Raw genomic sequence first — 114251 nt, 5'->3', positions numbered from 1 at the left:
TTCGCCAAGGCGACCGTGGTGATCCGCTTCCAGGGCACCGCGACGCTGGCCGAGAACGTCGAGATCGTCGTCGGCGACGGCGCCGAGCTCACCGTGGTCTCGCTGCAGGACTGGGACGACGACGCCGTGCACCACTCCACCCAGCACGCCCGGATCGGCCGCGACGCGACCTTGCGCCACGTGGCGGTCTCCTTCGGCGGTGACGTGGTGCGCCACGACGCGACGGCGGAGTACGCCGGACCGGGCGGCTCGGTCGAGATGCTCGGCATGTACTTCGCCGACGAGGGCCAGCACATCGAGCACCGGCTCTTCGTCGACCACAACCAGCCGCACACCCGCAGCAACGTCAACTACAAGGGTGCGCTGCAGGGGCAGGGTGCCCACGCGGTCTGGATCGGCAACGTGCTGATCCGCAAGGAGGCCGAGGGCATCGAGACCTACGAGGAGAACCGCAACCTCGTGCTCACCGACGGCTGCCAGGCCGACTCGGTGCCCAACCTCGAGATCGAGACCGGCGAGATCGAGGGCGCCGGCCACGCGTCCGCGACCGGACGGTTCGACGACAACCAGCTGTTCTACCTGCGCTCGCGCGGCATCGAGGAGTCCGAGGCCCGCCGTCTGGTGGTGCACGGGTTCTTCAACGACCTGATCCGCAAGATCGGCGTGCCCGAGCTCGAGGAGCAGCTGGTCGGCACCGTCGAGGCGGAGCTGGAGAAGAACGTCCACCGGATCACCGGGGCCACGGCGCCCGTGGAGGTCCCGTGAGCCTCCAGCGCGCCTGCTCGCTCGCCGAGCTCGTCGACAGCACCCCGCTGCGGGTCGAGGTCGACGGCCTCGACGTGGCGGTGGTCAAGCACGGCGACGAGGTCTTCGCGATCGAGGACGAGTGCAGCCACGCTGCGGTCGCCCTGTCCGAGGGGGACGTGGACGACTGCACCATCGAGTGCTGGATGCACGGCTCGCGCTTCGACCTCCGGACCGGCAAGCCCACCGGTCCTCCGGCCACCGAGCCGGTCCCCATCTACCCCGTGCAGATCGACGGGGACGACGTACTGATCGACCCTGACAAGAACCTGGGAGAGAACTGACATGGCAACGCTGGAGATCAAGGACCTGCACGTCTCGGTGGACACCGAGGACGGACCCAAGGAGATCCTCAAGGGCGTCGACCTGACCATCAAGGACGGCGAGACGCACGCGATCATGGGCCCCAACGGGTCCGGCAAGTCCACCCTCGCCTACTCGATCGCCGGGCACCCGAAGTACACCGTCACCCAGGGCTCCGTGACGCTCGACGGCGTGGACGTGCTCGCGATGTCGGTGGACGAGCGGGCGCGCGCCGGGCTGTTCCTGGCGATGCAGTACCCCGTCGAGGTGCCGGGCGTCTCGGTCGCGAACTTCCTGCGTACGGCGAAGACGGCCATCGACGGCGAGGCGCCCAAGCTCCGCACGTGGGTCAAGGACGTCAACACCGCCATGGAGCAGGTGAAGATGGATCCCGCCATGTCGCAGCGCTCGGTCAACGAGGGCTTCTCCGGCGGTGAGAAGAAGCGTCACGAGATCGTGCAGCTCGAGCTGCTCGACCCGAAGGTCGCGGTGCTCGACGAGACCGACTCCGGGCTCGACATCGACGCGCTGAAGATCGTCTCCGACGGCGTCAACCGCTTCAAGGAGGACGGCGACAAGGGCGTCCTGCTGATCACGCACTACACGCGGATCCTGCGCTACATCACTCCCGACTTCGTGCACGTCTTCGTCGACGGTCGGATGGTCGAGGAGGGCGGGCCCGAGCTCGCCGAGCAGCTCGAGGCCGAGGGCTACGACAAGTACGTGAAGAGCGCGGTCTGACATGTCCGAGCTGACTGGCCTGTTGCCCGGTCTGGAGGTCATCCGCAAGGACTTCCCGATCCTGGAGCGTCGACTCAGCGGTGACCTGCCGCTGGTCTACCTCGACAGCGCCAACACCTCGCAGAAGCCGCAGGTGGTCATCGACACGATGGTCGACCACCTCGAGCGGCACAACGCCAACGTGGCCCGGGCGATGCACCAGCTGGGTGCGGAGTCATCGGCCGCGTTCGAGGAGGCCCGCGACAAGGTCGCCCGCTTCCTGAACGCCCCGTCGCGCGACGAGGTCATCTTCGCCAAGAACGCCTCCGAGGCGCTCAACCTGGTCGCCAACACGATGGCGTGGGCCGGACCGCTCGAGGTCAAGGCCGGCGACCGCGTGGTGATCACCGAGATGGAGCACCACTCCAACATCGTGCCGTGGCAGCTGCTGACCGAGCGCAAGGGCGCCGAGCTGCGCTGGTTCGGGCTCACCGACGACGGCCACCTCGACCTGTCGAACATCGACGAGCTGATCACTGAGAACACCAAGGTGGTCGCGCTGACCTGGGTCTCCAACATGCTCGGCACGGTCAACCCGATCGCCGAGATCGCCCGTCGTGCCCACGAGGTCGGCGCTGTCGTGGTCGTCGACGCCTCGCAGGCCGCGCCGCAGCTGCCGGTCGACGTGCAGGCGGTCGACGCGGACTTCCTGGCCTTCACCGGCCACAAGGTCACCGGTCCGACCGGCATCGGCGTGCTCTGGGGCCGCACCGAGCTGCTCGACCAGCTGCCGCCGTTCCTCGGCGGTGGCGAGATGATCACCACGGTCACGATGGAGAAGTCGACCTACGCCGGCATCCCGCACAAGTTCGAGGCCGGCACCCCGCCGATCGTCGAGGCCGTCGGTCTCGGCGCCGCAGTGGACTACCTGACCGAGATCGGGCTGGAGAACATCCACCGGCACGAGCAGGCGGTCACCGGCTACCTGCTCGACGGACTCGCCACGATCGGCGGCGTGAGCGTGCTCGGTCCCACCGACCCGGCCCAGCGCGGGGGAGCGGTGTCCTTCGAGATCGCCGGCATCCACCCGCACGACGTGGCCCAGACCCTCGACGCAGGCGGGATCGCCGTACGCGCCGGGCACCACTGCGCCAAGCCCGCCCACAAGCGGTTCGGGGTGCAGAGCTCGACGCGTGCCTCGTCGTACCTCTACACGACCCCGGCGGAGATCGACGCGCTGATCGAGGGAATCAACTACACCAAGAAGTACTTCAAGGTGACGTGATGGACCTCGACAGCCTCTACCAGGAGATCATCCTCGACCACTACCGCAGCCCCCACCACGCGGGCCTGCGGGAGCCGTACGAGGCCGAGGTGCACCACGTCAACCCGACCTGCGGCGACGAGATCACCCTGCGGGTGCACCTCGACGGTGATCCCGACAACTTGATCGTGACCGACGTGTCCTACGACGCCGAGGGCTGCTCGATCAGCCAGGCCGCGGCCTCGGTGATGACCGACCTCGTCATCGGCCAGCCGGTCGACAAGGCGTTCGCGGCCCACGAGGCGTTCCTGGAGCTGATGCAGGGACGCGGACAGGTCGAGCCCGACGAAGAGGTGCTCGAGGACGGGATCGCCTTCGCCGGAGTCGCGAAGTTCCCTGCACGCATCAAGTGCGCTCTACTTTCATGGATGGCGTTCAAGGACGCCACCGCACAGGTCGCCACCAAGGAGGAAGCATGACTGCTGACCACTCGGATCTTCCCGACGTACCCGCCGCGTCCGGCGCCGCGACCGCGACCGCCAGCCGTGACGACGTCGTCGAGGCGATGAAGGACGTCGTCGACCCCGAGCTCGGCATCAACGTCGTCGATCTTGGCCTGGTGTACGACGTGCACATCGACGAGCACTCCAACGCGGTGCTCGACATGACGCTCACCTCGGCCGCCTGCCCGCTGACCGACGTGATCGAGGACCAGACCAACTCCGCGCTGGAGGGTCTGGTCGGCGACGTCACCATCAACTGGGTCTGGATGCCGCCGTGGGGTCCGGACAAGATCACCGACGACGGACGCGAGCAGCTGCGGGCCCTGGGCTTCAACGTCTGAGGCTCGTCCCGCCGTCACCGGTCTGAGAGGATCCGGGGGTGACGGATCCCAGCGACCAGACCCCACGACGACGCCGCGGCCTCTTCGGGGCCATCCGGGAGCACATCGCCGAGGACGAGGAGATGTCGGTCGACTTCGACGTCGACTTCTCCGAGTACCTCGAGGCGCTCCGCCAGTCGCTCGACTCCTTCATCGCGGATGCGCGCAAGGCCGGTCTCGACGCGCCCGTGCCCACGGCTCCGGAGTGGGACGTACGCCGGCTGATCGCCCACCAGGGCATGGTCCACCGGTGGGCAACCGACTGCATCCTGGGCAAGCGGGTCGACCCCAGCGCCTACGAGACCGAGGGCGTCGAGTCGGCTGACCCGGTCATCTGGCTGCGCGACGGCGGGCTGCGCCTGATCAAGGCGCTCAAGGAGGCGCCCGTCGACCTCGATGCCTTCGTCTTCCTCGACAGCGCCCCACCACCCCGGCTGTTCTGGGCCCGGCGCCAGTGCCACGAGACCACCATCCACTCCGTCGACGCCCTCGCCGCCAGGCTCGGTCGCACCCCCACCGCCGACGAGACCTGGGTGACCCAGCAGGTCGCCCTCGACGGTATCGACGAGCTGCTCACGGGGTTCATGACCCGCGCGAAGTCCCAGCTGCGGAGCGACCACCCGGTCAGCCTGTCGATCCGGCCCACCGACGTACAGCATTCCTGGCTGGTGCGGGTCAGCGACCAACCACCGGTCGTCGAGCGCGGGGCCGGGCGTCAGCGCCGCTGGGGTCGTGACGACGCCGACCTGGTCCTCGAAGGCACTGCGGAACAGCTCTACCTCGCGCTCTGGAACCGGTCGGACGAGGTGACCGGTGAGGGATACGACCTGTGGCGTCGGACGGCGCGGGTCAGCTGGTCCTGACCACGTGTCCGAGGTCGCCGTCCCGCCGGCGCGACTGACGCGCTGGGTCGAGAACTTCGGCTCCCGGCACGGCGAGGTGGCGCTCTCGGTGACGTCGGGAACGCTGGCCGGACTCGCCGCCGACGGATCGACGTTCGTCGCCCAGGCCCCGTTCGACCGTCTCTACGACGGAGCGGCGTCGGTCGCGACCTTCGTCGAGTCCTGCGCACCGCCGGACGACTGGGGAGTGCTGCTCGTCCGCAAGGGCGGCTTCGCCATCGCCCGCCTCAACGCGGAGACGATCGTCGAGTCGAAGGTCGGACAGCGACACGTGCAGGGGCGGACCAAGGCCGGCGGCCAGAGCCAGCAGCGGTTCGCCCGGCGTCGCGACAACCAGGCCCGGATGGCCTACGAGGCGGCCGCCGAGCATGCCAGTCGCATCCTGGGGGGTGCTCCGCTGATCGTGACCGGCGGCGACCATGCCGCGGTCGAGGCAGTGCTGACCGACCGGCGGCTGGCCGGGATCGCCGTCCTGCAGCCGTTCCTCCCCGTCCCCGACCCGCGCCGAGGCGTGCTGGAGCAGGCGATCCTGGACGCCGGGAACGTCCGGATCAGCGTCGTCAACGCCTGACGCTGTCCGGCAGCGGCGGGGAGCAGTCCGCCGCAGACTCGGTAGACCTTCCAGGTGGCAGGTCTACTGAGTGCGTTGGGAGACGGGCCACGAGACCCGGAGACTCGTTGATCGGGGACTGCGTAGAGGTTCCACGTGGCACGTCTACATAGCGCTGCGAGAGGTGCCGCGAACCAGCGGTGTGCCGCCAGCTCACGCGTCGCGCGGAGCGTGCTTCGCGGCGACCCACTGCACGGTCTCGACCACGGCCATCACGCCGAAGGTCAGTCCGGCGATGGTCGAGACCAGCCCCAGCAGCCGCACCAGCAGGTCAGGTTGGCCGACCGCGAGCACGATGCCGCAGGCGAAAAAGACGACCACAGCGACCACGAGAGCGTTCCTCATGTCGTGGATCCTAGGGCGCACGGGGACTGTCCGCGGCTCAGGACGGCACCGAGGCGTGCACCACCACGTGCTGGACGGGGACGTCGTAGCGCTCCCTGGCGTCGGCGACGATGCCGTGCCGGAGCCAGGACGAGCGGTCCTCGGGCTGGGTCGCGATCACCACGTGGTCGGCCTCGAACTCCTTGAACGCCGAGTCGAGGGCGACCAGGGGTCGGTAGTCACCGAGCTCGCCCTCCACCGTCAGGCCGCGACCGCGCAGGTCCGAGAGGGTCTCGTCGAGCCGCTGCTGGGCCGCCTCGGTCGTGGCCTGCCAGACGAAGGCAGCGCCCTCTCGGTCGGCGGTGCCGGTGTCGACCGGGTTGACCGGCACCACGACGAGGTACGACGCGTCACCACTGCCGTCGATGCGCTCGAGGGCGTCGTGCAGCTCGTCCTCGGCCATGGTGCGGTTCGCCAGGACGATGACCTTCTTGGCGGGCCGGTGGTCGTCGGCGCCGGCCTCCATCTCCTCCACGGAGACCGAGCCGCCGCGCCAGCGGGTGACGGCGTAGAGGACGAGCACGACGGCCCACGACAGCAGGCTCAGCAGCAGCTGTGAGCGGGTGTCGGACTTGAACGCCATCTGCACCAGCACACCGACGATGCCGGCTGCAGCGAGGATGGTGAGCACCGGGAAGAACCACATCTTCACGGTGAGGTCCTCCTCCGGCGTACGACGCCGCAGCACGAACTGGGAGACCGCGATCAGGAAGTAGACGAACAGGATCACGGCGCCGGAGGAGTTCAGCAGGAAGTCGAAGACGGTGTCGGGGGAGACGTACGCCGCCACCACGCTCAGGAAGCCCACCACGGTCGAGGCGAGGATCGCCCAGACGGGAACGCCACGGCCGTTCACGGTGATCAGTCGCATCGGCGCCTCGCGTCGGGCGGCGAGCACGAACAGCATCCGCGAGGCGGTGTAGAGCCCGGAGTTCAGGCACGACAGCACCGCGGTGAGGACGACGGCGTTCATGATGTCGTCGGCGTACGGGATGCCCATCTCCTTGAAGGCGTCGACGTAGGGCGACTTGTCGGGCTTGCCCTGGGTCCAGGGCACGATGCACAGCAGCAGGAACACGGAGCCGACGTAGAAGGTGCCCACCCGCACGATCACCGACTGGGTCGCCTTGGCGATCGCCTTCGCCGGGTCGTGCGACTCGGCCGCCGCGACCGTCGCGATCTCGGCCCCCACCATCGAGAACACGACCACGACGATGCTGGAGAAGATCGCGCCGGCGCCGTTGGGCAGGAAGCCGCCGTGGTCGGTGAGGTTGCTGACGTCGAAGCTCTGGTTCGGCCACAGGCCGATGACGAAGAGCGTGCCGAGGATCAGGAAGGCGATGATGGCGAAGACCTTGATGCCGGCGAACCAGTACTCGAACTCGCCGTACGACGAGACCGAGAACAGGTTGGTCGCCGTCATCAGCGCCATCAGGACGAGCGCGAAGATCCACAGCGGCACGCCCGAGAACCAGTAGCGCAGGATCCCGGCACCGGCCACGGCCTCGAAGCCGACCACGATCACCCAGAAGTACCAGTAGAGCCAGCCGACGGAGAAGCCTGCCCACCCGCCCAGGGCGCGGCGTGCGTAGTCGGCGAACGACCCGGTCGACGGGTTGGCGGTGGCCATCTCGCCGAGCATCCGCATGATCAGGATGATCAGGAGACCGGTGATCGCATAGCTCAGGAACGCTGCTGGTCCCGCGTCCTTCATCACCGCGCCCGAGCCGACGAACAAGCCGGCCCCGATGACACCCCCGATCGCGATCATCGTCAGGTGACGCTGCTTGAGCCCCTTCTGGAGGGCCGGTGCGGGGGAGTCGGTCGCCTGGGTCATGTGGCACCCGTGCCCGGCCGGTGCCGGCCTGAAACCGTCCGGCGCTCGCTTGCTCTGTCAGGATGAGCGCGACGGACGCACGAGGGGAGCGGGGCCATGTGGGAGCCGGACCCCTCGTGGCGCAGGCTTCCGGGCGCCGGGGGACCCTCGAGCGCGGGTGTCTGGCTGGCCGACGACGACGGCCGCACCTGGGTGGTCAAGCGGCTCGAGGCCCCGGACGGGACCACCCCCGCGCTGCTCGATCCGGCCCACGCCGGCTACTGGCGACGCGAGGCCGAGGTCGCCCGTGACCCCGCCGTGCTCGGCCGCGTCGGACTGGTGCCGCCGGAGTTCGGGCCGGTGGAGGAGGACGACGAGGGCCTCACCGTGTGGAGTGCCGAGATGGCCGGCGAGTCGCCGCCGGGGTTGTTCGTCGCACGCGCACTCGGGCGCTTCGCTGCCGCGCCGTACGACGCACCCGCCTGGGCCGCCCGCCGGCTGCTGGAGAACCGGCTGGCGATGGCCGCCGAGCGCGGGGGCTGGCCGACCCTGGCGAGGACGACCCTCGCCGACGTGACCGACCGGCTGTGGGAACGTCGCGGCCACTGGCTCTCGCTCTGCGCGGAGGCGCCCCAGGGTCGGGTGCACGGGGACGCCGTACCGACCAACTTCGTCGCTGCTCGCGGTGAGGACGTCGTGGCGGTCGACTGGCAGTGCTTCGGCACGGGACCGGTCGGGGCCGACCTCGGCTACTTCGCGCTGTCGAGCCGCGAGGAGTTCGGTGTGCTGCTCGAGACGTTCCTCGACGGCGCCGGACCCGGCGTCGACGCAGACGTGGTCGCTCTCGCCGCCCGGGTGACCGCCGTCTACAGCGTCGTCACCCGAGCCGAGTGGGCGCTGGCCCAGGTGGCCAGGGGTGAGGGCGCCCTGGCCGGCAAGTACCGCCACCCCGCCGTGGCTCCGCACCTGCGCGCGCTCCAGCGGCAGTTCCCACAGATCGAGCCGTTGCTCTAACGCAGGAAGATCCCGGCGTACGGCTTCGGGTCGAAGTACGTCGTCTTCGGGGGCATCACTTCGCCCCGGTCGGCGACGTCGGTCAGCTGCTCCATCGGGGGCGGCCGCAGCACGAACAGCGCACCGCCGTCCTCGTCACAGGCGCGCGCCTGGTCCGGCACGCTCGAGAGTGCCGAGACGATCTCGAGCCGGTTGCCGGCCAGCTCGTCGAGGCCGAGCAGGGGATCGATGACGTGCTCGTTGAGGACGGCGATGTCCAGCCCGGCGGCACCGGGGAGGCGGATGCCGGTGTAGGACGCGTCGTACCACCGGCCCTCGACGTAGACCGCGAAGCAGCCGTGCGCGTCGTCCGGACCGGCGATGTCGCGGAGCTCGAAGTCGGCCGACAGCAAGGTGCGCAGGGTCTGCGGGCGGACCGGGCCGGTGACGCGGCGGTGGAAGGCCAGCAGCCGTAGCCCGTCGAACGGGTAGATCACGCACATGACTCCGGCCTCCGCCGGTTGCCCGGCCGCACGCCACACGTCGAGGCTCGCCGCGACGCGGTGGTGCCCGTCGGCGATGTAGTGGACGCCACTGCCCAGCTCGGCCGCCAGCACCGCGCCCAGGGAGTCAGGCACCCGCCACACGGTCTGCTCCCACGCGTCGGGTCCGGTGAACTGGACGAGCGGTGATGTGCCGAGGGTCTCGGCCTTGGCGGCCTCGACGGCCGGGCCGGGTCGGTGCAGCAGCGCCACCAGCTCCGACCGCACCGCTGCCGAGGTGAAGTGCCGCACCAGGGCCTCGACGCGGTCAGGCTGGACCGCCTCGTGGCCCCGGACCTGTCCGTCGACGAACGCCTCGGCACTGACGTCGCTGACCACGCCGACGTGCTCCTCGTCGCCGCGGCGGAGCCGGTAGAGGAAGAGCGCGGCCGGGCCGCCCTCGTAGGACCGGGGGTCGAACTCGCGTGGCCGCCGGGTGTCCGCGTGGGTGTCCGAGGACCGCTCGGAGGGCGGCAGCGCATCGAGCATCTGCGACACGTGCGCGGCGGCATCGTCCTGGCGGACGATCCGCGCCTGGAGAGGACGTACGGCGGAGGCGGACTCGACCCGCTCCGGCCCGGCCGACCCCGCGAACGGAGCGGCGGAGACACCGAGCACGTTGGGGATGGCCTGCAGATCGGCGAGCAGCCCGTCGGGAAGCGCTCCCGCGACATCGATGGTGGCCATCGCGGCCTCGCCGCCGCGGAAGACGCGGTTCTCCATCTGCTCGACGTTCAACCGGGCCACGCTGAGCAGGTCCAGCACCCGCGCCAGCACTCCGGGACGGTCGAGGTGGCGGACGGTCAGCGTCACCGAGCCGAGCCGGCTGGGCGCGAGGTTGACGCAGTTGCGTGCCTCGCCCTCGACGAACGCGTCCACGATCTCGACCACGCCGGCGGCGGTCGCGACCTGGGCCTGCTCGGTGGAGGCACCGATGTGGTGCGTCCCCACGACGCCGGGGTGTTGAGCCAGGGTGGAGCTCCACTCCGCCCGGCCCGACCCGGGTTCGTCGTCGTAGACGTCCAGACCCGCGCGCAACGTCCCTGCGTCGAGCGCCTCCAGCAGGGCCACCTCGTCGATGACGTCCCCGCGCGAGGTGTTCAGCAGGATCGAGCCGGGGCGGAGGTGGCCGAGGAAGGTCTTGTCGACGAGGTGCTTGGTCTCCGAGGCCGACGGCACGTGCAGGGAGACGATGTCGGAGGTGGTCAGCAGCTCCTCCAGCGAGGAGCACGTCACGATCCCGAGCTCGGCGACCCGCGCCTCGGCGTACGGCTCGCGTGGCTTGTCCAGCGCCTGCACCGTGATGCCGAACGAGACCGCCCGCTCGGCGACGGCGAACCCGATCGAGCCCAGACCGACGATGCCCATGGTCTTGCCGAGCAAGCCCTCGGCCTTGCCGTAGGCCTTCTTGTCCCAGCGACCGGCGCGCAGGTCGGCGACGTTGTCCGGGATGCGGCGGTCGAGGGCCAGGAGCAGCCCCATGGTGAGCTCGGCGACCGCGGCGGAGTTGCGGCCTGGGACGTTGGCCACGAGCACGCCCCTGGCTGCCGCGGCGCCGGTGGCGATGGTGTTGGTGCCGGCGCCGGCGCGGATCACCAGGCCCAGCTGGTCGGCGTTGGCGAAGACACCCTTCTTCACCTTGGTGCTGCGGACGACCAGGATGTCGAACCCGTGGATGCGGTCCGCGAGGTCGGACTCGGTCAGGCCCGCGTCAACGACCACCTCGTGCCCGCGGGTCTCGAGCTCGTCGATGGCGGTCTGCGGCAGCGAGTCGGCCACGAGGATGCGCAGTCCCGCGCCCGCTCGGTCGTCCCGGCGTACGTCCGGGCGGCCTTCCGGCATCCGACACCTCCCCGCGCCTGAGCCGGTCGCCAGAAGGCGACCTGCCCGTCACGGTAGTGCCTGCGCCCCCGACCACACCATGAGAAGGCTCCCGCCCGACCCATCATCTCTGTTTGGCTACCTCGTTGGTCCCAGCGCCGCTAGCGTGGGCGCATCTCGTTGAGGGCTCAAGGAGGGGTCTGGGTGACGTCGAAGGTCGCGAGTCCGATTCGCGTCGTCCTGGTCGACGACTCGTCCGATCTGCGGCTGCTGGTGCGGCTCGCCCTCGAGCGAGAGGCCGACTTCACGATCGTGGCCGAGGCCGCTGACGGAGACGCGGGCGTGGCGGCGGTGGCGGCCCACAAGCCGCACCTGGTGCTGCTGGACATCGCCATGCCGGTGATGGACGGGCTCCAGGCGCTGACGTTGATCCGCGAGGAGTCACCGGGGTCGATCGTGGTGATGCTGTCCGCCTTCACCGGTTCCAGCGGCGCCATCGAGCGCGCGATGGCTCTCGGAGCCCACGGCTACATCGAGAAGGGCGGCGTGGAGGCCATGATCGCGGAGCTCCGCGGCGTGCTGGCGCGGGAGTTCGGGGTGCCGGGCCGGAGCAATGGTGGCTACCGGGAGCCGTTCGCCGACGCCTAGGCGTGGACGCGCACTGGTACAGCCCACGTCGTCTCGGAATCTGGGCGCGGGTGCCGACGTGCCGCCCCGAATTTCGCCCTCAACCGGGGCAAATGAGCTGCCGGACCAGACCTGACGCCGTCGTCCCTGGACGACGAGCCGTCGCGAGCGTGCACAGCCCGTAAATTGCTGTCTGCACCGGGGGGTCGGAGCGAACCGGAAGACGAGTGGCATGGGGCGTGGGGCGCGGCACCTCGGTGTACTGCTCGCGCTCTCCGTGGCCGCGCTCGGTCTCGCCGGTGGTGCCAGCGCTGACGCGGCTGCCAACAGCCTCACCATGTCGGTGATCGGCACGCCGGGAACGGTGGCAACGGGTCCCAGCCAGTTCGCCATCGGCGGCGACACCCCTGTGAGCGTGTCGGTCGCGTCCATCAGCAGCGGCAAGGCCACGGTGGTCGCCGGGCCGGACAGCTCGACCAGGGCGCTGCAGTTCCCGGCGTACGTCACGTCGGGCACCTACCCGCGCGCGGTCGTCGGGGCGGTCCCGACCTCGGGCGGCGGGTTGTCGCCGGGCGCTTCCGACTTCGAGTACGGCGCTGTCTTCCGCGTCGACACCACTACGTCGACGCGCTCGATCGACAACGGGGACAACCTGTTCCAGCGGGGGCTCTACCAGGACCCGTCGCAGTTCAAGCTGCAGATCGATCATGGCTATCCCTCGTGCCTGGTGCGTGGCTCGGCCGGACAGGTGTTCGCCAGCTCGCCGACCAAGGTGGTCTCGGGCGCGTGGTACCGCGTCACCTGCTCGCGGGTCGGCACCAAGGTCACGGTGGCGTGGGCGCCGTACGGCAGCACGGCGACGCCCGTCACCACGGTCGCGACCGGATCGTCAGGGACGTTGTCGTTCCCGGCCGGCACGCCGGCCTCCATCGGCGGGAAGCTGAACCCGTCCGGAAGCATCGTCTCCAGCGCCACCGACCAGTTCAACGGCGCGGTCGCCGGCGTGTGGGCCAACCGACTTCCCCTCACCCCGCCGCCGAACCAGCCACCGGTGGCACACGCGTCGGCAACGTGCACTGATCTGGACTGCTCGTTCAGCGGCCTCGACTCGACCGACCCCGACAACGACCCGCTGACCTACTCCTGGGACTTCGCCGACGGCAGCGACCCGGGCTCGGGGGCGCAGGCGACTCATTCGTACGCCGCCGGCACGCGCACCGTGACCCTGACCGTGACCGACGACCACGGCAACTCCGACACCGACACCGTGGAAGCCACCACCACCGACCCGGTGGACCCCGAGGACCCTGTGGATCCCCCTCCGAACCAGGCGCCGGATGCCGTCGCATCGGTCGTCTGCACTGACCTGGACTGCTCGTTCAGCGGCCTCGACTCGACCGACCCCGACAACGACCCGCTGACCTACTCCTGGGACTTCGCCGACGGCAGCGACCCGGGCTCGGGGGCGCAGACGAGTCATTCGTACGCCGCCGGCACGCGCACCGTGACCCTGACCGTGACCGACGACCACGGCAACTCCGACACCGACACCGTAGAAGTCACCACCACCGACCCGGTGGTCGACCAGCCACCGGTCGCCCACGCCGCTGCGACGTGCGCAAACCTCTCGTGCAGCTTCAGCGCCGGCGACTCCTCCGACCCGGAGAACGAGACCCTCAGCTATGGCTGGGACTTCGGTGACGGGAGCCTGCCGGGGTCGGGCGTGAGCACCACGCACAGCTATGCGACGGCCGCCTCCCGCACGGTGACGCTGACCGTGACCGACGACCACGGCAACTCCGACACCGACACCGTGCTCGCCACCACCACGGCTCCGGCCACCCCGGTCACCTTGGTGGCGGCAGCGGCCACCAACGCCAACCGGACCAGTCACACCGTGGTCGTGCCCTCCAGCGTGCGGTCCGGGGACACGTTGATGCTGTTCTTCGCCACCAACTCGTCGACCTCGACGTACACCAACCCGAGCGGCTGGACCATGCTCCAGAGCAAGAACGGCGACGGCATGGTCGTCCGTGCCTATCGCAAGGTGGCGACCGCCACCGACGCGGGCAGCACCGTCAAGATCACCTCCTCGGCGTACGTGAAGTCCGACCTCACGGTGGTGGCCTACCGCAACACCAACGCGTCCAACCCGGTCGCAGCCTCGGCCTCGAAGGTCGACAACACCACCGGCGCCGCTCACACCAGCCCGGCGGTCAGTGCGGCCGGTAGCGGCAACTGGCTGGTGACGTACTGGGCCGACAAGTCCACCTCGACGACGGCCTGGACCGCCCCCGGTGGCCAGATCGTCCGCGCGAAGACCTTCGGCTCGTCCTCGGCCCACATCTCGGGGCTCCTCGCCGACAGCAACGCCCCGGTAGCAGCAGGCGCGAGCGGTCAGAAGACCGCGACCGCGAACTCCTCGAGCACGCGTGGAGTCAGCGTCAGCGTCCTGCTCGCGGGCGTGTCCTAGTCACGAGCCGGTGATCTCGGCGCGACGCTGCTCCCACTTCTCCGCCAGGCCGGACATCTCGTCGTCGACGAAGTTGAGGAACTCCCGGGTCAGCAGCAGCCGCTCGTGGGCGGGGGAGTCGTCCCCGAGGTCGCGGATCCCCGCGGTGAGGGCCGCGATCATCGGTGCGTAGAGCTGGTCGCGGCGCATCATTGCGCCGTGCCAGGCGTCGTCGTCCACGACGTACACGTCCCGACGTGAGCCGCGCTCGCGCTCGCGGCGGAGCATGCCGAGCTGGGCCAGGTAGTTCACCGCTCCGGAGACCGACGCCGGGCTGACCGCGAGGGTCTCGGCCAGCTCGGCGGAGGTCATCCGCCCGTCGTCGTCGACGAGCAGGGCCGAGAACACGAGGGAGGGGAGGCGCGGGAGGCCGGCCTGGGTCAGGGCACCACCCATCCGCTCGACGAAGGCGTGTGTCTCGCGGCTCATACAGCAATGTTACAAGATTCAGAATTGTCTGAAAGTAGGAGTACGGTGGCGCCATGGACTCGCCTGTCATCTCGGTCAGCGGCCTGGTCAAGAAGTTCGGCCGGTTCCGCGCTCTCGACGGACTCGACCTCACCGTCACCCCGGGTGAGGTGCACGGTTTCCTCGGCCCCAACGGGGCCGGGAAGTCGACCACCATCCGGTCGCTGCTGGGCCTGCTCGGCATCGACGGGGGTACGGCGCAGGTCTTCGGCCTCGACCCCTGGCGCGACGCCGTCGCGATCCACCGCCGCCTCGCCTACGTCCCCGGCGACGTCGCCCTGTGGCCGAACCTCAGCGGTGGGGAGACCATCGACCTGCTGGTGCGGATGCGCGGGGCCGACCCCGAGGCGCCGGACTCCAGGCGCGCGGAGCTGCTCGAACGGTTCCAGCTGGACCCGACGAAGCGTGGGCGCGCCTACTCCAAGGGCAACCGGCAGAAGGTCGCGCTGGTCGCCGCATTCGCGACCCGTTCGGACCTGCTCATCCTCGACGAGCCGACCTCGGGGCTGGACCCCTTGATGGAGCAGGTCTTCAACGAGTGCGTCGCCGAGCACACCGCGGCCGGTGCGACGGTGCTGCTGTCCAGCCACATCCTGAGTGAGGTCGAACGCCTCGCCGACCGGGTGACGATCATCCGCGACGGCCGTGCCGTCGAGTCCGGGACGCTCGAGGACCTGCGCCACCTGCGTCGCAACAAGGTGCGGGCCGAGGTCTCCGGCCCGGTGCCCGACCTCGGGCCCCTCCCCGGAGTGCACGACGTCCAGGTCGACGGCCAGGTGGTCACCTGCTCCGTCGAGCCCGACGGGATGGCAGCCGTGCTCGCGGCACTCAGCGACGCCGGCGTGCAGTCGCTGACCAGCACACCGCCGACCTTGGAGGAGCTGTTCCTCGACGTCTACCGGACGGAGCCCTCGGGAGCGCGTCGATGAGCACCCTCGCGATGACCGGCCGTGGCCCCGGCACAGGTCTGCTGGTCCGTCTGGCCGTACGACGCGACCGGGTGCTGGTCCCGGTCTGGCTCGGGGTGCTGCTGCTCGTCGACCTGGCATCGGCCGCGTCCGTGCCCGGGCTCTACCCCACCGAGGCCGAGCGGGTGAAGGCGGCCGAGGCGATCAACGCCAGTCCCGGGATCGTCGCGCTCTACGGGCCGATCCTCGACGTGCACAGCACCGGCGAGCTGGCCATGACCAAGATGACGGTCCTGTACGCAGTCTTCGTCGCGATCATGATGTTGTTCGTCGTACGCCGGCACACGCGGCTCGACGAGGAGAACGGTCAGGCGGAGCTGCTCGGCGGCACCGCCGTCACCAGTGAGGCGCCGCTCACCGCGGCTCTCACCTTCGGAGCCGGTGTGGCCGTGCTGCTCGGCATCCTCACGGCTGTCGTCAACACGGCGGCCGGACTCGGGTTCGCCGGGTCGGTCGCCTTCGGCGCGTCCTGGGCCGGGATCGCCCTCGTCGCCGTCGGACTCACCCTGGTGGCCTGCCAGCTCTCGGCCAGCTCGCGCACCTGTGCCGGCATCGCGTCCGGCGCCATCGGGGTGCTCTTCGTGCTCCGCGCGGTCGGGGACACCACCGAGGCCTCCTGGCTCAGCTGGCTGACGCCGTTCGGCTGGAACACCCAGCTGCGCGCCTACAGCAACACCCGGTGGTGGGTGCTGCTGCTGTACGCCGGCCTGGCAGGCGCCCTGGTCGGGACCGCCCGTCTGCTCCGAGCCCGTCGTGACCTCGGCGCCGGCATGCTCGCGCCACGGCCTGGGCCGGCGACCGGCTCGCCGAGGCTGGCCGACGCGATCGCCCTGAGCCTGCGGCTGCACACGCCGATGATCGTCGGCTGGACGATCGGTGTCGCCGTCAGCGGGCTCGTGTTCGGTGCGATCACCCCCAGCTTCGACGCCTTCGACTCCGGGACCGTCCAGGACCTGCTGCAACGCATCGGCGGCCCCGGTGCCTTTCGCGACACCCTCCTGGGGGCGGTCATCTCGGTGCTGGCCCTGGTGGTGACCTGCTTCGCGGTCGCGGTGGTCAACCACGGTGGCAGCGACGAGCACGACGGCCGCACCGAGCAGGTGCTCGCCACCGCGACCTCGCGCTCACGGGCGTTCCTGGCCACCGCCCTGGTGGCGCTGGGCGCGGTCACCTGGCTGCTGCTGGTGTGCGGGGTCGCGATCGCCCTGGGGGTCGGCAACGACACCGACCACTCTTTCGGTCGGCTGGTGGCCTCGGCCCTCTCCCAGGCACCGGCCGTGTGGACGGTGGTCGCCCTGGCGGTCCTCTGCTTCGCCGTCCGCAGCAGGTGGGCGCTCCTGGGCTGGGGCATCGTGGTGCTGTTCGGCACGCTCGGCCAGATCGGCGAGCTGCTCGACCTGCCGAGCTGGGTGCTGGACCTCTCGCCGTACACCCATGTCCCGCGGATGCCGCTCGAGGACTTCGAGCTCGGGCCGGCGGTGGTGCTGACCGCGATCGCGGCGGCCCTGGTCGCGGTCTCGTGGCAGCGCTACCGCACCCGTGACATCGGTTAGTCGGGTCAGAGGTCCGGAACCCAGTCGAGGGCGCCGCGGCGGAAGGCGCGCACCGGTAGTGCGGCGGCGCCCTCTGGGACCCGGCCGATCAGCGGGACGCCGGTGACCCGGGGGAGGTCCAGCAGGTTCTGCTCCTCGGCCAGACCCGGCTCGGCCGGCCAGGCGCCGACGACCACACCGGCGACCTCGAGCGCGCGCGCCTGGATCGCCTGCACCGTCAGTGCCGCGTGGTTGAGGGTGCCGAGCCCGGCCCGGGCCACCACCACGAAGACGACCTGGTGGCCGGCGTACCGCACCGAGTCGGCGAGGTCGATCAGGTTCCAGTTCTCACCGAGGTTGACCAGGACACCGCCGGCGCCCTCCACGAGCGTCACACCGTGTGCGGCAGCGACCCGGTCGACCAGGCCGCGCTGCTCGGCCAGGCCGGGCAGCTCCAGCCCCGCGACCCGGGCGGCGGTGTCCGGGGCGAGCGGGTCGGGCAACCGCACCCCCTCGTACGTCGCCACGTCCCCGGCCAGGCGGCGTACCTCTGCCAGGTCGCCGTCCTCGTCCGGGCCGATGCCGGTCTGTGCCGGCTTCACCACCGCGACGGTGCGTCCGAGCGAGAGCTGCACGGCGGCCAGGGCGGCGGTCACCACCGTCTTGCCGACCTCGGTGTCCGTGCCGGTGACGAAGAGGACGCTCACAGCAGCTCGTCCAGCACCCTGACCGCCCGGGCGAGCTCGTCGTCGTCGAGCTGCGCGTGAGCGGTCAGCCGGAGCCGCGAGATGCCGTCGGGCGTCGATGGGGGCCGGAAGCAGCCGATGCGTACGCCGTTGCCAGCGGCCTTCTCGACAGCCGCGACGGCCTCGAGCGGGCCGGCCATCGGCACCGCCAGCACCGCACCGGCCGGCTGCTCGACGCCACAGGCCTCGGCAAGCACTCCGGAGACCTCGTTGACGCGAGCCACCCGCCCGGGCTCGTCCTCCACGACGCCAAGCGCCGCCAGCGCACCACCGGCAGCGGCCGGCGCGAGGCCGGTGTCGTAGATGAACGGACGGGCCCGGTTGACGAGGTGCTCGCGCACCGCGGGTGAGGACAGCACCGCACCGCCCTGGGCGCCCAACGACTTGCTGAGGGTCAGCGTCCCGACGACGTCGGACCGACCGCCGAGGCCGGCCGCGTGCAGCAGGCCGCGGCCCTGGGGACCGGCCACGCCGAGGGCATGGGCCTCGTCCGCGACCAGGACCGCGCCTCGGGCAGCGCAGACCTCGGCCAGCTCGCGCACGGGAGCGGCGTCGCCGAGCACGGAGTAGATGGTCTCGACCAGCACCACGGCACGCGGCTGGCTGCGGGCGGCCAGGGCGGCGTCGACGGCTGCCACGTCGTTGTGCGGGACCACCTGCACCCGCGCCCGGCTCAGCCGGCAGGCGTCGATCATCGAGGCGTGCACGTGGGCATCCGAGACGACCAGGGTGTCGGCGTCGGTGAGCGCCGACACCGCGGAGAGGTTGGCGTGGTAGCCGGTCGAGAAGACCAGGGCGGTCGGGAAGCCGGTGAAGCTGGCGAGGGCCCGTTCGAGCTCCTCGTGCAGGGTCAGGGTGCCGGTGACGAGACGCGAGGCGCCGGCACCGGCGCCGTACTCCTGGGCGGCCGCGACGGCCCCCTCGACCACGCGCGGGTGCCGGGTCAGACCGAGGTAGTCGTTGCCGGCCAGGTCGATGCCCTGCTCCGACGGGTGTCGGGGGACCAGCCGCCGCGTCAGCCCGGCCTCGTCACGTTGCTGGGCCTGCTCGGAGAGCCACCGCTCGAAGTCGGTCACGCCACCACCTCGCAGATGGTGGCCGTGATGGCGGCCAGGTCGTCGTCGGTGGTGACGTACGGCGGCATCGTGTAGACGAGATTGCGGAACGGCCGCAGCCACACGCCGTGGTCGAGGGCGCGTTCGGTCACCTTCTGCACGTCCACGGCGCTGTCGAGCTCGACCACGCCCACCGCGCCGAGGGTGCGTACGTCGACCACTCCGGGCGCTGCCGCCGCAGGTGCCAGGCCCCGGCGCAATCCCGACTCGATCCGTCGGATGTTGGTGTCGTTGTCGTACGACGCCAGCAGGTCGAGGCTCGCGTTGGCCACCGCGCAGGCGAGCGGGTTGCCCATGAACGTCGGCCCGTGCATCATCGCCCCGGCCGGCGACGAGCTCACCCGCTGCGCCACCTCGGCGGTGCAGAGCGTGGCCGCGAGGGTCAGGTAGCCGCCCGTCAGCGCCTTGCCCACGCAGACGATGTCGGCCCTTTCCTCGAGCCGGTCCTGGGCGAGCGCGGTGCCGGTGCGCCAGAAGCCGGTGGCGATCTCGTCGTGGATGACCAGGGCCCCGTGCTCACGGGCCAGACGGCTGAGGTGGTCGACGCACCGAGCCGGCCACGGACGCATGCCGCCCGCGCCTTGGAGGAGGGGCTCGACGATCACCGCAGCGATCCCGGTGGCGTGCCACTCGAACAGGTCAGCGACCTCTGTGGCCCAGGCATCGAAGCCCTCTTCGTCGGTCGGCTCGGTCGGTGGGAGGGGGGCGAAGACGTGCTCGGGCACGATGCCGGCGTACATGCTGTGCATCCCACCGTCGGGGTCGCACACGCTCATCGGCGAGAAGGTGTCGCCGTGGTAGCCGCCGCGGATGGTCAGGAACCTCGTCCGACCGGTGCCGGCTTGGGCCTGCCAGGCCATCTTCATGGCCACCTCGACCGAGACCGAGCCGGAGTCGGCCAGGAAGACGTGAGGGAGTCCGCTCAGCTCGACCAGGCGGCGGCCGAGCTCGACGGCCGGCTCGTGGGTCAGGCCACCGAACATCACGTGGCTCATCCGGCCGACCTGGTCGCGGACGGCGGCGTCGAGCTCGGGTACGGCGTACCCGTGGATGGCGGCCCACCACGACGACATCGCGTCGATCACCTCGACGCGCTCACCGCCCCGCTTCAGCCTCAGCCGTACGCCGCTCGCGGACTCGACCTCGTGCACGAGCGAGGGTGCGGTCGCCGAGGAGTACGGGTGCCACAGGTGCTCCCGGTCCCAGGAGAGCAGCTCGTCACCCACCGGAGACGGTCCCGTGCTCGACGCAGGTCGCGCTCCACCCACGCGGGATCACCTGCACCACCATCCGGCGGCGGCACTGCGCGCAGTAACGCGGTGGCTCGAGCCGGAGCCGCGCCCGGCAGACGTCGTGGTCGACCTCGTCGAGCCCGCGACCGCAGTGTCCGCAGAACCCGGGCTCGGCCATGACGTCAGATCTGCTCACTCAAGGCCTTGATCGGCATCTTCAGGTCCTCGAGGAGCTCGAGGTCCTCCTCGGGGTTGCGCCCGAGCGTGGTGAGGTAGTTGCCCACGATGACGGCGTTGATGCCGCCGAGCAGTCCGTCGCGCGTGCCGAGGTCGCCGAGGGTGAGCTCGCGGCCGCCGGCGTACCGCAGGATCGTGCGGGGCATCGCGAGCCGGAAGGCCGCGATCGTGCGCAGGGCGTCCTTGCTGTCCATCAGCGGCAGGTCGCCGAAGGGGGTGCCGGGACGCGGGTTGAGGAAGTTCAGGGGCACCTCGTCGGGCTGGAGCTCGGCCAGCTGCGCGGCGAGCTCGGCGCGCTGCTCGATGGTCTCGCCCATGCCCACCAGGCAGCCGCAGCACAGCTCCATGCCGGAGTTGCGGACCATCTCGCAGGTGTCCCACCGCTCCTCCCAGGAGTGGGTGGTGACGACGTTGGGGAAGTAGGAGCGGGCGGCCTCGAGGTTGTGGTTGTAGCGGTGCACGCCCATCGCGACGAGGTCGTCGACCTGCTCCTGGGTGAGCATCCCCAGAGAGGCGGCCACCTCGATGTCGACGGCCTCCTTGATCGCCTTCACTCCGTCGCGCATCTGGCTCATCAGCCGCTCGTCGGGCCCCCGCACGGCGGCGACGATGCAGAACTCGCTCGCGCCGGTCGCGGCCGTCTGCTCGGCGGCCTTGACCAGCTCGGGGATGTTCAGCCACACCGAGCGCACCGGCGAGGTGAACTGACCGCTCTGGCTGCAGAAGTGGCAGTCCTCGGGGCAGCCGCCCGTCTTCAGCGACACGATGCCCTCGACCTCGACCTCGGGGCCGCACCACTTCATCCGTACGGCGTGCGCGAGCTCGAGCAGGTCAGGGAGCAGCTCGTCGGGCGAGGTGAGCACGGAGAGGATCTGCTCCTCGCTGAGACCCTCACCCCGCTCCAGCACCTGCTCCCGGAGGTCGGCCAGCTGGCTCGGGTCGTGAAGGGACGGCTCGATGTGCACTGACATGGCAGTCATTGTTGCCCACGTCGGGCTCGTCGTACGGACACGGGTGAGTACTGGACGGTCACAAGCCGCTCGGTGTCCGGTCAGCCCCGGCGGAAGGCCCGCTCGTGCAGCTCGCGCATCTCACCCTCGAGCTCGGGATCGGGACCGAGGACCGGCAGGTCGGGCACGACCTCGTTGACCGAGAACGTCACCACCGGAGAAGCCCCGGCGCCCCACTCGCGACGCCACTGGTCGAGCCGGCGGGATGAGACGGCGTACACGATCGGGCCGAGTCCGACCCACCCGTGGGCGGCCGAGCACATCGCGCAGTGCTCGCCGGAGGTGTAGACGGTCGCACCCGCCCGCTCGTCGGGCGAGAGGTGCCGGCCCGCCCACACGGCTAGGTCGATCTCGGGGTGCGCGAGCGGCTGGTCGGTGCGCTCCCGGTTGCGTCGCTCGGCGAGCACGCTCCCGTCCGCCCCGACCAGCACCGACCCGAACGGGTCGTCCCCGGCCTCGAGCGCCTCCCGGGCCAGCTCGACGCAACGCCGCAGGTGGTGTCGATGGGTGTCGTCGAGGTCCATGGCCACAGGTTGGCACGGTCCGGACGGGCCGCGGCGCTCAGAGGTTGTCGGTGTCGAAGGTGTTGCAGCCGTTGATCGTGCCCTGCTCCATGCCGCGGTTGAACCAGCGGACGCGCTGGGCGGCCGTGCCGTGGGTGAAGGAGTCGGTGTCGACGCGGCCCGACGTGCGCTTCTGGATGCGGTCGTCGCCCACGGCCTGGGCAGCGTCGATGGCGCGCTTGACGTCGTCGGGGGTCAGCTCGGTGATGATCGCGTTGCCGTCGGCGTCGGTGGTCTTCTGGGCCGCCCCGGCCCACACCCCTGCGAGGCAGTCGGCCATCAGCTCGGCGCGCACCGAGTCGCTCTTGGGGCCGCGGACGGTGCGCATCCTGCCGAGGATGCCGAGCTGGTCCTCGATGTGGTGACCGTACTCGTGGGCGATCACGTAGCCGATCGCGAACGGTCCGCCCTTGGCCCCGAGCTGGCCCTGCAGCATGTCGTCGAAGAAGGTCGTGTCGAGGTACACCAACTGGTCGTTGGGGCAGTAGAAGGGCCCCATCTCGGTGCTGGCCTGGCCACACCCCGAGGCGGTGGACCCCTGGAAGCGCACCGTCTTGACCACGTCGTACTGCTTGCCGGTCTGGTCGGGATAGGCCTGGGACCAGAAGCTCTGCACCGAGTTGGTGAAGAGGTCGACCGCGCAGTCCTCCGACTTGTTGGCGTCGGCGCCGCTCTGGCAGGAGTTCTGCGTCGTGGTCGTCCCGCCACCGCCGCCGGACCCGTCGCCCAGCAGACCGGTGCACTGGGTGAGTACGACGAACAGCACCACGACGACGATCGTGCCGATGCCGATCTTGCCGCCGCCTCCGCTGGGCATGGGCAGTCGCATGCCGCCGCCTCCGAGGCCACCGCCGCTGCGGGTCTCGATCTGGCTCTGGTCGATCCTGGCTTTCGGGTTGAACCGCATTGCCGCGTCCTTTCGCCCCCGTACGCCCTCGTAGACTAGGGGTGCGCGGTCCGAGTACCCCGCCGCGGCACCCCTCATCAGGAGGCGCCGACCCAACTGCGAAAGCCCCTGTCGTGATCACTGTGTCCAAGCTCGAGGTGCGCGCTGGCGCACGCCTGCTGATGGACGACGTCTCCTTCCGGATCGCGGCCGGTGACCGGATCGGGCTGGTCGGGCGCAACGGTGCCGGCAAGACCACGCTGACCCGGATCCTGGCCGGGGAGGCCCTTCCGGCCAGCGGGTCGGTCACGTCGTCGGGCTCGGTCGGCTACCTCCCTCAGGACCCGCGTACCGGCGACCTCGACGTGCTCTCCCGCGACCGGATCCTTTCGGCGCGCGGACTCGATGACGTCGTACGCCGCCTCCGGGGTGCCGAGACCGAGATGGGCAGCGACGACCCGGACATACGCGACCGGGCGATGCGTCGCTACGAGAACGCCGACGCTGCGCTGCACGCCGCGGGTGGCTACTCGGCCGAGGCGGAGGCAGCCCAGATCGCCGCCTCGCTCGGCATCGAAGAGAGGCTGCTCGGCCAGCCGCTGCGCACTCTCTCGGGCGGTCAGCGGCGACGCGTCGAGCTGGCCCGGATCCTGTTCTCGGGCGCCGAGACGTTGCTGCTCGACGAGCCCACCAACCACCTCGACGCCGACTCGATCGGCTGGCTGCGCGAGTTCCTGCGCAACCACAAGGGCGGCCTGGTGGTGATCTCCCACGACGTCGGCCTGCTCGAGGCGTGCGTCAACCGGGTCCTGCACCTCGACGCCAACCGGGCCGTGATGGACGTCTACAACATGGGCTGGAAGGCCTACCTCAACCAGCGCGAAACCGATGAGAAGCGCCGCAAGCGCGAGCGGATGAACGCCGAGAACAAGGCCAAGACGCTGACCGACCAGGCCAACAAGATGCGCGCCAAGGCCACCAAGGCACAGGCCGCGCAGTCAATGCTCAAGCGTGCCGAGAAGCTGATGGAGGGCATCGAGGGAGAGCGCCGGGCCGACCGCGTGGCGCGGATCAAGTTCCCGTCGCCCGCTCCCTGCGGCAAGACCCCGCTGACGGCGAGCGAGCTGTCCAAGACCTACGGCTCGCTCGAGGTGTTCACCGACGTCGACCTCGCTGTCGACAAGGGCAGCCGGGTGGTCATCCTCGGTCTCAACGGCGCCGGCAAGACGACCCTGCTGCGCATCCTGGCCGGGGTCGACCGCCCCGACACCGGGCAGGTCGAGCCGGGGCACGGCCTGAAGATCGGCTACTACGCCCAGGAGCACGAGACCCTCGACACCACCCGCACCGTGCTGCAGAACCTGCACACCGCAGCGCCGCAGCTGACCGACACCGAGGCCCGATCGGTGCTGGGCTCCTTCCTGTTCTCCGGCGACGACGCCAACAAGCCGGCCTCGGTGCTCTCCGGTGGCGAGAAGACCCGCCTCGCGCTGGCCATCCTGGTCGTCTCCAGCGCCAACGTGCTGCTGCTCGACGAGCCCACCAACAACCTCGACCCGGCCTCCCGCGAGGAGGTGCTGGCCGCGATCCGGTCGTACGCCGGCGCGATCGTGCTGGTGACCCACGACGAGGGCGCCGTACACGCCCTCGAGCCGGACCGGGTGCTGATCCTGCCCGACGGCGTCGAGGACCTGTGGACGCCCGACTACGCCGACCTGGTGGCGCTCGCCTGATCTCGGCGTCGCGAGGCACCCAGGTCTGGAACCTGGGTGATCGTGCTCGTGCCACACCAGGGCGCTCCTGATGGGGTGTGGGGAACCCTCCTGTGACACGAGGGAGGTTTCCCCGGGCGCCCGGGGAAACTGGCGCCCGCCCTACAGTTCTCACATGACCACCCCGGAGCCGGAACAGCTCGAGCAGGCCGGTCTCCGGCTGGACCTCGAGGGGGCCGTCGCGACCATCACGCTGGACAAGCCTGCGCGCCGCAACAGCCAGACGCCGCGGATGTGGCACGCGCTCGCCGGGATCGGAGCGTCGCTCTCCGACGAGGTGCGGGTCGTGGTCATCAAGGGTGCGGGGGAGTGCTTCTCGGCCGGCATCGACACCCGCTTGCTGACCGGTGAAGGTGTCGACGGCGAGGACTCGGTGGCCGATCTCATGAGAGCGAGCGACGAGCAGATCCTCGAGACGATCGACGGCTACCAGCGCGGGTTCACCTGGCTCGCCGACCCGCAGATCGTGTCGGTGGCGGCGGTGCACGGTTACGCGATCGGCGCCGGCTTCCAGCTCGCCCTCGCCTGCGACTTGAGGGTCGTCGCCGACGACGCGCAGTTCTGCATGAAGGAGCCGGCGCTCGGGCTGGTGCCCGACCTGGCGGGAACAAAACCGCTCGTCGAGCTTGTTGGTCCCTCGCGGGCGTTGGAGATGTGCGCCACTGCGAGGTTCGTCGAGGCCGACGAGGCCCTGGAGCTGGGCATCGCCACCGTCGTCGTACCTCGTGCGGAGCTGGACGCCACCACCTCGGACCTGGTGGACGCGATCATCGCCAGCAACACGGGCGCCGTACGCGAGACCAAGGCGCTGGTGCAGCAGGCGGGGGAGCGAGACCTCGAGGCACAGCGGCTGGCTGAGCGGCAGGCACAGGTACGTCGGTTCCGCGATCTTGTCGGAGGCGGCTGAGACACTCTCAGTCGGGGAGCACGGAAGGGGGCGCCATGAGCGGCATGAGTCCCTGGGCCATGCTCGGTTCCGCGCGTCGTGACCGCTCGGTCGTCGAGCAGAAGGTCTCGCGCGACACGGTTCGTCGAATCGTCGGCTTCGCACTGCCCCATCGCTCGCTGATCGCGAGCTTCCTGTTCTTCGTCGTCATCGACGCGGCCCTCGTGGTCGTCAACCCGCTGCTGATCAAGCACCTGCTCGACGACGGCATCATCGGCAAGGACACCAGCCTCGTGCTGTGGCTCGCCCTGGCGATGGCGGTCACCTCGATCCTCGATGCCGGGCTCGGCGTGGCGACCGGCTACCTCTCCTCCCGCATCGGCGAGAGCCTCATCTTCGACCTGCGCACGCGTGTGTTCGCCCACGTCCAGCGGATGTCGCTGGCGTTCTTCACCCGCACCCAGACCGGTGCACTGGTCTCGCGGCTCAACAACGACGTCATCGGCGCGCAGCGCGCGTTCACCTCGACGCTGTCCGGCACGGTCTCCAACTCGATCAGCGTGGTCGTCGTCGGCATCACCATGTTCGCGCTGAGCTGGCAGGTCACCCTGGCCTGCCTCGCACTGTTCCCGCTGCTGCTGCTCGCCTCGCGCTGGGTCGGTCGCCAGATCAGCGGGCTGACCCGCACCCAGATGGACGGCAACGCCGACCTCGGCAACCTGATGACCGAGCGCTTCAACGTCGGTGGCGCGCTGCTGCTCAAGGTGTTCGGGCGGCGCGAGGAGGAGGACGCCAAGTACGCCGAGAAGGCCGGCCTGGTCCGCGACCTCGGCATCCGCATCTCCCTGGTCACGCGGGTGTTCATGGCGACCATGATGCTGATCCCGGCGCTGGCCACTGCGCTCGTCTACGGCATCGGCGGTGCCCTCACCATCAACGGTGCCCTCACCATCGGCACGTTGACCGCGCTCGCCACGCTGCTGCTCCGACTGCTCGGCCCGCTGCAGGGGCTCTCCAACGTGCGTGTCGACGTGATGACCGCACTGGTCAGCTTCGACCGTGTCTTCGAGGTGCTCGACCTGCCCTCGACCGTCGTCGAGAAGGCCGACGCGGTGTCCGTCCCGCCCACGGCATCCAGCGTGGAGTTCGACGCCGTCGACTTCACCTACCCGCGGGCCGAGGACGTCTCGCTCGCCAGCCTCGAGACCGTGGCGCGGGCCGAGAGCCGCGACCACGGGCAGGTGCTCCACGACCTCAGCTTCATCGCCCAGCCGGGCCAGATGATCGCCCTCGTGGGCCCGTCCGGCGCTGGCAAGACCACGATGACCCACTTGGTCGCCAGGCTCTACGACGTCACGGGCGGAGCCGTGCTGGTGAACAACCACGACGTCCGCGACGTGACCCTGCAGTCGCTCGAGGACGCCGTCGGCTACGTCACGCAGGACGCCCACATGTTCCACGACACGATCCGGGAAAACCTGCGCTACGCCCGACCCGAGGTGACCGACGAGGAGATCTGGTCGGCGCTCGAGATGGCACGCATCTCTACCCTCGTGCGCACCATGCCCGACGGGCTCGACACGGTGGTCGGCGACCGGGGCTACCGGCTCTCGGGTGGCGAACGGCAGCGGCTGGCAATCGCCCGGTTGCTGCTCAAGGCTCCCGGGATCGTCGTGCTCGACGAGGCGACTGCCCACCTCGACTCCGAGTCGGAGTACGCCGTGCAGCGCGCGCTCGACCAGGCGCTCGAGGGCCGCACCTCGCTGGTGATCGCCCACCGGCTCTCCACGGTGCGCAACGCCGACCAGATCCTCGTCGTCGACGGCGGCCGGATCGTGCAGCGCGGCACCCACCACGAACTGCTCGCCCAGGGCGGTCTCTACGCCGACCTCTACCGCACCCAGTTCGTCGAGGACGCCGTCCAGCCTGATCCGGTGTCCTAGGCTCGGGGAGCATGGACCTCGGACTCAAGGATCGCGTCTACATCGTCACCGGAGGGGCCCGCGGGCTGGGTCGCGCGACGGTCGAGCTTCTCGTCGCAGAAGGCGCCCGCGTGGTGCTCTCGGGTCGCAACCGGGACAGCCTCGAGGCGGCCGTGGCCGACCTCGGCGAGGGTGCGGTCGCCCAGGTCGGGGACAACGCCGACCCCGAGACCGCCGACCGGCTGGTCACGGCGGCCACCGATCTCTGGGGTCGTCTCGACGGCGCCCTGATCTCCGTCGGCGGTCCGCCCACGGGCACCGTGATGGACACCCCCGACGAGGTGTGGACCAGCAGCTTCGAGTCGGTGTTCGTCGGCGGGCTGCGCGTGGCCCGGGCGGTGGCCAACGGGATCGACGGGCCGGGGTCGATCGCCTTCGTGCTGTCCAGCTCGGTGCGAGCCCCGATCGCCAACCTGGCCATCTCCAACGGGCTGCGTCCCGGTCTGGCGATGGCGGCCAAGACGCTGGCCGATGAGCTCGGTCCGCGCGACATCCGCGTCAACGGCCTGCTGCCTGGTCGCGTCGGCACCGAACGGGTGGCCGAGCTGGACGAGGCGAGCGGCGACGCCGAGGCCGCTCGCGCGAAGGCGATCGCCGGCATCCCGCTCGGACGCTACGGACGCCCCGAGGAGTTCGCCGCGGCGGCGGTGTTCCTGCTCAGCCCGGCCTCATCGTTCGTCACCGGCACCATGCTGCCCGTGGACGGCGGCATGCTGCGAGCGCTCTGACCCGGTGCTGTCCGTCGCCCGCCGGACGCGGCGCTGGCGCAGCTCGTCCCAGACCAGGAAGCAGAACCCGAAGATCGCCAGCGCTCCGAAGAACCACCACTGCAGCCCGTAGAAGAAGTGCGGTCCGTTGCTGGTGTCGTCCGGCAGCTCGACGGCGCCGAGCGCCTTCGCGGGAGCTGGGCTCTCGGCGGCGAGGTCGAGGAACCCCCCGTAGAGCGGGTACGGCACGACCGCTCCGATCCGTGCCGAGGAGATGGCCCGCGTCGAGAGGTCGCTCACCCGGGCGGCACCACCAGTCGCGTCCCGTCGTACCCACCCCGTGACGGTGACCTGCCCGTCGCTGACCGGCGGCAGCTTGGGTCGCGACGCCCCGGAGTTCTCCGTCGACATCCAGCCGCGGTCGACGAGCACCGCAGCGCCGGACTGGGTGACCAGCGGGGTGACGATGTCGACGCCGGCCCCGCCGTCCCGGGTCTGGTACTTCAGCACGACGGTGTGCTTGTCGTCCCAGGTGCCGTGGACGGTGACGCGCCGCCACTCGTCCTGCTCGGAGGGCGATCGGTGGGTGGAGAGCAGGTCGTCGACCGGCACCGGAGCGGCGTTCAGGTTGGTGGCCACGATGCGGTTGTCGTGCTTGCGCTGGTCGAGCCGGTGGAACTGCCACTGGCCCAGCGCCCACGCCCCCCAGGCCAGCAGGACCACGGTGACGGCGAACAGCACCCAGCGCCGACTCAGCAGGAATCCCACGCGGCCACGGTAGTTCGTGGCACCTGTACCTAGACTGGCCGGGTGAGCCCCTCAATGCCGATCCCCGGACCGACCTCGGGACTGGCCGACAGCTACGGCCGTGTCGCGACCGACCTGCGCGTCTCGCTCACCGACCGCTGCAACCTGCGGTGCAACTACTGCATGCCGGCGGAGGGGCTCGACTGGCTACCGACCGAGGAGACGCTGACCGACGACGAGGTCGTCCGGCTGGTCCGCATCGGGGTCGAGGATCTCGGCATCCGGGAGGTCCGCTTCACCGGTGGTGAGCCGCTCCTGCGTCGCGGTCTGGCCGGGATCGTGGAGCGCACCAAGGCGCTGAGCCCGAGCCCCGAGGTCTCGTTGACCACCAACGCACTGGGCCTCGCCCGTACGGCGCAGACCCTGGCCGACGCCGGACTCGACCGGGTCAACGTCAGTCTCGACACCATCGACCGCGAGCAGTTCCACGAGATCACCAGGCGCGACCGGCTGCACGACGTACTCGAGGGACTCGCGGCCGCGAAGAGCGCCGGCCTGACCCCGGTCAAGGTCAACGCGGTGCTGCTCCGCGGGGTCAACGACCGCCACGCGCCCGAGCTGCTCAGCTGGTGCCTCGAGCAGGGCTTCCAGCTGCGGATCATCGAGCAGATGCCGCTTGACGCCCAGCACGGGTGGTCGCGCGAGGGCATGGTCACTGCTGAGGAGATCTTCGCGCTGCTCGAGTCCGAGTTCGAGCTCACGCCCGACCCCGAACACCGGGGCAGCGCACCCGCCGAGACCTTCCTCGTCGACGGCGGACCGGCCACGGTGGGCGTGATCGCCTCGGTCACCCGTCCGTTCTGCGGCGACTGCGACCGGGTCCGGCTGACCGCCGACGGACAGGTCCGCAACTGCCTGTTCGCCCGCGAGGAGTCCGACCTGCGCCGGGCCCTGCGCAGCGACGCCACCGACGCCGAGATCGCCGACCAGTGGCGGCTCGCGATGATGACCAAGCGCCCCGGCCACGGCATCGACGACCAGACCTTCCTCCAGCCGACACGTCCGATGTCGGCCATCGGCGGCTGAGCAACTCGCTGACCGGGCACCTTTGGTTGGCGCCAGTACGCCGAGAGGGCATTTTCGGCTGACCAAAACTGCCCGCTCGGCGTCGTACGACCAACCAGAACTGGCCGGTCGGCGGGACTAGTGCGGCGCGATCTCCTTGAGGAACTGGCGGGCGGAGAGGAAGTCGGCGAGGCTCTGGCGGTGCTCGTCGCAGGCGAGCCAGACCTTGCGGCGGTCGGGGGTGTGCAGCTTGGGGTTGTTCCACCGCAGCTCGTGTACGGCGGGTGCCTGACACCCCTTGGCCGAGCAGACCTCCGTCATCCGCCGAGCTCCCGGCGACCCTGGTCGGGCGGGACCAGGTCGGCACCCTCGATCCGCGGGCTGGCGACGTTGGCCATCACGACCGCGATGTAGGGCAGGATGAAGGCGCCCACGACCAGCACCCACCGCAGCCATCCGTCGGTCACGACGGCGCCGATGAAGCAGGCGGTGCGGATCGCCATCGAGAAGACATAACGCTTCCGACGACGGTCGAGGTCGTCGTGATGACTGGTCGGCGCGGTGGTGATGCGGACCGGTGCGGTCTCATGTCGCGCCCGGCGTGATGTGGCCACCTTGCCAGCCTACGTCGGCCCTGTCCGGCCGCCGCCGGGCCCCGGCCCCGACCGGTGACCGACATGGCATTCTTGACGGGTCCAGCACCCACGACCAGCCAGCACCCAAGGAGTACGCCGATGTCCAACCGCACGTACCGCGTCACCGAGATCGTCGGCACCTCGCCGGACGGCATCGACCAGGCCATCCGCAACGCCGTCGAGCGGGCCGCCCTCACCCTGCGCCACGTGGACTGGTTCGAGATGACGCAGGTGCGCGGCCAGGTCAAGGACGGCACCGTCGAGCACTTCCAGGTCGGGCTCAAGGTCGGGTTCCGTCTCGAGGACGACTGACACCATGTCGGAGACGTCAGAGCGACCAGCGGCCCTGGTCGAGCTGAGGGTCCTCGAGGGACCGAACCTGTACTTCCCTCGGGCCGCCATCAAGCTCACCCTGGACGTGACCGCTCTGGCGCAGGCCCCCGAAGCAGAGGTACGCCGGCTCGCGGAACGCCTCGGCATCGGGTCCTTGCGCGCCGATGCGCCGATGAGCGGCTTCCGCCAGCGATCGCTCGCCCGGCTGGTGACCCGCCTGGTCAGGAAGGTGGCCGCGGAGTCCGGCACCGCCCGGCTCGGCGTACGAGTCCGGCCGACGTCGCAGCACGAGCGCATCGTCGTCGCCTACCCCTGGCGCGACCGCAACCGCGCTCGCGCGCTCGGTGAGGCGGTCGCCTCCGTGATCGACGGGCTCGGCAGCACCGACGTCGGCGTCCTGGTCGAGGAGGCTGCTCGCCACGTCGCCTCCGCCGAGCGGGGCCCCGGGCCGACCACGATCCGTCCCAGGGTCCCCGTGGTGGCCGTCACCGGCACCAACGGCAAGACCACGACCTCGCGGATGATCGCGCACATCGCGCGCGAGGCCGGCCACCACGTGGGCTGGTCCAACACCGACGGCATCTACGTCGACGGCGTCCAGGTCGAGTCGGGTGACTACTCCGGGCCATCAGGTGCCGGCCGCGTGCTGGCGCACCGGGAGGTCGACTTCGCGGTCACCGAGACCGCCCGCGGCGGCATCCTGCTCAAGGGCATCGGTCTGGTCAGCAACGACGTCTCGGTGGTGACCAACGTGACCGCCGACCACCTCGGCCAGCAGGGGATCGACACCGTCGACCAGCTGGCCGAGGTCAAGGGAGTCGTGCCGCGGATCACCAAGAAGACCGGGTGGGCCGTGCTGAACGCCGACGATCCCCGCGTCTTCGCGATGCGGCTCACCACGCCCGCACGTCCCTGGGTCTTCTCCCGCGACTCGGACTCACCGGCCCTGCGCGAGGTGCTCAACGGGCACGGACGCGCGACCACGATCATCGACGGGTGGATCACCGTCCTCGAGGGCAGCCGCGCCGACGCGCTGGTCGAGGTCGCCGACGTGCCCATGACCCTGAGCGGCCTCTCCCGCTTCAACGTCGAGAACGCGCTCGCGGCGGCCTCGGCCGCGCTGGCTGCCGGCATCGACCGCCAGTACGTCGTCGCCGGGCTCACCTCGTTCCGCCCCGACCCCGAGCACAACCCGGGCCGGATGAACCTCTTCTCGATGGGCGAGGTCACCGTGGTGATGGACCTCGCCCACAACGAGGCCGGGCTCGAGGCGATGATCGAGATCATGCGCGGGGTCCGCGCCCCGGGACGTCGGCTGCTGCTCGGTCTCGGGGCCGTCGGCGACCGGCAGGACGACCTGCTCGAGATGCTCGGTGAGATCGCGGCCCGCGACGCCGACGTCGTGGCCATCGGTCACAAGGAGAAGTACCTCCGGGGTCGCACGCAGGAGGAGCTCGAGGGTCTGCTGCGAGCCGGCGCCGAACGGGTCGGCGTGACCGACATCGAGGCCTACCCGACCGAGCTGGACTCCCTGCAGGCGCTGCTCAAGCAGGCCGAGCCGGGCGACGTGGTTGGGCTGATGTGCCACGCCGAGCGGCAGCAGGTCTACGACTGGCTCGCCGCGCAAGGGGCGATCGCGGACACCCCCGAGCAGCTGCGCGAGAAAGTACGACGTGCCGACGGACGGGCCTGACTCCGACACCGAGCTCCTCCGGCGAGGCACCGCTCACGGTCGCGTCGTCATCGGCACGCTGACCCTGGGTTCCGGGATCGCCATCCTCGACGGCACCATCGTGAACATCGCGCTGCGACGCATCGGGATCGACCTCGGGGCGTCACTCGCCCAGCTCCAATGGGTCTCCAACGGCTACCTGCTCAGCCTGGCCTCGCTCATCCTCGTCGGCGGTGCGCTCGGCGACCGCCTCGGCCGGCGGCGCGTCTACCTGACCGGCGTCGCCTGCTTCGCGGTGTGCAGCGCTCTCTGTGCCTTCGCCCAGTCACCGACGCAGCTGGTGGCGTTCCGCATCCTCCAGGGGGTCGCGGCCGCGTTGCTCACGCCGGGAGCCCTCTCGATCATCCAGTCGTCCTTCCGGCAGGAGGACCGCGCGGGGGCGATCGGCACCTGGGCCGGCATGTCCGGCATCGCGGTGGCGATCGGCCCGTTCATCGGCGGCCTGCTGATCGTCCACGCAGGATGGCGATGGGTGTTCGCCATCAACCTGCCGCTGTGCGCGCTCGTGCTCCTGCTCGGCACGCGGCTGCCCGAGTCGCGGGACGAGGACGCCCCGCGTCACTTCGACTACAGGGGCGCGCTGAGCGGGATCGTGGCGTTCGGTGTCTCGACGTACCTCCTGACGTCGTGGCCGCAGCTCTCCCCGCTCGTGATCGTCGGCGGCTGCGTCCTCGTGGTGGCCGCGGTGTGGGCCTTCATCGTCTTCGAGGAACGTCCGGGTGCGATGGCCCCGTTGTCGATGTTCCGGTCCCGCACCTTCAGCGCCGCCAACCTGATGACGCTCCTGGTCTACGGCGCCCTCGGGGCTGTCCTCTTCTTCCTGGTGCTCCAGCTCCAGGTCACGCTCGGGTACGACGCGGTGCAGGCGGGTGTCGCCACCCTGGTGCTGCCCCTGACCATGCTGCTGCTCTCCGCCCGCACCTCGATCGTCGCTGCACGCATCGGACCTCGGCTGCCGATGACGGTCGGACCGATCGTGTGCGCCGTCGGCGTGCTGCTGCTCAGCGGCTTGGACGAGGGCACGTCGTACTGGACGGGCGTCTATCCGGGCGTGCAAGTGTTCTCCCTCGGCCTCGTCATGCTGGTCTCTCCGCTCACGGTCGCCGTCCTCGCCGCGGTGCCGGGCAACCACGCCGGCGTCGCGAGCGGGGTCAACAACGCGGTGGCGCGCGCCGGCGGACTGCTCTCGGTGGCGGCGCTGCCCGCCATCGTGGGCCTGTCGGGCGAGGAGTACCGCGACCCCACGGCCCTGACGTCCGGCTACCACCAGGCGCTCCTGCTCTGCGCGGGAATGCTGGTCGTCGGCGGCGTGGTGTCCTGGTTCGGACTGCACGAGGTGGGCAGGCTGCAGGAGACTGGACGTCCACCCATCGAGGAGAGCCACAGAGCATGACCGATGACAACAGCCGACTCGCTGTCCTGATCGACGCGGACAACACCTCGCCGAAGCTGATCAAGGAGATGTTCGAGGAGCTCGCGGGCTACGGCACCCTGACGGTCAAGCGTGCGTACGGCGACTGGACCAACACCCACCTCTCCGGCTGGAAGGAACACCTCCTGGCCAACGCGATCTCCCCGCAGCAGCAGTTCGCCTACACCTCGGGCAAGAACGCGACCGACTCGGCGCTGATCATCGATGCGATGGACCTCCTCTACTCGGGCAACGTGGAGGGGTTCGCGATCGTCTCCAGCGACAGTGACTTCACGCCGCTGGCGACGCGGCTGCGCGAGTCCGGCAAGCGGGTGATCGGCGTGGGGCAGCGCAAGACGCCGAAGGCGTTCGTCGAGGCGTGCGAGAGGTTCGTGTTCCTCGAGGTGCTGCAGGGCGACAGTGCAACGCCCGGCCAGGCGACCGAACCGTCCAAGGACGACCAGCCGCGCCCGATCCAGAGCGTGCTCACCAAGGCGCTGAACAAGGTCGACTCCGACGACGACGACTGGACCTCGCTGGGCGCCCTGGGCAACCACCTGAACCGGACCGACCCGTCCTTCGACTCCCGCAACTACGGCTTCGCCAAGCTCGGTGACCTGGTCAAGGGACAGCCGTTCCTGGAGACCAAGACCGTCACCGGCGCGAGCGGTCGCGGCCAGCTCTGGGTCCGGCTCAAGCGCCGGCGCACCGGAGCCGAGACTCCCGCCGAGAAGGCCCCGGCCAAGAAGACGGCCAGGAAGACCGCCCGGAAGGCCGTCAGCGAGTCGTAGCGGTCAGGCCTCCGTCGAGGGCGGCGTGTAGTCCGGGTCGGCCACCGGGGCGTCGTCGCTGCCTGCGGTGGCACCGGCCTGGGCCATCGGCGACCAGTTCTCCAGCTCCGACATCACCAGCGGGTGCTGGTCGACGCAGACCACGAGCAGGTCGCCGCGGTTGGCGCGGCTCATCGCGTGGTGCACAGCCGCGATCTCGTCGTGGATCACCTCGAGCTGCTTGCACCGCACGCCCTTGTCCATGGCCCGGCGTACGCCCTCGGCGACCAGCGTCGCCGTCTCACCGCGCTTGCGACGGCGCAGGCTGACGTCCTCGCGCACGATCACCACGTCGAAGTGCTCCGCCGCTGCCTCGCCCAGCTCGCGCATGTCCTCGTCGCGTCGATCACCTGCCGTAGCGATGACGCCGATGCGGGACGGCTTGCCGAGCTCGCTGCCGGAGTCGAGGCTGTCGCCGATGCGGTCCACGAAGTCGCCGAGGGCCCGCATGCCGGGTGCGTTGTGGCAGTAGTCGACGATCACGTTGACCCCGTTGACCTCGATCTCGTTGAGGCGGCCGGGGGAGAGGTAGTAGTTGGTCGAGAAGGTGCGCAGTCCCTGGCGGATGTCGTGCAGCGGCGCCCCGATGGCGAACGCCGCGGCCGCGGCTGCGAGTGAGTTCTGCACGTTCATCCGCGCCCGGCCGGAGAAGGTCGCCGGCAGCAGGTGGGTGAAGGCCAGCTGCATGTCGCGGGCTCCGTGGCGTACGACGATCATCTCGCCGCGCTCGGTCGGCTGGAGCACCAGTGCCTTGCCGCCACGACGGCAGTGCGCGTCGATCATGTCGCGCTCCTCGGAGCCGGGCTCGGCCATCGAGAACCACACCACCTGGCCCGAGCAGCGTCGTCGCATCTCGCGGACCAGGGGATCGTCGGCGTTCAGCACCGCGTGGCCGTCGCGGGGGACCGCCTCGACCAGGACCGCCTTGACGTCGGCCAGCTGCTCGACGGTGTCGATGCCGCGCAGGCCGAGGTGGTCGGGCTGCACGTTGAGCACCACGGCCACGTCGTTGCGCTCGTAGCCGAGACCCTCACGCAGGATGCCGCCACGGGCCACCTCGAAGACGGCGAAGTCGACACGGGGGTTCTGGAGCACCATCCGCGCGCTGCGCGGACCGGAGGCGTCGGCCCGGATCAGCAGCCGTTCGTCGATGACCACGCCGTCGGTGGAGGTCATGCCGACCTTGCGTCCCATGCCCTTGAAGATGTGGCTGATCATCCGGCTGGTGGTGGTCTTGCCGTTGGTACCGGTGACGGCCACGATCGGGATCCGGCTCGGTGCACCGGGTGGGAAGAGCATGTCCACGACCGGCTTGGAGATGAACTGCGGCTCACCGATGGTCGGGTGGGTGTGCATCCGGAAGCCGGGCGCGGCGTTGACCTCGCAGATCGCGCCGCCGGTCTCACGGACCGGCTGGGTGATGTCGGGGCAGATGAAGTCGATGCCGGCGATGTCGAGGCCGACCATCCGGGCCGCCTCCTCGGCGATCTCGGCGTTCTCGGGGTGGGCCTCGAAGGTGCGGTCGATCGAGATGCCGCCGGTCGACATGTTGCCGGTGAGTGCGAGCTTGACCATCTCGCCCTCGGCCGGCACCGAGTCGAGCGTGTGTCCCTGGTCGGCGAGCACCTCGACGGCGGCTGCGTCGACCTTGATGCGGGTCAGGATCTTCTCGTGACCGACACCGCGTCGTGGGTCGGCGTTGGTGAGGTCGACGAGCGCCTGCACGGTGCTGCTGCCGTCACCGATGACATGGGCCGGCACCCGCTCCGCGATGGCGGCCATCTTCCCGTCGATGATCAGGCACCGGTAGTCCTTGCCGGTGATGAACGACTCGACGATCACCCAACCACGGCGCGACTGCTCCTTGGCGATCGGGAACGCATCGAGCACGTCCTGCTTGCTCTGCAGGTCCAGGCACACCCCGCGGCCGTGGTTGCCGTCCAGCGGCTTGATGACGACCGGGAAGCCGATGCGCTTGGCGACGCTGGCTGCCTGCTCCGCCGTACGCACGGAGTCCTGCTTGGGCACCGGGAGGCCGGCCGCTCCGAGCAGGCGGGTGGTGAGGTCCTTGTCGGAGGCGATGTCGACCGCGATCGAGCTGGTCTCGGAGGTCATCGTCGCCCGGATCCGCTTGGCGTGCACGCCCTGGCCGAGCTGGACGAGCGAGTGCTTGTTGAGCCGGATCCACGGGATGTCGCGCGAGACGGCTTCGTCGATGATCGCCTGCGTGGAGGGGCCGAACGCCGTGCGCTGGGCCCGGAGGATGAAGTCGTCGAGCTCCTGCTCGAAGTCGAGGTCGGGGTCGGCCTCGACGAGATGGTTCACCAGGCGTACGGCGAGCCGCCCGGCCTCGAGACCGACCTGCTCGTCGACGTACCCGTAGATGATGTTGTAGCGACCCTTCTGGCCCTTGACAGCGCGCGTCTTGCCGCGACGGATGTCGTGCCCGACGACCTGCTGGAGCGCCAGCGCGACGTGCTCCGCGACGTGGCCGAGCCAGGTGCCCTCGTTGAGCCGCTCGACGAACCCACCGCGACGACCGCGTGAGCAGGAGTGCTCGCGCAACCCCGGCAGCGCCTCGAGCAGGTGCTCGGTGAAGCCCGGGATGGTGTTGGTGGGGAAGTCCTCGAGGACCCCGAGGTCGACCACCAGGTGGATCGCCTTGTCGTAGGACCAGACATTGGCACCGCGGTAGACCCGCGTCTCGATGATCGTGAGGTCGGCGGTCGGGCGGCCTCCCGAGCTCACCGAGGTGGCGCGGGGGTCCCGGCTGTCCTGGACGCTGTCGGTCACTCCGATGCTCCTCTGCTTCGTCGGGCGATGCGGCGGCGCAGTACCGAGGGCGAGACGTCCCCGGCCGCAATGTCTCGTGCCATCTTGCGCAGATCACGGTTGGCCATGGCCAATTCGTCGGCCTCCGCGGGGTCCACCTCGCGCCTCGGCGGGACCAGGGTTCGCGAGGTCAGGTCGAACTCCGCACCCGGTGGCAGCACGTGCAGCACGACACCCGACGCCAGGATCGGACGACGTTCCCTGGCCTCGTGGGCGTTGGTGACCATGTGGCTGCCGTCGAACAGGGTGACCGATCCGCGGCCCACCACGCGCAGCATCTCGCGGTCCCCGGCGCAGGAGATGACGGCTCCGGTGTCCTCGTCGACGCCCATGCCGAGCAGCTGGGGGCTCTGGGCGACGATCATCAGCAACCGGCCGTAGCGGTTGCGCTGGGCGAAGTGCTGGTCGATGACGCAGTTCTGCACGAGTCCGAGACCGGCGGCGACCTGGGTCATCCGCTGCTTGGGGGTGGATCCACCCGGTCCGAAGGCGACCATGTGCGAGGACTGGATGCTCGCCCCGGCCGACGTACCCCCGACGACCGCACCGCGGGACCGTGCCTCGACGATGGCGTCCCCGAACGGCGTACCGGCGATGACCGTGGACAGCTTGAGCTGGTTGCCACCGGTCATGAAGATGCCGGTGGCTCCGTCGAGCTGGCGCACGACGTCGGGGGAGGAGGCCTGGCTGCGGTCCTCGGGCCGGACGCCGTACACCTCGGCCGCCCCGAGCTTGTGGAACAGCGCGGCGTAGACGTCGACGATCTCGGGGCCGAGCGAGGAGGCCGTCGGGACCACGGCGATGCGCGCGTCCGGGCCGCCCGCGCGCTTCACGAACTCGGCCAGCACGGTGCGCTTCCCGAGCTTGTCCTCGGCTCCTCCGATGACGAGCAGGTCGCCGACACCGCTCCGGGCTGGACCGTGGGCTCCCATTGGCATGACAGGAAGCCTAAGGGGTGGGAGATTGACTGACGTGAGCCCACCTTTGCCCGATTCGTCCTCGGGTGCTGCCTCGGTGCGCCGACGCCTGCTCGTGGTCATGCGCCATGGCAAGGCGGAGTCGTTCGCCCCGGAGGACCACCGCCGCCGGCTCACCGATCGGGGCATTCGTGAGGTCCAGGGTGCCGGCCAGTGGCTGGCCGAGGAGGGGCTGGTCCCGACACACGCCTTCGTGTCCTCCGCCCTGCGCACCCAGGACACCTGGGACATGCTGGTGACGACCACTGGGACCCGGGTCGACCCGGTGATCGACGACGCCATCTACACCGCCGGACCCGACAGCGCCCTGGACATCCTGCGCACCGCGCCCGAGGACGCCGAGGTGGTGCTGTACGTCGGGCACAACCCGACCGCGGCCTCGCTGGCCCACCTGCTCGACGACGGCGACGCCGACCCCGAAGCCTTTCGCGCGATGAGCGCCGGCTTCCCGACCTCGGCGATGGCCGTGCTCGACGTACAGGTGCCCTGGGCCGAGCTCGACGCCGCCAGCGCTCGGCTGGTCGGCTTCTACCCCGGGCCGGGATGACGCCGCTGACCTATCCCGAAGGCGACCACCCACACCGCCACGTAGGCGATCGCCATCACCCGGGCCACGATGTCATCGCAGCTCGCGACGGATCCCCAATCCTGACCGCTTCGCCGCGATCCGAGCCGTCATTGCCACACCAGGACCCTCGTTCGGGTGCCCGGACAGCCCTCACCAGCCAACCTCAGACAGGCGGCTCGGGAGTGGTGACGCCCTCTTCGGCGTCGGCCGCGACGACCTCCTCCCGGCTGATCCCGAGCAGGTAGAGGATCGCGTCCATGTAGGGCACGTTGACCGACGCGTGCGCCGCCTCCTGGACGACCGGCTTGGCGTTGAAGGCGATGCCGAGGCCGGCGGCGTTGAGCATGTCGAGGTCGTTGGCGCCGTCGCCGATCGCGATCGTGGCGTGCTCGGGTACGCCGCTGCGCTCGGCGAAGGTCCGGAGCGCGTCGGCCTTGGCCGCCCGGTCGACGACCGGGCCGACCACCCGACCGGTGAGCTTGCCGTCGACGATCTCGAGCTGGTTGGCCACCGAGAAGTCGATGCCGAGGTCCTCGGCGAGCCGGTCGGTGAGCTGGGAGAAGCCACCGCTGACCATCGCGAACCGGTAGCCGAGCCGCTTGAGCACGCGCACCGTCGTACGCGCGCCGGGGGCGAGGTCGAGGTCGTCGTACACCCGGTCGAGGGCGGACTCGTCGAGCCCGGCCAGCAGGGCGACCCGGTCGTGCAGGCTCTGGGTGAAGTCGATCTCCCCGCGCATCGCACTCTCGGTGACGCGGCGGACCTCGGCCTCACATCCGGCGTGGGCCGCGAGCATCTCGATGACCTCGCCCTGGATGAGCGTCGAGTCGACGTCCATCACGATGAGGCGCATGCCGCGACGCAGCAGGTTCGCGGCCTGTACGGCGATGTCCACGCCCTGCTCGGCGGCCTCGCGGGCCAGGATGTCGCGCAGCTTGTCGGGGTCGACACCTGAGACGTGCAGGTCGATCGCCGTGATCGGGTAGCGGGCCATCCGCTCGATGCGGTCGATGTTCGCCCCGGTGTCCGCGATCCGGCCGGCGATGGCCGCGACCGCGGGTGCCTTCAGCGGCGTACCCAGCACGGTGACGTGGCTGCGTCCCTCGGGGCGGGGTCGGTTGTCGCCGGATCCGCGGTCGAGCTCGAGGGTCATCCCCAGCTCGGTGGCCACCCGCTCCATCTCGGCACGCAGCGGCTTCCAGTCGCGCGGCGAGCTCACCAGGAGTCCGAGGATCAGCCGGCGGCGCAGCACGATCTGCTCGATGTCCATGACCTCGACGCCGAAGCGGGCCAGCGTGTCGAAGACCATCGAGGTGACGCCCGGCCGGTCCTTGCCGGTCAGCGTGATCAACAGGGTCCGCGGCTGCTCGCCGTCGCTCTCGTCCAGCACGGCACGAGGTTAACCGGCCTCGAGCTCCTCAGCCCGCGCGACCCGAGCAGGCTCCGACGACAGCCCTCCGCGCCGCCCGGTCGAGCTCACCGAGTGCACCGGCCCGCTGCTGCATCTCGTACGACGACACGGCGCCGCCCTCGCCCGAACGAGCCAGTGCGACGACCTCGAGACAGAGCAGGGCACGGTCCAGGGTCTCGATCCGCCGTGCGTCGTACCCGCGCGGCAGGGGGAGTGGTGGCCGGTGGCGCAGGTTCATCAACAGGTCGGGGATGTCCGGCTGCCAGGAGGCGACGTCGAGGTCGACCAGCCGGCGGGTCACCTCCGCCAGCGTGGTTCGCAGCTCGATGGACGTCTCGCGCTCGTCGACCCACGGGGCCGGCTCTGCGGGGAACGCGGTCCACACGATCGTGCGTGCGTCCTCGACGGGGACGAGACCCACCTTGCCGACGACCACCGCCTGCCCGGCGTCCAGCGCGGCGAGGTTGAGCTCCTCGGGACCGCCCAGCCCCAGCAGGTCGCCCGGCGCGGGGAGGGCGAGCGAGATCGGGCCGTCCAGGAGGGCCGGCAGCTCGTGCAGCTCGAGGATGCGATCGTCATCGACGCCACTGACCAGGTGCCGGGGGTCGTCGCCCCGGACGGCGTCGGCCAGGTCGTCCGGTCCGACGTCGCCGGACCGGAACGCGTCCAGCCAGGTGGCCAGGACGGCGGCGATGGGCAGCGTGCTCACAGCGGCAGCCTAGATCCGGACGGCCAGGGAGGAGCACGCTGCGGGACGGCGCAGGCGGCCGGGTAGGTTGACGTCCGACTCCACCTGATCCCGAATGTGCCGCTGAGGTCCCTGTCGTGAATGCCGTGCTCGAGCTCGCCGACGTCACCGTCAAGCGAGGGACTGCCACCCTGCTGGACGGCGTCGACTGGGCCGTCGAGGAGGACGAGCGGTGGGTCATCCTCGGCCCCAACGGCGCCGGCAAGACGACGCTCATGCAGCTGTGCTCGGCGCAGATCCACCCCACCTCCGGAGTCGTCGGCATCCTCGGCGAGGTCGTCGGCACGGTCGACGTCTTCGAGCTGCGGCCGCGCATCGGCTGGACCAGTGCCGCGGTGGCGGAGCGCATCCCGAGGCACGAGATCGTCCGCGACGTGGTGGTGTCGGCGTCGTACGGCGTGGTCGGCCGCTGGCGTGAGCGGTACGACGAGCTCGACCACGAGCGAGCCGCTGCCCTGCTCCGCGAGGTCGGTGCCGGTGCCCTGCTCGACCGCACCTTCGGCACCCTCAGCGAGGGGGAGCGCAAGCGGGTCCAGATCGCCCGGGCACTGATGACCGACCCCGAGCTGCTGATCCTCGACGAGCCGGCGGCCGGGCTCGACCTCGGCGGTCGGGAGGACCTCGTCTCGACGCTGTCGGCGATCGCGCTCGACGAGTACTCGCCCGCCACCATCCTCGTCTCCCACCACGTCGAGGAGATCCCGCCCGGCTTCACGCACGCGTTGCTGCTGCGCGAGGGCCGGGTCATGGCCGCCGGGCCGATCCCGCACGTGATGAACGCCGAGCAGCTGTCCGCGACCTTCGGCATGCGACTGACCCTGCACGAGGAGGACGGCCGCTACAGCGCTCGACGGCTGGCGCGTCGGCACGCCTGATCGCGGTTCGAATTGCGAACTCTTGGATAGGGTCGAGACATGGACTGGCTCAGCGATCACCTGTGGGTCGGCTGGCTCGGGCTGGCCGTCGCCTTCGGTGCGCTGGAGCTGGTCAGTCTCGACCTCTTCCTGATCATGCTGGCCGGCGGTGCCGTTGTCGGCGCCCTCACCGCGCTTCTCGGCGGGCCGGTTGCCCTGCAGATCGTGCTCGCACTGATCACGGCGGTGGCGTTGCTGGCCGTGATCCGGCCCAACGTCGTACGCCGCCTGCACAGTGGGCCCACCTTGCGCACCGGAGCCGAGGCGCTGATCGGGCAGCGTGCGAGGGTGCTGCGCGAGATGGCCCACGGCACGCCGGGTCGGGTGAAGATCGGCGGCGAGGAGTGGACGGCCGAGCCCTACGACGAAGATGACCGCATCGAGGCCGGCGAGGTCGTCGACGTGGTCCAGATCAAGGGCGCGACGGCCTACGTGCTGCGCGTCCACAAGCTCGAGTCCTGACGGCTCGAGCACAACTGAAAGAGAAGAGGGGTCGCGATGGGTGCAGCAGTACTGGTCGTGTTCGCACTGCTCCTGATCTTCGTCGTCCTCGTGCTCGCGAAGACGATCAGGATCATCCCGCAGGCACGTGCCGGCATCGTGGAGCGTTTCGGGAAGTACAAGACGACCCTGCAGCCAGGGTTGAACGTCGTCACCCCGTTCGTCGACCGGGTCCGCTACGTCATCGACATGCGTGAGCAGGTCGTCTCCTTCCCGCCACAGCCGGTGATCACCGAGGACAACCTGGTCGTCTCGATCGACACGGTCATCTACTTCCAGGTGACCGATCCGGTGTCGGCGACGTACGAGATCGCCAACTACATCTCGGCCATCGAGCAGCTCACCATGACCACCCTGCGCAACATCGTCGGTGGCATGGACCTCGAGCAGACGCTGACCTCGCGCGAGGACATCAACCGCGGGCTGTCCGGGGTGCTCGACGAGGCGACCGGTCGATGGGGAGTGCGCGTCGGACGTGTCGAGATCAAGGGCATCGACCCGCCGCCGTCGATCAAGGACTCGATGGAGAAGCAGATGCGCGCCGATCGTGACAAGCGTGCGGTGATTCTCACCGCAGAAGGTCAGCGGCAGTCCGCCATCCTCACCGCCGAGGGCAACAAGCAGGCCGCGATCCTGTCGGCCGAGGGTGACCGTGAGGCGCTCATCCTGCGTGCACAGGCCAACCGGGAGGCCGCGATCCTCAAGGCCCAGGGTGAGGGGCAGGCCATCCAGACCGTGTTCCAGGCCATCCACGACGGGCAGCCCGACCAGGCACTGCTCGCCTACCAGTACCTCCAGATGATGCCGAAGATCGCCGAAGGCTCCGCCAACAAGGTGTGGGTGGTGCCCTCCGAGATCACCAAGGCGCTCGAGGGTCTCGGGTCCGCGGTCCACGAGGTCGCCGGGATCCCCAAGACCTCGAGTGGTCCCCGGGTGCGGGTGGACACCAATCCCGAGGCGGCTCGGAGCACCGATCCCGGTTCGGTCCTCGCGGACACGCACGCCGAGGTCGAAAAGGCGATCGCCGCCGCGGAAGGCGCCGCGCGCTCCACGGCCGGCGGCGCTCCCGCCGCAACCCCACCGCCACCGGCCACACCTCCCGCCACTGACCCGACCGACTCCACCGGAGAGGCGCCGCCCGCGCAGTGAGCTTCTGGGAGATCGTCGCCATCCTGTTCGCCGGGATGGCGGCCGGGACCATCAACACCGTGGTGGGGTCGGGAACGCTGATCACGTTCCCGACCCTCCTCGCGTTCGGCATCCCTCCGGTGACGGCCAACGTCTCGAACACGATCGGGCTCGCCCCGGGGTCGCTGTCCGGCGCCATCGGCTACCGGCGCGAGCTCGAGGGCCAGCGCACGCGGCTGATCCGACTCGGGAGCGCGTCGCTGCTCGGCGGCATCGCGGGAGCCCTGCTGCTCCTCCTGCTGCCGTCGTCGGCATTCGACGCGATCGTGCCGGTGCTGATCGTGCTCGGCTGCGTGCTCGTGGTCGTCGGTCCGCGGATCCAACGCCGGGTCGCGGCACGGGCCGAGGAGCGCGGCGGGGTGGCCGAGCACGGCGTGTGGTGGGTCTGGCCCGCCGTACTCCTGGCCGGCGTGTACGGCGGCTACTTCGGCGCCGCCCAGGGCGTCCTGCTGATGGCGATCCTGGGCATCGGCGTCGTCGACTCGATGCAGCGGCACAACGCCACCAAGAACGTGCTCGCGCTGATCGTCAACGGGATCGCTGCGGTCGCGTTCATCATCCTGGACTTCGTGCACATCCCCGGGCTGGAGGGCGGCCACGTCGACTGGGCGGTGGCCCTGATCATCGCCATCGGCTCGACCATCGGCGGCCAGCTCGGCGCCACCGTCGGCCGACGCCTCCCCCCGAACGTCCTCCGCGCCGTGATCGTGCTCGTCGGGATCGTCGCGGTGGTCACCTTCGTCTTCTAGCCGCTGCTTGCGTCATACGAGTTGGTCGCCATAGCGGCCACTTCGTATGACGTACGGGCGCAAGCTCAGGAGTCCTGGAGCTCCAGCACGCCGGTCGCCACCGCGGCGGCGGCCACGACGGTGAGGAGGAGGCCGGCCTTCTTGGGGACCGAGCCGGTGGCGGCCGTGGCGAGGCCGGTGAAGGCGTCGGCGCCGTCGACCGCGATGCCGAGCTGGACGAGCCGGCGACGTGCCTCGCCCGAGGAGGCGAGCGTGATCGCACCGAGGGCGATCTCGCGCGAGCCGAACATGCGACCCATGTAGCCCAGCTGCGGGTTCGACCTCGGGTCGAGCAGGAAGAGCCGTGCCGTGAGCGACGGGAACAGGAAGGAGAGGGCGCCGACGCTGATGCGGCCATAGGCGAGGCCGGTGATGGGATCCATGACGGGAGGCTAGCGCCTCACTCGACGTACGCCGAGAGCCACCGGCCCAGCTCGTCGTACACCTGGGTCCGCGCCGGCTCGGCCGAGAGCACCACGTCGTGGATCGCCCCGTGCACCTGGACGATCGTCACGTGGTGGGAGAGCTCCGGGGCGCGTCGACGAAGGCGTTCGACGTCGAGCACCACGTCGGTGCGGATGAGGTCGGGGTCGTCGACCGACGTGGGAAGCGACGACCGGTCGGAGGTGATCATCAGCAGTGGCGAGTCGATGTCCAGCCCCTTGGCGACCCGGGCCTGGCCGGTGCGGATCGCGCGGATCCAGCCGGCGTACACCGGGTAGGACGCCAGCGGCTTCCATTCGAGGTTGAACTCCCACTCGCCGATGTGGTCCCGGTGCAGGCTGCGCGCGTAGACCCCGCTCACCTCGCGTGGGATCTGTCGCTTCGGGTCGATCGCGCCCAGCCGCTGGATGACCGGCAGGGCCAGCAGCCGGGTGAACGCATCCCCCTGCATGTCGATCCAGGGAGCGTTCAGGAAGACCCCGGCAGCGGGCAGACCCCGGTCGTGCAGCCACAGCGGCACGGTGAGCCCGCCCGTCGAGTGCGCGGAGAACACGACGTGGTCGTGCTCCTCGGCGATCAGGCGGTACGCGAGGTCGAGCTCCTCGTAGTAGGAGCTCAGGTCGGCGACGTAGTTCGGGGTCTGGTGCGGTCGCAGTGAACGGCCGTACTTGCGCAGGTCGAGCGCGAAGAAGTCGTAGCCCCGGTCGACCCAGTAGTCCGCGAAGCCGGTCTGGAAGAAGTAGTCGGCGAACCCGTGCACGTGCAGCACGGCCTTCCTCGTCGACGAGCCGGCCGACCGCCGGACCAGGGTCGCGACCACCTCGCCCTCGTCGTCGGGCCGCAGCTCCAGCGTCTGGGCGGTGTACGGCGGACCCAGGGCATCGGTCACCGCGGACACGTCGGGCTCGGCCATGGCGCGATCCTGCCATGGCCGAGCCCGGTGGCTGGTGCGCCGGGTCTAGGAGCTCGCGTGGGTCTCCGGCTCGACGATCGGGTCGGACGCCTCCTGCTGCGCGTCACCCGGCTGGGCGCCGGGTGCCCCGAGGTCGGCGCCCTCGCGGACGAGCTCCTCGATCTTCTTGCCGCAGTCGGCGTCGACGTGGTGCCAGTAATGGAAGGCGCGCTCGAGCACGTCTCCCTCGACCCCGCCGAGCAGGTGGCCGGCGACGGTCTTCACGAACGCCTCGCGCTGCTCGTCGGTCCACACCTCGCGCACCAGGGTGCCGGCCTGCGAGAAGTCGTCGTCGTCCTCGCGCAGCGTGTAGGCCTGGCGCACCATGGCGCCGTCGGTCTCCCAACCCGGGTCGACCTCACCCACGTTGTCGGCGTAGCCGCGGCCGAACGAGTTGGGCGCGTACACCGGGTCGTCGCCGCGGTGCTCGTAGGCCATCGGCCCGTCCTGCGTGTAGGTGTTCACCTCGACGCGCGGCCGGTTGACCGGCAGCTGCAGGTAGTTCGGACCGATCCGGTGGCGGTGGGTGTCGGAGTAGGAGAAGGCGCGGCCGAGCAGCATCTTGTCCGGGCTGAACCCGATGCCGGGCACGAGCGCGCTCGGCTCGAACGCCGCCTGCTCGATCTGGGCGAAGAAGTTCTCCGGGTTGCGGTTCAGCGTCATCGTGCCGACCTTGATCAGCGGGTAGTCGCCGTGCGGCCAGATCTTGGTGAGGTCGAACGGGTTGATCCGGTAGGTCTTCGCGTCGGCGTACGGCATCGCCTGGATGGACAGCGTCCAGCTCGGGAAGTCGCCCTTGGCGATCGAGTCGTAGAGGTCGCGGCGGTGGAAGTCGGCGTCCTCGCCGGCGATCTGGGTCGCGTCCTCGTCGGTGAGGCCCTCGACGCCCTGGTTGCTGTGGAAGTGGTACTTGACCCAGTGCTTCTCGCCGGCCTCGTTGACCCAGAGGTAGGTGTGCGAGCCGTAGCCGTTCATGTGGCGGTAGGTCTTCGGGATCCCGCGGTCACCCATCAGGTAGGTCACCTGGTGGGCCGACTCCGGGTTGAGGCTCCAGAAGTCCCACTGCATGTTGTTGTCGCGCAGGCCGTTGCCCCCACGGCGCTTCTGCGAGCGGATGAAGTGCGGGAACTTCATCGTGTCGCGGATGAAGAAGATCGGCGTGTTGTTGCCGACCAGGTCGTAGTTGCCCTCGTCGGTGTAGAACTTCAGCGCGAAGCCGCGCGGGTCACGCCAGGTGTCGGGAGAGCCCTGCTCGCCGGCAACGGTCGAGAAGCGGGCCAGCATCTCGGTCTTCGCGCCCGGCTGGAACAGCCCGGCCTTGGTGTAGGCCGAGACATCCTCGGTCGTCTCGAACTCACCGAAGGCACCGGACCCCTTGGCGTGCACGTTGCGCTCCGGGATGCGCTCGCGGTTGAAGTGCGCCATCTGGTTCAGGAAGTGCACGTCGTGGAGCAGGATCGGCCCGTCCGGACCGATCGTCAGGGTGTTGCGGTCGCTGGGCGCCGGAGCGCCGGTGTCGGTCGTCGAGCCGATCGAGGCCTCGGAGGACGGAGCCGTCGCGATGGAGGTTCCGTCGTCGGGCTGGGGCAGGTCGGTCATGCGCACTCCTCGTCAGTCGTTCGTGCCGTGGTGGGCACCCTCGGGGCGTACCCACGTCCGTCCGACACAACCACCGACACTGGAATGAATCAAGACAGCGTCATCCGGATGTCCTGAACTGTCAGTGGAGGGGTGATGTTTCAACCCTCCACTGGCGGTTTGGCCGGTCGCCCGGCCAAACCGCTGGACCCGAAGGCGTCCTCAGTGCTGGTAGGTGCCCATCACGATCGCTCGGCCGGCGGTCTTGAAGGCGAGGTTGAAGCTGACCACCGCGGGGGAGGCCTCGGAGTCGACTCCGAGCGACTCCTCGGTGACTGCGTGCACCACGAAGTAGTAGCGGTGCACCTGGTCGCCCTCCGGCGGCGCGGCACCCATGAACGCCTTGCTGCCGCCGTCGTTGCGGCACATGAAGGCATTGCCCGGCAGCGTGGCCCCCTCGGCGCCGGCACCCGCCTCCAGCGAGGTCACGTCGGCCGGGAGGTCGACCAGCGCCCAGTGCCAGAAACCGGAGGGCGTCGGAGCGTCCGGGTCGAAGCAGGTCACCGTGAAGCTCTTGGTGCCCTCGGGGACGTCGCTCCACGACAGCTGCGGGGAGCGGTCGCCCGCGGCGTTCACCTGGTCGTCCTTGAGCGGCTGGCCGTCGGTGACGTCGTCACTGGTGACGGTGAAGCTCGGGGCAGGCGGGAGCAGGTCGTAGGGATCGGGGCTCACGGGGCGTTCGATGCTCATGCAGGCGAACGTTAGTCCGCAGGCTGGGAGGGGCAAACCCGTCGGCCGCCCGGGATGGACACAATGGACCCGTGGACACACCTCACGACGAGCACGGCGACCCCCCGATCTACCCGGTCGGGCTGCGGCTCGCGGGCCGCAAGGTCCTGGTGGTGGGCGGAGGCAACGTCGCGCAGCGCCGGGTGCCCACGCTGATCGCCGCAGGGGCCGACGTACACCTGGTCTCGCCGGAGGTCACCCCCGCCATCGAGGGCCTGGTCGGGTCGGGCGAGGTGCGCTGGCTCGAGCGCGGCTTCGAGGACGAGGACCTCGAGGGCGCCTGGTACGTGATGGCAGCCACCGACGACCACGAGGTCAACGAGCGGGTCAGCGAGCTGGCCGAGGAGCGGCGGGTGTTCTGCGTCAGGGCCGACGACGCGTACGCCGCGACAGCGTTCACGCCTGCCGTCGGACGCCACGCCGGGGACACCATCGCGGTGATGGGCAGCTCGGCGGGCGAGCGCGACCCGCGCCGCCACGCCAGCCTCCGCGACGAGATCGTGACCGCGATGCGCGAGGGTGCGCTCGCGACCAGGCACCACCGCGACCACGGCCCGGGCGTCGTGCTCGTCGGCGGTGGACCGGGGGACCCCGAGCTCATCTCGGTGGCCGGGCGCAAGGCGCTGATGGAGGCCGACATCGTGGTGGCCGACCGGCTCGCCCCGCGAGAGCTGCTGGCCGAGCTGCCGGCCGACACCGAGATCGTCGACGTCGCCAAGCTCCCGCGCGGCCGCTCGGCCCAGCAGGACCGGATCAACGAGGTCATCGTCGAGGCGGCCAAGGCCGGCAAGCGGGTGGCCCGGTTCAAGGGCGGCGACAACTTCGTCTTCGGCCGCGGCTACGAGGAGGTCATCGCCTGCCAGGAGGCTGGTGTCCCGGTGACCGTCATCCCCGGCATCAGCAGTCCCCTGGCGGTGCCGGCCGTGGCCGGTATCCCGGTCACGCATCGTGGGATCACCCACGACCTCACCATCGTCTCCGGGCACCTCCCACCCGGTCACCCCGAGTCGCTCGTGCAGTGGGGCGCACTGGCCAGCCTGCGCGGCACGATCGTGCTGATGATGGCGGTCGAGAACGCACCGCTCATCGCCGAGGTGCTGCTCCGCGGGGGCCGGGACGCACGCACCCCGGTGGCGGTGATCTGCGACGGCACCATGCCGACCGAGCGCACCGTGCTCAGCACGCTCGGCGACCTCGCGGACGACCTCGTCACGCACGACGTGCACCCCCCGGCGATCATCGTCGTCGGCGAGGTCGTGGCCATTGCCCGGCCCGACGACTACCCGGCCCCGGAGCAGCACCGAGCGTGACGACGTACGTCGAGATCGACGACCCCGCCGACCCCCGCCTCGCCGACTACCGCGACCTGCGCGACGTACAGCTGCGGCAGTCGCTCGAGGCCGAGCACGGTCTGTTCCTCGCCGAAGGCGCCAAGGTCGTACGACGGGCCGCCGAGGCCGGCTTCCCGATCAGGTCCTTCCTGATGGCGCCGCGCTGGCTCGACGGGCTGGCCGACGTGCTGGAGGGGACCGACGCGCCCTGCTACGTGGTCAGCGAGGCCCTCGCCGAGCACGTCACGGGGTTCCACGTGCACCGCGGCGCCCTGGCCTCCCTCGCACGAACTCCTCTGCCGACGGTCGAGGAGGTGCTCGACGACGCCCGCACCGTCGTCGTCTGCGAGGACGTCGTCGACCACACCAACGTCGGTGCGATCTTCAGGTCCGCTGCAGCGCTCGGTGTCGACGCGGTGCTGCTGGCGCCGCGGTGCGCCGACCCGCTCTACCGCCGCTCGGTGAAGGTGGCCATGGGCGCGGTCTTCGCGCTGCCGTGGACGCGACTGCCGGACTGGTACGACGCACTACCGGACCTGAGCAACAGGGGACTCCACACCGTCGCCCTCACCCTGGCTGACGACGCCGTCCCGCTGGAGGAGGCGGTGTCCGGCCTGGGCCGGATGGCCCTGGTCGTCGGGTCGGAAGGTCACGGCCTGTCGGCACGGTGGGAGCGCTCCGCCGAGCGGCGAGCGGTGATCCCGATGGGGCGTGGGATCGACTCCCTCAACGTGGCCGCCGCGACGGCCGTCGCCTGCTACGTCGCAGCACGGAGGTGAATCACACCGGACGGCTGAGTTTCCTCTTATGGTGTCCGGGTGGGGTGGGAGGCAGAACCGGCTGAGGCGCCGTCCAACGACATGGTCGCGCACGTGTCCGACTACGCCATCATCGGTCTGGACCCCGAGGGCACGATCACGTCCTGGAACCTCGGTGCCGAGAAGCTCAAGCAGTACACCCGCGAGGAAGCGATCGGGCGCAGCTTCTCGATGTTCTACCCCGAGGAGGATCGGCGCGACGGCCTGCCACTGACTCTGCTCACCCAGGCCCTGGACGACGGGCGTGTCGAGCACCTCGGCTGGCGGGTGCGCAAGGACGGCACCCGGTTCTGGGGCGACGTGATCATCACCGCCCTGCACGACGAGGCCGGCGTCCACACCGGCTTCGTGAAGGTGACGCGCGACCTCACCGAGCAGCACCACCTCGAGACCGCCCTGAAGTCCAGCGAGGAGCGGCTCCGGCTGCTGGTCGGGCAGGTCGTCGACTACGCGATCATCGCCCTCGACCCCCAGGGCATCATCTTGACCTGGAACCTCGGCGCCGAGCGGGTCAAGGGGTACACCGCCGAGGAGATCATCGGGCGCAGCTTCGCGACGTTCTACCCCGAGGAGGACCGGCGCGACGGGTTGCCGATGAAGCTGCTGACCGAGGCCAGGGAGCAGGGCAGGGTCGAGCACCTCGGCTGGCGGGTGCGCAAGGACGGCACCCGGTTCTGGGGTGACGTGGTCATCACGGCCCTCCACGACGAGGGGGGCACTCTCACCGGCTACGCCAAGGTGACGCGCGACCTGACGGAGCAGCACGCCCTCGAGACCGCACTGCGGTCAAGCGAGGAGCGGCTGCGTCTGCTGGTCGGGCAGGTCGTCGACTACGCGATCATCGCCCTCGACCCCCAGGGCGTCATCGAGACCTGGAACCTCGGCGCCGAGCGGGTGAAGGGCTACACCGCCGATGAAGCGATCGGCCGCAGCTTCGCGATGTTCTACACCGAGGAGGACCGCCGACGCGGGCTACCGCTCGAGCTCCTGTCCATCGCCAAGGAAAGGGGCCGGGTCGAGCACACCGGTTGGCGGGTCCGGAAGGACGGCTCGCGGTTCTGGGGTGACGTGGTCATCACGGCTCTGCACGACGAGGGGGGCAAGCTCGCCGGCTTCGCCAAGGTGACCCGCGACCGCACCGACCTCAAGGCGCTAGAGGATGCCCAGGACGCGTTCTACGCCACCTTCAAGCACGACTTCCGGACGCCGGTCACCGCCATCAAGGGGTTCGTGGACGCGATTCGCCACGCCGACGACGAGACGCGCGCTCATCTGATCGACAGGGTCGAATCGAGCGCTGACCGCCTGCTCGGCATGGTGGAGGACCTGGTCGAGTTCGCCAGCCAGCGCGCGGGGCAGGCGACCCTGGTGCTGGCCGACATCGACCTGGCCGACGTCGCCCGCAGTGCGGTCCACGACCTCTCCAGCCACTTCGATCCGGCACGCGTGCAGATCGCGGACGACGTGGCGCTGGCCACTGCCAACGGGGTGGCGATGCATCGTGTGGTCACGAACCTCGTGCTGAACGCGTTGAAGTACTCCCCGCCCGACTCGGTCGTGGACATCACGTTCGATCGAGCGCGGGCGGGATTTCTGCAGATGTCAGTCCGGGATCGCGGTCGCGGGATCGACCCTCGCGACCTCGACGTCATCTTCGACGAGTTCGTCCGCGGACGGATGGCCGAGGACGACGGCGGCACCGGTCTTGGCCTGGCCAGCGTGCGCGAGCTGGTCCGGCAGATGAACGGCCACGTCTCGATCCAGAGCGAGGTCGGGGTGGGCACGACCGTGACGGTGGAGCTGCGCTCGCAGGCCTCCCTGAAGCCGTCGGCGCCCAGTCAGCGTTCGGGATCGACCTCCGACGAGGTGGGCGAGTCCCCACCGGTGGTGGACGGTTCGGGCGACTCCGCCGCGGCCTCGACGGGCCACTGCCCGGGGTAGTCCTCGGCCGCGTCCTCCATCTGCTTGCGCAGCTTCTTGCGCGCGCGGTTGCTCAACCGGTCACCGAAGACCGTCCCCACCGTGTGATCGGTCTCGTGCTGGAGGCAGCGGGCGAACAGGCCACCGCCCTCGTAGGTGACGTCCTCGCCGTGCAGGCCCTGGCCCACGACCCGCGCGCGGTCGGGGCGGGCGCAGTCGACGAAGGCGCCCGGGTAGGAGAGGCAGCCCTCCTCGGAGTCGTCGAGCTTGCGGTCCTTGCCCTCCGGCAGCTCGACGAGCGGGTTGCAGACCACGCCACGATGGATGACGCCGTCGTCGTCGGGGCAGTCGAAGACGAACACGGCGAGGTCGACGCCGATCTGGCACGCGGCGAGCCCGACCCCGTCGGCGGCGTACATCGTCGCCACCATGTCGGCGACCAGGCGGCGCAGCTCCTCGTCGTACGACGTGACCGGGCGCGCCTTGCGATGCATCACCTCGGCGCCCCACCGGGTCACCGGTCGGACGGTGCCGCCGGTCGGGAGCTCGGCCGACGTGGGGGAGACCGGGAGCGCCGCGCGTCCCGGGGAGGAGGTGGACATGAGGGGAATGGTATGCGTGAGCCGCGCCACGTCGGCAAACTGTGGCGCTCTGTGTAACTCACAGTTACATTCAGTGTCATGTCATCGAACGCCAGCACGCGAGAGACCCTGAAGCTGCCGTGGAGCCTCCTGCGGGCCGGCGGACGGCACGGTCTCTCCGACAACGAGACACGGGACCCCATCGGGCTCGCGGTGCTCGCCCTGAACAAGTTCGCGTCCAGCGACCTGATCGACCGACTCGGCATCCGGAAGGCCAGCGAGCAAACCGTCTACCGGGTCACCAGCGCCGGGTTCCGCACCGCGGGCAACGTCGGGCGCACCTTCGCCCGCGCCGGGAAGGCCACCCGCGGCAACCGGGTGCCTGCTGCGAAGAACACCGGCCTGTTCGACCTGACCCCGGGCGAGGACGAGCAGATGCTCGCCGACGTCGTGGGGGAGTTCGCCGAGGAGATGGTCCGCCCTGCGGCTTCCGAGGCCAACGAGACGTGCACCGCACCCGACGACCTGCTCAAGGCGTCGCTCGAGATCGGACTGCCGATCCTGGGTGTGCCCGAGGAGCTCGGCGGCATCGCCACCGAACGGTCGGCCGTGGCCGGTGCGCTGGTCCACGAGGCACTCGGGAAGGGGGACATGGGCCTGGCGGTCGCGCTGCTGGCCCCCGGCGCCGTGGCCACCGCGCTCTCCCTGTGGGGCAGCGACGAGCAGCAGTCGACGTACCTGTCGGCCTTCACCGGCGACGAGGTCCCGGCCGCTGCGCTCGCGCTGGCCGAGCCCACACCGCTGTTCGACCCGACCGCTCCGGCCACGACGGCGACGGCCACGGGCGACGGCTACGTGCTCAACGGGGTGAAGTCGGGAGTCGTGCGTGGCGCCGAGGCCGAGCTGTTCGTCGTGGGCGCCGAGCTCGACGGCAAGCCGCAGCTGTTCCTCGTGGAGTCCAAGGCCGACGGCATCACCATCGAGTCCGACCCGTCGATGGGCCTGCGGGCGGCCAGCCTGTCCCGCCTCGTCCTCAAGGACGTCGCGGTCGAGAAGATCGCCCTGCTCGGCGACTCCGACGACTACCTCGACTGCGTGCGCTTCTCGCGACTCGCGTGGTGCGCCCTGGCCGTCGGTACGGCGCAGGCCGTGCTCGACTACGTCACGCCCTACGTCAAGGAGCGGGAGGCGTTCGGGGAGCCGATCGCGCACCGCCAGTCGGTGGCCTTCATGGTCGCCAACATCGCCATCGAGCTGCAGGGCATGCGGCTGGTGACCTGGAAGGCGGCCGGTCGGGTCGCCCAGGGCAAGCCGGCCGAGCGCGAGATCGCCCTGGCCCGACGGCTCTGCGCCGAGCGCGGCATGCAGATCGGCCTGGACGGCGTACAGCTGCTGGGCGGACACGGCTTCGTCAAGGAACACCCCGTGGAGAGGTGGTACCGCGACCTGCGAGCCATCGGCCTGATGGAAGGAGCTGTCCTCGTCTGAGGACGACCACGCCATGATCAATCTCGAGACCCCCAGGAAGATCCGCCCGCTCATCGACCAGGCCCACCAGGTCGCGATGAACATGCTGCGGCCGATCTCACGCAAGTACGACGAGGCCGAGCACGAGTACCCGAAGGAACTCGACATGCTCGCCGCCATGATCGACGGCATCTCCGAGTCGGGAGCGACCGGTGGCGCCGGTGCGGCCGGCGTACGCCGCAGCGAGAAGCCCGAGGAGAAGCAGGGAAACAAGAACGGCGCCAACCTCGCGTCGGTGCTCTCCATCATGGAGATGTGCTGGGGTGACGTGGGCCTGCTGCTCTCGATGCCCCGCCAGGGCCTCGGCAACTCGGCGATCGCCTCGGTGGCGAGCGACGAGCAGCTGGAGAAGTTCGCCGGCACCTGGGCTGCGATGGCGATCACCGAGCCCGACACCGGGTCGGACTCCGCGAACATCCAGACGACCGCGCGCAAGGACGGCGACGAGTACGTCATCAACGGCGAGAAGATCTATGTCACCTCCGGTGAGCGCGCCGACAGCGTGGTGGTGTGGGCGACCCTCGACAAGAGCCTGGGCCGCGCGGCGATCAAGTCGTTCGTGGTCGAGAAGGGCACGCCCGGCATGCGGGTGGAGCGGCTCGAGCACAAGCTCGGCATCCGTGCCTCCGACACCGCCGTGATCATCTTCGAGGACTGCCGGGTCCCGGCCGAGAACCTGCTCGGCTCGGCCGAGGTCGACCCCAAGCAGGGCTTCGCCGGCGCGATGGCGACCTTCGACAACACCCGGCCGCTGGTGGCCGCGATGGCCGTCGGCTGCGCCCGGGCGTCGCTCGACCTGATCCGCGAGATCCTCGAGGACGCCGGGGTGGTCGTGGACTACGACAAGCCGGCGTTCACCCAGTCGGCCGCGGCGGCGACCTTCCTCCAGCTCGAGGCGGACTGGGAGGCGGCGTACCTGCTCACCCTGCAGTCGGCGTGGATGGCCGACAACCGCGAGCCCAACTCGATGCAGGCCTCGATGGCGAAGGCGAAGGCCGGCCGGATGGGCTCCGACGTCACCCTGCGCTGCGTCGAGCTCGCCGGCACCTTCGGCTACTCCGAGACCGAGCTGCTCGAGAAGTGGGGCCGCGACTCCAAGATCCTCGACATCTTCGAGGGCACCCAGCAGATCCAGCAGCTGATCGTGGCCCGCCGGATCCTGGGGCTGACCTCGGCCGAGCTGAAGTAGGGGAGCGGCGGCGGTTTCCCCGGGCGCCCGGGGGAACCGCAGCCGGAAGACCGATACTTCGGCCCACCGCCTCCAGAATTGCCGTACCGCCCGGCCCGTTTTGGGCACTGGGCGGGGCATGAGGTTCTACGCCGACACGTCCGTACGCCGAACGCTGCAGATCGCCGGAGACCTCGGCGTCGTGCTCTGGGTGTGGTTCTGGATCTCCATCGCCCGCAAGGTGCACGAGGCAACGCTGGGGCTGGCCCGGCCCGGGCGCGCGATCGACTCCAGCGCGAGCGACCTGTCCGACCGGTTGCGCGACGCCGGGCGCACCGTGTCCGACGTACCCCTCGTCGGCGACAGCGTGCGCAGCCCGTTCGACAAGGCCGGTGGCGCGGCGAATGGGCTGGCGGAGGCCGGCCAGCAGCAGGTGGCGGCCGTCGGCTCGCTCGCACACTGGCTCGGTCTCGCGGTGGCGCTCATCCCGATCCTGGCGCTGATGTGCTTCTACCTGCCCCCACGGGTCCGGTTCGTACGACGGGCCACCGCCGGCCAGCGCTTCCTGGACTCGGGCGCCGACCTGGACCTGTTCGCGCTACGGGCGATGACGCACCAGCCGCTGCACGTGCTCGCACGCATCGACGACGACCCTGCCGGCGCCTGGCGTCGTGGCGATGCCTGGGTCATCGAGCGGCTGGCCGGACTGGAGCTGCGCAGCGTCGGCTTGCGGCCACCCAACGGCCTCGCGTCCAGTGACAGGGTGGCGCCATGACGAAGCGCACCGACCGGATCATCGAGGTGTTCAAGGACGCCTTCGACCCGCTGATGCAGGCCGACCCGGTGGCGTTCCGGACCAAGTACCGGAAGATGGCCGCCGACCCGCACTCCTTCTACCGCGGGTCGGCCTGCCTCTACTACGCCGACGTCACGTCCACGGGTGACCCGTGGGTCGACGAGCGCAGCGGCGCGATCTGGATCCACGGCGACCTGCACGTCGAGAACTTCGGCACCTACCTCAACTCCGACGGCCGGCTCGTCTTCGACGTCAACGACTTCGACGAGGCCTACATCGGGCACTTCACCTGGGACCTGCAGCGGTTCGCAGCCAGCCTGGCGCTGCTCGGCTGGCAGAAGGCCCTGCCCGAGGGCGACATCCGCTCCCTGATCGCCCGCTACGTGCGCGCCTACCTCCGGCAGGTCGACGAGTACGCCGGGAGCGACGACGACGATGACTTCGCGCTGCACCTCGACAACACCGGGGGCCCGGTGCAGGAAGCGCTCGTGAACGCCCGCAAGATCCGCCGAGCCGACCTGCTCGACGAGATGACGTACGTCGACGCAGGTGTGCGGATGTTCTCCCACGACCCGTCGGTACGGCCCTTGCCCAAGCGTGAACGGGCCAAGGTGGAGAAGGCGTTCGCGGCGTACGTCGAGACGATCCCGCGCTCGAAGCGGTTCGACCGCGAGCTCTTCTACGAGCTGCGCGACGTCGTCGGCAAGTCCGGGTTCGGGATCGGCAGTGCGGGCCTGCCGGCGTACAACTTCCTGGTCGAGGGCTACAGCCAGGCGCTCGACAACGACGTGGTGCTCTCGATGAAGCAGGCCAACGTCCCGGCCCTGAGCCGCTTCAGCGACAGCCGCGCGGTCGACCGCTACTTCGAGCACGAGGGCCACCGGACGGCGGTCAGCCAGCGTGCCCTCCAGGTGCACACCGATCCCTTGCTCGGCCACGCCGAGCTGGACGGGGTCGGGTACGTCGTCGCCGAGGTGTCGCCCTACGAGGTGGACCTGGCCTGGGAGAACATCACCGAGCCCGACGAGATGGCGGCGGTCGTCGACCTGCTCGGCCGGGCCACCGCCAAGATCCACTGTGCGAGCGACGAGGACAGCGACCAGGACCTGGTCGACTTCCAGGTCGAGGAGGCGATCGTGTCGACGTTGCAGAACCGTCGTCGCGCCTTCACCGACCACGTCGTCGACTTCGGCCTGTCCTACGCCGACCGCGTCCGGCGCGACCACGCGCTGTTCGTGGAGGCGTTCCGCAGCGGCCAGATCGGGGTCGACGCGACCTAGTCGGGCTGGTCCTCGATCCAGGCACCACGGCCCGGCTCGGCGAGGATGTACGCCGGCCGACCCCAACCGCGCGCCACGAACGCCGTGGTGACCGCTGCCTGGACGGCCTCGACCCGCTCGGTCGGCACCAGGGCGATCGCCGAGCCGCCGAAGCCACCGCCCGTCATCCGGGCTCCCACTGCGCCTGCCTCCCGGGCGACGTCGACGGCCACGTCGAGCTCTTCGCAGGAGACCTCGTAGTCGTCGCGCAGTGACACGTGCGAGGCGACCAGGAGGGGACCGAGTGCCTCCCAGTCGTCAGCGTGCAGGGCCTGGACGAACGCGTCCACGCGCGCCACCTCGCTCACCACGTGCCGGGCTCGGCGCAGCAAGGCACCGGACAGGTCCGAGAGGTCCGAGGCGAGCGCGAGGTGTGAGAGGCCGAGGGCCTTCGCTGCCTCCCACGCCTCGTCGCGCCGGGAACCGTAGCCGCCGTCGGTGAGGGTGTGGCTCACCTTGGTGTCGATCACCAGCAGCGCCAGCCCGTGTGCTGACGGGTCGAAGGGCACCTGTTCCCGGCTCCCGGACGCGAAGTCGATCAGCAACGCCTGCGAGGCCTCGCCGTACACCGCGATCGCCTGGTCGAGCCCACCGGTCGGCGCACCGACATACTCCTGCTCGGCCCGCACGCACGCCGCGACGATCTCCTCGTGCGAGCGTCCCAGGTCGAACACCTCGTCGAGGGCGAAGGCCACGCTGCACTCCAGGGCGGCCGAGCTGGAGAGCCCGGCGCCGATCGGCACGTCGCTGCTGATCCCGACGTCGACGCCGTCCTCGACCTCGAGCGCCAGGAGCACCCCCGTGACGTACGACGCCCACTGCTCGGCCTCGTCGAGGCGGCCGACACGCCCCTCCCACGAGCGCGAGCCGCTGACCACGCGCACGACGCCGTCGTCGCGAGGGGTCACCGTCGCGTGCGTCACCTGGGTCAGCGCGATCGGCAGGCAGCGGCCTCCGTTGTAGTCCACGTGCTCGCCGATGAGGTTCACCCGCCCGGGAGCAATGCCGGTCACCGAGGTGCGGCGGGTAGATTCGACTCCCGTGCGATTCCTCTCAGACACGCGGCCAGCGTATGACCTGACCTACGACGACGTGTTCATGGTGCCTCGGCGCTCCGGCGTCGCCTCGCGCTACGACGTCGACCTGGCCTCCGGCGACGGCACCGGTACGACGATCCCGATCGTGGTGGCGAACATGACGGCGGTGTCCGGCCGCCGGATGGCCGAGACGATCGCTCGTCGTGGCGGCATCAGTGTGCTCCCGCAGGACATCCCGCTCGACATCGTCGAGGAGGTCGTCGGCTGGGTGAAGGGCCGTCACCCGGTCTTCGACACCGCCATCACCCTGCAGCCGACCGACACGGTCAGCGACGCGCTCGCACTGCTGCCCAAGCGTGCCCACCGCGCCGCCGTGGTCCTCGAGGAGGGTCGGCCCGTCGGCGTCATCACCGAGGCCGACTGCCTCGGCGTCGACCGCTTCACCCAGGTCGGCCACGTGATGACCACCGACATGGTGACCCTCAAGCACACGATGGAGCCGCGGGAGGCGTTCGACGTCCTCTCCTCGACCCGGCACCGGCTCGCCCCTGCCGTCGACGACGACGGCGCCCTGGTCGGCATCCTGACCCGCACGGGTGCGCTGCGCTCGACGATCTACCGCCCCGCTCTCGATCACCTCGACCGGCTCAAGATCGGGGCCGCCATCGGTGTGAACGGCGACGTTGCAGGGAAGACCAAGAGGCTGCTCGAGATGGGCGTCGACTGCCTGGTCGTGGACACCGCACACGGTCATCAGGAGCGGATGCTCGAGGCGCTGGCCGCCGTACGCTCGCTGGACCCCACGGTTCCCGTGGTCGCCGGCAACGTGGTCGCCCCCGACGGGGTGCACGACCTGGTCGAGGCCGGCGCCGACATCATCAAGGTCGGGGTCGGTCCCGGCGCGATGTGCACCACGCGGATGATGACCGGCGTCGGACGGCCCCAGTTCAGCGCCGTCGTGGAGTGCGTCGAAGCGGCCCGACGGCACGGCAAGCACGTGTGGGCCGACGGGGGAGTGCGCCACCCCCGCGACGTCGCGCTGGCCCTGGCCGCAGGCGCTTCGCAGGTGATGATCGGGTCCTGGTTCGCGGGCACCCACGAGTCACCCGGCGACCTGCACATCAACGCCGACGGACGTCCCTACAAGGAGAGCTTCGGGATGGCCTCGGCGCGCGCCGTGGCCGGTCGTACGTCGAGCGACAACGCCTTCGACCGGGCCCGCAAGTCCCTCTACGAGGAGGGCATCTCGTCCTCGAGGATGTTCCTCGACCCGAAGCGGCCGGGCGTGGAAGACCTCGTCGACGAGATCTGCTCGGGCGTCCGCTCCGCTGCGACGTACGCCGGGGCGCACGACCTCGAGGAGTTCCACGAGCGTGCCGTCATCGGGGTCCAGTCGCCGGCCGGTTTCGCCGAAGGACGCCCGCTGCCCGGAGGCTGGTGACCCGGTTCAGGGAGCCGCGGGCGCGAACGGGTGCAGCTGCTCGTCCCCGCCCCGGACCTCGACACAGCTGGACTCCGGCACCTCGCTCCAGGCGCCCTGCAGGTCACCGAGGGGCTCGGAGACGATGAGCCGGGCGTCGTCGGCGAGCTCGTGCAGCGTGGTGTTCTCCGGGTAGTGCGCCTTCAGCGTCGCGATGTCGTTGCTGTGGAAGAGCGAACGCGACCTCCCCTCGCTGGAGTAGCGGAACGCCCAGGTGGTCTCCCCGTCGGTGGTGGCCACCGTCATCTGGATCGGGTACTCGACACCGTTGCGGTGCCCGGCGTCCTCGATCAGGCCGACGGCCCGGGCCACCGCTGGCACCGGGTCGTCCATCAGCCCGAAGGTGAGCGCGAGGTAGAAGAACAGCTCGGAGTCCGTCGACCCCTCGATCAACGGGTACAGCGCCGGGTCGACCGCGAAGGCCAGCTCACGCTTGACGAGCGGGAAGCCGAAGACGGCCCCGTTGTGCATCCACAGCCACTGGTCGTGGCGGAACGGGTGGCAGTTGGTCTGCTGCACCGCCGAGCCCGTGGTGGCGCGGATGTGTGCGAACACCCGTCGCGAGCTCGCCTGGGCCGACAGCTCGCGCAGGTTCCGGTCGTTCCAGGCCGGCTCGATGCTGGTGAACACACCCGGCGTCTCGAGGGCGCCGTACCACCCGATGCCGAACCCGTCACCGTTCGTCTCGGTCGCCCCGAGCTGCGAGTGCTTGCTCTGCACGACGAGCGAGTTCTTGGGCTTGAAGAGCAGATCCTCCAGGTTGACCGGAGATCCGGAATAGGCCAGCCAGCGACACACGACAACCTCCTTCGACGACTTCCATTCACGCCCGGACGCCGCGCTCCCGGCTCACCCCAGTCGGGTGAGCCACGCCCATCCCCCCGATTCCTCGAACCAGGGTCTGCCTTGCTAGTGTTGCGTCGCTCTCGTCCGGGTGGCGGAATAGGTAGACGCGCTAGCTTGAGGTGCTAGTGCCCTTTAACGGGCGTGGGGGTTCAAGTCCCCCCTCGGACACAGTCGAAAGGACCCCTGACCTGCGGAAACGCAGGCCTGGGTCCTTTCCGCTTCCTGCGGCCGCCTCGCGCGACTGGGCACTGGATCTTCCCGGTTTTCCGGGAAGGCTGCCTCTGACGTCTGGGCGCCTCGGCACCTGCACTGGTGGCATGACTACACACACCCTGCGCCGCTGGGGCGCCGTCCTGATGACCGGTGGACTGTTGTTGACCGCCGCTTACCTGATCTACCCGTCTTCCGCGCACGATGCGCTGATCCGACCGGCCGCTGCTCTGGGTCTGGCGGGGGTGCTGCTGGCGCTGCCCGCGCTGATCGCCTTCCAGCTCGCGCAGTCGGCACGTGCCCGCGTGACCGGCTGGATCGGTGCCGGGCTCCTCGTCCTCGGCATCGCCGCCCTCGAGATCCCTCACCTGGTGCTGGGCCTCTTCGACCCGAGCGCCCTCTACGACCTGGACAGCTACCACTCGAGCTTCTTCGGGGCCATGGAGTTCTACGGAGTCGTGGCGCTTGCCATTGGGATGATCGTGCTGGCCGTCGCCACGTGGCGCTCCGGCTTCTATCCGCGCCTCGCCTGCTGGCTGCTCGTGGTCAACGTCGTCGTGAGTGGCCTCGGCGCCTCCGTGCCGGCGGTCGCCGACGCCGTGCGGGTGCCCGCGCCGTCCTATCTGCTGATGGCACTGCTCGGACTGACGATGCGGCAAGCCGCCGCTCACCCCCGTGCGGTGTCGTCCGCGCCGGTCGAATCGACGACAATCCCGGCTCTTTGAGGGGATGCTGGTCACCATGCAGCCGACGGTGGCTCATCTGACGCTCGGAGACGGGCTTCGGCTGCTGTCCGCACTGATCTGGGTCGGGTCGGGGGCGCTGCTCCTGCTGCGCGCCCGACCCACCCGGATGACGGTGCTGGCCGGTTGCATGCTCCTCGCGAACGGCGTTTCCGCTCCTGCCCAGAAGGCGAGCGAGGGCACCTCAGTGGCTGTTCTCGGCCGCCTGGTACTGGCCGTGGCGTTGACGCTGGCGGTGCTCACCCTGTCGGTCTTCCCCGATGGTCACTTCCGTCCTTCCTGGCTGCGCTGGCTCGCCGCGGTGTTTGCGGCCTGGCAGGTGGTGGCAGCGGTCATCGGCCACCTGAGACCCGCACTGGACATCTTCGGCGGAGTGGTGTTCTTCGCGGGCCTGGGTGTCCCGCTCGGAGCGCAGGTCTGGCGCTTCCGGCACGACCCGGATCCCACGAATCGGGTGCAGGTCCGGTGGGTCCTCTATGGAGTCGCTGTCGCGTTCGGGGTGAGCCTGCTGGTCTCGCTGCCGTACTTCGCCCCCGGCTGGTTCCCCAGTCTGGTCGCTTCGGGGTCGCCGTACGACCGGTTCCAGGAGACTGCCTCGTCGTTGGCGGTGCTCGCCGTTCCGATCTGTTTCCTGTGCGCGATGCTGTTCGCGAACCTGTTCGACATCGACGTCGTGATCACTCGCACGCTCGTCTACGGCTCCCTCTCCTTCCTGGTCGCCGCCTGCTACCTGCTGGTGGTCGCCGGCACCGGTGTGCTCGTCGGTGAGCGTGGCGGCCGGCTCGCACCCCTCGCGGGGGCCGCGATCGTTGCGTTGCTGTTCGGCCCACTCCGGGCGCTGCTCCAGCGTCGGGCCCGACGGCTCGTCTACGGGATGCGGGCCGAGCCCTACGCCGCACTCAGCGGTCTGGGCCGACGTCTGGCGGCTGCGGTACCGGACGACGACGTGCCGACCGAGCTGGTCTCGACGATCCGGGACGCGCTGCGGGCGCCGTACGTCGCGCTCGCAGTTGGATCCGGTCGGGAATTTCCCATCGCCGCTGAGCAGGGCCGCGTCACTCCGGAAACGCTGGCGCTGGCGGTTCTTCATCGCGGGGAGCAGGTCGGCGTCCTGATCGTCGGGTACGACGCCGGTCACCCGCTGTCCGCCTCCGACCTCGCCTTGCTCACCGACCTGGCCAGCCATGCAGGCACTGCCATCCACAGCCTCCAGCTGACGACGAGCCTGCGCCGCGGTGCGGAGGACCTGCAGGCCGCTCGTGAGAGGTTGGTGCTGACCCGGGAGGAAGAACGGCGCCGGCTACGCAGGGATCTCCATGACGGGCTGGCGCCCACCCTCGCCGCAGCAGGACTGACCGCCGCGACCGCACACGACCTCGTCAGACGGGATCCGGAGACCGCGGAAAAGGTGCTGGAGACGCTGCAGCGCAACCTTCGAGCTGCTGTCTCGGACATCCGTACCCTGGTCGACGCGCTGCGACCGCCGGCGCTCGAGCTCGGGCTGATGCCTGCACTGCGGGAGCGAGCGGCCGAGCTCAGCCAGCTGGTGGAGGTGAGTGTGGAGGGACCCGAGCGATTGCCGGTCCTGCCGGCCGCAGTGGAGGTCGCGGCCTATCGGATCTGCCAGGAAGCACTGATGAACGTCCTCAAGCACGCCAGCGCCCGACACGTGCAGGTGCGTGTCGCAGCCGGCGACCTTCTCACGCTCGAGATCGAGGATGACGGGGTGGGGATGAGCAGCGCCAACGGGAACGGCATCGGACTCAGGTCGATGCGCGAGCGAGCCGCGGAGGTGGGTGGCGGCTGCACCATCGCGATGCGACCCGGCAGTGGCACCCAGGTCAGCGTGTACCTCCCGATCTCCGTGGGCGTCTCACCATGACCGGCATCCGTGTGCTGGTGGCCGACGACCATCCGCTCTTCCGCGAGGGCGTGCGCACCATGCTCGAGGCGACCTCTGACATCCAGCTCGTGGCCGAGGCCAAGGACGGCTCCGAGGCACTTCGTCTGGTCGGCGAGAACGAGGTCGACGTAGCTCTGCTCGACGTGAACATGCCAGGCATGTCCGGGATCGAGGTCGCTGGCCGACTCGCCGTCGAGCGTCCCGACGTCGCGGTGCTGATCCTCACGATGTTCGCCGATGACGCATCGGTCTTCGCCGCACTGCGCGCCGGCGCCCGTGGCTACGTGCTCAAGGACTCCGAGCGCGAGGACCTGCTGCGTGCGATCCGCTCGGTGGCCCGGGGCGAGGCCATCTTCAGCCCGTCGGTCGCCGTGCGCGTGCTCGACTTCTTCGCTCGTAGACATCCCTCGGTGACGCCCGAGGACTTCCCGATGCTCACTGCCCGGGAGCGCGACGTGTTGCACCTGATTGCCCAGGGCCGCTCGAACCCGGCCATCGCCGCCCAGCTCGGACTGTCGCGCAAGACGACGAGCAACTACGTCTCGGCCATCCTGACCAAGCTGCAGGTGCGCGACCGGGTCGAGGCCGCGGAGCGGGCGCGGGGGTCGAGTCCTCACTAGAGGCGGCGGGGACCACACGACACAATGACCGCATGTCGGCAGCAACAGCACTTCTCGCGATCGGTCTCGTCGTCGCGCTGGTCGGGCTCGGCCTCGCCCTCCGGCCGCGCCTGGCGGGGCGCCCCGCCATGACGGGGGCACCTGCCGACGATCCGATCCACGACGTGGGGGATGCCCTGGAGCGGGTCGCCGAGACCTTCCACGCCCTCGACCGGGGGCTGCGCACCGGCGTGCTCGTGGCTGTGGTCGGTCTGGTGGTCGCGGGCATCGGCGCCTATCTCGGGAGCGACGCCCGCGCTCTCGGTGCAGACGTCGGCGGCAGCGGCACCAACGCCCACGCTCGTATCGGCGGGACCTGGTAGCCCACCGGGCTGCACGCGGTGCGGCCCACCCTTGACACCTAGAACGTGTTCTACTCATGCTGGCGCATGGCCCAGGCACCCCCACCGGCAGACATGACGATGCAGCGCTCGAGCCGGGACGGCGACGACGTCCGGACCCGGTTGACGGCGTGGCTGGCCACGGTCCTTCCCGAGGGTGCCGACCCGGCCGTCGTGCTGCACAGCTCTGTGCAGGAGAACGGGCTCTCCTCCGAGACCGTGCTGCTCGACGCGACCTGGACCGAGGGCGGGGAGCAGCGGGCCGGGCAGTACGTCGCTCGCGTCGCGCCGGCCGTCGAGGACCTCCCGGTGTTCGAGCAGTACGCCCTCCAGGACCAGTACGACGCCATCCGGCTCGTCGGGGAGCGCACCGACGTACCCGTCCCGCAGGTCCGGTGGATGGAGCCGACCGGCGAGGTGCTCGGCACCCCCTTCTTCCTGATGGACCGCATCGACGGGCTCGTCCCGCGCGACGTGCTGCCCTACAACTTCGGCGACAACTGGCTGTTCGACGCCTCTCCGGAGGACCAGCGACGGCTGCAGGACTCGACGGTGCAGGTGCTCGCTGACCTGCACGCCATCCCCGATGCCGCGAACACGTTCGCCTTCCTCGACCCGGCGTACGACGGAGCCACCGCGCTGGCGCGCAACCTCGCCCGGGTGAGGTCCTGGTACGAGTTCGCGGTCCCCGACATCGGCCGGTCCCCGATCGCCGAGCGTGGGCTGGCCTGGCTGGAGGCCAACCTGCCGGCCACCTCCGAGGCGGTGCTGTGCTGGGGCGACGCCCGCATCGGCAACGTGCTCTACCGGGACTTCGAGCCGGTCGGTGTCCTCGACTGGGAGATGGCCACCGTCGGACCGCGCGAGATGGACGTGTCCTGGATCGTGTTCGCCCACCAGGTCTTCGAGTCGATCACGGGAATGCTGGAGCTGCCCGGCATGCCGCACTTCATGCGCGAGGAGGACGTCGTCGCGTCGTACCAACGCGCGACCGGGACGACCCTGGACCCGCTGGACTGGTACCACGTCTACAACGGCGTCGAGTGGTGCATCGTCTTCATGCGCACCGGCGCCCGTCAGATCCACTTCGGCGAGATCGACCGACCCGAGGACCTTGAGACGTTGTTCCACCACAAGCCGCTCTTCGAGTCGGTGCTGGCGAAGGTGGGTGGCTGAGCGTGGTCAGCTCGCTGGACGAGTACCCGCTGCACCAGGTGCCCCTCCCGGTCACCTGGGCGGGCTCGAGCGACCGCAACTTCTACGACCGCTGTTACCTCAACGCCCACGACCGCACCGGCGACATCTTCCTGATCACGGGCATGGGCTACTACCCCAACCTGGGCACCAAGGACGCCTTCGTGCTCGTACGACGCGGCGACGAGCAGACCGCGGTGCACCTCTCCGACGCCATCGACGACGACCGCCTCGACCAACGGGTCGGCGCCTACCGCATCGAGGTCGTCGAGCCCCTGCGTCAGCTGCGCGTGGTGCTCGAGGAGACGGAGGGGATGGCGCTCGACCTGACCTGGGAGGGCTCCTTCGACGTACTCCAGGAGCAGCCGCACATCATGCGCGCCGGCAGCCGAGTGACGTTGAATGCCCAGCGCTTCGCCCAGGTCGGCACCTGGTCCGGGACCCTGGTGATCGACGGCCAGGAGACCGCCCTCACGCCCGACCGGTGGGTCGGCACCCGTGATCGCTCCTGGGGGATCCGACCGGTCGGCGAGGCCGCGCCCGAGGGAGCGCCGGCGGTCCCGGCGTTCGAGGGCATGTGGTGGACCTACGTGCCGCTCCGCTTCGAGGAGTACGCCGTCGTGCTGATCCTCCAGGAGGACCCCGACGGCTACCGCACCCTCAACGACTGCCACCGGGTCTGGCGCGACGGCCGGATCGAGCAGCTCGGCTGGCCGCGGGTCGACATCCGCTACGCCTCGGGCACACGCGTCCCCACCGGTGCCTCGATCACCTGCACGACTCCCGACGGCAAGCCCCTCCTCCTCGAGGTCGAGTCCCTGCTGCCGGTGCCGATCCACGTCGGCGGCGGCTACGGCGGTGACCCCGACTGGATCCACGGGCAGTGGAAGGGCCCCGGGTTCACCGAGCGGGTCACCTACGACCTCACCGACGAGTCCGTGGCCGGCCGGATCATGTTCGGCGTCATCGACCACGCGGCGCGCGCACTCTGCCATGACGGAGGGGTGGAAGGTGCCGAAGGCTTCGGGCTCTTCGAGCACGGCGCCCTCGGTCGGCACGACCCCAGCGGCTTCGCCGACTGGTTCACCCTCGCTCCCTGACCGACCGACCCGAAGGATGTCCCGTGACCCTGGACCGCAGCACCCTGTTCATCGACGGAGCGTGGGCCGCGCCCACCGGCGACGACACGATCGAGGTCGTCTCGCCGCACACCGAGGAGGTCGTCGCCCGGGTGCCGGAGGGGACGCCCGCGGACATCGATGCCGCGGTCGACGCCGCGCGACGGGCCTTCGACAGTGGGCCCTGGCTGCGGATGAGTCCCGAGGAGCGCATCGAGGTGGTGCAGAGCTTCTCGAACCTCTACGCCGGCAAGCTCGGCGAGATGGCCGAGCTGATCACCACCGAGATGGGGTCGCCGACGTCGTTCTCCAACCTGGCGCAGTCGCCGGCGCCCTGGATGATGATCGAGTCGTTCATCAACATCGCCAAGGCGTTCCCGTGGGAGGAGACCCGTCCGGGTGCGCTCGGCAGCGACGTCATCGTGCGTCGTGAGCCGGTCGGGGTGGTGGCGGCGATCCCGCCCTGGAACGTCCCCCAGTTCACGACCATCTCCAAGATCGCCCCGGCGCTGCTGGCCGGCTGCACCGTCGTGCTCAAGCCGGCGCCGGAGACCCCGCTCGACTCCTACCTGATGGCCGAGCTGCTCCAGGAGGCCGGCGTACCCGCTGGTGTCGTCAACATCGTGGCGGCCGGCCGCGAGGTGGGAGAGCACCTCGTCGCGCATCCTGGCGTGGACAAGGTCGCGTTCACCGGTTCGACAGCCGCGGGCCGCAAGATCGCGTCGGTCTGCGGCGAGCAGCTCAAGCGGGTCAGCCTCGAACTGGGCGGCAAGTCGGCCGCCATCGTCCTGGACGATGCCGACCTCGCCACCACCATGGACGGACTGCGGTTCACCGCGCTGATGAACAGCGGCCAGGCCTGCGTCGCGCAGACACGCATCCTGGCCAGCCGAGCGAAGTACGACGAGGTGGTGGACGCGCTCGCCCAGACCGTCGCCAGCATGCCGGTGGGCGACCCGGGCGACCCGGCGACCGAGATCGGTCCGATGGTGGCGCGACGGCAGCAGGAGCGCGTCGAGAAGTACATCGCGCTCGGCCAGGAGGAAGGTGCCCGCGTCGTCGTCGGCGGCAACGGCATGCCCGACGGGCTCGACCGCGGCTGGTACGTGCGACCCACCGTGTTCGCCGACGTGGACAACTCGATGCGCATCGCCCGGGAGGAGATCTTCGGCCCGGTGCTCTCGGTGATCGCCTACGACGACGTCGACGACGCCGTGCGCATCGCCAACGACTCGGACTACGGCCTGGCCGGCACCGTGTGGACCGCCGACCAGGAGGCCGGCCTCGACGTGGCGCGCCGCGTGCGTGCGGGCACCTACGGCGTGAACACCTACACGATGGACTTCGCCGCGCCCTTCGGTGGCTACAAGTCCTCGGGCATCGGCCGGGAGTTCGGCCCCGAGGGTCTGGCGCAGTACACCGAGTACAAGGCGATCTACCCGACCGCGCCGGCGATGTAGCAGGAGCGGTGCTCCTCGACCTCCAGCTCGACGGCCGGCCGGACCACGCGCCGGCGCGCGCTGCCGAGCTCGTCGCGGCCGGTGCAACCGGCCTGTTCACCTTCGAGGGACCGCACGACGTGTTCCTGCCACTGGCGGCAGTCGCCGGGCATGTCCCGGCCGACCTGATGACCAACGTCGCGATCGCGATGCCCCGCAGCCCGATGCACCTGGCCCACGCCGCCTGGGACCTGCAGCTGATGAGCGGGGGACGCTTCCGGCTCGGACTCGGGTCGCAGGTCCGGCCGCACATCGAGAACCGGTACGGCGCGACCTGGTCCCCACCCGCCGCCCGGATGCGCGAGATCGTGCTCGCCGTGAAGGCGATCCTCTCCTCGTGGCAGGACGGGACTCCGCTGGACTTCCGGGGCCAGCACACCCGGCACACACTGATGCCGCCGACGTTCGTCCCGGGACCGAACCCCTACGGACCACCGCCCGTGCTGCTCGGCGCGCTGGGTCCGGTGATGACCCGCACGGCTGCCGAGGTGGCCGACGGGCTGCTGGTGATGCCGTTCCACAGCCACCGCCACTTCCGTGAGCGCACTCTTCCGGCGGTCGAGGAGGGCCTGCGACGTGCCGGACGTGACCGGGTGGAGGTGTTCCCGCAGGCGATCCTGGCCATGGGCCGCACCGCCGAGGAGCTCACGGCTGCGACCGAGGGAGTCCGGATGCTGCTGGCGTTCTACGGCTCCACCCCGGCGTACCGCCCGGTGCTCGACGTCGAGGGGTGGGGGGAGCTGCAACCGGAGCTCAACGCGCTCTCGAAGCGCGGGGACGTCGAGGCGATGGCGGCGCTGGTCACCGAGGAGATGGTGGAGACGCTGGCCGTCCGCGGCACCCCCGAGCAGTGCGCGGTCGAGCTCGAGCGGCGCTTCGGCGACGTGGCCCGCCGGGTCTGCGCCTACTTCCCGGGACACGACCCCGGAAGCGAGCAGGTCGCCAGCCTGGCCCGCGCGCTTGCCGGGGGAGGAGAAGTGCGCGGGCCGGGCTGACGGGTTCAGGGACCCTTACGGGTGGAGGTGGTGCTCCGGCAGCCACACCTCGGGATCGATCGCGTCGCCGCCGCGGGGGTGGACCTCGAGGTGGAGGTGGGGGCCGGTGGTGTTGCCGGTCGAGCCGACGTAGCCGATCAGGTCGCCGGGCTTCACCCGCTGGCCGGGGTCGACACCGAACTCGCTCTGGTGGCAGTACCAGAGGACCGTCCCGTCATCGAGCCTGACCACGGTCTTGTTGCCGAACGCCCCGTCGTACGCCGTGGAGACGACGACACCGGGTCCGATCGAACGGATCTCGGTGCCTTCGGGGGCCGCGAAGTCCAGGCCGGTGTGGGTGCTGGACCACAGGCCGCTGACCTGGCCGAAGCGACCGGTCAGGTGGTAGCCGACGACGGGCAGCACCCAGGGAGCCGGCTTCGCCTTGAGCCGCACGCGGGGGAGCAGCGGCTGGGCCTTCTCCTTGTCCTCGGTCCTGGCCGCCGCGGGGGCGGCCTGGTCGATGGAGGACGCCACGGAGTCCAGCGGCAGGCGGGAGATGTCGAGCGCGGAGGCGGACGGCACCACGACGCCGACGACGGAAGCGGCCAGCAGGCCGGTGACGAGTGCGGGCGTGCGGGCACGCCGCAGGTGAGACGTGAGGGGCATGTCAGAAAGTGGTTCCTCGTCGCGCCGCGAAGGGAGTGGCTTACCCGATCGCCTGGCGCGCGCTGCGCACCTCGCTGCTCGTCAGAGGTTCTGTAGTCGGCACCGGCCGGGGACGAGCAGGAGGCGCTTCCCGTACCGGGGTGTTCTCTTGTCATGGGCGATGCCTGGCGGGCACCGCGGCCGCCCAGTCAGCCACAGCAGGACGAGGCTTGCAAACTCTCAGCTAGCACCTTGTTAGCGGGCTCACACGCCGGTGGAGGGGTTCACGCTCAGCGGCCCGGTGTGACGCGATCAAGGTCACATGCATGGGTACGGCGGATATGGGTTTCCTCAAGGGGAGAACATCCGACGAAAGGACACCACGATGGGTACCGAAGACAAGGCCGCCAACAAGGTCACGGACGTCAAGGGCAAGGTCAAGGAGTCCGCTGGCAAGGCCACCAACGACGAGGAGCTCGAGGGCAAGGGCAAGGGCGACCAGGCCGAGGCCTCGATCAAGGACGGCGTGGAGAACCTCAAGGACGCCGCCGGCAACGTGAAGGACGCGTTCAAGAAGTAAGCGCTTTCAAACGCGCACAGACGCACTAGTCCACGCGGGCTAGACAGGTCCGGGGTCGCCACGCGGTCATTCGTGCTTCGGCGACCCCGGAGACCTAGCCTCGAAACATGGAGGAAACGCACGCGAGGATGGCCACCAGCGCGGCCATCGGGACCACCGCACTGGGGCGTTTGCAGATGCGCGTGCCCGAGGACGATGGCTACGAAGAGGTCATCGTCGAGCGCCGCTGGCCCGACATGGCCGCCGCACGTGCCTGGTGCGAGCGCACCGTCAGCCGCGTCGCCCCCGGCACCACCGTGCTGGAGATCCAGGTCTTCGAGGAGAGCTGGCGCCACTCCAAGTCGTGGGAGACGACCAAGACCCGGCCGCAGGCCGAGGTGCTCCAGCTCGGCGTGGTCAACACCGCCGGGTTCGTGCGCTGGTCCGAGCCGCGGGTGATGTCGCCCCGAGCCGGCTCCCGCCACCTCATCTAGCTCGCAGCCCACCCCAGGTTGGGTCGTGCCCGTTCTGGGGCACCATGGGGGAATGACCCCGATCAGCGACGAGACCGCCCAGTCCAGCGCCTACGACCCGGCGGCCGAGGTCACCGAGATCTGCCGCGACCTGATCAGGATCGACACCACCAACTTCGGTGACCAGCCCGGCCCGGGGGAGCGCAAGGCGGCCGAGCACGTCGCCACGCTGCTCGACGAGGTCGGCATCGAGAGCGAGCTGTGGGAGGCCGAGCCCGGCCGGACCAACGTGATCGCCCGGTGGGGCGGCACCAAGGGCGACCCCGTCCTCGTGCACGGGCATCTCGACGTCGTACCCGCCGATGCCGACGACTGGCAGCAGCATCCGTTCAGCGGCGAGATCCACGACGGCCAGGTCTGGGGCCGCGGCGCCGTCGACATGAAGGACTTCGACGCGATGCTGCTCTCCACCGTCCGGGCGCGGGCCCGCGCCGGTGTCCTCCCTGACCGTCCGCTGGTGCTGTGCTTCACCGCCGACGAGGAGGCGGGCGGCCACAAGGGCGCCGGCCCGCTCGTCGAGGCCAAGCGCGAGTGGTTCGAGGACTGCACCTACGCCGTCGGGGAGGTCGGCGGGTTCTCCACCACGGTCCGGGGGCGTCGTCTCTACCTGATCGAGGCGGCCGAGAAGGGCATGGCCTGGATGCGGCTGACCGCCAAGGGCCATGCGGGGCACGGGTCGATGGTGCACCCCGACAACGCGGTGACCACGCTGGCCGAGGCGGTGGCGCGGATCGGCCGCCACGAGTGGCCGGTGCAGCTGACCCCGACGATGAAGGTGCTCCTCGGGGCCGTGGCCGAGCTGGCCGGCACCGAGGCGACCCCGGAGAACGCCGAGAAGCTGATCGAGGAGTTCGGCTCGGCCGCACGGATGCTCGGGGCGGTGATCCGGCACACCACCAACCCGACGATGCTCGACGCCGGCTACAAGGTGAACGTCGTGCCCGGCCAGGCCACGGCCCAGGTCGACGGGCGCTTCCTGCCCGGGCTGGAGGACGAGTTCCTGACCACCCTGCACGAGCTCGCGGGCCCGGGCGTCGACATCGATTTCATCAGCAAGATGGGCGGGCTCGAGACGCCGTACGACGGGGAGATGGCTGATGCCATGACGGCCTCGCTGCTCGAGGAGGATCCCGATGCCCTGGTGGCGCCGTACCTGATGAGCGGGGGGACCGACGCCAAGCACTTCACCCAGCTCGGTATGCGTGCGTTCGGGTTCGCGCCGCTGCGGCTGCCCGAGGAGCTCGACTTCACCGCGCTCTTCCACGGCGTCGACGAGCGGGTCCCCGTGGACGCGCTCGAGTTCGGGGCGCGCGTGTTCGACCGGTTCCTCGGGCGGATCTGAGTCGCCAGTGGCGTGCGTCCTGGACGCGCGGCTCTAGACCTCGACGAGGAAGGCGATCCGCTGACGGATGATCCGTCGGCGCAGCTGCACCCGGCGGGTTCCGTCGTACCCCACCCGGACGCGGTCGAGCTCCCAACCGCCCTGCTCGGCGCGCTCCACGAGCATCCGAGTCACTGCGCTGCGGGAGTGCTCGCGTGAGATCAGCATCTTGGAGTATTCGTACTCCACACCGGGACGCAGCGCGCGGCGCTGCTCGATCCGTCGCTGCTTCGCGCTGGTCAATCCAGGGCCTCCTGCTTGTCGGCGGACACGTCCTCGAGCGCCTGCACGATCTCGGCCGGGAGCTCGCACTCCTCGACGGACAGCGACTCGCGCAGCTGCGCGGCAGTGCGAGCCCCGAGGATCGGCGCGGTCACCCCGGGCCGGTCGCGCACCCAGGCCAGCGCCACCTCGAGGGAGGACCAGCCGAGGCCGTCCGCCGCGCGGGCGACAGCCTCCACGACGCGCTGGGAGAAGTCGTCGAGGTAGCGCCCCACGAAGGTGGAGAAGTGCGGCGAGGCCGCGCGGGAGTCGGCGGGGGTGCCGCCGCGGTACTTGCCGGTGAGCACGCCGCGGCCGAGCGGCGACCAGGGGAGTACGCCGAGCCCGAGCGCCTGCGCAGCCGGGATCGTCTCCGCCTCGACGGCCCGGTTGAGCAGGGAGTACTCGACCTGGTTGGACGCCAGGGTCGCCCGACCCGGCACTGCGCGCTGCCAGGTGGCGGCCTGGGCGGACTGCCACCCGTTGTAATTGCTGACGCCGACGTAGGCCGCCCGGCCGCTCGTCACGGCGTGGTCGAGCGCGCTGAGCGTCTCCTCCAGCGGGGCGTCGTCGACCCACGTGTGCACCTGCCAGAGGTCGACGTGGTCGACGCCGAGCCGCCTGAGCGAGGCGTCCAGCGAGCTGACCAGGTGACCGCGCGAGGCGTTGGTGTAGCGCTCGCCCTTGCGCCGGCCGATGCCCGCCTTCGTGGCCAGCACCAGGTCGTCGCGTTCGCACACGTTGCCGATGAGCGAGCCGATCAGCCGCTCGGAGTCGCCGTCGGTGTAGCCCGCCGCCGTGTCCACCAGCGTGCCCCCGGCGCCGACGAAGGCGGCCAGCTGCTCGCGGGCCTCGTGCTCGTCGGTGTCGCGGCCCCACGTCATGGTGCCCAGCCCCAAGCGCGAGACGGAGAGCCCCGTCGCACCGAGGAGCCGCTGCTGCATGGCCAAACGCTACCCACCCGGAGATAACCGGGGACGCGCGGCTCGCCGGTCAGGTGGCGGTCAGGCGCCGTGCGTAACCTGACTCCTGCCATGGACTACTTCGACGCCGTCATCCTCGGGATCGTCGAGGGACTCACCGAGTTCCTCCCGGTCTCCAGCACCGGACACCTGACCATCGTGGAGAAGATGCTCGGCCTCCAGGTCGACGACAAGGGGGTCACGGCGTACACCGCGGTGATCCAGATGGGCGCCATCGCCGCCGTACTCCTCTACTTCCGCCGGGACATCTGGCGGATCGCGGCTGCCTGGTTCCGGGGTCTGTTCCATCCGGAGTACCGCGGCCACTTCGACCACCGCTTCGGCTGGTACATCATCGTCGGCTCGATCCCCATCGGCATCGTCGGCTTCCTCGGCAAGGACGTGATCAGCGGCTCGCTGCGCTCGCTGTGGTGGGTCGGTGCCTCGCTGGTGTTCTGGTGCGCGGTGATGGTGTACGCCGAGCGGGTCGGTCGCAAGGACCGGTCCGAGCGCGACCTGACGATGCTCGACTCGGTCATCGTCGGCGTGGTCCAGTGCGTGGCGCTGATACCGGGTGTCTCGCGCTCGGGCGCCACCATCTCCGGTGGCCTGCTGCGCGGCTTCGACCGCGTGACCGCCACCCGGCTCAGCTTCTTCCTCTCGATCCCGGCCCTGCTGGCGGCCGGGCTCTACGAGCTCAAGGACGCCATCGGCAGCGATATCGGCGTCGGCCCGACCGTCGTGGGCACCCTGGTCAGCTTCGCTGTCGCCTACGTCGCGATCGCCTGGCTGCTGAGGTTCGTCGCCGGCCACTCGATCGCCTGGTTCGTGCCCTACCGACTCGTCCTCGGCTTCACCGTGCTCGGCCTGCTCGCCACGGGTGTCATCACCGCGACCTGAGCCCCCAGCCCCTCTTGCGTCATACGAACTGTGGCTTCAAGGCCACGATTCGTATGACGCACCGGACCAGCCACGAGGTCACAGCCAGCCGGCGCGCTTGCTGATGATGTAGACGATCAGCGAGCTCAGCACCATCAACCCGATCGCCATCGGGTAGCCCAGGGTCCAGTGCAGCTCGGGCATCTTGCTGAAGTTCATCCCGTAGATGCTGCCCACGATCGTCGGAGCCACGATGATGCCGGCCGCGGCGGAGATGGTGCGCATGTCGTTGTTCTGCTGGATCGAGATCTGCGCGATGTGGGCGTCGAAGGCGGTCGAGAGCAGCGAGTCCAGGGTGTCGATCGTCTCCGCCACCCGGTTGAGGTGGTCGGCGACGTCGCGGAAGTAGGGCCCGGCGTCGCTGTGGATGCCGTGCACGGCCCCGGCCGTGAACTTGTTCATCGGCTCGCGCAGGGGCATCACCGCCCGGCGCATCTCGGCCAGCTCGCGCTTGAGGACGTAGATGCGGGCGGAGTCGTTGGTGCGCTCGGTCGAGAACACCGACTGCTCGACCTCGTCGACGTCCTCCTGCAACGAACCGGCCACTTCCTCGTAGTGGTCGACGATGGCATCGCACACGGCGTACACCACCGCGGAGGGGCCGTGGGCCAGCACGTTGCTGGCCTCCTCGAGACGCATCCGTGCGTCGTGCAGGCCACCGCCCTCGCCGTGGCGGACGGTGATGACGAACTTGTGGCCGACGAACATGCTGATCTCGCCGGTCTCGACGGCATCCCGCTCGTCGACGTACCAGAGCGTCTTGAGCACGATGAACAACGAGTCGCCATAGCGCTCGACCTTGGGCCGCTGGTGGGCCGCGAGCGCGTCCTCGACCGCGAGCTCGTGCAGGTCGTAGAGGTCGGCGACGGCTGCGAGCTCGTCGCTCTCGGGCTCGTAGAGACCCACCCAGACGAAGTCGTCGGCGCCCGTTGCCTTGGCCCGCACACTGGCCAGGTCATGGGTGTCGACATCCAGGTCGACCCGTTCCCCGTTGCGGTACAGCGCGTTGTCGACGATCACACCAGCAGGCTAGGTGCTGTCCGCGACCGATGTGCGACACCCCTGCGGATATGAGAGCCGCGTACGCTCCCCGCATGGCAACCGTGATCCTGGCCCGGCACGGACGCACCGCGGCCAACACCGGCGGTGTCCTGGCCGGACGGACCAAGGGCGTCCACCTCGACGAGACCGGCATCGCGCAGGCGCGGCTGGCCGCCGAGCGGCTCACCGGGCTGCCGCTGACCGCGGTCGTGACGAGCCCGCTCGAACGATGCCGGGAGACCGCGAAGCTGATGGCCCCGGGGCTGCGGGCCGTGAGTGACCGGCGACTGCTGGAGTGCGACTACGGCGAGTGGACCGGCCAGGAGATCAAGCGGCTGGCCAAGGAGAAGCTCTGGCGGACCGTGCAGGTGCAACCGTCGGGGGCGCGCTTCCCCGGCGGCGAGTCCTTGCAGGAGATGTCCGCCCGGGTCGTCGCCGCCATCCGCGCCCGGGACGCGGCCGTCGAGGACGCGGCCGACGAGAACGCCGTCTGGCTGGCGGTGTCCCACGGAGACCCGATCAAGGCGATCCTGGCCGACGCCCTCGGGATGCACCTCGACGCCTTCCAGCGGATTGCCGTCGACCCCGGGAGTCTCTCGGTGGTCCGCTACACGCCCCATCGCGCCTTCGTGCTCACCATGAACTCGAGCGCCGGGTCGCTGGCGCACCTGGCGAGCAAGCCCCGCAAGCGTCGTACGCGCTCCAGCGACGCGGTCGTCGGCGGCGGTGCCGGTCCTGCGACCACGACGACTTCGGGCACTGTCTAGGCTCGGAGCCATGCCGGTCATCCATCGTTTCGACCCGCCCGAGCGCTTCGTGCCGGGCACGGTCGGCGAGCCCGGAAGCCGCACCTTCTTCCTGCAGGCCCGCGCCGGCGCACAGGTCACCTCGGTGGCGCTGGAGAAGCAGCAGGTGCAGATCCTCGGCGAGCGGGTGGCCGAGCTGCTCGACGAGCTGATCCAGGCCGAGGACTCCGCGACGACGATCCCGGCCATGACACCGGTCGCCCTGATCGACAACGAGCCCCTCGAGCAGCCGCTCCAGGAGGAGTTCCGCGCCGGCACCATCACGTTGTCGTGGGACGCGGGCGACGAGCGCGTGGTGATCGAGGTCTTCCCGGTGGCCGAGGTGGAGGTTGAGCTGCCCGTCGATGCCGCCGAGCAGGAGCTGATCGACCTGCCGATCGAGGAGCCCGAGCCCGAGGAGGTGCTGCTGGTGCGGATGCCGCCCGCCATGGCACGTTCGTTCGCCGCTCGGGCCGAGTCGGTCGTGGCCGCAGGTCGCGCGCCGTGCCCGTTCTGCGGCGGCCCGATCGACGCCGACGGTCACCTCTGCCCGCGCTCCAACGGGTACCGCCGGTCCCAAGCCTGAGCCGACGTGACCGACATGTCCGCCCCCGCGCCCTCCACGCTCCTCGACGGCCAGCTGGTCGTGCTCGGCCGGATCATGCCCGCCTCGAACCACACCTTCCTCGCCCGGCTGGGCGAGGCGGGTGTGCAGTGCGTCTACAAGCCGAGCTCGGGGGAGCGGCCGCTGTGGGACTTCACCGACGGCACCCTCGCGGCCCGGGAGTACGCCGCCTGGGTGATCTCCGACCACCTCGGGTGGGACGTGGTCCCACCGACCGTCCTGCGCGACGGCCCGGCCGGCCCGGGCATGGTGCAGCTGTGGATGGAGCCCGAGGAAGGTCCCGAGGACGTCCCCGACCCGGTCGACGTCGTCCCCGAGGGCGAGCTGCCGGCGGGTTACCTGCACGTGCTCGACGCGACCGGTGCCCGCGACGAGCCGGTCGCACTCGTGCACGAGGACTCCGAGCCGCTGCGCCGGATGGCCGTCTTCGACATCGTCACCAACAACACCGACCGCAAGGGCGGCCACGTCCTGCCGATGCGCGACGGCCATCGCTACGGCGTCGACCACGGAGTGTGCTTCCACGTCGAGGACAAGCTCCGCACCGTGCTGTGGGGCTGGGCCGGGCAGCGACTGTCGCGGGCCGAGAGCGCCGGCATCGAGAGTGTCCTCGACGGCCTGGCCGGTGACCTGCGTGAGCAGCTCGAGGACCTGCTCACGGTGCGCGAGGTCGATGCGATCGAGCGCCGCAGCGAGCGCCTGCTGGCCAAGGGTCGGTTCCCGGTCCCCGCCGGTGGCTGGCCGTCGATCCCGTGGCCGCCCTTCTGAGACCCGGCCGATAGGCTCCGCTGCATGCGTGCATGGACCTCTCCCGACCCCGGGACACCTCCGGCGCGCGGACCGGCCGTCCGGGTATTCGACAGCTCCACCCGCGCACTGCGCGACGTGACACCCGCGGACGGACCGGCCCGGATGTACGTCTGCGGGATCACGCCGTACGACGCCACCCACATGGGCCACGCCGCGACGTACGTCGCCTTCGACCTGCTCAACCGGGCGTGGCGCTCGGCGGGACACGACGTGCGCTACGTGCAGAACGTGACCGACGTCGACGACCCGCTGCTCGAGCGCGCGGACGCCACCGGCCAGGACTGGGTCGAGCTCGCCGAGCGCGAGACCCAGCTGTTCCGCACCGACATGGAGGCCCTTCGGGTGCTCGCGCCCGAGGCGTACGTCGGCGCCGTCGAGGCCATCCCGCTGATCGTGCCGATGATCGAGGACCTCCAGCAGGCCGGGAGCGTGTACGACGTCGACGGCGACCTCTACTTCTCCGTCACCCGCGACCCTGCCTTCGGTGAGGTCTCAGGCTGGACCCGCGAGCAGATGCTCGAGGTGTTCGCGGACCGCGGGGGAGACCCCGAGCGCGCCGGCAAGAAGGATCCCCTCGACTGTCTCGTCTGGCAGCACGAGAGGCCCGGCGAGCCGGCCTGGGACTCCTCCTTCGGACGCGGCCGACCCGGCTGGCACGTCGAGTGCTCGGCCATCGCCCGACACCACCTCGGCGCCGCCATCGACGTGCAGGGTGGCGGCAGCGACCTCGTCTTTCCGCACCACGAGATGAGCGCGTCGGAGGCCCAGGTCGTGGACCCCGACTCCCGGTTCGCCCAGGCCTACGTGCACGCCGGGATGGTCGGGCTCGACGGCGAGAAGATGTCGAAGTCCAAGGGCAACCTGGTGCTGGTCTCCAAGCTGCGCGAGGCGGGCCTCGACCCGATGGTCATCCGGCTCGTCCTGCTGGGACACCACTACCGCAGTGACTGGGAGTGGGACGAGGCCGACGTCTCCGCCGCCGGCGCCCGACTCGAGAAGTGGCGGTCCGCCGTCGCCAAGGGTGCCGGTGCCCCGACGGCGGCGGTCGTGACCGACGTACTCGCCGCCCTGGCCGAGGACCTCGACGCCCCGACCGCCCTGCGCCTGATCGACCACTGGGCCGACGCCACCGACTTCGGCGACGACACCGAGCCCGGCGCCGGCGAGGTCATCCGCCGGCTGGTCGATGCGGCATTGGGGATCGCGGTCTGATCCCACTGGTCGCAGGGTTTCCCAACACGTGCTGCGAAGTTGGTGGGTTGCGACCAAGGCTCCGTTCGCATCGCCCGGTTCAACAACACGTGTTGTGAAACCGCCGACGCCTACTCCTCCGGCGCGTCCCGCCGCTTCAGGTAGCGCTCGAACTCCCGGGCGATGGCCTCGCCGCTGGCCTCGGGGAGCTCGGAGGCGTCCTGGCTCTCCTCGAGGTTGCGGACGTACTCCGCGACGTCCTCGTCCTCCTCGGCCAGCTCGGCCACGCCGCGCTCCCAGGCCCGGCTGTCCTCGGGCAGGTCGCCGAGGGGGATGGCCGTCTCGAGCAGGTCCTCGACCTGGCCGAGGAGGGCCAGCGTCGCCTTCGGGCACGGGGGCTGCGGCAGGTAGTGGGGTACGGCTGCCCAGAACGACACGGCGGGTACGTCGAGCCGGGCACAGGCGTCCTGGAAGACGCCGACGATCCCGGTCGGGCCCTCGTAGGTCGCCGGCTCCAGCTTGAGCCGGTCCTCGAGGTCGAGCTCGGTGGCCGTGCCGCTCACCTGGATCGGTCGGGTGTGCGGCGTCTCGGCCAGCATCGCCCCGAGCGTCACCACGACCTCGACGCCCAGCTCGTCGGCGCAGGCGAGCAGCTCGGCGCAGAACTGGCGCCACTTCATGTTCGGCTCGATGCCGCGCAGCAGCACCACGTCGCGGTGCGAGCCGGGCGGGCGGGCGACGTACACCTGGGTCGAGGGCCACGTGATCCGCCGCATCCCCTCGTCGGTGGTCGACACCGTCGGCCGGTTCACCTGGAAGTCGTAGAACTCCTCGGGGTCCACCACCGCGACCACCTGGGCGTCCCAGACGTCGATCAGGTGGTCGACCACGCCCGTCGCTGCGCTGGCCGCGTCGTTCCAGCCCTCGAAGGCCGCCACCATCACGGGCTCCACGAGGTGCGGCACTTCCTCGATCTCGATCACGGATTCAGCCTAGTTGGGCCTCGCGCAACTTGGTTGGACACGCCATGTCAAGATCCGGTATCTCCCGGGGCGCGCGGAGTCGCCTCCGTAGGCTGGTGGGTGCGGCAGCCCGCCGCCCACCACGAAAGGTTGCCCGTTGCCCGACATCACGTTCCACCGCCCTGACTGCACCGAGGAGCTCGTCGCGACCCTGCGCGAGCGCATCCTGGTGGTCGACGGGGCGATGGGTACGGCGATCCAGCGCGACCGCCCCGACGAGGCGGGCTACCGCGGGGAGCGGTTCGCCGACTGGGACTCCGACGTCCAGGGCAACAACGACCTCTTGACGCTCACGCAGCCCGACATCATCCGCTCGATCCACCGCGAGTACCTCGAGGCCGGCGCCGACCTGATCGAGACCAACACCTTCAACGCCAACGCGATCTCGCTGGCCGACTACGGCATGGCCGAGCTGGCCTACGAGTTCTGCTACGAGTCGGCGCGACTCGCCCGGGCCGCGTGCGACGAGGTCACCGAGCGCACCCCCGACCGGCCGCGCTACGTCGCCGGCGCGCTCGGCCCGACGACGCGCACGGCGTCCATCTCGCCCGACGTCAACGACCCCGCCGCCCGCAACGTCAGCTACGACGCACTGGTCGAGGCCTACGTCGACGCCACCAAAGGGCTGCTCGACGGGGGAGCCGACCTGCTCTTCATCGAGACGATCTTCGACACCCTGAACGCCAAGGCCGCGATCTTCGCGGTGGAGAGCGTCTTCGAGGACTACGGCCGCCGCTGGCCGGTCGTCATCTCCGGCACCATCACCGACGCCTCCGGGCGCACGCTGTCCGGCCAGACGACCGAGGCGTTCTGGAACTCGGTGCGACACGCCCGCCCCCTCCTGGTCGGGCTCAACTGCGCGCTGGGTGCCAAGGAGATGCGCCCGTTCCTGGCCGAGCTGTCCCGCGTCGCCGACACCTTCGTCTCGGCGTACCCCAACGCCGGCCTGCCCAACGCCTTCGGTGAGTACGACGAGGCTGCCGCCGAGACGGCCGAGACGCTGAGCGAGTTCGCCGAGGCCGGCCTGGTCAACCTGGTCGGCGGCTGCTGCGGCACCACCCCCGACCACATCGCCGCCATCGCCAAGGCGGTCGACGGAAAGGCGCCCCGAGAGGTGCCGGAGATCGCCTCCGCCATGCGCCTGTCCGGGCTGGAGCCGATGAACATCACCGCGGACTCCCTGTTCGTCAACGTCGGCGAGCGCACCAACATCACCGGGTCGGCGAAGTTCCGCAACCTGATCAAGGCGGGCGACTACGACGCCGGACTGTCGGTGGCGGTGCAGCAGGTCGAGGCCGGCGCCCAGGTCATCGACGTCAACATGGACGAGGGCATGATCGACGGGGTCGCGGCGATGGACCGCTTCACCAAGCTGATCGCCAGCGAACCCGACATCAGCCGGGTGCCGATGATGATCGACTCCTCCAAGTGGGAGGTGATCGAGGCCGGGCTGCGCAACGTGCAGGGCAAGTCGATCGTCAACTCGATCTCCATGAAGGAGGGCGAGGACAAGTTCCGTGAGCAGGCCCGCCTGTGCCGCAAGTACGGCGCCGCCGCGGTCGTGATGGCCTTCGACGAGGAAGGTCAGGCCGACAACCTCGAGCGTCGCAAGCAGATCTGCGAGCGGGCCTACCGGATCCTCGTCGACGAGGTCGGCTTCCCGGCCGAGGACATCATCTTCGACCCCAACTGCTTCGCGCTGGCGACCGGCATCGAGGAGCACGCCAACTACGGCGTCGACTTCATCGAGGCGACGCGCTGGATCAAGCAGAACCTCCCCGGCGCTCGCATCTCCGGCGGCATCTCCAACGTCTCCTTCTCCTTCCGCGGCAACAACCCGGTCCGCGAGGCCATCCACTCCGTCTTCCTGTTCCACGCCATCGAGGCCGGCCTCGACATGGGCATCGTCAACGCCGGCGCCCTCGTGGTGTACGACGAGATCGACCCCGAGCTCCGGGAGCGGATCGAGGACGTCGTGCTCAACCGGCGACCCGACGCCGCCGAGCGCCTGCTCGAGATCGCCGAGCAGCACCGCGGCTCGGGCGAGCAGGCCGAGGTCGCCGAGCTCGAGTGGCGCTCGATGCCGCTGGGGGAGCGGATCACCCACTCGCTGGTCAAGGGCATCGACGCCCACATCGAGGACGACACCGAGCTGCTCCGGGCCGAGATCTCCGCCCGTGGCGGCCGTCCGATCGAGGTCATCGAGGGCCCCCTGATGGACGGCATGAACGTCGTCGGCGACCTGTTCGGCGCCGGCAAGATGTTCCTGCCCCAGGTGGTGAAGTCAGCTCGCGTGATGAAGAAGGCGGTTGCCTACCTGATCCCCTACATCGAGGCCGAGAAGCAGCCCGGTGACGCGGAGACCAAGAAGGGCACCATCGTGATGGCCACGGTGAAGGGCGACGTCCACGACATCGGCAAGAACATCGTCGGCGTGGTGCTGCAGTGCAACAACTACGAGGTCCACGACCTCGGCGTGATGGTGCCCGCGCAGAAGATCCTCGACAAGGCCAAGGAGGTCGACGCCGACATGATCGGCCTCTCCGGGCTGATCACGCCGTCGCTCGACGAGATGGTCAACTTCGCCACCGAGATGGCCCGCCAGGGCTTCGAGATCCCACTGCTGATCGGCGGGGCGACCACCTCCCGGGCGCACACCGCGGTCAAGGTCAGCCCGCGCTACGAAGGCCCGGTGATCTGGGTCAAGGACGCCTCGCGCTCCGTGCCGGTGGCCGCCCAGCTGCTCTCGCCCGAGCGGCGTGACCAGCTGCTCACCGACACCGAGGCCGACTACCAGTCGCTCCGTGAGCGCCATGCGGCCAAGTCCGACCGGCCGATGATCTCCCTGGAGGACGCGCAGGCCAACCGGACGCCGATCGACTGGTCGTCGTACGTCCCGCCGGTCCCGGCCATGGGCACCGGCACTCGTGTCTTCTCCGACTACGACCTCGCCGAGCTGCGCGAGTACATCGACTGGCAGCCGTTCTTCAACGCGTGGGAGATGAAGGGCAAGTTCCCCGACATCCTGAACAACCCGACCTCGGGCGAGGCCGCGCGCAAGCTGTACGACGACGCCCAGGAGATGCTCGACCGGCTGATCGAGGAGAAGTGGCTCACCGCTGACGGCGTGATCGGCTTCTTCCCGGCCAACGCCGTCGGCGACGACATCGAGGTGTACGCCGACGACGACCGCAGCGAGGTGCTCGCGACGCTGCACAACCTGCGCCAGCAGGGACTCCACCGCGAGGGCGTTCCCAACCGGTCGCTGGGCGACTTCGTGGCGCCGAAGGACACCGGGCTCGCCGACCACGTGGGTGCGTTCGCCGTCACCGCCGGCCTCGGCAGCCAGGAGAAGGTCAAGGAGTTCAAGGAGGACCTCGACGACTACAGCGCGATCCTGCTGGAGTCGCTGGCCGACCGGCTCGCGGAGGCCTTCGCCGAGCGGATGCACCAGCGGGTCCGCACCGACTTCTGGGGCCACGTCCCCGAGGAGCAGCTGGCCCAGGAGGACCTGATCGCCGAGAAGTACACCGGCATCCGCCCGGCGCCGGGCTACCCCGCCTGCCCCGAGCACACCGAGAAGGCCACCCTCTGGGAGCTGCTCGACGTCGAGGACTCCGCCGGCATCGAGCTGACCGAGTCGATGGCGATGTGGCCGGGTGCGTCGGTCAGCGGCTGGTACTTCTCGCACCCCCAGTCGCAGTACTTCGTGGTCGGTCGGCTGGGCCGTGACCAGGTGGCGTCGTACGCCGAGCGCAAGGGCTGGAGCCTCGCGGAGGCCGAGCGCTGGCTGTCCTCCAACCTCGGCTACGACCCCGAGGACTGACCATGTCGCTGCCCACCGCCGTCCTCTGGGACATGGATGGCACCCTGGTCGACACCGAGCCCTACTGGATGGAGTGCGAGTACGCCCTGGCGGCGAAGTACGGCGGCCGCTGGTCGGACGAGGACTGCATGGCGGTGGTGGGAGGCGACCTGCTCGACTCCGCCGAGTACATGCGGGTGCACATGGGCATCGACCGCACGCCGCTGCAGATCGTGGAGGAGCTGCTCGACGGGGTCGTGGTGTGCGTCGAGCAGGAGGTCCCGTGGCGCCCGGGAGCGCGCGAGCTGCTCTCCGAGCTCCGCGACCTCGAGGTGCCGTGCGCGCTGGTGACGATGTCGTGGCGCCGGTTCGTCGACCCAGTGCTCCGGGCGCTCCCCGAGGGTTCCTTCGACGCGCTGGTCTGCGGCGACGAGGTCACCCAGGGCAAGCCGCACCCGGAGGCCTACCTCCGCGCTGCCGAGCTGCTCGGCTTCGCTCCCGGTGACACGGTCGCCATCGAGGACTCACCGACGGGCGCCGCCTCGGCTGCGGCCGCCGGTTGTCAGGTCCTCGTGGTCCCGCACCACGTGCCGGTCCCTGCGGGGCACCGTCGCGAGTTCCGGGACAGCCTCGAGGGTCTGCGTGCTCGCGACCTGGCCGACCTGGCCCTGCGTCCGTAGGGCGTCGTAGTACCCACGTCCAATGGCAACCGGACCGTCCAGACGGTGAGAGTCAGGGCATCAGACATCCGAGCCCTGGAGACCACCATGAACAGCACTCGCACCACCACCCGCATCCTCGCCCCGGCCGTCGCCCTCGGCGCCGCCATCCTGCTCACCACGGGCGGTCCCGCGCTCGCCAAGGGCGGCGGCAGTGACGTTCGTACGTCTGGCAGCTGCCAGGGCGTCGCGCACTGGAAGCTCAAGGCCAGCCCGGAGGACGGCCGCATCGAGGTCGAGGGCCAGATCGACAGCAACAAGGCCGGTCAGACCTGGAACTGGTCGCTCACCCACGACGGCTTGGCCGCCGGCAGCGGGTCGCGCAAGACCGCCGGTGCCAGCGGGTCCTTCGAGGTACGTCGGGTCGTCGGCAACTGGAGCGGCACCGACTTGTTCGTGTTCCGGGCGCAGCGCCCCGGCACCCAGCAGATCTGCCGCGGCACCATCCGGTTCTGACCGCGCGCTTCTCGCCCCCACGCACCGTCACCCCGGCATAATCGCCGGGGTGACGGTGCGGGTGCTCGTGGTCGACGACCACACCATGGTGCGACTCGGCCTGGTGGGGCTGATCGCGACCACCGACGACCTCGAGGTGGTCGGCGAGGCGGCCAACGGGGTCGAGGCAGTGGCCAAGGCAGCTGAGCTCGAGCCCGACGTCGTGCTGATGGACCTCCAGATGCCCGAGATGGACGGCGTGCGCGCCACCCGCGAGATCGTGTCGGCGGGACGGTCGCAGGTGCTGGTGCTCACGTCCTTCTCCGACACCGAGCGGATCGTGGACGTGCTCGACGCGGGCGCCGTGGGCTACCTGCTCAAGGACACCGACCCCGAGGAGCTGCTCGAGGCCGTCCGCTCGGTCTCCCGCGGTGACTCACCGCTCCACCCCCGGGTCGCCCGTCAGCTGCTCACCTCCCGCACCCGCGGCCGTTCGGCGGGCGGAGACCTCACCGCCCGTGAGCTGGAGGTGCTCGAGCTGGTGCGGCAGGGACTGGCCAACAAGCAGATAGCGCGGCGGCTCGGCATCAGCGAGCGGACCGTCAAGGCCCACCTCACTTCGGTGTTCAGCTCCATCGGTGTCATGGACCGGACGGGAGCGGCCCTGTGGGCCCAACGCCACCGGGACCAGCAGGAGCTGTGAGGTCCGGCATCGGGGGCGGCTCGTTGCCGAACGTCGGGCAGTGCGCCTGGAAGCTGCACCAGCTGCAGGCCCAGCCCGGGCTGGGCTGGAACTCCCCGGTCTCGCGGGCGAACTCGATGGCGTGCCAGATCGCCTCGACGAGGCGCTCGGTGGCGAGCAGGTCCTGCTCGTCGGGCTCGTAGCTGACCATCTGACCGTCGCCGAGGTAGACCAACCGCAGCAGTGCGGGAACCACGCCCCGGGTGCGCCAGATGACCAGCGCGTAGAAGCGCATCTGAAACAGCGCCTTGGCCTCGAAGCCGACACCGGGGGAGCGGCCCGTCTTGTAGTCGACGACGCGGATGGCGCCGTCGGGGGCGATGTCGATGCGATCCACGAAACCACGCAGCAGCAGCCGCGAGTCGAGCAGTGCCTCGACGTAGAGCTCACGCTCGGCCGGCTCGAGCCGTCGCGGGTCCTCGAGTGCGAAGTAGCTGCGCAGGCTCTCCCGGCAGGAGGCCAGCCAGGCCGTGATCTCCAGGCCCGCGTCGTTGGCCTCGTCACCCACGAACATGGTCGCCGCCGCGGGCTCGGCGTCGAGCACGAACTCCCAGGCGTCCTGCACCATCGCCTCCGCCCGCTCGGGCGTGCGGTCGGCGGCCGGGAGGTCGAACAGGTCCTCGAGCACCTTGTGCACGACCGTGCCGCGCACCGCGTCGGGTGAGGGCTCCTCGGGGAGCCGGTCGATCATCCGCAGGCGGTAGAGCAGCGGACAGGTGCGGAAGTCGGAGGCGCGGCTGGGCGAGAGCGAGGCCAGCACTCGCTCCCCGTCGACGGGCGTGCCGATGCGCGTGCGTTCCTCCGGAACGACGGCCTCCGGCACTGCTTCCATGTGGCCAGCGTAGGTGCGAGCGCCGACAGGGTCGCCGCGCGCTAGCGTTACCTCGTGAGCGACGAGGATTCACCCGCATCAGCGGGGAGCGGGGACGGTCCTCGGACCTACCCACCCGGCACGTGGCGCGTGGGGTCCGTCCGCGGCGTCGACGTGCTGGTGCGCTCCTCCTGGCTGCTGGTGGCGCTGCTGATCGCCGTCGTGCTGGCGCCGCGCATCGAGGAGGTCGAGCCCGGCCTCGGCGTGCTCAAGTACGTCGCCGGGGTGGCCTTCGCGGTGCTGTTCTACCTCTCCCTGCTGCTCCACGAGATCTCCCACGCGTTGATGGCGCAGCGCTACGGGCTGGGCGTGCGGTCGATCAGCCTGGTGTTCCTCGGCGGGTTCACCGAGATCGACTCCGAGACCCGGACCCCTGGCCAGGAGTTCAAGGTCGCCGTCGTGGGCCCGCTGACCTCGATCGTGGTCGGGCTGGCGTTCATCCCGCTGTGGCTGGTGAGCCCCGACGGGCTGATCAAGTTCACCCTGGGCGGTCTCGCCTTCTCCAACATCGTCGTCGGCGCCTACAACCTCATCCCCGGTCTGCCCTTCGACGGCGGCCACGTGCTCAAGGCCTTCGTCTGGCGGATCACCGGCAACGTGCACCGAGGCACGATCGTGGCCGCGTGGGGCGGCCGCTTCGCCGCCGCGCTGGTGCTGTTCTGGCCGTGGGTGGCACGGGAGTTCTTCGACCTGCAGACCAACATCACCGACTACGTGCTGGCCGTCGTGATCGCCGCCTTCCTGTGGTCCGGGGCGACCGCCTCCATGGTCAGTGCGCGCGTACGCCGCCGGCTGCCCTCGCTGAAGGCCCGCCCACTGGCCCGGCGCGTCATTGCGGTTCCCGACGACCTTCCGGTCAGCGAGGCCGTCCGCCGCGCGCAGGAGGCCGGTGCCGGCGCGATCGTTGTGCACGTCGGTGACGACCGGCTCAGCGGCATCGTCAGTGAGACGGCCCTGCTGGCCACTCCCGAGGACCGGCGCGCCTGGGTGCCGGTCAGCTCGCTCGCGCGCTCCATCGAGGACGGACTGCTGCTGCCGGCCGACATCGTGGGGGAGGACCTCGTCCGTGCCATGTCGGCCACCCCGGCCGAGGAGTACGTCCTCGTCGAGGGCGACGGGTCCATCCTGGGTGTGCTCGCCACCTCCGACGTGGACCGCGCCTTCGAGGAGGGTGCACGCAAGTGAGCACCCCCGACTGGTCCGGCGTACGACGCGGACCGCTCTCGGCCGGCGAGTGGGTCCGACTCACCGACGCCAAGGGCCGCCGCCACAACATCTGCCTCGAGGCGGGGAAGTCCTTCCACACCAACCGGGGCGGCATCTCCCACGACGACATCATCGGCCGGGACGAGGGCTTCACCCTGACCTCGACGTCGGGCGGCGAGTACCTCGTCTTCCGCCCGCTGCTCAGCGAGTTCGTGGTCTCCATGCCCCGAGGGGCAGCCGTCGTCTACCCCAAGGACGCCGCCCAGATCGTCGCGATGGCCGACATCTTCCCCGGTGCCCGAGTCGTCGAGGCCGGTGCCGGGTCCGGCGCCCTGAGCTGTTCCCTGCTGCGCGCGGTCGGCCCCGGTGGTCACGTGTCGTCCTTCGAGCGCCGCGAGGAGTTCGCCGACATCGCCCGCCGCAACGTCGCCCAGTTCTTCGGCGCCCCCGAGGGGGAGACCCATCCGGCCTGGACCCTCACCGTCGGCGACCTCGTCGAGTGTCTCCCCGGTGCCGAGCAGCCCGGCAGCGTCGACCGGGTGGTGCTGGACATGCTGGCGCCCTGGGAGTGCGTCGACGTCGTCGCCGACGCGCTCACCCCCGGCGGGATCGTGGTCGCGTACGTCGCGACCACCACCCAGCTCGGCCGGATCGTGGAGACCCTGCGCGCCCATGGGGAGTTCACCGAGCCGCAGCCGTGGGAGACCCTGGTCCGCGACTGGCACGTCGAGGGGCTCGCCGTACGACCGGGACACAAGATGAACGGGCACACCGGGTTCCTGGTCACCGCCCGCCGGATGGCGCCGGGCAACTCGGCGCCGGTCAAGAAGCGCCGTCCCGCGCCGGGTGCCTACGGAGTCGACTACGACGGACCGCGTCCGGCCGGGCTGCCGCCGCAGGGTAACGACCCGGAATGACGCCTCCGGCACCTCTTCTGTGAACGGATTGCAACAGATCGACAACCAAACGAGTGACACACGTCGCTAACCACTTGGCAGGGCAACTCTTCCGAGTAGGGTCGAAATCCAGACCCTGCCCATGGAGGTGGTTCACGTGCCTGATTCAGGTGCCGAGCACGGCCCGACCACGGCCCAGCTGCTGAACCAGGTCTCCTTCCTCGAGGCCGAGGTGGCCGAGCTGCGCCGTCGGCTCGCGGACGGACCGGGCGGTGCCCGTGACCTGGACCAGCGCCTGCTGGACACGCAGCGCTCCCTGTCGGCGGTGACCTCGCAGAACGAGCGTCTCGCCCAGACGCTGCGCGAGGCCCGCGAACAGATCATCACCCTCAAGGAGGAGGTCGACCGGCTGGCCCAGCCGCCGACCGGCTTCGGCACCTTCCTCAAGCGCAACGAGGACGACTCGGTCGACGTGTTCACCGGGGGACGCAAGCTCCGGGTCAACGTCAGCCCCTCGGTCGAGCTCGACCACCTGACCAAGGGCCAGGAGGTCATGCTCAACGAGGCCCTCAACGTGGTGGCCGCCCTCGACTTCGAGGAGGTCGGCGAGGTCGTCATGTTCAAGGAGCTGCTCGCCGACGGCGAACGCGTCCTGGTCATCGCCAACGCCGACGAGGAGCGCGTCGTACGCCTCGCCCAGCCGCTGCGTGAGCTGACCCTCCGTGCCGGCGACTCGCTGCTGCTCGACGCCAAGTCCGGCTACGTCTACGAGAAGGTGCCCAAGTCCGAGGTCGAGGAGCTCGTGCTCGAGGAGGTCCCCGACATCGACTACCGCTCGATCGGCGGCCTGTCGGGCCAGATCGAGCAGATCCGCGACGCGGTCGAGCTGCCCTACCTGCACCCCGAGCTGTTCAAGGACTACCAGCTCAAGCCGCCGAAGGGCGTGCTCCTCTACGGGCCTCCCGGCTGCGGCAAGACCCTGATCGCCAAGGCCGTGGCCAACTCGCTGGCCAAGAAGGTCGCCGAGAGGACCGGCCAGGAGGGACGTTCGTTCTTCCTGAACATCAAGGGCCCCGAGCTGCTCAACAAGTACGTCGGCGAGACCGAGCGGCACATCCGCCTGGTCTTCCAGCGTGCTCGCGAGAAGGCCAGCAACGGCACACCCGTGATCGTGTTCTTCGACGAGATGGACTCCCTGTTCCGCACCCGCGGCTCGGGCGTCTCCTCCGACGTCGAGAACACCATCGTCCCGCAGCTGCTCTCCGAGATCGACGGCGTGGAGGGCCTTGAGAACGTCCTGGTCATCGGCGCCTCCAACCGCGAGGACATGATCGACCCGGCCATCCTGCGACCCGGTCGGCTCGACGTGAAGATCAAGATCGAGCGGCCCGACGCCGAGTCGGCTCGCGACATCTTCTCCAAGTACCTCACCGCCGAGCTGCCGCTGCACGCCGACGACCTGGCCGAGTTCGGCGGCGACAAGGACGCCTGCGTCGCCGGCATGATCACCGCCACCGTCGAGCGGATGTACACCGAGTCCGAGGAGAACCGTTTCCTCGAGGTCACCTACGCCAACGGCGACAAGGAAGTCCTCTACTTCAAGGACTTCAACTCCGGCGCGATGATCCAGAACATCGTCGACCGGGCCAAGAAGATGGCGATCAAGGAGGTCATCGACCACGACCAGCCGGGCATGCGCGTGCAGCACATGCTCCAGGCGTGCGTCGATGAGTTCAAGGAGAACGAGGACCTCCCCAACACCACCAACCCCGACGACTGGGCCCGCATCTCCGGCAAGAAAGGCGAGCGGATCGTGTTCATCCGCACGCTCATCACCGGCAAGCAGGGCACCGAGCCGGGTCGTTCCATCGACACCGTCTCCAACACCGGTCAGTACCTGTAGGCGCTGGGGCTCGGACCTCAGCCGTCACAAGTTTCCCCGGGCGCCCGGGGAAACCGCCCTCGTGTCACACCAGGGCTGTCAGGCGCGCGCCCAGGGAGCTGTTCTGTCCGGGGAGCTCTCACGTGACACGAGCGAGTGACACGAGCGGGTACGACGAAGGGCGCCGGCCTCGCGGTCGGCGCCCCTCGTCGTCTCGTCGTGCCCGGTCAGTCGCCGTCGGGGCCGAGGAACTTGTAGATCCCCTTGCCCCAGGTCGGCTCCTCCGGGATCAGCGCGATCCGGGCGGCCTCGGTCATCCGGCCCTCGGAGCCCTTGATGCCGAAGCCCGGGCTGTGCGAGGTCTTCTGGCGCCAGGTGGCGTTGAAGTTGTTGTTGTGCCGGAACACCTGGCCGGCCGACTTGATCGTCTGGACCTGCTCGTCGCCGGTGAAGGCGAAGAGGCTGAAGTTGGCCGAGCCGCTCATCGTGACGTAGGCCTTGGTGTCGTTGCCGTAGCGGCCCATGATCGTGAACCACTTGCTGTGGTTGTACTTGACGATCTCGCGCTTGCTGTTGGTGATCACCGACTGGCGCAGCGGGATCGGACCGCGGCCCGAGCCGTTGCGCAGGATCGAGACGACCGGCCGGCTGCTGACCGCGTAGATCATCTTGATGTCGCAGCCCTGGTTCCACAGCTGACGGAGGCGCTTGGCGATCCAGACACCGCGATCACCGTAGATCGAGTAGTTGATGATGCGGATGCGGGTCCGGCCGCCCGGCGTACCGACCTGGGCGCCGGTGCACCGGACGGGGGCGAGCGTGCGCATCACCGGGTCGGTGCTGGGGTTGGCGTGGAACGGGAAGAACTCGTCGGTGTAGACGCCGCGGTCCCACAGCCGGTGCGGCGCAGCGACGGGCACGCCGACGCGGGTCTGGGCGTAGATCGTGTTGAAGTCGCCGTAGACGGCCGGGTCGTGGGTGACCTCGGCCTGGTTCCACTGGCCCTCGTAGCCCATCTTGGTGAGGTTCATCGAGGTCTGGATGACGGTGTTCTTCACGTGGTAGGGACCGACGTTGGTGAACAGGAAGTACTTGGCGTGGGGCGTGCCGCCGCGGCCACGGCAGGCGCCCCGGCACTCGCGGGCGAAGCTGACCTGGTTGACGGTCTCGGGGTGGCCGGCGCGGGCGAGCCGGGTGCCGAGCTTCTTCTTCAGGAACCGCCACTCCGGGTTGGGGGCGTTGCGGGCCTTCGCAGCGACGACCTGGACGCTGACGCCACGGGCCTTGGCCGCGACCAGGGCCCGGGCGATCGTCCAGTCCTTGAAGGACCACGTGGCGATGCGGATGGTGCCGGCGCTCGGGGAGGACAAGCCGTTGGGCAGCCGCCGTGCACCCCAGGTGCTGTTGATGGTCATCAGCACCCGGTTGCGGATGGCGAACTTCGTCTTCTTCCCGGCGTTGGGGAAGCTGAAGTAGCTGTCGGCCGGGATCGTGTACCTCGCCGGTGGCTGGCCGAACACGCGGGCAGCGGCGGCCGGCTTGGCGACACTCGCGGCCGGCGCGGCAGCGGAAGAGGAACCGGCGAAGGCCAGCAACGACGCGAGCAGGGCTGCGACGAGGACGGCGATCGAGGTACGACGTACGGGCATGAGCTTCCCCCGAAGACAAGTATGGAGCCGAGACACCCGGGCTGGGGCCTCGGCAACCTAACATGACAGTCCGGGCCAAGGACCCGATTCATAGGCACTTGTCTAGACGCGAGCAGGAGCGCCGTACGCTCGGCCCATGAGTGTTCGTCGTGTCATGGGGACCGAGACCGAGTTCGGCATCTCGGTCTCCGGGCACCCGCACGCCAACCCCATGGTGGCGAGCACCCGACTGGTGAACGCCTATGCCACCGCCACCCTGAAGGCGCGGCGGGCCCGCTGGGACTTCGAGGAGGAGTCGCCGCTGCGCGACGCCCGAGGCTTCGACATGTCCCGCGACGTCGCCGATCCCAGCCAGCTGACCGACGAGGACCTCGGCCTGGCCAACGTGATCCTCACCAACGGTGCCCGGCTCTACGTCGACCACGCGCATCCCGAGTACTCCACACCCGAGTGCACCAACCCGATGGACATCGTCATCTGGGACAAGGCGGGGGAGCAGATCGCGCTCGACGCCACCCGGTTCGCCGCCGTGCCGGGCGAGGGCGACCTGGTCCTCTACAAGAACAACACCGACAACAAGGGAGCGTCGTACGGCGCCCACGAGAACTACCTGGTCCGCCGCTCCACGCCGTTCGGCGACATCGTGCGCCACCTCACGCCGTTCTTCGTCAGCCGTCAGGTGGTCTGCGGCGCCGGCCGGGTCGGGCTGGGCCAGGACGGGCACGGCGACGGCTTCCAGATCAGCCAGCGGGCCGACTACTTCGAGGTGGAGGTCGGCCTCGAGACGACCCTCAAGCGGCCGATCATCAACACCCGTGACGAGCCGCACGCCGATCCGGAGAAGTACCGCCGGCTGCACGTGATCATCGGCGACGCCAACCTGGCCGAGACCTCGACCTACCTCAAGGTCGGCACCGCCGCGCTGGTGCTCTCCATGATCGAGGACCGGTTCATCACTGCCGACCTGAGCGTCTCGCGGCCGGTGGCCTCGCTCAAGGAGGTCTCCCACGACCCCGGCCTCACCCACCTGCTGGAGGTCGGCGACGGGCGCAAGATGACCGCCGTACAGCTGCAGTGGGAGTACTTCCACCTCGCCGAGCGCTACCTCGAGGAGCGTCGCGGCGGTGACGTCGACCCGCCCACCAAGGACGTCATGAAGCGCTGGGAGTCGGTGCTCACCCGTCTCGAGCGCGACCCCTTCGAGTGCGCCGACGAGCTCGACTGGGTGGCCAAGCTGAAGCTGCTCAACTCCTACCGCGACCGCGACGGCCTGGCGTGGTCCGACGCCAAGCTGCACCTGATCGACCTGCAGTACGCCGACCTGCGACCCGAGAAAGGGCTCTACCACCGGCTGCTCAAGCTCGGCCGGATGAAGCGGCTGGTCTCCGACTCCGTCGTCGAGGAGGCCATGCACGAACCCCCCGAGGACACCCGCGCCTACTTCCGTGGCCGCTGCCTGAGCAAGTACGCCGACAACATCGCCGCCGCCTCCTGGGACTCGGTGATCTTCGACCTCCCGGGCCACGAGTCGCTCCAGCGCGTCCCCACCATCGACCCCCTGCGCGGCAGCCGCGCCCACGTCGGCGCCCTCCTCGACGAGCACGACACCGCGCTCGGACTGTTCGAGGCCCTCACCGCCCGCTGACGCTGCCCGGACACCACGACACAGGGCGTTCTTGGACATTTCCCAGAGCGCGTTCAGGGCGGCGTACTAGGTTCTTCGCTGAGAGCCAGCCAGTCGTGACCCGAGACGCGACCGGTTGGCTCTCACTCATTCGCGACCAGCGTCAGGGCTGCATGAACTTGTAGATCCCCTTGCCCCAGGTCGGCGCCGTCTCGGGGACACCCGGGATGGGCAGTGCCCGGCCGGATGCCGAGAGGCGGGCGTGCGGGGGCTTCTTCGAGGTCTTCTGGTTCCAGGTGGTGTTGAACGCGGCCAGGTAGGGCTTGGTCTGGGACACGTCGCGGATCCGCTGCATCTGCTCGTCGTTGGCGAAGGCGGCCAGGGACCAGTTGGCCGAGCCGTTGAAGGTGACCCAGGCCGAGGTCAGCGAGCCCCAGTGGCCGGTGATCGTCATCCACTTGCTGTGGTTGTACTTCACGATCTCGCCGGCGCCGTTCTTGGTCACCGACTGCCGCAGGGGGATCGGGCCACGACCGGAGCCGCTGCGCAGGATCTGCAGCACCGGGCGGGTGATCACGCTGTAGATCATCCGGACGTCGCAGCCGGCGTTCCACAGCGCGCGGAGGCGCTTGGCGATCCAGACGCCGCGGTCGCCGTACATGGCGTACTGGATGATCCGGATGCGCGTGCGGTGGTTGGCCGTTCCGCCGTACCCGGCGCCGGTGCAGCTGACCAGGCGGAGCGTCTGCATGACGGGGTCCTCGGCAGCTCGCGCTCCCGGACGTGGGAAGAAGTAGTCGAGGGCCTTCGGCCCGACGGTGCGCACGTGGTAGGGACTCGTGGTCCGGTGCGCGAGCCGTGCCTGCTTGAACACGCCCAGGTAGTCGTCGTAGACCGACTTGAACTTCATCACCGTCGCCTGGTTCCACTGGCCGGTGTAGCCGAACCTGGTGAGGTTCATCGAGGTCTGGAAGGTGACGTAGCGCTGGTGGCCGCGGCCGATCTTGTCGAAGAGGAAGTACTTCGCGTGGGCGGTCCCCCCGGGACCGCGGCAGGAGCCGCGGCACTCACGAGCGAAGCTGACGGTGTCGGCGCTGGCGGGGTAGCCGGGTCGGATCAGGCGACTGCCGAGGCGCTTCTTGAGGTACTTCCACGGACCCTTCTGCTTGTTGGCCGCCTTGGCAGCGATCACCTGCACGCTCACGCCTCGAGCGCGCGCCGCGACGAGTGCGCGGGCGATCGACCAGTCGTCGAAGGTCCAGGTGGCGATGCGGATCTTGCCGTTGCCCGGCATCGGGGTGCCGATGCTCGTGCGGCGGCCGCCCCAGGTGCCCTTGATGCTGTTCAGCACCCGGTTGCGGATGGCCAGCTTCGCCTGCTTGCTGCGGTTGGGGTAGGCGAAGTAGTTCCCCGAGGGGGGCGCGTAGATGATCGGCGGCGTCCCGATGTCCCGGGCCGCCTTCCTCGCAGCAGGCGCGGCGGCGACGGTCTGCGCCTCGGCGGACGGGGCGGCTGATGCGGAAGTCGTGGTGAGTCCCGTCGCCACCAGGACGGAGACCAGGGCGAGCAGGATCGCGCGCGGCGTACGACGCATGGGATCTCCTTCGCAGGAGTAGCGGACCGAGAGCCCCGAAAGGGACTTGGAAACTAACACGCAGCAGTCTCGATATTGGGGAGCGCCTCGGCCCTCAGTCGCTCTCCATGTAGCGGTAGATCCCCTGACCGAAGGCCGGCTCGTCCTCGGGCAGCCCACGGAGCAGCGCAGCCCGGGCGAGGTACGGCGCCCGGCCGCGACCGAAGGCTGCCACCCGGCCGTAGCTGGGCTCGTCGGAGGACTCTTGCTTCCACGTCTTCACGAAGTTGGCGTTGTAGCGCAGGGCCTCGCGCGTGCTGGAGATGCGCTGCATCTGCTCGTCGTCACCGAAGGCGAGGTTGGCCCAGTTGGCCGACCCGCTGAAGGTCACGTAGGTCCCCTGCGACTTGCCCCAGGCGCCGATGATCGTCATCCACTTGCTGTGGTTGTACTTGACCAGGTTGCCCCAGGAGTCGGTCACCACCGACTGCCGCATCGGTATCGGGCCACGCCCGGTCGGGTTGCGCAGGATGGAGAGCACCGGCCGGCTGCTGACCGAGTAGATGATGGAGACGTCGCAGCCCGCCTTCCACAGGGCTCGCAGCTTCTTGGAGAGCCACACCCCGCGGTCGCCGTAGATGGCGTACTGGTTGACGCGGATCTTGGTCCTGCCGCCCGGGGTGGTCGCCCCGACGCAACGGGTGGCGTTCAGGATCTGCAGCGCGGGATCCTCCGCCGCCGTGGCCTGGGGTCGGGGGAAGAAGTAGTCGACGACCGGTCCGAGCACCTTCACGTGGTAGGGCTGCGCCACCGGTCGGGCCAGCCTCGCCTGCTTGAAGATGCTCAGGAAGTCGGCGTAGACATCGGGGGAGTGGGAGACCTGCGCCTGGTTCCACTGTCCCTGGTAGGCCATGTAGGTCAGGTTCATCGAGGTCTGGAACGTGATGGCCGGGACGTGCGCGGCGCCGACGTCCTTGAACAGGAAGTACTTCGCGTGCGGCGTACCACCCGGACCCCGGCAGGCGCCGCGGCAGACGCGGGCGAAGCTGGCGGTGTCACGACTCAGCGGGTAGCCCGGCCGGTAGAGCTTCTGACCGAGCCGCTTGCGCAGCCAGCGCCACGCGCCGTGGGTCTGGTTGCGGGTCTTGGCGGCGACGACCTGCACGCTGACGCCACGCTTGCGTGCGGCCACCAGTGCGTGAGCGACATCCCAGTCGTCGAAGGACCAGGTCGCGATCCGGATGGAGCCGTTCTCCGGTCGGGGCGTGCCGATGCTGGTACGGCGCCCGCCCCAGGTGCTGTTGATCGTCTTCAGCACCCGGTTGCGGATCGCCAACCGCTCGGCCTTGCCCAGGTTGGGGTAGCTGAAGTAGCTGGTGTCCGGCACCACGTAGCTGCGCGGCGGCTGCCCGGGAGGCTTCGGCGGCGCCTGGGGCTTCCTCGGCTTCGGCTTGGGCTTCGGGTGCTGCTTCTTCGCCTGCTTCTTGTGCTGCTTCTTCTTGTGCTGCTTCTTGCGGTGCTTGGGCTTGTGGTGGGTCTGGTGCTGTGCCTGCTGTCTGGTCTGCTTGGCAGCCGGGTGCTGCGGCGTGCTCGTCGCACCCGCGGGGGCGAACGAGAGCAGCGTGAGGAGCAGGGCCACCAGCGTGACGAGCACGGTGGCAAGGGCACGCGCGGAGGCACGCGCAGGGGTAACCGGCCGACCATGGGGGAAGGCCTTGAGGGGGAGAGACATCTGTCTTCTTCCGGACAAGGAACAGGTCGTCCCCAGCCCACCACGGTTTCGACCGGTTTGGGGGGAGGCATGCCGCGTGGGCCACGGCGCCGTTCTCATCAGGTGTGTTCGCGGCACACCGCTCGGGTGAGTGGATAGGGTCGAGACAACGACGTACCAGCGTCCGGTCACAGGAGGTCGCCATGGCGCAGGAGCAGAAGCAGCCGCGCAAGTCCCACGAGGAAGACGAGCCGACCGATGCAGCGCCCGCACCGGCCGATGCCGTCACCGAACGCAAGGAGCAGCTCGACGAGGACATCGACGCGATCCTCGAGGACATCGATGACGTCCTCGAGACCAACGCCGAGGACTTCGTGAAGTCGTTCATCCAGAAGGGCGGTCAGTGAGCCTCGATGACTCCACCCACCTCTGGTGCCCGACTGCCTGAGTCCTACCTGACTCCCGGCACGTCCTCCTTCTCCGAGTTCGTCGGCGCTGTCTCGCCCGAGCTGCTCCCGTCACGGATGACGCTGCCCGCCGGCAGTGCTGCCGACCTGGCGCCGCACGCCACCACGATCGTGGCGGCGACGTTCGACGGCGGTGTCGTGATGGCCGGTGACCGCCGGGCCACGATGGGCAACATCATCGCCCAGCGCGACATCGAGAAGGTCTTCCCGACCGACGAGTACTCCTGCGTCGGCATTGCCGGCACCGCGGGACTCGCGGTCGAGCTGGTCCGGCTCTTCCAGACCGAGCTCGAGCACTACGAGAAGATCGAGGGCACCACGCTCTCCATCGACGGCAAGGCCAACCGGCTCTCCGCCCTCATCCGCGGCAACCTCGGGATGGCGATGCAGGGCCTCGCCGTCGTCCCCCTGTTCGCCGGCTTCGACCTGATCAGCGAGCAGGGCCGCATCTTCTCCTACGACGTCACCGGTGGTCGCTACGAGGAGACCGCGTTCCACTCGGTCGGCTCCGGGTCGGTGTTCGCCCGCGGCTCGCTGAAGAAGCTCTACCGCGACGACCTCGACCAGCAGCAGTGCGTCACCGCGCTCATCCAGTCCTTGTACGACGCCGCCGACGACGACTCCGCCACCGGTGGACCCGACCTCACCCGCCGGATCTTCCCGGTCGTCAGCGTGATCACCGCCGACGGCCACACCCGGATGTCGCAGGACCAGGTCGCCGCGATCGCCGACGAGGTCGTCAGCGGCCGGATGCAGCGACCCGACGGCCCCAACGCCTCCCTCACGTGACCCCTCGAGGAGCCCACCTCATGCCCGTGAGCGAGCGAACGATCAGACAGAGTGCCCCGGCAGAGTCATCTCCCACCCGAGCGAAGCGAGGTCCCCAATGACCATGCCGTTCTATGTGTCGCCCGAGCAGCTGATGAAGGACCGGGCGGACTTCGCGCGCAAGGGCATCGCCCGCGGGCGCTCCGTCGCGGTGGTGCGGTACGCCGACGGCGTGCTCTTCGTCTCCGAGAACCCCTCGGCCGCGCTGCACAAGATCAGCGAGATCTACGACCGGATCGCCTTCGCCGCGGTGGGTCGCTACAACGAGTTCGAGAACCTCCGCATCGCCGGCGTCCGCCTCGCCGACATGCGGGGCTACTCCTACGACCGCCGCGACGTGACCGGACGTGGACTGGCCAACGCCTACGCCCAGACGTTGGGCACGATCTTCTCCAGCGGGGGAGAGAAGCCCTACGAGATCGAGATCTTCGTGGCCGAGGTCGGCGACACGGCCGACGACGACCAGATCTTCCGACTCACCTTCGACGGCCAGGTCGTCGAGGAGCACGACTACGCCGTCATGGGTGGAGCGGCGGAGGCGGTGACGACGTACCTCAAGGAGCGCTACGCCCCCGGACTGGCGCGCGACGAGGCCCTCGCCCTGGCGGCCGCTGCGCTCGGGCAGAGCGAGACCGGTCACCGGGACGTGCCGGCGCGCGACCTCGAGGTCGCGGTCCTCGACCGCACCCGCAGCCAGGAGCGCAAGTTCAAGCGGATCGCCCCACCGGTGCTGGTCGGGATCCTGGGGGACAAGGGTGAGTCGGCCAAGGCCGAGGAGACCTCCTCCGATCCCGTGACGCCTCCTGCGGCACCTGCCGGGAACGACGACGAGCCGCCCATCGCACCGTAGGTGCGAGGAGCGGCTCGTCCGGCGTGCGTCAGGCCGCGAGCTCGAGCGCAGCGTCCTCGACGGCTGCGTCGGTGCCCTCCGGGCGGGGGCGCCGCAGCATCACCAGGGCCACGAGCACGCCCAGCGCCAGGAACCCGGCGCCGGTCTCGAAGGACTGCCGCATCCCGGCCACCACGTCGCCCGGCACGGTGTGCGAGGCGTAGACGGTGACCAGCACGGCGAGACCCAGGCTGCCGCCGACCTGCTGCGACATCTGGAGCAGGCCGGACGCTGACCCGGCGTGGGCCGGCTCGACGTCACTGAGCACCGCAACGGTGATCGGCATGAAGGTCAGGCCGGCACCGATCCCGACGAGCAGCATCGGGCCGAGCAGCCCGTCGACGTAGCCGCTGTCGCTGCCGAGGGCCGAGACCCACAGGTTCGCGACGGCGACCAGGCTGGCGCCGGTCGCGATCAGCGGGCGTACGCCGAACCGCTGCACCAGCCGCGGGGAGACCCGCGAGGTGGCGAAGATCAGCAGGGTGAGCGGCAGGAACGCGAAGCCCGAGCGGAGGGCGCCGTACCCGAGCACGCCCTGCATGAACTGCACGGTGAAGAAGAAGAACGCGAACTGCGCTCCCACGAACAGTGCCATCACCGTGACGGCACCGACCCGCATGCGACTGCGCAGCAGCTCCGTCGGGAGGAGCGGGGCTGCCGTACGCCGCTGGTGCACCGCGAACGAGCCGAGCAGGACGACCGCGACGGCGAACGCAGCGAGCGTGCCCGCGGAGGTCCACCCGTGGTCGGGAGCGTTGATGAACGCGAACACCAGGCTGGCCGAGCCGAGCGTCGCCATGACGGCGCCGGCCACGTCGAAGCGGGCGTGCTGGCGCTCGGTCTCCGCGACCAGGCGCCGGACCGCGAGCAGCACCACGATGCCGAGCGGGACGTTGATCAGCAATGACCAGCGCCACGAGGCGTAGCCGGTCAGCACGCCGCCGAGCAGCAGGCCGATCGAGGCACCGGCCGAGGAAACCGCACTGAACAGGGCGAGCGCCTTGTTGCGGGCGGCCGCATCCGGAGCCGAAGTGGTGAGCAGGGCCAGCACGCTCGGGGCCGCGATGGCGGCACCGACGCCCTGGAGCGCCCGGGCGGCGACCAGCAGCTCGGCCGTGGGGGCCAGGCCGCCGAGGAGCGAGGCGGTGGTGAACAGCGCCAGGCCGGCCATGAAAGTGCGGCGACGGCCGAAGACGTCGCCGAGGCGGCTGCCGAGGAGCAGCAGGCCGCCGAAGGTCAGGGTGTAGCCGTTCAGGACCCACGACAGGGCCGACGGGGTGAAGCCGAGGTCTCCGCGGATGTCGGGGAGGGCGACGTTCACCACGGCCATGTCGAGGATGAGCATGAGCTGGACGGTGAGGATGAGCGCCAGTCCGAGGGCGCGCTTCACCTGAGGTGACATGGGAAGTTCCTTGTCTCACGAGAGTGACGTAGACTTATCGGAGAGTTCCTCCGGTTAGCAGCTACAGTAGCGGAGACAGTCTCCGCTTAGCAAGGGGTGCAACGCAATTGGGTGCCGAGGTGTCCACCACGACCGGGGTCGAGCGCAAGCCGCTGCGAGCCGACGCCCAGCGCAACTACGACAAGATCGTGGAGACCGCGCGGGCCATGTTCCGTGAGCGCGGGGCGGACGCCTCCCTGGACGAGATCGCCAAGCGGGCAGGGGTCGGCCCCGGCACCCTCTACCGACACTTCCCGACGCGCGAGGCCCTCATCGACGCGGTGATGCGCGACTGGGCCGACCGGATCAACGCCGACAGCGACGAGGCCGCCGCTTCCGAGCTGCCGCCGCGCGAGGCGCTCTCGGGCTGGTTCAGCAAGTTCGTGGAGAACGTCGGGATCTACCACGGCGCGGCCGCGAAGGTGATGGCCGCGATGGACGACCCGGCCTCACCGATCTACCGCAAGTGCCAGATACTGGTCGGCGCCAACCAGAAGGTGCTCGACAGCGTGCGCGACAAGGGTGCCCTGCGCGACGGCGTCGACGCCCGCGAGGTGATGCGCATCGTCAGCGGCATCGCCACCGTCGTCGACCAGTCCGGCATCGGGGCCGACGACGCGGAGCCGATGCTCGCGATCGTCCTCGACGGGATCCTCGTCGACCCGAGCGACTAGGCCGGCGGCTCTCCGGCATCTCTCGGCGCCTCCGGGGGCGGCGGCTCGTCGTGCGACCTGGGGGCCCGGCCGACCAGGAAGACGACCAGGAGCACGGCCCCGAAGATGACGACCAGCACGATGATGGCGATCAGCAGGAGGCCGGGGATCCCCAGCGTCAACGGTGCTGTGACCTGGTCCATTCACGGAGCATAACGGGGTCCGGGCCTTCCGGCCCGGACCCCGCTGCCGTGCACGTCGGCGCTGCTCAGCCGGTCGTCAGGCTGGTGTCGTCGAGCAGGAAGCTCGTCGCCGCCGAGGAGTCCTCGGTGCCGGTGAGCTTCAGGGTGATCGTCTTCCCGGTGTACGCCGAGAGGTCGATCGTCTTCTGCACGTAGCCAGAGCTCGCGTTCGCGTTGGAGTACGTCGCCCTGGTCGTCGTCGTACCCCCGCTCGTGACCGCGACGGTGAGCTTGTCGTACGCCGTGCTGCCGGACTCCTCGGTGTCCACGTAGAGGTAGAAGGACAACGTCGCCTTCGACGCCGACGGGACCGTGACGGTCTGCGACAGCGTGTCGGTGTGCGTGGTGCCGTACCCGTCGAGCCAGGCGTAGTAGCTGCCCGCGTGCGGGGTGCCGCTCGTGGAGTTGGTGATCACTCCGCTGCTCGACGTCCACGAGGTCGCACCGGACTCGAAGCCCGGGTTGGCCAGCAGGTTGCTGCCCGTCCCGCCGCCACCGGTGGTCCCGCACGTCTCGGTCGGCGTGACGCTGACGCCCTTCCAGGCGGCAACGGTCGCCGTGCACTGGGCCGAGGTTGCGCCGTAGAGGTCCTTGGCGGCCTTGATCATCCCGTTGGCGGCCTGCGGGTAGGTCGTGGTCGAGGTCCAGTAGGTCGTCATCGAGCGGTACCACTCCGCGGCAGCGGCCGCCCGCCCGATGCCGGTCAGCGTGGTGCCGTTGCAGGTCGTGCCGTTGTGCGGCAGGCCACCGATGGTCTTCGACCCGGTCCCCTCGGCGAGCAGGTAGAACAGGTGGTTGCCCACGCCCGAGGAGTAGTGCGGGTCGAGGTTCTTGGTGCTCGTCGACCAGCAGTTCACCGAGCCGCCGTCGGCGGACGGGTTGTCCATCCGTCGCAGGTAGGTGCCGTCCTTCATGATCTTCTCGCCGATGTAGTAGTCACCGGGGTCGCTGGAGTTGTTGGCGGAGAACTCCACCATCGTGCCCATCACGTCGGAGGTCGACTCGTTGAGGCCGCCCGCGTCGCCGGAGTACCCCAGGCCGTCGGTGGCCGCGGTGACACCGTGGGACATCTCGTGGCCGGCCACGTCGATCGCCACGACCGGTTTGAGGCTGGCACCACCGTCGCCGTAGGTCATGCAGAAGCACGAGTCGTCCCAGAAGGCGTTCTCGTAGCTGTTGCCGAAGTGGACTCGCGAGAACGCCGCGACGCCGTTGTTGCGGATGCCGCTGCGGCCGAAGGTGTTCTTGTAGAAGTCCCACGTCAGCGCGGCGCCGTAGTGTGCGTCGACAGCAGCGCTCTGCTTGCTCGAGGTGGTGCCGGTGCCCCAGACGTCGTCGGCGTCGGTGAACAGGGTCCCCGTGCGGTAGTCGCTCTCGCTGGTGATCCCGGTGGCGTCGTAGGTCTTGTGGCCGCCGCGTGCTCCGTCGGTCAGCGTCCAGCTCGAGCCGCTGGGAGTGGTGGTGAGGCTGACGGTGCCGCTGTAGAGCGAGCTGCCGGTGCCGGTGTCGGTCACGATCTGCGGCAGTACGGCGAGCTGCTGGCCGTTGCGCGCGTCGGTGTAGACGAGGTTGCGGATCGGCGTCCCGTCCTTCGCGGTCCCGGTCACCGTCGACTCCCAGGCCAGCACCGGCTTGTGGTTGGCGGCGTACACGACCTTGCGGGCGTCCTGGCCGCGGACCTTGCCGGCCGCCACGCCGGGCGTGGTCGAGCCGAGGGTGATGTCGGCCCGGGAGGCCCAGTCGACCGTCTGCGGCGCACCGGACCCGGTCTGGTGCACGACGAGGTCGCCGCCCACGACCGGAAGACCGGCGTAGGTCCGCTCGTAGCGGACGTGCTCGACGCCGTCGACGTCGCGCTGGACGTCCTTGACGACGAGGTCCTGCTTCGCGCCGAGGTGGAGCTGTCGCGCGCGGGTGTCCTCGCCCTTCTTGGCATCAGCCACCGCGGCCTTGCGCTGGCCCGGACCGAACGACGGATCCGCTCGATGGCTGGTCTGGTGCCCGGACGGGCCCGACGTGACCGTGGCCGGCGTGGCGGCGTGGACCGTCCCCGCCATGGCCAGGGAGCTCAGCGCGAGAGCCGCGACGGCTCCCACGCATGTCCCGAGATGTGCTCGATTCACAGCACTCCCTTTCTCTGCGACCGGCCGGGATCTCCGTGCCGGCGCCAGGCGCCGGGCCGCACTCGACCGGTGGGTCTCGTGGGGGAGGGCGCGATGGCTGCGCAGAGCCTTGCCTGCCCCGGCGTGGTGCAACAGCCCGGAGAATGTGCGCTGCATGTTCCTGCAGATCTGCACAGTTTCGTGAACCGGTCCGCGCGGGCGCCCGCCGACCAGCCATCGGACGCATAGGGTGTGAGCGTGGACCGGCGAATCTTCGGGATCGAGAACGAGTACGGCGTCACGTGCACGTTCAAGGGGCAGCGGCGGCTGTCTCCCGACGAGGTCGCCCGCTACCTGTTCCGCAAGGTCGTCAGCTGGGGCCGCAGCAGCAACGTCTTCCTGGCCAACGGCGCCAGGCTCTACCTCGACGTCGGCAGCCACCCCGAGTACGCCACCCCCGAGTGCGACGACATCATCGACCTGGTCACCCACGACAAGGCGGGGGAGCGGGTCCTCGAGGGGCTGCTCGTCGACGCCGAGCGGCGACTGCGCGACGAGGGCATCTCCGGCGACGTCTACCTGTTCAAGAACAACACCGACAGTGCCGGCAACTCCTACGGCTGTCACGAGAACTACCTGGTCAGCCGGCACGGTGAGTTCAGCAAGCTGGCCGACGTACTCATCCCGTTCCTGGTGACGCGCCAGATCATCTGCGGCGCCGGCAAGGTGACCCAGACGCCGCGCGGCGCGTCGTACTCCGTGAGCCAGCGGGCCGAGCACATCTGGGAGGGGGTCTCCAGCGCCACCACCCGGTCGCGGCCGATCATCAACACCCGCGACGAGCCCCATGCCGACGCCGAGCGCTTCCGCCGCCTGCACGTGATCGTCGGCGACTCCAACATGAGCGAGACCACCACCATGCTCAAGGTGGCGAGCTGCGACCTCGTGCTGCGGATGATCGAGGAGGGCGTGGTGATGCGCGACCTCACGATGGAGAACCCCATCCGGGCGATCCGCGAGATCTCCCACGACATGACCGGCAAGCGCAAGGTGCGGCTGGCCAACGGCCGCGAGGCCAGCGTCCTCGACATCCAGGGCGAGTACCTCACCCGGGTGCGCGACTTCGTCGACCGACGCGAGCTGCACACCCCCGTCATCGAGGCCTCGCTCGACCTGTGGGAGCGGGGCCTGAAGGCAGTCGAGTCCGGTGACCTGTCCCTGGTCGAGCGCGAGATCGACTGGGTCATCAAGTGGAAGCTGCTCGAGCGCTACCGCGAGCGCCACGGGCTGCCCCTCGGGCACCCCCGGATCGCCCAGCTGGACCTCGCCTACCACGACATCCACCGCGAGCGCGGCCTCTACTACTTGCTCGAGAAGCGCGGTGCGGTCAAGCGGGTGACCAACGACCTCGCGATCTTCCGGGCCAAGTCGGTGCCCCCGCAGACGACGCGGGCGCGGTTGAGGGGCAACTTCATCAAGCGCGCCCAGGAACGTCGACGTGACTTCACCGTCGACTGGGTACACCTGAAGCTGAACGACCAGGCCCAACGCACCGTCTTGTGCAAGGACCCCTTCCGCTCCCACGACGAGCGAGTGGAACGACTGATAGAGGGAATGTGACCCTGCTTCACCACCCCCGCCGTGCCGGCGTCGTCGTCACAGCGCTCGTGTCAGCCATCGCTGTCTCCGCCTGCGGCTCCACCGACAAGGACCAGGCCTCGAGCCTGCAGGACAAGGTCACGGTCACCGGGAAGTACGCCGAGAAGCCGACCATCAAGATCGACACCCCGCTGACGGTGAAGAAGACGACCGCGTGGACCACCGAGTCGGGCAAGGGCGACGAGGTCGGCGCCGACGCGACCACCATCCTGGGCCTCACGATCGCCGACGGCCGCACCGGCAAGACCGCGATCTCCACCCACGACGCCGGCCAGCGGCCCCTCGAGGTCAAGCTCGGCGACCAGGTCTTTCCTTCCCTGACCAACTCGCTCGTCGGCAGGAGCGCCGACAGCCGGGTGGTGGTGGCCTCGACCTCCGACGACGCCTACGGGACGACGGGGGCGCCGCAGCTCGGCATCAAGAAGGGCGACTCGCTGGTGATGGTGGCCGACATCCTCTCCACCGACCCGACCAAGATCCTCGACGGACCGACCGGGAAGAGCCTCCCGGCCCCCGCGACCGCGCCGAAGCTGGAGTCGTCGGACGACGACCTCAGCAGGCTCGACTTCAGCGGCCTCGCCAAGCCGAAGAAGTTCGCCGTCATCCCGCTGCGTGAGGGCACCGGCCCCGCGATCGAGAACCCCGACCGGATCGCCGCGGACTACATCGGTCAGGTGTGGGGCGCCAAGGAGCCGTTCAACAACACCTACGGCAAGGAGCCCGCGAAGTTCTCCATCGGGCTCGGCGGCGTCATCAAGGCCTGGGACCAGGGCCTGGCCGGGCTCAAGGAGGGCGCTCGCGTGATGCTGATCTGCCCGCCCGACACGGCGTACGGCAAGACCGCTCAACCGGGCATCCCGGCCAACTCCACGTTGGTCTTCGTCATCGACGTGCTCGGCGTGGGCTGAGGGCGCCGTGTCTGCTGCGAAGTCCGAGCGACTGCTCAACCTGGTGATCCTGCTGCTGGTCGCCCGCAACTACACCACCAAGGACCAGATCCGGGCCCTGATGGAGCCCTACCGCGACAGCAGCGACGAGGCCTTCGACCGGATGTTCGAGCGCGACAAGGACGACCTGCGCGCACTCGGCATCCCGCTGGAGGTCGGCTACGTCGACAAGTTCTTCGAGGACGAGCAGGGCTACCGGATCAAGCGGGATGCCTTCGAGCTTCCCGAGATCGACTTCACCGCCGACGAGGTGGCCGTGCTGGGCCTGGCCGCGCGGGTGTGGCGCCACGCCGGACTGGCCGCTGCCACCTCTGATGCCCTGGTCAAGCTCAAGGCCGCTGGGTTGAGCTTCGACCGCGAACAGCTGGACCAGGTGGCTCCCGCTCTCGCTGCGGAGGAGCCGGCCTTCGAGGCGATGTGGCAGGCGACCGTGCACCGCACGCCGGTGCGGTTCGACTACACCCGGGCCAACGAGGTCGAGTCCCGCACTCGCCATCTCCAGCCCTGGGGCGTGGTCACCGCGCAGGGGCGCTGGTACGTCGTCGGCCTGGACACCGACCGCGGCGAGCCGCGCATGTTCCGGCTCAGCCGGATCGTCTCCGGCGTCGCGGCCGACGGGGACTCCGGGTCCTACACGGTGCCCGAGGGCACCGACCTGCGCGCCCTCTCCGAGTCGCTCACTCCGCGGCGACCCGACCGGACGGCCGTCGTGCTGGCGCGGCCGGGTGCCGCCAACGGCCTGCGCCGCCGGGCCGAGGTCAGCGCCACCGGGGTGACCGGTCCGGACGGCACCCTGGGCTGGGACGAGCTCCAGGTGCCCTACGTCTCGGAGAGCGACTTCGCCGGCGAGCTCCTGGGGTACGCCGACGCGGTCGTGGTCGAGTCTCCGGCCGAGCTGCGCAGCGCCGTGTCGAGCCGACTGGCGGGCGTCGTGGCCGCCGACCCGGCAGGGGCACGCCGATGAGCGGCGCCCGCGAGCAGGTCTCGCGACTGCTGGCGCTGGTGCCCTACCTCCAGACGCGCACCGACGTGTCCCTGGGTCAGGTGGCCGCCGACTTCGGGGTCCGACCCGAGCAGATCATGAAGGACCTCAAGGTGCTCTGGATGTGCGGTCTCCCGGGACTGACGCCGGACAAGATGATCGACGTCGACTTCGAGGCGATCGAGGACGATCCCGAGGGCGTCGTACGCATCGACAACGCGGACTTCCTGTCACGGCCGGTACGCCTCGGCAGCTCCGAGGCCTCGGCCCTGATCGTGGCCCTCCGCGCCCTGCGCGAGGGCAGCCCGGACTCCTCCCACGACGTGATCGACCGGTGCCTAGTCAAGCTCGAGGACGCCACGGCGAGCGGGCAGACACCCCCGCCCGTCGAGGTGCACCTGCGCCAGTCGCCCCTCGCCGTACGCAACACCGGCCTGCTGGAGGAGGCGATCCGCAGCAACCGGCAGGCGCGCATCGACTACTACGTGCCGACCCGCGACGAGACCACCACCCGGACCGTGGATCCGCTCGAGCTGCTCTCCAGTGAAGGCCACGACTACTTGGACGCCTGGTGCCACCTCGCGTCGGCGCGCCGGCTGTTCCGGCTCGACCGGATGCACGCTGTCGAGATCGTCGACGAGCCGCGTCAGGAGCACGACGACCTCACGCCGCGCGACCTCTCCGAGGGCCTCTTCGAGGCCGGACCCGACGATGTCGCGGCGGTGATGCACCTCGAGCGCTACGCCCGCTGGGTGGCCGACTACTACCCGGTCGACTCCGTCGAGGAGCTGGGCGACGGACGCCTGGAGGCCCGTTTGCGCGTCGGTGACCCCCGCTGGCTGGTCCGTCTGGCCCTCCGCGTCGCGCCGGGACTGACCGTGGTGGAGCCGACCGAGCTGCACGCAGAGGTGGCCCGTACGGCGCGCGCCACCCTCGCTCTGTACGACCCACCCAGCGCTTAGGGCGATGTGCACGGTGACGCTCAGGTTCGCGGCGTAGCATGTCCGCCATGACCAACGTGCTCGCCATCCCGCTCCTCGCCGGTCTCGGCGCTCCGGAGCTGCTGATCCTCGTGGGCATCATCGTGCTGCTCTTCGGCGCCAAGAAGCTCCCCGAGCTGGCTCGCGGCAGTGGTCGTGCCCTCCGGATCTTCAAGGCCGAGACGAAGGGGCTGATGGACGACGATGACGACGACACCAAGACCCCTGAGCAGCGTCAGATCGACGCCCAGAACAAGGCGGCCGGGACCGACGAGCCCGGCACATCTTCCGGCACCCCCGGCACTGTCTGACCCCGGAGCGGCACCGCTGTGTCCCTGACCGGGGTCCTCGGCCTGTTCAGCGGCCGACCCCGCGACCCCATCGGCGAGGGCGGCCGGATGTCGCTCGGCGACCACTTCCGGGAGCTGCGCGCTCGCGTGATGCGGATCGCGCTCTACCTGGTGGTCGCCACCATCGTGGCGTTGTTCTTCTACGACCAGCTGTTCCAGCTGATCCTCGACCCCTACAACCAGGCCCGGGTGTCACTGGGGCAGACCACCCAGACCGAGGCCGTCATCACCGGCGTCGGGACGCCGCTGATGCTCCAGCTCAAGATGTCGGGCATCGCCGCACTGGTGGTCACCTCGCCGCTGTGGCTGATGGAGATCTGGGGCTTCATCGTCCCCGGCCTGCACCGCAACGAGAAGCGCTGGAGCCGCATCTTCGCCCTCACCGCCGGCCCGCTGTTCATCGTCGGCGTGGCCCTCGGCTACTACGTGCTGCCCAAGGGGATCGCCACCCTGATCGGCTTCACCCCCAAGGGAGTCATCCAGCTCACCGAGTTCGGTGACTTCTTCACCTTCATCACCCGGATGCTGCTCGTCTTCGGGGTGGCCTTCGAGATCCCGCTGTTCGTGATCATGCTCAACCTGGCCGGCGTCGTCTCCGGCAAGGCCCTGGGCCGCTACCGGCCCTGGATCATCATCGCGGTGTTCGTGTTCGCTGCCGTGGCCACACCGTCGACCGACCCCTACTCGATGCTGATGCTCGCCATCCCGATGCTCGTGCTGGTGATCGCCTCGGAGCTGATCGCGCGACTGCTCGACAAGCGCAAGGGCGCCCGCCGCCCCGAGGAGTGGGACGACGACACCGTCTCGCCCCTCTAGGGCTGCAACCCGACAGATAGGGTCACAGCGTGCCCCAGGAGATCGCCCTTCTCACCAACCCCACCTCCGGGAAGGGGAAGGGCGGGCGCACGGTCGAGCTGGTGCTCCCGCGCCTGAGGGACGCCGGCTACGTCGTACGCAACCTGGTCGGTCGCGACGCCGACGAGGCACTCGACCTCGCCCGGCAGTGCGTGGCCGACGAGGTGGAGACCCTCGTCGTCGTCGGCGGTGACGGCATGGTGCACCTCGCCGTCCAGGCACTCGCGGACTCCGAGACCAGGCTCGGCCTCGTCCCGGCGGGCACCGGCAACGACGTGGCCCGCTACTTCGACCTGCCTCGGTCCGACATCGCCGCCGCCACCGACGTGGTGATCGGCGGCAAGGAGCGTCGGGTCGACCTCGCGCGTATCGGGTCGAAGTACTTCGTGACCGTGCTCGCCGCCGGCTTCGACGCGATCGTCAACGAGCGGGCGAACGAGATGACCTGGCCCAAGGGCCAGATGCGCTACAACCTGGCCACGCTGGCGGAGCTGCGCACGTTCAAGCCCATCCCGTACGTCGTGGAGATCGACGGCGAGGAGCAGCGGTTCGAGGCGATGATGGTCGCAGTCGGCAACGGCCCGTCGTTCGGAGGCGGCCTGCGGATCACCGAGGGCGCCGTCCTCGACGACGGCCTGCTCGACGTGGTGGTGATCCGGCCGATGAGCAAGGTCGAGCTGGTCCGCACCTATCCCAAGCTGTTCAAGGGCACCCACATCCACCACCCCGACTACCGGCACCACCATGCCAAGAAGGTGACCATCGCTGCACCCGGCATCACGGCGTACGCCGACGGCGAGCGCCTCGCCCCCCTGCCCCTGACCGTGGAGGTCGCGCCGCTGGCGCTGCGCGTCCTCGTCCCATGAGCGAGGTGTCATGAGCCTGTCACCGGCGGAGCGCTACGAACGCGCACAACGCCATCGCGCCCACCCCAGCCTCGCGGACTTCTCCTCGCGGCTCTCCTTCACCCTCGACGACTTCCAGGTGCGCGCGTGCCGCGAGCTCGAGGACGGGCGATCGGTGCTGGTCGCGGCCCCGACGGGGTCCGGCAAGACGATCGTCGGCGAGTTCGCCGTGCACCTGGCGCTGGAGAGCGGTCGCAAGTGCTTCTACACCACGCCGATCAAGGCGCTCTCGAACCAGAAGTTCAACGACCTCGTCCGCCGCTACGGGCCCGAGCAGGTCGGCCTGCTGACCGGTGACAACAGCATCAACGGCGAGGCGCCGATCGTGGTGATGACCACCGAGGTCCTCCGCAACATGCTGTACGCCGGGTCGCGGACCCTCACCGGTCTCGGCTTCGTGGTGATGGACGAGGTGCACTACCTCGCCGACCGGATGCGTGGCGCGGTCTGGGAGGAAGTCATCATCCACCTCCCGGAGTCGGTGGCGGTGGCCTCCTTGTCGGCCACGGTCAGCAACGCCGAGGAGTTCGGGGAGTGGCTCGGCACCGTGCGCGGTGAGACGACCACCATCGTGGAGGAACGGCGCCCCGTTCCGCTCTACCAGCACGTGATCGTCGGTCGGCGGATGTACGACCTGTTCGCCGACGAGAGCGGCGACCCCTCGGAGATCGAGGACCGCGAGCCCCAGGTCAACCCGCAGCTCCTGCGGGTCGCACGCGACGACTTCGCCAGCGGCCGGATCAAGGACCGACGGGTCAAGCGCGGAGGCAAGCAGCCCTACCGCGGCCGCGGCACCAACCGAGGCGTGTGGAGCCCCAGCCGGCCCGACGTCGTCGAGCAGCTCGACCGCGCCGGGTTGTTGCCCGCCATCGTGTTCATCTTCAGCCGGGTCGGCTGCGACGCCGCCGTCCAGCAGTGCCTGAACAGCAACCTGCGGCTGACGACGCCCGAGGAGCGCGACGAGATCTTCGCGTTCGTCGAGGAGCGGTGCTCGAACCTGCCGGACGAGGACCTGCAGGTGCTGGGCTACCACGAGTTCCTGGACGGGCTGACCCGCGGCATCGCCGCCCACCACGCCGGCATGCTGCCGACCTTCAAGGAGATCGTCGAGGAGCTGTTCCTGCGAGGGCTGTGCCGGGTCGTGTTCGCCACCGAGACGCTCGCGCTCGGCATCAACATGCCGGCGCGGTCGGTGGTGATCGAGAAGCTGTCGAAGTGGAACGGCGAGACCCACGCCGACATCACGCCGGGGGAGTACACCCAGCTGACCGGCCGGGCCGGCCGCCGTGGCATCGACGTGGAGGGCCACGGGGTGGTGCTCTGGCAGCAGGGACTCGACCCCAAGGCGGTGGCCGGCCTCGCGTCGACCCGCACCTACCCGCTCAAGTCCAGCTTCCGTCCGTCGTACAACATGGCGGTGAACCTGGTGCACCAGTTCGGTCGCGAGCGGGCGCGTGAGCTGCTGGAGTCCTCGTTCGCCCAGTTCCAGGCCGACAAGGCGGTCGTGGGACTCGCTCGACAGCTGCGCAAGAGCGAAGACGCACTGAAGGGGTACGCCGACGCGGCCGCCTGCGACAAGGGCGACTTCATGGAGTACGCCGGCCTGCGGCACCGCCTCTCCGAGACCGAGAAGACCCTCGCCAGGTCACGGCGCGCCGATCGTCGCCAGGAGGTCATCGACTCGCTGGAGTCGTTGCGTCCCGGTGACGTGATCGAGGTGCCCGGTGGCCGCTTCGCCGGGATGGCTGTCGTCATCGACCCCGGCACACGGGCCGACCGCGACGGGCCGCGGCCCTACGTGCTCACCGCGGACCGCCATGCCCGGCGACTCAGCGTGGTCGACTTCCCGACGCCGGTCGGCTCGATCACCCGCGTGAAGATCCCGCGCAACTTCAACGGCCGCAACCCGCAGTCGCGGCGCGACCTCGCCTCGACCCTGCGCAACCGGACGCACAACCTCACCCCGCCGCCACCCGGCAAGGGCCAGTACACCTCCGGCCACACGTCTGGGCGGACTCCCGAGGAAGACCACCGGATCGAGGAGATCCGCCGCCAGCTGCGGGCGCACCCGTGCCACGCCTGCCCCGACCGCGAGGACCATGCCCGCTGGGCCGAGCGCTACTTCAAGCTCGACCGCGACGCCAAGACGCTCAAGCGACGCATCGAGCAGCGCACCAACACCATCGCCCGCCAGTTCGACCGGGTCTGCGACGTGCTCACCGCGCTCGGCTACCTCGAGGAGCACGACGGATCGTCGCGGGTCACCGACCGCGGACGCACGCTGATGCGCATCTACAACGAGATGGACCTGCTCACCGCCGAGTCCCTGCGCGCGGGCCTGTGGGACGGCCTCGACGCCTCCGGTCTCGCGGCCGTGCTGTCGACCCTGGTCTACGAGTCCCGCCGTCCCGACGACGCCGCCGCCCCACGGGTACCGGGCGGGGAGGTGCGGCAGGTGCTCGCCGACATGGTCTCTATCTGGTCCGACCTCGACGCCCTCGAGCGCGACCACCACCTCGACCAGCTCCACGAACCCGACCTCGGCTTCGCCTGGGCCGCCTATCGCTGGGCGGAAGGCGACGAGCTCGACGACATCCTGCACGTCACCGAGCTGGCCGCCGGCGACTTCGTGCGCTGGGTCAAGCAGCTGCTCGACCTCGCCGACCAGGTCGCCGACGCCGCCGGGAGCTCGGCCCTCCGCTCGGTCGCCCGCGAGGCGTCCTCCCGCCTGCGACGTGGGGTGGTGGCCTACTCGTCGGTCAGCGAGTAGGCCAGCGGCTGGATCCGGCTGGCTGAGTTGAGCATGCGCCGGCCGGGAGCTAGGCCCTCAGCTCGGTCGCCCGCGAGGCCTCCTCCCGCCTGCGACGTGGCGTGGGGGGGGTGGGGGGG

Annotated in this window: 108 protein-coding genes and 1 tRNA gene (1 of these 109 running past the window's edge); 72 read left to right on the top strand and 37 right to left on the bottom strand. The window is 69.9% G+C overall.

What is annotated here, in order from left to right:
* The 8 genes in view from sufD to H976_RS0105435 are tightly spaced (at most 38 nt apart) and all read left to right on the top strand, a layout consistent with a single transcriptional unit that may run on beyond the window.
* Positions 1–765 carry the 3' portion of a Fe-S cluster assembly protein SufD gene (sufD, locus tag H976_RS0105470; RefSeq protein ID WP_027860727.1) on the top strand. 444 nt of this gene lie to the left of the window's left edge, so 765 of the gene's 1209 nt are visible here — the last part of the coding sequence; its start codon lies beyond the left edge, outside the window; it ends in the stop codon at positions 763–765.
* On the top strand, positions 762–1088 hold the full coding sequence (locus tag H976_RS0105465) for a non-heme iron oxygenase ferredoxin subunit (RefSeq protein ID WP_027860726.1): 327 nt from the start codon (positions 762–764) through the stop codon (positions 1086–1088). The genes sufD and H976_RS0105465 overlap by 4 nt, the downstream gene beginning before the upstream one ends.
* A 1-nt stretch (position 1089) precedes the next feature.
* Positions 1090–1848, top strand: a complete 759-nt coding sequence (gene sufC, locus H976_RS0105460) for a Fe-S cluster assembly ATPase SufC (RefSeq protein ID WP_027860725.1) — start codon at positions 1090–1092, stop codon at positions 1846–1848.
* A gap of 1 nt (position 1849) precedes the next feature.
* A complete protein-coding gene (locus H976_RS0105455) occupies positions 1850–3112 on the top strand; it encodes a cysteine desulfurase (protein ID WP_027860724.1) in 1263 nt (420 codons plus the stop codon).
* Positions 3112–3570: a Fe-S cluster assembly sulfur transfer protein SufU gene (gene sufU, locus H976_RS0105450; RefSeq protein WP_027860723.1), complete on the top strand. Its 459-nt coding sequence runs from the start codon at positions 3112–3114 to the stop codon at positions 3568–3570. Before H976_RS0105455 ends, sufU begins: the two co-directional genes overlap by 1 nt.
* Complete coding sequence (locus tag H976_RS0105445) at positions 3567–3935, top strand: metal-sulfur cluster assembly factor (RefSeq protein ID WP_027860722.1); 369 nt, start codon at positions 3567–3569, stop codon at positions 3933–3935. Before sufU ends, H976_RS0105445 begins: the two co-directional genes overlap by 4 nt.
* A 38-nt stretch (positions 3936–3973) precedes the next feature.
* The gene (locus H976_RS0105440) at positions 3974–4837 is read left to right on the top strand and encodes a maleylpyruvate isomerase N-terminal domain-containing protein (RefSeq protein WP_231388797.1); all 864 of its coding nucleotides are present in this window, start codon (positions 3974–3976) and stop codon (positions 4835–4837) included.
* A 4-nt stretch (positions 4838–4841) separates the two neighbouring features.
* Positions 4842–5447, top strand: a complete 606-nt coding sequence (locus H976_RS0105435; protein WP_027860720.1) for an acVLRF1 family peptidyl-tRNA hydrolase — start codon at positions 4842–4844, stop codon at positions 5445–5447.
* 192 nt (positions 5448–5639) lie between these two features.
* Here H976_RS0105435 and H976_RS29845 read toward each other — a convergent pair whose 3' ends face one another.
* Complete coding sequence (locus H976_RS29845) at positions 5640–5831, bottom strand: hypothetical protein (protein ID WP_155917992.1); 192 nt, start codon at positions 5829–5831, stop codon at positions 5640–5642.
* Between the two features lie 37 nt (positions 5832–5868).
* Positions 5869–7707, bottom strand: coding sequence for an amino acid permease (locus H976_RS0105425; RefSeq protein ID WP_027860719.1), 1839 nt, complete (start codon positions 7705–7707; stop codon positions 5869–5871).
* A 96-nt stretch (positions 7708–7803) separates the two neighbouring features.
* On the opposite strand from H976_RS0105425, the gene H976_RS0105420 reads away from it, so the two are divergent.
* The gene (locus tag H976_RS0105420; protein ID WP_027860718.1) at positions 7804–8700 is read left to right on the top strand and encodes an aminoglycoside phosphotransferase family protein; all 897 of its coding nucleotides are present in this window, start codon (positions 7804–7806) and stop codon (positions 8698–8700) included.
* Here the strand turns inward: H976_RS0105420 and H976_RS29400 are convergent.
* On the bottom strand, positions 8697–11063 hold the full coding sequence (locus tag H976_RS29400; protein WP_081682689.1) for a DUF1015 family protein: 2367 nt from the start codon (positions 11061–11063) through the stop codon (positions 8697–8699). The two genes, H976_RS0105420 and H976_RS29400, sit on opposite strands and share 4 nt — an antisense overlap.
* 183 nt (positions 11064–11246) lie before the next feature.
* Here H976_RS29400 and H976_RS24665 point away from each other — a divergent pair, with 183 nt between their 5' ends.
* A complete protein-coding gene (locus tag H976_RS24665) occupies positions 11247–11690 on the top strand; it encodes a response regulator transcription factor (RefSeq protein ID WP_051276254.1) in 444 nt (147 codons plus the stop codon).
* A gap of 211 nt (positions 11691–11901) precedes the next feature.
* Positions 11902–14142 carry a PKD domain-containing protein gene (locus tag H976_RS28530; protein ID WP_027860717.1) on the top strand — a complete coding sequence of 747 codons (2241 nt, stop codon included), beginning with the start codon at positions 11902–11904 and terminating at the stop codon, positions 14140–14142.
* Here the strand turns inward: H976_RS28530 and H976_RS0105400 are convergent, their stop codons facing one another.
* Positions 14143–14610, bottom strand: coding sequence for a GbsR/MarR family transcriptional regulator (locus H976_RS0105400; RefSeq protein WP_027860716.1), 468 nt, complete (start codon positions 14608–14610; stop codon positions 14143–14145).
* Positions 14611–14663: 53 nt separating this feature from the next.
* Between H976_RS0105400 and H976_RS0105395 the strand changes: the two genes are divergently transcribed.
* Together H976_RS0105395 and H976_RS0105390 are read left to right on the top strand one after the other, a co-directional pair.
* The gene (locus H976_RS0105395; RefSeq protein ID WP_027860715.1) at positions 14664–15578 is read left to right on the top strand and encodes an ABC transporter ATP-binding protein; all 915 of its coding nucleotides are present in this window, start codon (positions 14664–14666) and stop codon (positions 15576–15578) included.
* Positions 15575–17170, top strand: a complete 1596-nt coding sequence (locus tag H976_RS0105390) for an ABC transporter permease (protein WP_027860714.1) — start codon at positions 15575–15577, stop codon at positions 17168–17170. Before H976_RS0105395 ends, H976_RS0105390 begins: the two co-directional genes overlap by 4 nt.
* Positions 17171–17175: 5 nt before the next feature.
* Here H976_RS0105390 and bioD read toward each other — a convergent pair whose 3' ends face one another.
* The 7 genes from bioD to H976_RS0105355 form a co-directional block, all read right to left on the bottom strand.
* Entirely contained in the window at positions 17176–17856 is a 681-nt protein-coding gene (gene bioD, locus H976_RS24655) for a dethiobiotin synthase (protein WP_036224827.1), read from the bottom strand.
* Complete coding sequence (locus H976_RS0105380; RefSeq protein WP_027860713.1) at positions 17853–18971, bottom strand: 8-amino-7-oxononanoate synthase; 1119 nt, start codon at positions 18969–18971, stop codon at positions 17853–17855. The genes bioD and H976_RS0105380 overlap by 4 nt, the downstream gene beginning before the upstream one ends.
* The gene (locus tag H976_RS0105375) at positions 18968–20236 is read right to left on the bottom strand and encodes an adenosylmethionine--8-amino-7-oxononanoate transaminase (protein ID WP_027860712.1); all 1269 of its coding nucleotides are present in this window, start codon (positions 20234–20236) and stop codon (positions 18968–18970) included. Before H976_RS0105375 ends, H976_RS0105380 begins: the two co-directional genes overlap by 4 nt.
* Entirely contained in the window at positions 20229–20438 is a 210-nt protein-coding gene (locus H976_RS24650) for a hypothetical protein (RefSeq protein ID WP_231388796.1), read from the bottom strand. The genes H976_RS0105375 and H976_RS24650 overlap by 8 nt, the downstream gene beginning before the upstream one ends.
* Positions 20425–21450, bottom strand: a complete 1026-nt coding sequence (gene bioB / locus H976_RS0105365; RefSeq protein WP_051276252.1) for a biotin synthase BioB — start codon at positions 21448–21450, stop codon at positions 20425–20427. Before bioB ends, H976_RS24650 begins: the two co-directional genes overlap by 14 nt.
* Before the next feature lie 80 nt (positions 21451–21530).
* Positions 21531–22013, bottom strand: coding sequence for a nucleoside deaminase (locus H976_RS0105360; protein ID WP_027860710.1), 483 nt, complete (start codon positions 22011–22013; stop codon positions 21531–21533).
* A gap of 37 nt (positions 22014–22050) precedes the next feature.
* Complete coding sequence (locus H976_RS0105355; RefSeq protein ID WP_027860709.1) at positions 22051–22959, bottom strand: neutral zinc metallopeptidase; 909 nt, start codon at positions 22957–22959, stop codon at positions 22051–22053.
* 113 nt (positions 22960–23072) lie between these two features.
* Here H976_RS0105355 and H976_RS0105350 point away from each other — a divergent pair, with 113 nt between their 5' ends.
* From H976_RS0105350 to H976_RS0105335, 4 genes are all read left to right on the top strand, one after another.
* Positions 23073–24671 carry an ABC-F family ATP-binding cassette domain-containing protein gene (locus H976_RS0105350; protein WP_027860708.1) on the top strand — a complete coding sequence of 533 codons (1599 nt, stop codon included), beginning with the start codon at positions 23073–23075 and terminating at the stop codon, positions 24669–24671.
* Positions 24672–24825: 154 nt separating this feature from the next.
* Entirely contained in the window at positions 24826–25617 is a 792-nt protein-coding gene (locus tag H976_RS0105345; protein ID WP_027860707.1) for an enoyl-CoA hydratase/isomerase family protein, read from the top strand.
* A 35-nt stretch (positions 25618–25652) separates the two neighbouring features.
* Positions 25653–27539 (top strand): ABC transporter ATP-binding protein, encoded by a 1887-nt coding sequence (locus tag H976_RS0105340; protein ID WP_027860706.1) that lies wholly within the window; start codon positions 25653–25655, stop codon positions 27537–27539.
* Between the two features lie 11 nt (positions 27540–27550).
* Positions 27551–28306 carry an SDR family oxidoreductase gene (locus H976_RS0105335; protein WP_027860705.1) on the top strand — a complete coding sequence of 252 codons (756 nt, stop codon included), beginning with the start codon at positions 27551–27553 and terminating at the stop codon, positions 28304–28306.
* Here H976_RS0105335 and H976_RS24645 read toward each other — a convergent pair.
* Complete coding sequence (locus H976_RS24645; protein WP_051276250.1) at positions 28247–29053, bottom strand: SURF1 family protein; 807 nt, start codon at positions 29051–29053, stop codon at positions 28247–28249. The genes H976_RS0105335 and H976_RS24645 overlap by 60 nt on opposite strands.
* Positions 29054–29107: 54 nt before the next feature.
* Here H976_RS24645 and moaA point away from each other — a divergent pair, with 54 nt between their 5' ends.
* The gene (moaA, locus tag H976_RS0105325) at positions 29108–30118 is read left to right on the top strand and encodes a GTP 3',8-cyclase MoaA (RefSeq protein WP_036224820.1); all 1011 of its coding nucleotides are present in this window, start codon (positions 29108–29110) and stop codon (positions 30116–30118) included.
* Between the two features lie 117 nt (positions 30119–30235).
* On the opposite strand, the gene H976_RS0105320 is transcribed toward moaA, so the two are convergent.
* The gene (locus H976_RS0105320; RefSeq protein WP_027860703.1) at positions 30236–30418 is read right to left on the bottom strand and encodes a hypothetical protein; all 183 of its coding nucleotides are present in this window, start codon (positions 30416–30418) and stop codon (positions 30236–30238) included.
* Positions 30415–30711 carry a DUF3099 domain-containing protein gene (locus H976_RS0105315; protein ID WP_027860702.1) on the bottom strand — a complete coding sequence of 99 codons (297 nt, stop codon included), beginning with the start codon at positions 30709–30711 and terminating at the stop codon, positions 30415–30417. The genes H976_RS0105320 and H976_RS0105315 overlap by 4 nt, the downstream gene beginning before the upstream one ends.
* A gap of 120 nt (positions 30712–30831) precedes the next feature.
* Here H976_RS0105315 and H976_RS0105310 point away from each other — a divergent pair, with 120 nt between their 5' ends.
* Genes H976_RS0105310 through H976_RS24630 form a run of 4 tightly spaced genes read left to right on the top strand, consistent with a single transcriptional unit; the run spans position 30832 to position 34999 of the window.
* Positions 30832–31044, top strand: coding sequence for a dodecin (locus H976_RS0105310; RefSeq protein WP_027860701.1), 213 nt, complete (start codon positions 30832–30834; stop codon positions 31042–31044).
* Positions 31045–31048: 4 nt separating this feature from the next.
* On the top strand, positions 31049–32758 hold the full coding sequence (locus H976_RS24640) for a Mur ligase family protein (RefSeq protein ID WP_036224817.1): 1710 nt from the start codon (positions 31049–31051) through the stop codon (positions 32756–32758).
* Entirely contained in the window at positions 32739–34190 is a 1452-nt protein-coding gene (locus tag H976_RS24635) for an MFS transporter (protein ID WP_051276248.1), read from the top strand. The genes H976_RS24640 and H976_RS24635 overlap by 20 nt, the downstream gene beginning before the upstream one ends.
* On the top strand, positions 34187–34999 hold the full coding sequence (locus tag H976_RS24630; protein ID WP_081682687.1) for an NYN domain-containing protein: 813 nt from the start codon (positions 34187–34189) through the stop codon (positions 34997–34999). The genes H976_RS24635 and H976_RS24630 overlap by 4 nt, the downstream gene beginning before the upstream one ends.
* A gap of 3 nt (positions 35000–35002) precedes the next feature.
* Here H976_RS24630 and cphA read toward each other — a convergent pair whose 3' ends face one another.
* Both cphA and H976_RS0105285 read right to left on the bottom strand, forming a co-directional pair.
* A complete protein-coding gene (cphA, locus tag H976_RS0105290; RefSeq protein ID WP_196803970.1) occupies positions 35003–37831 on the bottom strand; it encodes a cyanophycin synthetase in 2829 nt (942 codons plus the stop codon).
* On the bottom strand, positions 37828–38808 hold the full coding sequence (locus H976_RS0105285) for a cyanophycinase (protein WP_027860699.1): 981 nt from the start codon (positions 38806–38808) through the stop codon (positions 37828–37830). The genes cphA and H976_RS0105285 overlap by 4 nt, the downstream gene beginning before the upstream one ends.
* 34 nt (positions 38809–38842) lie before the next feature.
* Between H976_RS0105285 and H976_RS0105280 the strand changes: the two genes are divergently transcribed.
* Positions 38843–39394 (top strand): histidine phosphatase family protein, encoded by a 552-nt coding sequence (locus H976_RS0105280; protein ID WP_196803969.1) that lies wholly within the window; start codon positions 38843–38845, stop codon positions 39392–39394.
* Positions 39395–39578: 184 nt separating this feature from the next.
* On the opposite strand, the gene serB is transcribed toward H976_RS0105280, so the two are convergent.
* Both serB and H976_RS0105270 read right to left on the bottom strand, forming a co-directional pair.
* The gene (gene serB, locus H976_RS0105275) at positions 39579–40805 is read right to left on the bottom strand and encodes a phosphoserine phosphatase SerB (RefSeq protein ID WP_027860697.1); all 1227 of its coding nucleotides are present in this window, start codon (positions 40803–40805) and stop codon (positions 39579–39581) included.
* A 28-nt stretch (positions 40806–40833) separates the two neighbouring features.
* Entirely contained in the window at positions 40834–41535 is a 702-nt protein-coding gene (locus H976_RS0105270) for a hypothetical protein (protein WP_051276246.1), read from the bottom strand.
* Positions 41536–41651: 116 nt separating this feature from the next.
* On the opposite strand from H976_RS0105270, the gene H976_RS0105265 reads away from it, so the two are divergent.
* Genes H976_RS0105265 through H976_RS0105250 form a run of 4 tightly spaced genes read left to right on the top strand, consistent with a single transcriptional unit; the run spans position 41652 to position 44926 of the window.
* Positions 41652–42449, top strand: a complete 798-nt coding sequence (locus H976_RS0105265) for an ABC transporter ATP-binding protein (RefSeq protein WP_027860695.1) — start codon at positions 41652–41654, stop codon at positions 42447–42449.
* Positions 42450–42488: 39 nt separating this feature from the next.
* The gene (locus tag H976_RS0105260) at positions 42489–42950 is read left to right on the top strand and encodes an NfeD family protein (protein WP_027860694.1); all 462 of its coding nucleotides are present in this window, start codon (positions 42489–42491) and stop codon (positions 42948–42950) included.
* Between the two features lie 36 nt (positions 42951–42986).
* Entirely contained in the window at positions 42987–44138 is a 1152-nt protein-coding gene (locus H976_RS0105255) for an SPFH domain-containing protein (protein ID WP_027860693.1), read from the top strand.
* Positions 44135–44926 (top strand): sulfite exporter TauE/SafE family protein, encoded by a 792-nt coding sequence (locus H976_RS0105250; protein WP_027860692.1) that lies wholly within the window; start codon positions 44135–44137, stop codon positions 44924–44926. Before H976_RS0105255 ends, H976_RS0105250 begins: the two co-directional genes overlap by 4 nt.
* Positions 44927–44991: 65 nt before the next feature.
* Here H976_RS0105250 and H976_RS28525 read toward each other — a convergent pair whose 3' ends face one another.
* The 4 genes from H976_RS28525 to H976_RS0105230 form a co-directional block, all read right to left on the bottom strand.
* Complete coding sequence (locus H976_RS28525; RefSeq protein ID WP_051276244.1) at positions 44992–45348, bottom strand: hypothetical protein; 357 nt, start codon at positions 45346–45348, stop codon at positions 44992–44994.
* 17 nt (positions 45349–45365) lie between these two features.
* A complete protein-coding gene (locus H976_RS0105240; RefSeq protein ID WP_051276242.1) occupies positions 45366–46322 on the bottom strand; it encodes an alpha/beta hydrolase in 957 nt (318 codons plus the stop codon).
* A gap of 45 nt (positions 46323–46367) precedes the next feature.
* Positions 46368–47960, bottom strand: a complete 1593-nt coding sequence (locus H976_RS0105235) for a catalase (protein ID WP_051276240.1) — start codon at positions 47958–47960, stop codon at positions 46368–46370.
* 201 nt (positions 47961–48161) lie between these two features.
* A complete protein-coding gene (locus tag H976_RS0105230; protein WP_027860689.1) occupies positions 48162–48689 on the bottom strand; it encodes a YbhB/YbcL family Raf kinase inhibitor-like protein in 528 nt (175 codons plus the stop codon).
* Between the two features lie 71 nt (positions 48690–48760).
* Here H976_RS0105230 and cobA point away from each other — a divergent pair, with 71 nt between their 5' ends.
* The 3 genes from cobA to H976_RS28520 are packed head-to-tail and all read left to right on the top strand — an operon-like array spanning position 48761 to position 52818.
* On the top strand, positions 48761–50038 hold the full coding sequence (gene cobA / locus H976_RS0105225; protein ID WP_036224814.1) for a uroporphyrinogen-III C-methyltransferase: 1278 nt from the start codon (positions 48761–48763) through the stop codon (positions 50036–50038).
* Entirely contained in the window at positions 50035–50838 is an 804-nt protein-coding gene (locus H976_RS0105220; RefSeq protein WP_027860687.1) for an RNA methyltransferase, read from the top strand. The genes cobA and H976_RS0105220 overlap by 4 nt, the downstream gene beginning before the upstream one ends.
* 39 nt (positions 50839–50877) lie before the next feature.
* On the top strand, positions 50878–52818 hold the full coding sequence (locus H976_RS28520) for a PAS domain-containing sensor histidine kinase (protein WP_155917988.1): 1941 nt from the start codon (positions 50878–50880) through the stop codon (positions 52816–52818).
* On the opposite strand, the gene def is transcribed toward H976_RS28520, so the two are convergent.
* A complete protein-coding gene (gene def, locus H976_RS24615) occupies positions 52716–53399 on the bottom strand; it encodes a peptide deformylase (RefSeq protein ID WP_051276236.1) in 684 nt (227 codons plus the stop codon). The two genes, H976_RS28520 and def, sit on opposite strands and share 103 nt — an antisense overlap.
* Positions 53400–53477: 78 nt before the next feature.
* On the opposite strand from def, the gene H976_RS0105205 reads away from it, so the two are divergent.
* The 4 genes from H976_RS0105205 to H976_RS0105190 all read left to right on the top strand — a co-directional run bounded on the left by H976_RS0105205 (position 53478) and on the right by H976_RS0105190 (position 58149).
* On the top strand, positions 53478–54866 hold the full coding sequence (locus tag H976_RS0105205) for an acyl-CoA dehydrogenase family protein (RefSeq protein WP_081682685.1): 1389 nt from the start codon (positions 53478–53480) through the stop codon (positions 54864–54866).
* Between the two features lie 13 nt (positions 54867–54879).
* Positions 54880–56094 (top strand): acyl-CoA dehydrogenase family protein, encoded by a 1215-nt coding sequence (locus tag H976_RS0105200; protein ID WP_027860685.1) that lies wholly within the window; start codon positions 54880–54882, stop codon positions 56092–56094.
* A 118-nt stretch (positions 56095–56212) separates the two neighbouring features.
* A complete protein-coding gene (locus H976_RS0105195; protein WP_027860684.1) occupies positions 56213–56848 on the top strand; it encodes a hypothetical protein in 636 nt (211 codons plus the stop codon).
* Entirely contained in the window at positions 56845–58149 is a 1305-nt protein-coding gene (locus H976_RS0105190; RefSeq protein ID WP_036224811.1) for a DUF2252 domain-containing protein, read from the top strand. The genes H976_RS0105195 and H976_RS0105190 overlap by 4 nt, the downstream gene beginning before the upstream one ends.
* On the opposite strand, the gene galK is transcribed toward H976_RS0105190, so the two are convergent.
* The gene (gene galK / locus H976_RS0105185; protein WP_027860933.1) at positions 58146–59249 is read right to left on the bottom strand and encodes a galactokinase; all 1104 of its coding nucleotides are present in this window, start codon (positions 59247–59249) and stop codon (positions 58146–58148) included. The two genes, H976_RS0105190 and galK, sit on opposite strands and share 4 nt — an antisense overlap.
* Between galK and H976_RS0105180 the strand changes: the two genes are divergently transcribed.
* A complete protein-coding gene (locus tag H976_RS0105180; protein WP_027860682.1) occupies positions 59230–60666 on the top strand; it encodes a GuaB1 family IMP dehydrogenase-related protein in 1437 nt (478 codons plus the stop codon). The two genes, galK and H976_RS0105180, sit on opposite strands and share 20 nt — an antisense overlap.
* A gap of 6 nt (positions 60667–60672) precedes the next feature.
* Here the strand turns inward: H976_RS0105180 and H976_RS0105175 are convergent, their stop codons facing one another.
* On the bottom strand, positions 60673–61503 hold the full coding sequence (locus tag H976_RS0105175; protein ID WP_027860681.1) for a class II glutamine amidotransferase: 831 nt from the start codon (positions 61501–61503) through the stop codon (positions 60673–60675).
* A gap of 130 nt (positions 61504–61633) precedes the next feature.
* On the opposite strand from H976_RS0105175, the gene H976_RS0105170 reads away from it, so the two are divergent.
* The 9 genes from H976_RS0105170 to H976_RS0105130 all read left to right on the top strand — a co-directional run bounded on the left by H976_RS0105170 (position 61634) and on the right by H976_RS0105130 (position 70213).
* Positions 61634–61719, top strand: a tRNA-Leu gene (locus H976_RS0105170).
* A 149-nt stretch (positions 61720–61868) separates the two neighbouring features.
* Positions 61869–62486 (top strand): hypothetical protein, encoded by a 618-nt coding sequence (locus tag H976_RS0105165; protein ID WP_155917986.1) that lies wholly within the window; start codon positions 61869–61871, stop codon positions 62484–62486.
* A 16-nt stretch (positions 62487–62502) separates the two neighbouring features.
* Positions 62503–64386: a GAF domain-containing sensor histidine kinase gene (locus tag H976_RS24610; protein ID WP_231388795.1), complete on the top strand. Its 1884-nt coding sequence runs from the start codon at positions 62503–62505 to the stop codon at positions 64384–64386.
* On the top strand, positions 64383–65027 hold the full coding sequence (locus tag H976_RS0105155; protein WP_027860679.1) for a response regulator transcription factor: 645 nt from the start codon (positions 64383–64385) through the stop codon (positions 65025–65027). Before H976_RS24610 ends, H976_RS0105155 begins: the two co-directional genes overlap by 4 nt.
* 32 nt (positions 65028–65059) lie before the next feature.
* Positions 65060–65389 carry a hypothetical protein gene (locus H976_RS0105150; RefSeq protein WP_027860678.1) on the top strand — a complete coding sequence of 110 codons (330 nt, stop codon included), beginning with the start codon at positions 65060–65062 and terminating at the stop codon, positions 65387–65389.
* A 66-nt stretch (positions 65390–65455) separates the two neighbouring features.
* Positions 65456–66583 carry a phosphotransferase family protein gene (locus H976_RS0105145; RefSeq protein WP_027860677.1) on the top strand — a complete coding sequence of 376 codons (1128 nt, stop codon included), beginning with the start codon at positions 65456–65458 and terminating at the stop codon, positions 66581–66583.
* 2 nt (positions 66584–66585) lie between these two features.
* Positions 66586–67701, top strand: coding sequence for a hypothetical protein (locus tag H976_RS0105140; protein WP_027860676.1), 1116 nt, complete (start codon positions 66586–66588; stop codon positions 67699–67701).
* 23 nt (positions 67702–67724) lie between these two features.
* Positions 67725–69179, top strand: coding sequence for an aldehyde dehydrogenase (locus H976_RS0105135; RefSeq protein ID WP_027860675.1), 1455 nt, complete (start codon positions 67725–67727; stop codon positions 69177–69179).
* Positions 69180–69187: 8 nt separating this feature from the next.
* The gene (locus tag H976_RS0105130; protein ID WP_027860674.1) at positions 69188–70213 is read left to right on the top strand and encodes a TIGR03617 family F420-dependent LLM class oxidoreductase; all 1026 of its coding nucleotides are present in this window, start codon (positions 69188–69190) and stop codon (positions 70211–70213) included.
* A gap of 15 nt (positions 70214–70228) precedes the next feature.
* Here the strand turns inward: H976_RS0105130 and H976_RS24605 are convergent, their stop codons facing one another.
* Positions 70229–70861, bottom strand: coding sequence for a M23 family metallopeptidase (locus tag H976_RS24605; protein WP_051276233.1), 633 nt, complete (start codon positions 70859–70861; stop codon positions 70229–70231).
* 364 nt (positions 70862–71225) lie between these two features.
* Between H976_RS24605 and H976_RS0105120 the strand changes: the two genes are divergently transcribed.
* The 3 genes from H976_RS0105120 to H976_RS0105110 all read left to right on the top strand — a co-directional run bounded on the left by H976_RS0105120 (position 71226) and on the right by H976_RS0105110 (position 73274).
* Positions 71226–71420, top strand: a complete 195-nt coding sequence (locus tag H976_RS0105120; RefSeq protein ID WP_027860673.1) for a CsbD family protein — start codon at positions 71226–71228, stop codon at positions 71418–71420.
* Between the two features lie 107 nt (positions 71421–71527).
* Positions 71528–71893, top strand: a complete 366-nt coding sequence (locus tag H976_RS0105115) for a hypothetical protein (protein WP_155917984.1) — start codon at positions 71528–71530, stop codon at positions 71891–71893.
* A 52-nt stretch (positions 71894–71945) separates the two neighbouring features.
* On the top strand, positions 71946–73274 hold the full coding sequence (locus H976_RS0105110; protein ID WP_036224809.1) for a M20/M25/M40 family metallo-hydrolase: 1329 nt from the start codon (positions 71946–71948) through the stop codon (positions 73272–73274).
* Between the two features lie 33 nt (positions 73275–73307).
* Here the strand turns inward: H976_RS0105110 and H976_RS24600 are convergent, their stop codons facing one another.
* Positions 73308–73556, bottom strand: coding sequence for a DUF5703 family protein (locus tag H976_RS24600; RefSeq protein ID WP_036224806.1), 249 nt, complete (start codon positions 73554–73556; stop codon positions 73308–73310).
* The gene (locus tag H976_RS0105100) at positions 73553–74518 is read right to left on the bottom strand and encodes an aldo/keto reductase (protein ID WP_027860669.1); all 966 of its coding nucleotides are present in this window, start codon (positions 74516–74518) and stop codon (positions 73553–73555) included. Before H976_RS0105100 ends, H976_RS24600 begins: the two co-directional genes overlap by 4 nt.
* Positions 74519–74608: 90 nt before the next feature.
* On the opposite strand from H976_RS0105100, the gene H976_RS0105095 reads away from it, so the two are divergent.
* Positions 74609–75436, top strand: a complete 828-nt coding sequence (locus H976_RS0105095) for an undecaprenyl-diphosphate phosphatase (RefSeq protein WP_027860668.1) — start codon at positions 74609–74611, stop codon at positions 75434–75436.
* Positions 75437–75514: 78 nt separating this feature from the next.
* Here H976_RS0105095 and corA read toward each other — a convergent pair whose 3' ends face one another.
* Entirely contained in the window at positions 75515–76495 is a 981-nt protein-coding gene (corA, locus tag H976_RS0105090) for a magnesium/cobalt transporter CorA (protein ID WP_027860667.1), read from the bottom strand.
* 74 nt (positions 76496–76569) lie between these two features.
* Here corA and H976_RS0105085 point away from each other — a divergent pair, with 74 nt between their 5' ends.
* Genes H976_RS0105085 through mshC form a run of 4 tightly spaced genes read left to right on the top strand, consistent with a single transcriptional unit; the run spans position 76570 to position 79948 of the window.
* Positions 76570–77283, top strand: coding sequence for an MSMEG_4193 family putative phosphomutase (locus H976_RS0105085; RefSeq protein WP_027860666.1), 714 nt, complete (start codon positions 76570–76572; stop codon positions 77281–77283).
* Positions 77284–77293: 10 nt separating this feature from the next.
* Complete coding sequence (locus H976_RS0105080) at positions 77294–77887, top strand: DUF3090 domain-containing protein (RefSeq protein WP_027860665.1); 594 nt, start codon at positions 77294–77296, stop codon at positions 77885–77887.
* 15 nt (positions 77888–77902) lie between these two features.
* A complete protein-coding gene (locus tag H976_RS0105075) occupies positions 77903–78694 on the top strand; it encodes an SCO1664 family protein (RefSeq protein ID WP_027860664.1) in 792 nt (263 codons plus the stop codon).
* Between the two features lie 24 nt (positions 78695–78718).
* Positions 78719–79948 (top strand): cysteine--1-D-myo-inosityl 2-amino-2-deoxy-alpha-D-glucopyranoside ligase, encoded by a 1230-nt coding sequence (gene mshC / locus H976_RS0105070; RefSeq protein WP_027860663.1) that lies wholly within the window; start codon positions 78719–78721, stop codon positions 79946–79948.
* A gap of 110 nt (positions 79949–80058) precedes the next feature.
* Here mshC and H976_RS0105065 read toward each other — a convergent pair whose 3' ends face one another.
* Positions 80059–80910 (bottom strand): PAC2 family protein, encoded by an 852-nt coding sequence (locus tag H976_RS0105065; protein WP_027860662.1) that lies wholly within the window; start codon positions 80908–80910, stop codon positions 80059–80061.
* Positions 80911–81133: 223 nt separating this feature from the next.
* Here H976_RS0105065 and metH point away from each other — a divergent pair, with 223 nt between their 5' ends.
* From metH to H976_RS0105045, 4 genes are all read left to right on the top strand, one after another.
* Entirely contained in the window at positions 81134–84775 is a 3642-nt protein-coding gene (metH, locus tag H976_RS0105060) for a methionine synthase (protein ID WP_231388811.1), read from the top strand.
* A gap of 2 nt (positions 84776–84777) precedes the next feature.
* Complete coding sequence (locus tag H976_RS0105055; RefSeq protein WP_036224803.1) at positions 84778–85434, top strand: HAD family phosphatase; 657 nt, start codon at positions 84778–84780, stop codon at positions 85432–85434.
* 87 nt (positions 85435–85521) lie between these two features.
* On the top strand, positions 85522–85929 hold the full coding sequence (locus H976_RS0105050; RefSeq protein ID WP_027860659.1) for a hypothetical protein: 408 nt from the start codon (positions 85522–85524) through the stop codon (positions 85927–85929).
* A gap of 49 nt (positions 85930–85978) precedes the next feature.
* Positions 85979–86611 carry a response regulator transcription factor gene (locus H976_RS0105045; RefSeq protein WP_036224800.1) on the top strand — a complete coding sequence of 211 codons (633 nt, stop codon included), beginning with the start codon at positions 85979–85981 and terminating at the stop codon, positions 86609–86611.
* Here H976_RS0105045 and H976_RS24595 read toward each other — a convergent pair.
* Complete coding sequence (locus tag H976_RS24595) at positions 86550–87482, bottom strand: PD-(D/E)XK nuclease family protein (RefSeq protein ID WP_081682684.1); 933 nt, start codon at positions 87480–87482, stop codon at positions 86550–86552. The two genes, H976_RS0105045 and H976_RS24595, sit on opposite strands and share 62 nt — an antisense overlap.
* A gap of 54 nt (positions 87483–87536) precedes the next feature.
* On the opposite strand from H976_RS24595, the gene H976_RS24590 reads away from it, so the two are divergent.
* The 3 genes from H976_RS24590 to arc all read left to right on the top strand — a co-directional run bounded on the left by H976_RS24590 (position 87537) and on the right by arc (position 91526).
* Positions 87537–88706: a site-2 protease family protein gene (locus tag H976_RS24590; RefSeq protein ID WP_036224797.1), complete on the top strand. Its 1170-nt coding sequence runs from the start codon at positions 87537–87539 to the stop codon at positions 88704–88706.
* Positions 88703–89644 carry a tRNA (adenine-N1)-methyltransferase gene (locus tag H976_RS24585; protein WP_036224795.1) on the top strand — a complete coding sequence of 314 codons (942 nt, stop codon included), beginning with the start codon at positions 88703–88705 and terminating at the stop codon, positions 89642–89644. The genes H976_RS24590 and H976_RS24585 overlap by 4 nt, the downstream gene beginning before the upstream one ends.
* 136 nt (positions 89645–89780) lie before the next feature.
* Positions 89781–91526 (top strand): proteasome ATPase, encoded by a 1746-nt coding sequence (gene arc, locus H976_RS0105025; protein WP_027860657.1) that lies wholly within the window; start codon positions 89781–89783, stop codon positions 91524–91526.
* Between the two features lie 206 nt (positions 91527–91732).
* Here the strand turns inward: arc and H976_RS0105020 are convergent, their stop codons facing one another.
* Positions 91733–93154: a phospholipase D-like domain-containing protein gene (locus tag H976_RS0105020; protein ID WP_027860656.1), complete on the bottom strand. Its 1422-nt coding sequence runs from the start codon at positions 93152–93154 to the stop codon at positions 91733–91735.
* A 136-nt stretch (positions 93155–93290) separates the two neighbouring features.
* Here H976_RS0105020 and dop point away from each other — a divergent pair, with 136 nt between their 5' ends.
* A complete protein-coding gene (dop, locus tag H976_RS0105015) occupies positions 93291–94799 on the top strand; it encodes a depupylase/deamidase Dop (RefSeq protein WP_196803968.1) in 1509 nt (502 codons plus the stop codon).
* Between the two features lie 142 nt (positions 94800–94941).
* On the opposite strand, the gene H976_RS0105010 is transcribed toward dop, so the two are convergent.
* Positions 94942–96372 (bottom strand): phospholipase D-like domain-containing protein, encoded by a 1431-nt coding sequence (locus H976_RS0105010; protein ID WP_027860654.1) that lies wholly within the window; start codon positions 96370–96372, stop codon positions 94942–94944.
* Between the two features lie 94 nt (positions 96373–96466).
* A complete protein-coding gene (locus H976_RS24580) occupies positions 96467–98083 on the bottom strand; it encodes a phospholipase D-like domain-containing protein (RefSeq protein WP_196803967.1) in 1617 nt (538 codons plus the stop codon).
* Positions 98084–98265: 182 nt separating this feature from the next.
* Between H976_RS24580 and H976_RS0105000 the strand changes: the two genes are divergently transcribed.
* The 3 genes from H976_RS0105000 (at position 98266) to prcA (ending at position 100207) form a co-directional block, all read left to right on the top strand.
* A complete protein-coding gene (locus H976_RS0105000; RefSeq protein WP_027860653.1) occupies positions 98266–98469 on the top strand; it encodes a ubiquitin-like protein Pup in 204 nt (67 codons plus the stop codon).
* Between the two features lie 6 nt (positions 98470–98475).
* Entirely contained in the window at positions 98476–99318 is an 843-nt protein-coding gene (gene prcB / locus H976_RS0104995) for a proteasome subunit beta (protein ID WP_027860652.1), read from the top strand.
* A gap of 97 nt (positions 99319–99415) precedes the next feature.
* Positions 99416–100207: a proteasome subunit alpha gene (gene prcA, locus H976_RS0104990; RefSeq protein WP_027860651.1), complete on the top strand. Its 792-nt coding sequence runs from the start codon at positions 99416–99418 to the stop codon at positions 100205–100207.
* A 28-nt stretch (positions 100208–100235) separates the two neighbouring features.
* Here the strand turns inward: prcA and H976_RS0104985 are convergent, their stop codons facing one another.
* Entirely contained in the window at positions 100236–101648 is a 1413-nt protein-coding gene (locus H976_RS0104985; RefSeq protein ID WP_027860650.1) for an MFS transporter, read from the bottom strand.
* A 119-nt stretch (positions 101649–101767) separates the two neighbouring features.
* Here H976_RS0104985 and H976_RS0104980 point away from each other — a divergent pair, with 119 nt between their 5' ends.
* A complete protein-coding gene (locus H976_RS0104980) occupies positions 101768–102361 on the top strand; it encodes a TetR/AcrR family transcriptional regulator (protein WP_231388794.1) in 594 nt (197 codons plus the stop codon).
* On the opposite strand, the gene H976_RS0104975 is transcribed toward H976_RS0104980, so the two are convergent.
* Positions 102358–102543 (bottom strand): hypothetical protein, encoded by a 186-nt coding sequence (locus H976_RS0104975; protein WP_027860648.1) that lies wholly within the window; start codon positions 102541–102543, stop codon positions 102358–102360. The genes H976_RS0104980 and H976_RS0104975 overlap by 4 nt on opposite strands.
* A 65-nt stretch (positions 102544–102608) precedes the next feature.
* Complete coding sequence (locus H976_RS0104970) at positions 102609–104678, bottom strand: M4 family metallopeptidase (protein ID WP_051276231.1); 2070 nt, start codon at positions 104676–104678, stop codon at positions 102609–102611.
* Positions 104679–104942: 264 nt separating this feature from the next.
* Here H976_RS0104970 and pafA point away from each other — a divergent pair, with 264 nt between their 5' ends.
* From pafA to H976_RS0104930, 8 genes are read left to right on the top strand one after another with little or no spacing between them, the layout of a single operon-like run.
* Complete coding sequence (gene pafA, locus H976_RS0104965) at positions 104943–106304, top strand: Pup--protein ligase (RefSeq protein ID WP_027860646.1); 1362 nt, start codon at positions 104943–104945, stop codon at positions 106302–106304.
* Positions 106301–107251: an FKBP-type peptidyl-prolyl cis-trans isomerase gene (locus tag H976_RS28515; RefSeq protein ID WP_051276229.1), complete on the top strand. Its 951-nt coding sequence runs from the start codon at positions 106301–106303 to the stop codon at positions 107249–107251. Before pafA ends, H976_RS28515 begins: the two co-directional genes overlap by 4 nt.
* 7 nt (positions 107252–107258) lie before the next feature.
* Entirely contained in the window at positions 107259–108254 is a 996-nt protein-coding gene (locus H976_RS0104955) for a YafY family protein (RefSeq protein ID WP_027860645.1), read from the top strand.
* On the top strand, positions 108251–109234 hold the full coding sequence (locus H976_RS0104950) for a YafY family protein (RefSeq protein ID WP_027860644.1): 984 nt from the start codon (positions 108251–108253) through the stop codon (positions 109232–109234). The genes H976_RS0104955 and H976_RS0104950 overlap by 4 nt, the downstream gene beginning before the upstream one ends.
* A 47-nt stretch (positions 109235–109281) precedes the next feature.
* Positions 109282–109563: a twin-arginine translocase TatA/TatE family subunit gene (gene tatA / locus H976_RS30570; RefSeq protein WP_081682715.1), complete on the top strand. Its 282-nt coding sequence runs from the start codon at positions 109282–109284 to the stop codon at positions 109561–109563.
* 18 nt (positions 109564–109581) lie between these two features.
* Positions 109582–110418 carry a twin-arginine translocase subunit TatC gene (tatC, locus tag H976_RS0104940; RefSeq protein WP_027860643.1) on the top strand — a complete coding sequence of 279 codons (837 nt, stop codon included), beginning with the start codon at positions 109582–109584 and terminating at the stop codon, positions 110416–110418.
* A 29-nt stretch (positions 110419–110447) separates the two neighbouring features.
* Complete coding sequence (locus H976_RS0104935) at positions 110448–111323, top strand: diacylglycerol kinase (protein WP_027860642.1); 876 nt, start codon at positions 110448–110450, stop codon at positions 111321–111323.
* 10 nt (positions 111324–111333) lie between these two features.
* Positions 111334–114132, top strand: a complete 2799-nt coding sequence (locus tag H976_RS0104930; RefSeq protein WP_027860641.1) for an RNA helicase — start codon at positions 111334–111336, stop codon at positions 114130–114132.
* The last annotated feature ends 119 nt before the right edge of the window (positions 114133–114251 follow it).

The sequence above is a fragment of the Marmoricola sp. URHB0036 genome (assembly GCF_000426045.1).
In the GTDB taxonomy this organism is placed as follows: Bacteria; Actinomycetota; Actinomycetes; order Propionibacteriales; family Nocardioidaceae; genus Marmoricola.
This window is presented reverse-complemented; position numbering and strand designations above follow the sequence as displayed.

Coding starts and splice junctions, on each gene's coding strand:
- sufC (WP_027860725.1), top strand. CDS start 1,090: ATGGCAACGCTGGAGATCAAGGACCTGCACGTCTCGGTGGACACCGAG.
- H976_RS0105455 (WP_027860724.1), top strand. CDS start 1,850: ATGTCCGAGCTGACTGGCCTGTTGCCCGGTCTGGAGGTCATCCGCAAG.
- sufU (WP_027860723.1), top strand. CDS start 3,112: ATGGACCTCGACAGCCTCTACCAGGAGATCATCCTCGACCACTACCGC.
- H976_RS0105445 (WP_027860722.1), top strand. CDS start 3,567: ATGACTGCTGACCACTCGGATCTTCCCGACGTACCCGCCGCGTCCGGC.
- H976_RS29845 (WP_155917992.1), bottom strand. CDS start 5,831: ATGAGGAACGCTCTCGTGGTCGCTGTGGTCGTCTTTTTCGCCTGCGGC.
- H976_RS0105425 (WP_027860719.1), bottom strand. CDS start 7,707: ATGACCCAGGCGACCGACTCCCCCGCACCGGCCCTCCAGAAGGGGCTC.
- H976_RS0105420 (WP_027860718.1), top strand. CDS start 7,804: ATGTGGGAGCCGGACCCCTCGTGGCGCAGGCTTCCGGGCGCCGGGGGA.
- H976_RS29400 (WP_081682689.1), bottom strand. CDS start 11,063: ATGCCGGAAGGCCGCCCGGACGTACGCCGGGACGACCGAGCGGGCGCG.
- H976_RS28530 (WP_027860717.1), top strand. CDS start 11,902: ATGGGGCGTGGGGCGCGGCACCTCGGTGTACTGCTCGCGCTCTCCGTG.
- H976_RS0105400 (WP_027860716.1), bottom strand. CDS start 14,610: ATGAGCCGCGAGACACACGCCTTCGTCGAGCGGATGGGTGGTGCCCTG.
- H976_RS0105395 (WP_027860715.1), top strand. CDS start 14,664: ATGGACTCGCCTGTCATCTCGGTCAGCGGCCTGGTCAAGAAGTTCGGC.
- H976_RS0105390 (WP_027860714.1), top strand. CDS start 15,575: ATGAGCACCCTCGCGATGACCGGCCGTGGCCCCGGCACAGGTCTGCTG.
- bioB (WP_051276252.1), bottom strand. CDS start 21,450: ATGTCAGTGCACATCGAGCCGTCCCTTCACGACCCGAGCCAGCTGGCC.
- H976_RS0105360 (WP_027860710.1), bottom strand. CDS start 22,013: ATGGACCTCGACGACACCCATCGACACCACCTGCGGCGTTGCGTCGAG.
- H976_RS0105355 (WP_027860709.1), bottom strand. CDS start 22,959: ATGCGGTTCAACCCGAAAGCCAGGATCGACCAGAGCCAGATCGAGACC.
- H976_RS0105345 (WP_027860707.1), top strand. CDS start 24,826: ATGACCACCCCGGAGCCGGAACAGCTCGAGCAGGCCGGTCTCCGGCTG.
- H976_RS0105340 (WP_027860706.1), top strand. CDS start 25,653: ATGAGCGGCATGAGTCCCTGGGCCATGCTCGGTTCCGCGCGTCGTGAC.
- H976_RS0105335 (WP_027860705.1), top strand. CDS start 27,551: ATGGACCTCGGACTCAAGGATCGCGTCTACATCGTCACCGGAGGGGCC.
- moaA (WP_036224820.1), top strand. CDS start 29,108: ATGCCGATCCCCGGACCGACCTCGGGACTGGCCGACAGCTACGGCCGT.
- H976_RS0105320 (WP_027860703.1), bottom strand. CDS start 30,418: ATGACGGAGGTCTGCTCGGCCAAGGGGTGTCAGGCACCCGCCGTACAC.
- H976_RS0105310 (WP_027860701.1), top strand. CDS start 30,832: ATGTCCAACCGCACGTACCGCGTCACCGAGATCGTCGGCACCTCGCCG.
- H976_RS24640 (WP_036224817.1), top strand. CDS start 31,049: ATGTCGGAGACGTCAGAGCGACCAGCGGCCCTGGTCGAGCTGAGGGTC.
- H976_RS24630 (WP_081682687.1), top strand. CDS start 34,187: ATGACCGATGACAACAGCCGACTCGCTGTCCTGATCGACGCGGACAAC.
- H976_RS0105285 (WP_027860699.1), bottom strand. CDS start 38,808: ATGCCAATGGGAGCCCACGGTCCAGCCCGGAGCGGTGTCGGCGACCTG.
- H976_RS0105260 (WP_027860694.1), top strand. CDS start 42,489: ATGGACTGGCTCAGCGATCACCTGTGGGTCGGCTGGCTCGGGCTGGCC.
- H976_RS0105255 (WP_027860693.1), top strand. CDS start 42,987: ATGGGTGCAGCAGTACTGGTCGTGTTCGCACTGCTCCTGATCTTCGTC.
- H976_RS28525 (WP_051276244.1), bottom strand. CDS start 45,348: ATGGATCCCATCACCGGCCTCGCCTATGGCCGCATCAGCGTCGGCGCC.
- H976_RS0105240 (WP_051276242.1), bottom strand. CDS start 46,322: ATGGCCGAGCCCGACGTGTCCGCGGTGACCGATGCCCTGGGTCCGCCG.
- H976_RS0105235 (WP_051276240.1), bottom strand. CDS start 47,960: ATGACCGACCTGCCCCAGCCCGACGACGGAACCTCCATCGCGACGGCT.
- H976_RS0105230 (WP_027860689.1), bottom strand. CDS start 48,689: ATGAGCATCGAACGCCCCGTGAGCCCCGATCCCTACGACCTGCTCCCG.
- def (WP_051276236.1), bottom strand. CDS start 53,399: ATGTCCACCTCCTCCCCGGGACGCGCGGCGCTCCCGGTCTCCCCCACG.
- H976_RS0105205 (WP_081682685.1), top strand. CDS start 53,478: ATGTCATCGAACGCCAGCACGCGAGAGACCCTGAAGCTGCCGTGGAGC.
- H976_RS0105200 (WP_027860685.1), top strand. CDS start 54,880: ATGATCAATCTCGAGACCCCCAGGAAGATCCGCCCGCTCATCGACCAG.
- H976_RS0105195 (WP_027860684.1), top strand. CDS start 56,213: ATGAGGTTCTACGCCGACACGTCCGTACGCCGAACGCTGCAGATCGCC.
- H976_RS0105190 (WP_036224811.1), top strand. CDS start 56,845: ATGACGAAGCGCACCGACCGGATCATCGAGGTGTTCAAGGACGCCTTC.
- H976_RS0105165 (WP_155917986.1), top strand. CDS start 61,869: ATGACTACACACACCCTGCGCCGCTGGGGCGCCGTCCTGATGACCGGT.
- H976_RS24610 (WP_231388795.1), top strand. CDS start 62,503: ATGCAGCCGACGGTGGCTCATCTGACGCTCGGAGACGGGCTTCGGCTG.
- H976_RS0105155 (WP_027860679.1), top strand. CDS start 64,383: ATGACCGGCATCCGTGTGCTGGTGGCCGACGACCATCCGCTCTTCCGC.
- H976_RS0105150 (WP_027860678.1), top strand. CDS start 65,060: ATGTCGGCAGCAACAGCACTTCTCGCGATCGGTCTCGTCGTCGCGCTG.
- H976_RS0105145 (WP_027860677.1), top strand. CDS start 65,456: ATGGCCCAGGCACCCCCACCGGCAGACATGACGATGCAGCGCTCGAGC.
- H976_RS24605 (WP_051276233.1), bottom strand. CDS start 70,861: ATGCCCCTCACGTCTCACCTGCGGCGTGCCCGCACGCCCGCACTCGTC.
- H976_RS0105120 (WP_027860673.1), top strand. CDS start 71,226: ATGGGTACCGAAGACAAGGCCGCCAACAAGGTCACGGACGTCAAGGGC.
- H976_RS0105115 (WP_155917984.1), top strand. CDS start 71,528: ATGGAGGAAACGCACGCGAGGATGGCCACCAGCGCGGCCATCGGGACC.
- H976_RS0105110 (WP_036224809.1), top strand. CDS start 71,946: ATGACCCCGATCAGCGACGAGACCGCCCAGTCCAGCGCCTACGACCCG.
- H976_RS0105100 (WP_027860669.1), bottom strand. CDS start 74,518: ATGCAGCAGCGGCTCCTCGGTGCGACGGGGCTCTCCGTCTCGCGCTTG.
- H976_RS0105095 (WP_027860668.1), top strand. CDS start 74,609: ATGGACTACTTCGACGCCGTCATCCTCGGGATCGTCGAGGGACTCACC.
- H976_RS0105085 (WP_027860666.1), top strand. CDS start 76,570: ATGGCAACCGTGATCCTGGCCCGGCACGGACGCACCGCGGCCAACACC.
- H976_RS0105080 (WP_027860665.1), top strand. CDS start 77,294: ATGCCGGTCATCCATCGTTTCGACCCGCCCGAGCGCTTCGTGCCGGGC.
- H976_RS0105075 (WP_027860664.1), top strand. CDS start 77,903: ATGTCCGCCCCCGCGCCCTCCACGCTCCTCGACGGCCAGCTGGTCGTG.
- mshC (WP_027860663.1), top strand. CDS start 78,719: ATGCGTGCATGGACCTCTCCCGACCCCGGGACACCTCCGGCGCGCGGA.
- metH (WP_231388811.1), top strand. CDS start 81,134: ATGGGTACGGCGATCCAGCGCGACCGCCCCGACGAGGCGGGCTACCGC.
- H976_RS0105055 (WP_036224803.1), top strand. CDS start 84,778: ATGTCGCTGCCCACCGCCGTCCTCTGGGACATGGATGGCACCCTGGTC.
- H976_RS0105050 (WP_027860659.1), top strand. CDS start 85,522: ATGAACAGCACTCGCACCACCACCCGCATCCTCGCCCCGGCCGTCGCC.
- H976_RS24595 (WP_081682684.1), bottom strand. CDS start 87,482: ATGGAAGCAGTGCCGGAGGCCGTCGTTCCGGAGGAACGCACGCGCATC.
- H976_RS0105020 (WP_027860656.1), bottom strand. CDS start 93,154: ATGCCCGTACGTCGTACCTCGATCGCCGTCCTCGTCGCAGCCCTGCTC.
- dop (WP_196803968.1), top strand. CDS start 93,291: ATGAGTGTTCGTCGTGTCATGGGGACCGAGACCGAGTTCGGCATCTCG.
- H976_RS0105010 (WP_027860654.1), bottom strand. CDS start 96,372: ATGCGTCGTACGCCGCGCGCGATCCTGCTCGCCCTGGTCTCCGTCCTG.
- H976_RS24580 (WP_196803967.1), bottom strand. CDS start 98,083: ATGTCTCTCCCCCTCAAGGCCTTCCCCCATGGTCGGCCGGTTACCCCT.
- H976_RS0105000 (WP_027860653.1), top strand. CDS start 98,266: ATGGCGCAGGAGCAGAAGCAGCCGCGCAAGTCCCACGAGGAAGACGAG.
- prcB (WP_027860652.1), top strand. CDS start 98,476: ATGACTCCACCCACCTCTGGTGCCCGACTGCCTGAGTCCTACCTGACT.
- prcA (WP_027860651.1), top strand. CDS start 99,416: ATGACCATGCCGTTCTATGTGTCGCCCGAGCAGCTGATGAAGGACCGG.
- H976_RS0104985 (WP_027860650.1), bottom strand. CDS start 101,648: ATGTCACCTCAGGTGAAGCGCGCCCTCGGACTGGCGCTCATCCTCACC.
- H976_RS0104975 (WP_027860648.1), bottom strand. CDS start 102,543: ATGGACCAGGTCACAGCACCGTTGACGCTGGGGATCCCCGGCCTCCTG.
- H976_RS0104950 (WP_027860644.1), top strand. CDS start 108,251: ATGAGCGGCGCCCGCGAGCAGGTCTCGCGACTGCTGGCGCTGGTGCCC.
- tatA (WP_081682715.1), top strand. CDS start 109,282: ATGACCAACGTGCTCGCCATCCCGCTCCTCGCCGGTCTCGGCGCTCCG.
- H976_RS0104930 (WP_027860641.1), top strand. CDS start 111,334: ATGAGCCTGTCACCGGCGGAGCGCTACGAACGCGCACAACGCCATCGC.